The organism is Pseudochrobactrum saccharolyticum, assembly GCF_008801715.1.
Taxonomy (GTDB): Bacteria; Pseudomonadota; Alphaproteobacteria; order Rhizobiales; family Rhizobiaceae; genus Pseudochrobactrum; species Pseudochrobactrum saccharolyticum.
Genome location: NZ_VZPG01000001.1, coordinates 1,379,823 through 1,461,588 on the forward strand (window position 1 = coordinate 1,379,823; position 81,766 = coordinate 1,461,588).

The 81,766-nt window shown below is 51.8% G+C and carries 82 protein-coding genes and 2 tRNA genes (1 of these 84 running past the window's edge); 43 read left to right on the top strand and 41 right to left on the bottom strand.

The genetic code is table 11. The annotated features are described in order from the left end of the window. On the bottom strand, nucleotides 1-790 hold the 5' portion of the coding sequence (locus F7P81_RS06165) for a ubiquinone biosynthesis hydroxylase (RefSeq protein ID WP_151158872.1). 482 nt of this gene lie to the left of the window's left edge; the window shows 790 of its 1,272 coding nt (coding positions 1-790); its start codon is at nucleotides 788-790; its stop codon lies beyond the left edge, outside the window. Between the two features lie 202 nt (nucleotides 791-992). On the opposite strand from F7P81_RS06165, the gene tesB reads away from it, so the two are divergent. The 5 genes from tesB (at nucleotide 993) to F7P81_RS06190 (ending at nucleotide 8,076) form a co-directional block, all read left to right on the top strand. Beyond that, complete coding sequence (gene tesB, locus F7P81_RS06170) at nucleotides 993-1,856, top strand: acyl-CoA thioesterase II (RefSeq protein WP_033315854.1); 864 nt, start codon at nucleotides 993-995, stop codon at nucleotides 1,854-1,856. A gap of 215 nt (nucleotides 1,857-2,071) precedes the next feature. Further along, nucleotides 2,072-4,630, top strand: a complete 2,559-nt coding sequence (locus tag F7P81_RS06175) for an FtsK/SpoIIIE family DNA translocase (protein WP_151159001.1) — start codon at nucleotides 2,072-2,074, stop codon at nucleotides 4,628-4,630. Nucleotides 4,631-4,724: 94 nt separating this feature from the next. Then, nucleotides 4,725-5,366 carry an outer membrane lipoprotein carrier protein LolA gene (locus F7P81_RS06180; protein WP_306402257.1) on the top strand — a complete coding sequence of 214 codons (642 nt, stop codon included), beginning with the start codon at nucleotides 4,725-4,727 and terminating at the stop codon, nucleotides 5,364-5,366. A 157-nt stretch (nucleotides 5,367-5,523) separates the two neighbouring features. Next, nucleotides 5,524-6,330 carry an exodeoxyribonuclease III gene (locus F7P81_RS06185; RefSeq protein ID WP_116088598.1) on the top strand — a complete coding sequence of 269 codons (807 nt, stop codon included), beginning with the start codon at nucleotides 5,524-5,526 and terminating at the stop codon, nucleotides 6,328-6,330. Between the two features lie 153 nt (nucleotides 6,331-6,483). Next, entirely contained in the window at nucleotides 6,484-8,076 is a 1,593-nt protein-coding gene (locus F7P81_RS06190) for an ABC-F family ATP-binding cassette domain-containing protein (RefSeq protein WP_151159002.1), read from the top strand. Between the two features lie 27 nt (nucleotides 8,077-8,103). On the opposite strand, the gene F7P81_RS06195 is transcribed toward F7P81_RS06190, so the two are convergent. Further along, a complete protein-coding gene (locus tag F7P81_RS06195; RefSeq protein ID WP_022709734.1) occupies nucleotides 8,104-8,559 on the bottom strand; it encodes a cyclic nucleotide-binding domain-containing protein in 456 nt (151 codons plus the stop codon). 187 nt (nucleotides 8,560-8,746) lie between these two features. Further along, on the bottom strand, nucleotides 8,747-9,427 hold the full coding sequence (locus F7P81_RS06200; protein WP_028233341.1) for a response regulator transcription factor: 681 nt from the start codon (nucleotides 9,425-9,427) through the stop codon (nucleotides 8,747-8,749). A gap of 310 nt (nucleotides 9,428-9,737) precedes the next feature. Here F7P81_RS06200 and F7P81_RS06205 point away from each other — a divergent pair, with 310 nt between their 5' ends. Further along, nucleotides 9,738-10,301, top strand: a complete 564-nt coding sequence (locus F7P81_RS06205) for a L,D-transpeptidase family protein (RefSeq protein WP_151159003.1) — start codon at nucleotides 9,738-9,740, stop codon at nucleotides 10,299-10,301. Nucleotides 10,302-10,313: 12 nt separating this feature from the next. On the opposite strand, the gene F7P81_RS06210 is transcribed toward F7P81_RS06205, so the two are convergent. Beyond that, nucleotides 10,314-11,687 carry an aminotransferase-like domain-containing protein gene (locus tag F7P81_RS06210; protein WP_246176058.1) on the bottom strand — a complete coding sequence of 458 codons (1,374 nt, stop codon included), beginning with the start codon at nucleotides 11,685-11,687 and terminating at the stop codon, nucleotides 10,314-10,316. 237 nt (nucleotides 11,688-11,924) lie between these two features. Here F7P81_RS06210 and F7P81_RS06215 point away from each other — a divergent pair, with 237 nt between their 5' ends. Next, entirely contained in the window at nucleotides 11,925-12,806 is an 882-nt protein-coding gene (locus F7P81_RS06215; RefSeq protein ID WP_151158875.1) for a DMT family transporter, read from the top strand. 125 nt (nucleotides 12,807-12,931) lie between these two features. Here the strand turns inward: F7P81_RS06215 and F7P81_RS06220 are convergent, their stop codons facing one another. From F7P81_RS06220 to tsaD, 5 genes are all read right to left on the bottom strand, one after another. Further along, a complete protein-coding gene (locus F7P81_RS06220) occupies nucleotides 12,932-13,615 on the bottom strand; it encodes a class I SAM-dependent methyltransferase (RefSeq protein ID WP_151158876.1) in 684 nt (227 codons plus the stop codon). A 90-nt stretch (nucleotides 13,616-13,705) separates the two neighbouring features. Next, nucleotides 13,706-14,134: an EVE domain-containing protein gene (locus F7P81_RS06225; protein WP_022709673.1), complete on the bottom strand. Its 429-nt coding sequence runs from the start codon at nucleotides 14,132-14,134 to the stop codon at nucleotides 13,706-13,708. Between the two features lie 32 nt (nucleotides 14,135-14,166). Beyond that, nucleotides 14,167-14,457: a YciI-like protein gene (locus F7P81_RS06230; protein WP_022709672.1), complete on the bottom strand. Its 291-nt coding sequence runs from the start codon at nucleotides 14,455-14,457 to the stop codon at nucleotides 14,167-14,169. A 12-nt stretch (nucleotides 14,458-14,469) separates the two neighbouring features. Beyond that, entirely contained in the window at nucleotides 14,470-15,450 is a 981-nt protein-coding gene (locus tag F7P81_RS06235) for an NAD(P)H-dependent glycerol-3-phosphate dehydrogenase (RefSeq protein ID WP_151158877.1), read from the bottom strand. Beyond that, nucleotides 15,447-16,538 carry a tRNA (adenosine(37)-N6)-threonylcarbamoyltransferase complex transferase subunit TsaD gene (gene tsaD / locus F7P81_RS06240; protein WP_022709670.1) on the bottom strand — a complete coding sequence of 364 codons (1,092 nt, stop codon included), beginning with the start codon at nucleotides 16,536-16,538 and terminating at the stop codon, nucleotides 15,447-15,449. Before tsaD ends, F7P81_RS06235 begins: the two co-directional genes overlap by 4 nt. 214 nt (nucleotides 16,539-16,752) lie before the next feature. Between tsaD and hemC the strand changes: the two genes are divergently transcribed. From hemC to F7P81_RS06265, 5 genes are all read left to right on the top strand, one after another. After that, complete coding sequence (gene hemC / locus F7P81_RS06245; protein WP_075653867.1) at nucleotides 16,753-17,682, top strand: hydroxymethylbilane synthase; 930 nt, start codon at nucleotides 16,753-16,755, stop codon at nucleotides 17,680-17,682. A 3-nt stretch (nucleotides 17,683-17,685) separates the two neighbouring features. After that, complete coding sequence (locus F7P81_RS06250; RefSeq protein ID WP_151158878.1) at nucleotides 17,686-18,396, top strand: uroporphyrinogen-III synthase; 711 nt, start codon at nucleotides 17,686-17,688, stop codon at nucleotides 18,394-18,396. 80 nt (nucleotides 18,397-18,476) lie between these two features. Next, nucleotides 18,477-19,895 (top strand): hypothetical protein, encoded by a 1,419-nt coding sequence (locus F7P81_RS06255; protein ID WP_151158879.1) that lies wholly within the window; start codon nucleotides 18,477-18,479, stop codon nucleotides 19,893-19,895. A 24-nt stretch (nucleotides 19,896-19,919) separates the two neighbouring features. Then, nucleotides 19,920-21,629, top strand: a complete 1,710-nt coding sequence (locus tag F7P81_RS06260) for a heme biosynthesis protein HemY (protein ID WP_151158880.1) — start codon at nucleotides 19,920-19,922, stop codon at nucleotides 21,627-21,629. A gap of 194 nt (nucleotides 21,630-21,823) precedes the next feature. After that, entirely contained in the window at nucleotides 21,824-22,360 is a 537-nt protein-coding gene (locus tag F7P81_RS06265) for a tellurite resistance TerB family protein (RefSeq protein ID WP_151158881.1), read from the top strand. A 62-nt stretch (nucleotides 22,361-22,422) separates the two neighbouring features. Here F7P81_RS06265 and aqpZ read toward each other — a convergent pair whose 3' ends face one another. Beyond that, nucleotides 22,423-23,109, bottom strand: a complete 687-nt coding sequence (gene aqpZ, locus F7P81_RS06270; protein ID WP_028233318.1) for an aquaporin Z — start codon at nucleotides 23,107-23,109, stop codon at nucleotides 22,423-22,425. A 392-nt stretch (nucleotides 23,110-23,501) separates the two neighbouring features. Between aqpZ and F7P81_RS06275 the strand changes: the two genes are divergently transcribed. Continuing rightward, nucleotides 23,502-23,771: a hypothetical protein gene (locus F7P81_RS06275; RefSeq protein ID WP_075653856.1), complete on the top strand. Its 270-nt coding sequence runs from the start codon at nucleotides 23,502-23,504 to the stop codon at nucleotides 23,769-23,771. Nucleotides 23,772-23,840: 69 nt separating this feature from the next. After that, nucleotides 23,841-24,620: a class I SAM-dependent methyltransferase gene (locus F7P81_RS06280; RefSeq protein ID WP_022709662.1), complete on the top strand. Its 780-nt coding sequence runs from the start codon at nucleotides 23,841-23,843 to the stop codon at nucleotides 24,618-24,620. A 22-nt stretch (nucleotides 24,621-24,642) separates the two neighbouring features. On the opposite strand, the gene metW is transcribed toward F7P81_RS06280, so the two are convergent. Then, nucleotides 24,643-25,314, bottom strand: coding sequence for a methionine biosynthesis protein MetW (metW, locus tag F7P81_RS06285; protein WP_151158882.1), 672 nt, complete (start codon nucleotides 25,312-25,314; stop codon nucleotides 24,643-24,645). Nucleotides 25,315-25,318: 4 nt separating this feature from the next. Beyond that, on the bottom strand, nucleotides 25,319-26,500 hold the full coding sequence (gene metX / locus F7P81_RS06290) for a homoserine O-acetyltransferase MetX (RefSeq protein WP_151158883.1): 1,182 nt from the start codon (nucleotides 26,498-26,500) through the stop codon (nucleotides 25,319-25,321). Nucleotides 26,501-26,927: 427 nt separating this feature from the next. Here metX and F7P81_RS06295 point away from each other — a divergent pair, with 427 nt between their 5' ends. Together F7P81_RS06295 and F7P81_RS06300 are read left to right on the top strand one after the other, a co-directional pair. After that, a complete protein-coding gene (locus tag F7P81_RS06295; protein WP_151159004.1) occupies nucleotides 26,928-28,037 on the top strand; it encodes a pyridoxal phosphate-dependent aminotransferase in 1,110 nt (369 codons plus the stop codon). Nucleotide 28,038: 1 nt separating this feature from the next. Further along, nucleotides 28,039-28,968, top strand: coding sequence for a prephenate/arogenate dehydrogenase family protein (locus F7P81_RS06300; RefSeq protein ID WP_028233314.1), 930 nt, complete (start codon nucleotides 28,039-28,041; stop codon nucleotides 28,966-28,968). A 94-nt stretch (nucleotides 28,969-29,062) separates the two neighbouring features. Here the strand turns inward: F7P81_RS06300 and F7P81_RS06305 are convergent, their stop codons facing one another. Continuing rightward, on the bottom strand, nucleotides 29,063-30,079 hold the full coding sequence (locus tag F7P81_RS06305; protein WP_151158884.1) for a DUF2125 domain-containing protein: 1,017 nt from the start codon (nucleotides 30,077-30,079) through the stop codon (nucleotides 29,063-29,065). Nucleotides 30,080-30,391: 312 nt separating this feature from the next. Here F7P81_RS06305 and F7P81_RS06310 point away from each other — a divergent pair, with 312 nt between their 5' ends. Beyond that, the gene (locus tag F7P81_RS06310) at nucleotides 30,392-30,931 is read left to right on the top strand and encodes a gamma-glutamylcyclotransferase (protein ID WP_028233312.1); all 540 of its coding nucleotides are present in this window, start codon (nucleotides 30,392-30,394) and stop codon (nucleotides 30,929-30,931) included. Nucleotides 30,932-31,082: 151 nt separating this feature from the next. Further along, on the top strand, nucleotides 31,083-31,376 hold the full coding sequence (locus F7P81_RS06315) for a YggT family protein (RefSeq protein WP_151158886.1): 294 nt from the start codon (nucleotides 31,083-31,085) through the stop codon (nucleotides 31,374-31,376). Between the two features lie 84 nt (nucleotides 31,377-31,460). Here the strand turns inward: F7P81_RS06315 and ppa are convergent, their stop codons facing one another. The 5 genes from ppa to ftsE all read right to left on the bottom strand — a co-directional run bounded on the left by ppa (nucleotide 31,461) and on the right by ftsE (nucleotide 35,546). Next, complete coding sequence (gene ppa / locus F7P81_RS06320) at nucleotides 31,461-31,994, bottom strand: inorganic diphosphatase (RefSeq protein ID WP_022709655.1); 534 nt, start codon at nucleotides 31,992-31,994, stop codon at nucleotides 31,461-31,463. A gap of 112 nt (nucleotides 31,995-32,106) precedes the next feature. Next, the gene (locus F7P81_RS06325) at nucleotides 32,107-32,916 is read right to left on the bottom strand and encodes a lysophospholipid acyltransferase family protein (RefSeq protein WP_151158887.1); all 810 of its coding nucleotides are present in this window, start codon (nucleotides 32,914-32,916) and stop codon (nucleotides 32,107-32,109) included. Nucleotides 32,917-33,051: 135 nt separating this feature from the next. Then, nucleotides 33,052-33,774 (bottom strand): YdcF family protein, encoded by a 723-nt coding sequence (locus tag F7P81_RS06330; RefSeq protein WP_246176040.1) that lies wholly within the window; start codon nucleotides 33,772-33,774, stop codon nucleotides 33,052-33,054. A 124-nt stretch (nucleotides 33,775-33,898) separates the two neighbouring features. Then, nucleotides 33,899-34,894, bottom strand: a complete 996-nt coding sequence (locus tag F7P81_RS06335) for a cell division protein FtsX (RefSeq protein ID WP_151158889.1) — start codon at nucleotides 34,892-34,894, stop codon at nucleotides 33,899-33,901. Continuing rightward, nucleotides 34,887-35,546: a cell division ATP-binding protein FtsE gene (gene ftsE, locus F7P81_RS06340; RefSeq protein WP_033315839.1), complete on the bottom strand. Its 660-nt coding sequence runs from the start codon at nucleotides 35,544-35,546 to the stop codon at nucleotides 34,887-34,889. Before ftsE ends, F7P81_RS06335 begins: the two co-directional genes overlap by 8 nt. Before the next feature lie 408 nt (nucleotides 35,547-35,954). Here ftsE and hpt point away from each other — a divergent pair, with 408 nt between their 5' ends. Then, nucleotides 35,955-36,500: a hypoxanthine phosphoribosyltransferase gene (gene hpt, locus F7P81_RS06345; protein WP_022709650.1), complete on the top strand. Its 546-nt coding sequence runs from the start codon at nucleotides 35,955-35,957 to the stop codon at nucleotides 36,498-36,500. Between the two features lie 161 nt (nucleotides 36,501-36,661). On the opposite strand, the gene F7P81_RS06350 is transcribed toward hpt, so the two are convergent. From F7P81_RS06350 to argH, 3 genes are all read right to left on the bottom strand, one after another. Then, a complete protein-coding gene (locus F7P81_RS06350; RefSeq protein ID WP_151158890.1) occupies nucleotides 36,662-39,181 on the bottom strand; it encodes a TIGR02302 family protein in 2,520 nt (839 codons plus the stop codon). A gap of 118 nt (nucleotides 39,182-39,299) precedes the next feature. Next, the gene (locus tag F7P81_RS06355; RefSeq protein WP_022709648.1) at nucleotides 39,300-39,482 is read right to left on the bottom strand and encodes a lipoprotein; all 183 of its coding nucleotides are present in this window, start codon (nucleotides 39,480-39,482) and stop codon (nucleotides 39,300-39,302) included. Between the two features lie 170 nt (nucleotides 39,483-39,652). Further along, a complete protein-coding gene (argH, locus tag F7P81_RS06360) occupies nucleotides 39,653-41,053 on the bottom strand; it encodes an argininosuccinate lyase (protein WP_075653840.1) in 1,401 nt (466 codons plus the stop codon). 45 nt (nucleotides 41,054-41,098) lie between these two features. On the opposite strand from argH, the gene tlpA reads away from it, so the two are divergent. Beyond that, entirely contained in the window at nucleotides 41,099-41,812 is a 714-nt protein-coding gene (gene tlpA, locus F7P81_RS06365; protein WP_075653838.1) for a thiol:disulfide interchange protein TlpA, read from the top strand. Nucleotides 41,813-41,892: 80 nt separating this feature from the next. Then, complete coding sequence (locus F7P81_RS06370) at nucleotides 41,893-42,513, top strand: LysE family translocator (protein WP_151158891.1); 621 nt, start codon at nucleotides 41,893-41,895, stop codon at nucleotides 42,511-42,513. A gap of 8 nt (nucleotides 42,514-42,521) precedes the next feature. Here F7P81_RS06370 and F7P81_RS06375 read toward each other — a convergent pair whose 3' ends face one another. After that, nucleotides 42,522-43,022, bottom strand: coding sequence for a YaiI/YqxD family protein (locus F7P81_RS06375; protein ID WP_151158892.1), 501 nt, complete (start codon nucleotides 43,020-43,022; stop codon nucleotides 42,522-42,524). A 100-nt stretch (nucleotides 43,023-43,122) separates the two neighbouring features. On the opposite strand from F7P81_RS06375, the gene F7P81_RS06380 reads away from it, so the two are divergent. Beyond that, nucleotides 43,123-43,998 carry a DMT family transporter gene (locus F7P81_RS06380; RefSeq protein WP_151158893.1) on the top strand — a complete coding sequence of 292 codons (876 nt, stop codon included), beginning with the start codon at nucleotides 43,123-43,125 and terminating at the stop codon, nucleotides 43,996-43,998. A gap of 31 nt (nucleotides 43,999-44,029) precedes the next feature. On the opposite strand, the gene F7P81_RS06385 is transcribed toward F7P81_RS06380, so the two are convergent. The 6 genes from F7P81_RS06385 to F7P81_RS17025 all read right to left on the bottom strand — a co-directional run bounded on the left by F7P81_RS06385 (nucleotide 44,030) and on the right by F7P81_RS17025 (nucleotide 49,446). Further along, nucleotides 44,030-45,295 (bottom strand): ABC transporter substrate-binding protein, encoded by a 1,266-nt coding sequence (locus F7P81_RS06385; RefSeq protein WP_075653832.1) that lies wholly within the window; start codon nucleotides 45,293-45,295, stop codon nucleotides 44,030-44,032. 53 nt (nucleotides 45,296-45,348) lie between these two features. Continuing rightward, the gene (locus F7P81_RS06390; RefSeq protein ID WP_151158894.1) at nucleotides 45,349-46,170 is read right to left on the bottom strand and encodes a carbohydrate ABC transporter permease; all 822 of its coding nucleotides are present in this window, start codon (nucleotides 46,168-46,170) and stop codon (nucleotides 45,349-45,351) included. A 12-nt stretch (nucleotides 46,171-46,182) separates the two neighbouring features. Further along, nucleotides 46,183-47,115, bottom strand: a complete 933-nt coding sequence (locus F7P81_RS06395) for a carbohydrate ABC transporter permease (protein WP_022709640.1) — start codon at nucleotides 47,113-47,115, stop codon at nucleotides 46,183-46,185. Then, on the bottom strand, nucleotides 47,108-48,289 hold the full coding sequence (locus F7P81_RS06400) for an ABC transporter ATP-binding protein (RefSeq protein WP_151158895.1): 1,182 nt from the start codon (nucleotides 48,287-48,289) through the stop codon (nucleotides 47,108-47,110). Before F7P81_RS06400 ends, F7P81_RS06395 begins: the two co-directional genes overlap by 8 nt. Beyond that, nucleotides 48,289-49,137: a metallophosphoesterase family protein gene (locus F7P81_RS06405; protein ID WP_151158896.1), complete on the bottom strand. Its 849-nt coding sequence runs from the start codon at nucleotides 49,135-49,137 to the stop codon at nucleotides 48,289-48,291. The genes F7P81_RS06400 and F7P81_RS06405 overlap by 1 nt, the downstream gene beginning before the upstream one ends. A gap of 144 nt (nucleotides 49,138-49,281) precedes the next feature. Next, nucleotides 49,282-49,446 carry a hypothetical protein gene (locus tag F7P81_RS17025; RefSeq protein ID WP_170265211.1) on the bottom strand — a complete coding sequence of 55 codons (165 nt, stop codon included), beginning with the start codon at nucleotides 49,444-49,446 and terminating at the stop codon, nucleotides 49,282-49,284. A 143-nt stretch (nucleotides 49,447-49,589) separates the two neighbouring features. Here F7P81_RS17025 and F7P81_RS06410 point away from each other — a divergent pair, with 143 nt between their 5' ends. From F7P81_RS06410 to F7P81_RS06425, 4 genes are all read left to right on the top strand, one after another. Then, on the top strand, nucleotides 49,590-50,510 hold the full coding sequence (locus F7P81_RS06410) for a metal ABC transporter substrate-binding protein (protein ID WP_151158897.1): 921 nt from the start codon (nucleotides 49,590-49,592) through the stop codon (nucleotides 50,508-50,510). A gap of 71 nt (nucleotides 50,511-50,581) precedes the next feature. Beyond that, nucleotides 50,582-51,403: a manganese/iron ABC transporter ATP-binding protein gene (locus F7P81_RS06415; RefSeq protein ID WP_246176041.1), complete on the top strand. Its 822-nt coding sequence runs from the start codon at nucleotides 50,582-50,584 to the stop codon at nucleotides 51,401-51,403. Further along, complete coding sequence (locus F7P81_RS06420) at nucleotides 51,403-52,266, top strand: metal ABC transporter permease (RefSeq protein WP_113943884.1); 864 nt, start codon at nucleotides 51,403-51,405, stop codon at nucleotides 52,264-52,266. Before F7P81_RS06415 ends, F7P81_RS06420 begins: the two co-directional genes overlap by 1 nt. After that, nucleotides 52,263-53,111, top strand: a complete 849-nt coding sequence (locus tag F7P81_RS06425; protein ID WP_151158899.1) for a metal ABC transporter permease — start codon at nucleotides 52,263-52,265, stop codon at nucleotides 53,109-53,111. The genes F7P81_RS06420 and F7P81_RS06425 overlap by 4 nt, the downstream gene beginning before the upstream one ends. Nucleotides 53,112-53,256: 145 nt before the next feature. Here F7P81_RS06425 and F7P81_RS06430 read toward each other — a convergent pair. From F7P81_RS06430 to F7P81_RS06440, 3 genes are all read right to left on the bottom strand, one after another. Further along, nucleotides 53,257-53,331 (bottom strand) — tRNA-Gly (locus F7P81_RS06430). Between the two features lie 202 nt (nucleotides 53,332-53,533). Continuing rightward, nucleotides 53,534-53,608 (bottom strand) — tRNA-Gly (locus F7P81_RS06435). Between the two features lie 77 nt (nucleotides 53,609-53,685). Continuing rightward, the gene (locus F7P81_RS06440; RefSeq protein WP_151158900.1) at nucleotides 53,686-54,003 is read right to left on the bottom strand and encodes a hypothetical protein; all 318 of its coding nucleotides are present in this window, start codon (nucleotides 54,001-54,003) and stop codon (nucleotides 53,686-53,688) included. Between F7P81_RS06440 and F7P81_RS06445 the strand changes: the two genes are divergently transcribed. The 5 genes from F7P81_RS06445 (at nucleotide 53,997) to leuB (ending at nucleotide 58,212) form a co-directional block, all read left to right on the top strand. Then, a complete protein-coding gene (locus F7P81_RS06445; protein ID WP_151158901.1) occupies nucleotides 53,997-54,512 on the top strand; it encodes a prolyl-tRNA synthetase associated domain-containing protein in 516 nt (171 codons plus the stop codon). The two genes, F7P81_RS06440 and F7P81_RS06445, sit on opposite strands and share 7 nt — an antisense overlap. A gap of 140 nt (nucleotides 54,513-54,652) precedes the next feature. Then, nucleotides 54,653-55,720 carry a thioredoxin gene (gene trxA / locus F7P81_RS06450; RefSeq protein ID WP_151158902.1) on the top strand — a complete coding sequence of 356 codons (1,068 nt, stop codon included), beginning with the start codon at nucleotides 54,653-54,655 and terminating at the stop codon, nucleotides 55,718-55,720. 73 nt (nucleotides 55,721-55,793) lie between these two features. After that, a complete protein-coding gene (locus tag F7P81_RS06455; RefSeq protein WP_151158903.1) occupies nucleotides 55,794-56,492 on the top strand; it encodes an LON peptidase substrate-binding domain-containing protein in 699 nt (232 codons plus the stop codon). A gap of 26 nt (nucleotides 56,493-56,518) precedes the next feature. Continuing rightward, the gene (locus F7P81_RS06460) at nucleotides 56,519-56,710 is read left to right on the top strand and encodes a Trm112 family protein (protein ID WP_022709272.1); all 192 of its coding nucleotides are present in this window, start codon (nucleotides 56,519-56,521) and stop codon (nucleotides 56,708-56,710) included. A 389-nt stretch (nucleotides 56,711-57,099) separates the two neighbouring features. Continuing rightward, nucleotides 57,100-58,212 (top strand): 3-isopropylmalate dehydrogenase, encoded by a 1,113-nt coding sequence (gene leuB, locus F7P81_RS06465; RefSeq protein ID WP_151158904.1) that lies wholly within the window; start codon nucleotides 57,100-57,102, stop codon nucleotides 58,210-58,212. Nucleotides 58,213-58,289: 77 nt separating this feature from the next. Here leuB and F7P81_RS06470 read toward each other — a convergent pair whose 3' ends face one another. After that, nucleotides 58,290-60,167: an MFS transporter gene (locus F7P81_RS06470; RefSeq protein WP_151158905.1), complete on the bottom strand. Its 1,878-nt coding sequence runs from the start codon at nucleotides 60,165-60,167 to the stop codon at nucleotides 58,290-58,292. A gap of 623 nt (nucleotides 60,168-60,790) precedes the next feature. Here F7P81_RS06470 and F7P81_RS06475 point away from each other — a divergent pair. Then, nucleotides 60,791-61,822, top strand: coding sequence for an aspartate-semialdehyde dehydrogenase (locus tag F7P81_RS06475; RefSeq protein ID WP_022709801.1), 1,032 nt, complete (start codon nucleotides 60,791-60,793; stop codon nucleotides 61,820-61,822). Between the two features lie 53 nt (nucleotides 61,823-61,875). On the opposite strand, the gene F7P81_RS06480 is transcribed toward F7P81_RS06475, so the two are convergent. Next, entirely contained in the window at nucleotides 61,876-62,721 is an 846-nt protein-coding gene (locus tag F7P81_RS06480) for a YihY/virulence factor BrkB family protein (RefSeq protein ID WP_022709357.1), read from the bottom strand. Nucleotides 62,722-62,890: 169 nt separating this feature from the next. Between F7P81_RS06480 and F7P81_RS06485 the strand changes: the two genes are divergently transcribed. From F7P81_RS06485 to F7P81_RS17215, 7 genes are all read left to right on the top strand, one after another. Continuing rightward, nucleotides 62,891-63,748: an SDR family oxidoreductase gene (locus F7P81_RS06485; protein ID WP_151159005.1), complete on the top strand. Its 858-nt coding sequence runs from the start codon at nucleotides 62,891-62,893 to the stop codon at nucleotides 63,746-63,748. Nucleotides 63,749-64,007: 259 nt separating this feature from the next. Further along, complete coding sequence (locus tag F7P81_RS06490) at nucleotides 64,008-64,199, top strand: twin transmembrane helix small protein (RefSeq protein WP_022709359.1); 192 nt, start codon at nucleotides 64,008-64,010, stop codon at nucleotides 64,197-64,199. A gap of 35 nt (nucleotides 64,200-64,234) precedes the next feature. Then, nucleotides 64,235-64,840 (top strand): cob(I)yrinic acid a,c-diamide adenosyltransferase, encoded by a 606-nt coding sequence (locus tag F7P81_RS06495; RefSeq protein ID WP_075653800.1) that lies wholly within the window; start codon nucleotides 64,235-64,237, stop codon nucleotides 64,838-64,840. Nucleotides 64,841-65,362: 522 nt separating this feature from the next. Beyond that, nucleotides 65,363-66,112 (top strand): electron transfer flavoprotein subunit beta/FixA family protein, encoded by a 750-nt coding sequence (locus F7P81_RS06500; RefSeq protein WP_022709362.1) that lies wholly within the window; start codon nucleotides 65,363-65,365, stop codon nucleotides 66,110-66,112. Between the two features lie 23 nt (nucleotides 66,113-66,135). Further along, nucleotides 66,136-67,065, top strand: a complete 930-nt coding sequence (locus F7P81_RS06505; protein ID WP_075653796.1) for an electron transfer flavoprotein subunit alpha/FixB family protein — start codon at nucleotides 66,136-66,138, stop codon at nucleotides 67,063-67,065. A 179-nt stretch (nucleotides 67,066-67,244) separates the two neighbouring features. After that, nucleotides 67,245-68,126, top strand: coding sequence for a 3-hydroxybutyryl-CoA dehydrogenase (locus F7P81_RS06510; RefSeq protein ID WP_022709364.1), 882 nt, complete (start codon nucleotides 67,245-67,247; stop codon nucleotides 68,124-68,126). A gap of 216 nt (nucleotides 68,127-68,342) precedes the next feature. After that, entirely contained in the window at nucleotides 68,343-68,471 is a 129-nt protein-coding gene (locus F7P81_RS17215; RefSeq protein ID WP_255618275.1) for a hypothetical protein, read from the top strand. Between the two features lie 118 nt (nucleotides 68,472-68,589). Here F7P81_RS17215 and F7P81_RS06515 read toward each other — a convergent pair whose 3' ends face one another. Both F7P81_RS06515 and cysK read right to left on the bottom strand, forming a co-directional pair. Next, on the bottom strand, nucleotides 68,590-69,033 hold the full coding sequence (locus F7P81_RS06515; RefSeq protein ID WP_151158906.1) for a DoxX family protein: 444 nt from the start codon (nucleotides 69,031-69,033) through the stop codon (nucleotides 68,590-68,592). A gap of 348 nt (nucleotides 69,034-69,381) precedes the next feature. Next, nucleotides 69,382-70,350: a cysteine synthase A gene (gene cysK / locus F7P81_RS06520; RefSeq protein WP_022709764.1), complete on the bottom strand. Its 969-nt coding sequence runs from the start codon at nucleotides 70,348-70,350 to the stop codon at nucleotides 69,382-69,384. A gap of 392 nt (nucleotides 70,351-70,742) precedes the next feature. On the opposite strand from cysK, the gene F7P81_RS06525 reads away from it, so the two are divergent. Further along, nucleotides 70,743-71,192 (top strand): universal stress protein, encoded by a 450-nt coding sequence (locus F7P81_RS06525; protein WP_022709763.1) that lies wholly within the window; start codon nucleotides 70,743-70,745, stop codon nucleotides 71,190-71,192. Between the two features lie 66 nt (nucleotides 71,193-71,258). Here F7P81_RS06525 and typA read toward each other — a convergent pair whose 3' ends face one another. The 4 genes from typA to F7P81_RS06545 all read right to left on the bottom strand — a co-directional run bounded on the left by typA (nucleotide 71,259) and on the right by F7P81_RS06545 (nucleotide 76,700). After that, the gene (typA, locus tag F7P81_RS06530; RefSeq protein WP_022709449.1) at nucleotides 71,259-73,076 is read right to left on the bottom strand and encodes a translational GTPase TypA; all 1,818 of its coding nucleotides are present in this window, start codon (nucleotides 73,074-73,076) and stop codon (nucleotides 71,259-71,261) included. 222 nt (nucleotides 73,077-73,298) lie between these two features. Next, entirely contained in the window at nucleotides 73,299-74,687 is a 1,389-nt protein-coding gene (mgtE, locus tag F7P81_RS06535; RefSeq protein ID WP_151158907.1) for a magnesium transporter, read from the bottom strand. A gap of 232 nt (nucleotides 74,688-74,919) precedes the next feature. Further along, nucleotides 74,920-76,188, bottom strand: a complete 1,269-nt coding sequence (locus F7P81_RS06540) for a multidrug effflux MFS transporter (RefSeq protein WP_151158908.1) — start codon at nucleotides 76,186-76,188, stop codon at nucleotides 74,920-74,922. Between the two features lie 44 nt (nucleotides 76,189-76,232). Further along, the gene (locus F7P81_RS06545; protein ID WP_151158909.1) at nucleotides 76,233-76,700 is read right to left on the bottom strand and encodes a MarR family winged helix-turn-helix transcriptional regulator; all 468 of its coding nucleotides are present in this window, start codon (nucleotides 76,698-76,700) and stop codon (nucleotides 76,233-76,235) included. A 155-nt stretch (nucleotides 76,701-76,855) separates the two neighbouring features. On the opposite strand from F7P81_RS06545, the gene F7P81_RS06550 reads away from it, so the two are divergent. Beyond that, nucleotides 76,856-78,892 (top strand): M3 family metallopeptidase, encoded by a 2,037-nt coding sequence (locus F7P81_RS06550; RefSeq protein ID WP_246176059.1) that lies wholly within the window; start codon nucleotides 76,856-76,858, stop codon nucleotides 78,890-78,892. Between the two features lie 44 nt (nucleotides 78,893-78,936). Here the strand turns inward: F7P81_RS06550 and F7P81_RS06555 are convergent, their stop codons facing one another. Beyond that, a complete protein-coding gene (locus tag F7P81_RS06555; RefSeq protein WP_022709608.1) occupies nucleotides 78,937-79,143 on the bottom strand; it encodes a DUF1737 domain-containing protein in 207 nt (68 codons plus the stop codon). Between the two features lie 35 nt (nucleotides 79,144-79,178). Further along, entirely contained in the window at nucleotides 79,179-80,048 is an 870-nt protein-coding gene (locus F7P81_RS06560; protein ID WP_151158911.1) for an HpcH/HpaI aldolase/citrate lyase family protein, read from the bottom strand. A gap of 243 nt (nucleotides 80,049-80,291) precedes the next feature. Between F7P81_RS06560 and leuD the strand changes: the two genes are divergently transcribed. Together leuD and F7P81_RS06570 are read left to right on the top strand one after the other, a co-directional pair. Then, nucleotides 80,292-80,897, top strand: coding sequence for a 3-isopropylmalate dehydratase small subunit (gene leuD / locus F7P81_RS06565; RefSeq protein ID WP_151158912.1), 606 nt, complete (start codon nucleotides 80,292-80,294; stop codon nucleotides 80,895-80,897). Between the two features lie 150 nt (nucleotides 80,898-81,047). Next, complete coding sequence (locus F7P81_RS06570; RefSeq protein WP_151158913.1) at nucleotides 81,048-81,467, top strand: metallopeptidase family protein; 420 nt, start codon at nucleotides 81,048-81,050, stop codon at nucleotides 81,465-81,467. The last annotated feature ends 299 nt before the right edge of the window (nucleotides 81,468-81,766 follow it).

Sequence of the window (81,766 nt, forward strand, 5' to 3'; positions counted from 1 at the left end):
CAAAAACAAAATCATCCTGCGCAACCAGACGGTTTGCATCTTCAGTGCGCTCTGCCCAGACGAGGGAGGAGCGGTTGCCTTTGAGCGGCAGAATGGCAAAAGGCCCTGCAGGCAGGAAGTGTTCAATCGCGCGGCCTTCATGCGGACGCTCATGGGAGACATTGCAGACAATGCCAGACTGACCATAGCTCCAGTGAACGGTTTTAATACCGGCCTGATCGCGCATACGGGAGCGCACGCCATCGGCGCCGACCAGCAGTCTTGTTTCCAGTATGCGGCCATCGGCCAGTGTTACAGTCACGGCATTGGATTCGGTGGTAAAACCGTCCACACCGCAGCCTTCAATCACATTAATTCCGAGTTCAGTTGCCTTGGCATGAAGCGAGGCATTGAGAACCTTGTTTTCAACCATATGGGCGAAAGGTTCACCCGGATTTACTTCACCGGCAAAGGTCAGGAAAACAGGGCGCACCGGATCGGACACGCGGGAATCGGTGATCACCATGTCATTGATCGGCTGTGCATCCGGTTTGATCGCCTGCCAGCAACCAAGCTGTTCCAGCATACGGGTGGCGGCAGCGGCAATCGCCGAAGCGCGGGGATCTTTTTTCCACTGACCGGCCAGTGCAGCATCAATGATTGTGACATCCAGTTGAGGTGCGCCGGTTTTAATGGCAACCGCCGTGGTCATCCCCACATAACCCGCGCCCGCGATCAGAACATCAGTTTTGACCGGAGCAGATGCCGCCTCAGCAGCAGCCGGAGATGATTTGCGGGACGATTTGGCCATGACGGTTTCCTTCTCTGCACGACAGGTTTGCAGGACTGTCAGTTCTCCTTCAACCAGTTCGTGCTTTATAACACATAGATGTAGATAGGCTTTAAGCCGGTTTGTCTCAAGCGGAAATGCCGCAGTTTTTACCCGCAATCCCTTGCGCCGCCAGACGACCGGTTGTAGCCATAGTATAGCTATTGCAGAAAATGAGTTTCCTATGTCTGAAGCAATGAAAGAACTTTTGTCGATCCTTGATCTGGAGCCGCTGGAACATAATCTGTTCCGCGGACGTAGCCCTCAGGTGGGCTGGCAGCGGGTTTTTGGCGGGCAGGTGATTGGTCAGGCACTGGTTGCGGCACAGCGCACTGTTGAGGAAGGACGCTTTGTCCATTCCCTGCACGGCTATTTCATGCGCCCCGGCGATCCTTCCATTCCGATTATTTATCGTGTGGAACGGCTTCGTGACGGTTCGAGCTTTTCGACCCGTCAGGTGGTTGCGATCCAGCATGGCGAGGCTATTTTTACTTTGTCTGCCTCGTTCCAGATTGATGAAGCAGGGCTTGAGCATCAGATTCCGATGCCTCTTCATGTGCCGATGCCGGAAAAACTGCTCAGCATCAAAGATATGAAAGAGCAATATATCCAGATGGCGCCAAAGGCCGTGCGCAAATATCTGGAGCGCGACCAGCCGATTGATATGAAACCGGTATCGCTCAGTCATTATCTCACCAAAGATCCGTTGCCGCCGGAGCAAAATGTCTGGGTGCGCGCCTGCGGTGAGGTGCCGGATGACCGTGCCTTGCAGGCGGCAATTCTGGCCTATCTCTCAGACATGACTTTGCTGGATACATCGCTGCATGCGCATGGACGCGCGGTGTTTGATCCGGGTATGCAGGTTGCCAGTCTTGATCATTCGATGTGGTTCCATCATCCGTGCCGGCTGAATGACTGGCTGCTCTATAGTCAGGACAGCCCGATGGCAACCGGTGCACGCGGCTTCAACCGCGGTTCAATCTTTACCCGTGACGGTGTGCTGATTGCCTCCACGGCGCAGGAAGGTCTGATCCGCGTCCGCGATTGAGATATGCACTGCAAAACAGAGTGAAATTACAAAACACGCCCGAAAACGGGCGTGTTTCTGTATTTTAAGCCTGCTGAATATGTCAAGGAATGACGGACTCATGGTTAATGCTGTCTTAACTACCATTATTGTATGATCGGACGCGATTCATAAAATTTACCTGTCTTCCGCATTTCTGCGGATTGAAACAGGTGAAAAAAATTGAGGCAGGTTTCATGCGGCAAGGCTATTCACCGTCCTACGGGCCAGATGAACAGGAAATTCGGGGAGAACGTCTGAGGCTCAGCGCTTTGCTGCGCCGCCAGATTGATATTTTCTCCGGCCTGTTGCTGCTGGCTTTGGTGGCGGGCGCTGTTGCCGCACTTGCCACATGGAATGTGGCTGATCCGAGTTTCAGCCATGCGACAGCCAATGAAGTGACCAATGCTACAGGTTATCCGGGGGCGGTTTTTGCCGATCTGGCCATGCAGTTTTATGGTCTTTCCAGTGTTGTTGTGCTGCTGCCGCTGGTTTTCTGGGGCATTTTGATGATCGTCAATGGTCGTATTGACCGTTTGGCACGACGTATTTCTGCATGGTTTTTTGCATCATTGTTGTTTGCTGCGATTGCCAGCTGTGTCACGCCGCCGGAAAGCTGGCCGATGCAGATCGGCCTTGGCGGTGTGTTCGGCGATATGGTGCTCAAAGTGCCGGGCGTGTTTTTGGGGGAATTCCCTACCGGTGTGATTGCGCTTGGTATTGCCGTTATTTTGTCCGTTCCGGCTTTGTGGTTATGCGCCTTTGCCAGCGGCCTGATCGGCCGTGAGCGCAGCCTGACAAAACCTGTCCGTGCCAAAGCACGTCAGGTGGTAGATGATCATTATGATGAAGACTATGATGAGGAAACCGGCGAAATCCGCGCGGGCTTCTTCTCAACTCTGTCCGCATCGACCTTGGGTGCTGCATCTCACTGGATGCTGAGCGCCAAGGCATCGGTGCGGCGCATGTTCGGTCTGAAACGCAATCCGTCTTCATCGCGCAAACGCAACCGTGATGATGATCCGTTCGGTGATGTGACAGTCGCGCGTCGGGGAGCAGGTCAGCGCTTTGAACCGGGCTTTGAACCTGCCGGTCATGCTGCTGATGACATGCATTTTGACGATGATGATTATGATGATGCACCGGCACCGCAGCAACCTGCGGCTGTACAAGCTCCGCGTATGCAGGCGGCACGTAAGGCGCCGACAGCCCGTGCGCCAATGCATCCGGTGAATAATGGCGGCCGCTTCATGCTGCCGGATCTCAATTATCTGAGCGAACCGAAAGTGGTTGCGCGTGATCCGTCCTTGTCGAAAGAAGCGCTGGAGCAGAATGCCCGTGTTCTGGAAGGTGTGCTGGAAGATTTCGGTGTGCGCGGTGAGATTATTCAGGTCAAGCCGGGTCCGGTTGTAACCATGTATGAGCTGGAGCCGGCACCGGGGATTAAATCTTCCCGTGTAATCGGTCTGGCTGATGATATTGCCCGTTCAATGAGTGCGATTTCTGCCCGTGTGGCGGTGGTGCCGGGGCGCAATGCTATTGGTATTGAACTGCCTAATCCGAAGCGCGAAATGGTATTTCTGCGTGAAATGCTGGCGAGCCGTGATTTCATGCAGACCAAAACAAAACTGGCACTGGCATTGGGCAAGACCATTAATGGCGAGCCGGTGATTGCCGATCTCGCCAAAATGCCTCACGTGCTGGTAGCCGGTACCACAGGTTCCGGTAAATCTGTGGCGATTAATACCATGATCCTGTCACTGGTTTATCGCATGACCCCGCAGGAATGCCGCCTGATTATGATTGATCCGAAAATGCTGGAACTTTCCGTTTATGACGGTATTCCGCATTTGCTCACCCCTGTGGTGACTGATCCGAAGAAAGCGGTTGTCGCACTGAAATGGGCAGTGCGCGAGATGGAAGACCGCTATCGCAAAATGTCGAAAGTCGGCGTTCGCAATATTGACGGTTTCAACAGTCGGGTTTCACTGGCCGAGAAAAAAGGCGAACAGATTTCCCGTACGGTACAGACCGGCTTTGACCGCAATACCGGTGAGGCGGTTTATGAAACCGAAGAACTGGATCTGTCGCCAATGCCATATATCGTCGTGATTATCGACGAAATGGCCGATCTGATGATGGTTGCCGGTAAGGATATTGAAGGCGCGGTGCAGCGTCTGGCACAGATGGCTCGTGCTGCCGGTATCCATGTGATTATGGCAACGCAGCGCCCGTCGGTGGATGTGATTACCGGTACGATCAAGGCGAATTTCCCGACCCGTATTTCGTTTCAGGTTACCTCCAAAATTGACAGCCGCACAGTGCTTGGTGAGCAGGGGGCAGAGCAGCTTTTGGGTATGGGTGATATGTTATTTATGGCCGGTGGCGGTCGTATCCAGCGTGTTCACGGACCTTTTGTCGGTGATGATGAAGTTGAACAGGTGGTTCAGCACCTTAAAGCGCAGGGCGTGCCGGAATATCTGGATGCCGTTATGGAAGATGATGAGGACGAGGGCGGTTCCGCACCGTCCGGTACGTCCAATCTGGAAAATTCCGACGATCCTTACGATCAGGCTGTTGCGGTGGTGTTGCGTGATAAGAAGGCCTCAACCAGCTATATCCAGCGCCGTCTCGGCATTGGTTATAACCGCGCAGCTTCGATCATTGAGCGTATGGAAGAAGAAGGTATTGTGGGGCCAGCCAATCATGCGGGCAAACGCGATATTCTTGTTCCGACGCAGGATGATGATTACTGATTTTGCTCTGCCATAGTCAGGTCAAACTACCGGTTTAAAAGATAAAAGAACACGGTGAAAACCGTCATAACGAATACGGGAGCGTATGTTTCTGATGAAACTGAAATTGCCTTTCATGGTCGCAAAATATCTCACTGCTGCATCTATTGCTCTGGGCGTGCTGCTGCCTACCGGTTTTGCGCAGGCGCAATCAGCAAATAGTGGTGCGCAGGCGCAGGCTATTGCCAATCAGTTTACAGCTGTGAAAACCATGACCGGTGAATTTGTGCAGTTTGGTCCGAAAGGCGATCAGACCGGCGGTAAATTCTACATTGAGCGTCCGGGTAAAATTCGTTTCAACTATGATAAATCGCCGATCACCGTGATCTCTGATGGTGAATCCGTCGTCGTCAATAATAAGAAGCTGGATACTTGGGATTTGTATCCGCTGTCGAAAACACCACTGAAATTGCTGCTCAGCGATCATGTTGATCTGGGCGGCGGCCGTTTGCGCGGTTTGAAAAACGAACCGGATGCGCTGACCATGATTTTGGGCGACAAAGCGGTTTTTGCCGATGCCACAATTGCGCTGATGTTTGATCCGGCCAATGCGGAATTGAAGCAGTGGACGATTACCGATGCGCAGCGTCAGGATACCACGGTGATGATCTTCAACGTGCAGAAAGGTGTGCGTTTTGCGGATAATATGTTCAAGATTGACTATCAGCGTCTGGCTATGAAACGCAAAAATCGCTGATCCTTGTTCAAACTATTGAAAATGCCGCGTCTGCTTTAGCGCGGCATTTTTTATTTATCCTGCATTTGCACATCCTGCATAAGCGGCTTATGTTACGCAAACTATGGTGAAACCTCACCTGTTTTGTCTTTTACCCTTCAGCCCGTTGAGCAGTTTAATGAGTTTTTCCGTCGCCACCTGGAATATCAATTCAGTTCGCCTTCGTTTGCCGCTGGTTCTGGACTTTCTGGAGAAGCACACACCGGATGTGTTGTGCCTGCAGGAAACCAAATGCCCTGATAACCAGTTTCCGCTCAAAGAGCTGCGCAATGCCGGTTATGAGCACATCGCGATCAGCGGTCAGAAGGGCTATCACGGTGTAGCTACACTGTCGCGCAGGCCGATGGAAAATACGGAAGTTATTGGCTTCTGTGATATGGGGGACTGCCGTCACCTCAGCAGTGTTGTGCAGGCAGGCGGTAAATCAATCCGCATCCATAATTTCTATGTGCCTGCCGGCGGGGATGAACCGGATGTGACGATCAATCCGAAATTTGCCCATAAGCTGAATTTCCTTGAGGAAATGCGGGCAGTAACGGCAGATCGCGGTGATGGTTTTTCTTCTATTCTGGTGGGCGATCTGAATATTGCACCGCTGGAAAATGATGTCTGGTCACATAAGCAAATGCTGAAAATTGTCAGCCATACGCCGGTTGAAACCGAGACACTGGAAGATTTGCGGGTGAAAGGCGGCTGGAGTGATCTGATGCGGCAGGTTATCCCTGCAGATCAGAAAATTTACACTTGGTGGAGCTACCGAGCCAAGGATTGGGATGCATCTGATCGCGGCCGTCGTCTCGATCACGTCTGGGGTTCCAAAGATCTTGAACCTCATATGAAAGAATTGCAGGTTCTGCGCCATGCCCGTGGCTGGGAGCGTCCTTCCGATCACGTGCCGGTTATTGCCCGCTTCGATCTCGACTGAAACATTCGAGGCATCGTGACTTGAATAAGTCACGATGCCTGTCTAAATAAATGTCACGGCTACTCATGCCGGTTAAAAGTGTATTTGAGGAGTTCATCACAATGAAGCAGACAGCACAGTTTTTCTTAACTGATGTTTTTGTTGTTTCACTGGATGCTGCTCTTGATAACGCTGTACACACTGCAAAATATTTCTGCGCAAACGCCTGACGGCCGCAGTCTTTTTCAAAATCTTTCTCTTCATCTGTCCCGTGAACGTACCGGTCTGATCGGGCGTAACGGCACCGGTAAATCAACTCTATTGCGTATCATAGCGGGCGAAACAGCACCGGCCAGTGGTTCGCTGACCAGTCATGCCAAACTCGGCTTCCTGCATCAGAATACGAATGAAGCGCATGAAACGATTGCCGACTTGTTTGGTGTGACGGAGCAACTGGCTGCACAGGCGCGTATTCTGGCAGGTGAAGGCAGCGACGATGATCTGGCTGATGCGGACTGGACATTGGAAAGCAGGATTAAGGATGCGCTCTCCCAAATGGGTCTGCCAGAACTCCACCCGCAAACGCAGCTGGGTAGTTTGAGCGGCGGGCAGAAAACCCGTGCCGCTCTGGCTGCCCTGATTTTCCATGAGCCGGATCTGATCCTGCTGGATGAGCCGACCAATAATCTGGATATGCAGGGGCGTGAGGCTGTACTGCATTTGCTGCGCAACTGGCGTGGCGGGGCGCTGGTGGTCAGCCATGACCGCACATTATTGCGCGAGATGGACCGGATTATTGAGCTGACGCCGATTGGTGTGTCGTCTTATAGCGGTAACTGGGATTTTTATGAGATGCGCAAAGCGGAAGAGATAGCCGCTGCCCGTCATGATCTTGCAGTGGCTGAAACAGCTGTCAAACAGGCGGAGAAACAGGCGCGGCTCATCAGGGAACGGCAGGAAAAGCGGGATTCTGCCGGTAAGAAATCCCGTTTCAGTGCAGGGCAAAGCAAATTGCTGCTGGATGCCAGAGAAGATCGCGCACAGGCAACCGGCGGGCGTAATAATCAACTGGCGCAAAAGCAGGCAGAAAGCAGCCAGCAGGCACTGAGCGAGGCGCAGAGCAAGTTTGAGCGGCTGATCCCGCAGAATTTTGGCCTCGGCAATCTCAGTCTTGCCGCAACGAAAACGGTACTCGTTGCGGAACATCTGACAATGGCTTTTAATGATCGTCAGCCGTTATTTCAGGATTTGTCTTTGCAGATTACCGGCCCGGAACGCATTGCATTATGCGGGCCAAACGGATCAGGAAAAACGACTTTGCTGCATATATTGGCGGGAAAGCTGACACCGCAGCAGGGCAGCGTACAATATTATGTCCGTCATGCCATGCTGGATCAGCATGTGAGCCTGTTGAATGATGATCTGAGTATCAGGGATAATTTCAAACTTCTGCAACCTGAAGCTACGGACAATGATTGCCGCGCCGCGCTGGCGCGCTTCATGTTCCGTGCGGATGCGGCTTTGCAAAAGGTTGGAGAACTCAGCGGTGGTGAGAGGCTGCGGGCAGGTTTGGCTTGTGTTCTGGGTGGTGTTCAGGCACCGGAACTGCTCATCCTTGATGAGCCAACCAATCATCTGGATATTGTCGCACTGCAATCAGTGGAAACGGCGCTCAATGCCTATGAAGGCGCATTGCTGATTACCAGCCATGATGAGGTGTTTTTGAACGCAATCGCACTTACGCGGCGTATCGAATTGCCGCTTTAAAGCATGTCAGGCAAAGCCGGAGATGCTTTAATCGGAAAAACGAGATGACAGCTTGTCGATCTGCTCGACCATCTCATTCAGATTATTGCTGATATGCAGATAGAGCGAAGCGGCAAGCTCCGGATATTCTTCCAAAATACGGTGGAAGATGGAGCGGCTGAGACGGATGACTTCGGTTTCTGTATCGGCGACGGCACCGGTCAGACGGCTGGTCTGTGCAATCAGTGCCATTTCACCCAGCACTGAGCCGGTGCTGATTGAGCGCAGATTGACGCGTCCCTGCTTGCCTTCATGAAAAAGGGTAATGCTGCCGCTGACAACAATATAGGCGCAGTCAGCACTTTGCCCTTCATGAAACAGTTCCCTGCCGGTACGCAGAACCATGCGTTCTGCGCCAAAGGCAAGCAGCCGCAGGTGCTGAGCCGAGAAGGCCTCGAAAAGGCCAATCGTACTCAGGAACTGAATGTCATCATCGAGCGCCATATGTCTCTTTCTTACACATAATACTTATTCCGGAACCGGTTCCCGCTCGGGAATAATCGTGTCCTGTTCCGGAAGAATTATGCTGTAACCCAAATTACCGAAAAATATCTAAAGTTTTCGATAAGATCATCTTTTATGCAGAATATTAAGCAGCCCGGAAAAAATGAATGCCGGGCTGCCTTCATTCTTAGGGAACCAGCTTATACCCGCCGCTTTCGGTAATCAGCAGGCTGGCATTGGACGGATCCAGTTCGATTTTCTGACGCAGGCGATAGACATGGGTTTCCAGCGTGTGCGTGGTAACGCCGGAATTATAGCCCCAGACTTCTTCCAGCAAGACATCGCGTCCGACCACACCACCGGCGCGGTACAGGAATTTGATGATTGCCGCTTCTTTTTCAGTGAGGCGGATTTTATCGCCTTTCTGGTCAAGCAGCAGCTTCTGGCTTGGTTTGAATGTATAAGGCCCGACGATAAAGGTCGCGTCTTCGCTCTGTTCATGCTGGCGCAGCTGCGCACGGATGCGGGCAAGCAGCACTGCAAAACGGAACGGCTTGGTCACATAGTCATTGGCACCGGACTCAAAGCCCAGAATGGTGTCGCAATCTGTATCGTGACCGGTCAGCATGATGATCGGTGATGTAAAACCACCGGCACGCAGCTGTTTGACGGCATCACGGCCATCCATATCCGGCAGGCCGACATCCATAATCAGCAGGCTGATATTATTTGCCCGTGCGGTCTGAATTGCTTTGCCGGCAGTATCTTCCTGCAGGATCTGAAATTCAGGATGAAGTGACAGCTGGTCGATCAGGATGGAACGAAGATCCTCATCATCATCAACGATCAGAAGTGTATGGGCGATCATATCTGCCTCATTCGGTTTCAAAAACGGGAGCTGAACATCAGCAAGATGGGTGATTTATGACATTTAACGAAGAAAAACTAAAGAGAGGTCAGATGAAACAAAATTTACCTTATAAAATACGCCTTTAATGCTGCTTTTAAGCGATCTGACATCAGTTTATGGATGTGAATAAAATTAGCTGTGTAAATATATGGCAGGAGAAATGATTCTCTGGTGTTTCCAGAGCGTTACCGGAAAATAGCATGCAAAACCGGTCCGGAGGGGGCCTATACATATGATACTGGGCAGAGAAGCAAAGCAAAGCGGCCTTATGCAGGGCGATACAGGCAGAAAGACATCCCGCACGATTAAAGTTATGGATGTTCATATGCGTCCTGGGCATCGCAGTCAGGGTTATCTGGTTGCCGGACCGCTGGTGCTGCGCTGTGCTTTGGGCAAGGGCGGAGTGTCCTCCCGCAAGCGCGAAGGGGATGGTGCAACGCCTTTGACGCAGATGCGTCTGCTTTACGGATACCGCCGTCAGACACCGGTGATCGGGGATCAGCCGGCAACAGCATTGCGCTTTCGGGCTACGCAGCCGCAGGATGGCTGGTGTGATGCCGCCAATGACCGCAATTATAACCGGCCGGTCGCAGCCACCTATCAGCGCAGCCATGAGAAGATGTGGCGCAAGGATGAGCTCTACGATATTTGCGTGGTCATGGACTGGAATATTACCGAGCGCAAAAAAGGCTGCGGCAGCGCGATATTTTTCCATCTTTCACGGGAAACCTATACGCCGACAGAGGGCTGTATTGCTCTGAGCCGTCGCGACATGATGCGTTTATTACCGCATCTTTCGGGAGATACGGTTATCCGTGTGCGACGCGGCTGATTGATCTCACATTCATGTCGCGGGCAGATACATGATCTGTCTGAGCGTATCGAAAATCTTCGGATGAACGGACTGGGCAACATTAAACCGCATGAACCGGCTGCATGTCTGTGACTGGCTGAAAATATTACCGGGTGCCAGAACGATATTGTGATCCAAAGCGCGTCTGGCAATCATGTCGCTGTCCACACCCTCCGGCAGATCATCCGGCAATTGCGCCCAGAGAAACATGCCGCCAACCGGCTCACACCAGAGCTTGAAGCCTGCATTAAGAAGCTTTTGCCGCGTCCGTGTCTGACATTCTGCCAGCCGGACGCGGATTTTCTCAATATGGCTGCGGTAGCTGCCGTCTGTCAGCAACTGATAGATGATCTGTGAAGACAGTGCATTGCTGGCGAAGTTGGTTGCCAGTTTCATGTCGGTAAGATTTTCCAGCCAGTCAGGACGCGCGGCAATATAACCGGTGCGCGTGGCCGCTGACAGGGATTTGGAGAAGCTGCCAATATGGATCACCCGCTCCAGACCGTCGAGTTCTGCTAAGAGCGGAGGCGGATTCTGATGAAAGTCCGCAAAAATATTATCTTCGACCAGAATCAGATCATGCTGTTCGGCGAGTTTGAGCAGGCGGTGTGCCGTTGCAGGTTGTATGGTGGCACCGGTCGGATTGTGAATGCCGGAATTGCAGAGATAGAGTTTTGGCCGGTATTGCGTGCAAAGGCGTGCGAAGCTTTCCAGATCAGGTCCTTGGGGGGTGTAAGATACGCCGACAAGATTGACGCCCTGCGCCAGTAACAGACCACGGAAATTGAAATAGCACGGATCATCAATCAGCACCGTATCGCCGGAGCGGATAAATGTACGGCAGATCAGATCAAGTGCATTGGTGCCGGAATCGGTGAGCAGGATTTGTGACGGGGCTGCTGTAACGCCCTGTTCACGCAGACGGGTGCTGAGCAACTGGCGCAGCAATGGCAGGCCGAGCGGTTCGTCATATTCCGATATATTCGATGCAGGGTTGCGGGCGATCTGGCGCAAGGCGCGGCGGATGGCTTCTTCCGGCAACCAGTCTGACGGCAGCCAGCCGCAACCCGGTCTGAAGGTGGTTTCTGTATTGCTCAGCGATTGGCGCATCACCCAATAGGGATTGATATTGCGGTTATGAGTGTCTGCAAAATCCGAGCTGATGAGCGGCGGATGATTTTTCTCAGCGACATAAAAACCGGCACCGCGCCGCGCCTGAATAATGCCTTCAGCCACCAGCCGGTCATAGGCTTCCACGACCGTGGATTTGGATATGGACATGGTTTCCGACAGACGGCGGATGGAGGGCAGGCGCGCGCCCGGCATCAGGCTCATGGCGCTGATACGGTCGCGGATGATTGTCATCACCTTCTCAACCAGCGTTGTCGCTTCCAGAATTTCCTGACTGACGGAAAGCTGATCAGCCGTATCGCTTGCTGTTTGCAGCGCGTCCGGCGCTGTATATCCGGAATGATAAGTCATCTGTATCTCCGAATTGAGCAGTACAGTTTGTTTAAATTGTACTGAAATTGTATCTGACAATTTTGCCTGTGTATCAATATTTATCGCGAAATACGCAATAAATTTCGAGAATATGTGAAAATGAATAAGCAAGCGGATAGCCAAAGTGCTGGCTGGATCAGCGGTTTTATAGGTGTTTTAATTTTCAGCGGCTCTCTGCCTGCAACGCGTTTGGCTGTCTTGCAGATTGATCCGGTTTTTCTGACAGTGCTACGGGCGACCATTGCCGGTCTTTTGGGCGGCGCTCTGTTGCTGGCATTTCGCGAGAAATTGCCGACACCATCTGAGTTGATTTCACTCGCGCTGGTTTCAGGCGGTGTTGTGGTCGGGTTCCCGCTATTTACGGCTTTGGCCTTGCAATATGTGACCTCTGCCCATGCAATTGTCTTTATCGGTCTGCTGCCGCTCAGTACGGCAATTTTTGCGGTGTTGCGGGGAGACAGCAATCCGTCATGGCGGTTCTGGATGTTCTCGCTGGCAGGCAGTGCAGCGGTGGCATTTTTTGCTTTGGCAAAAGACCAGTCGGGCGGGGAATTTTCGCTCTATGGTAATGTAATGATGCTGTTATCGATCATTGTCTGCGGCTATGGCTATGCGGAAGGTGCGCGGCTGTCCCGCACGATTGGCGGCTGGCAGGTGATCTGCTGGGCGCTGGTATTGGCGTTGCCGGTAATGCTGGTGTTGGCTGTCGCGTTGCGACCGGATAATTTTGCGGGTATTGAAGCGCCTGCATGGCTGGGTGTGGGATATGTATCGCTGTTCAGTATGCTGATCGGCTTTTTCTTCTGGTATCACGGGCTGGCACTTGGTGGTGCGGCAGGCGTGGGCCAGTTGCAATTATTGCAGCCGTTTTTTGGCCTCGCTCTGGCAGCCTTTGTACTGGGCGAACCGGTGAGCATAGCGATGATGGCTGTGGCATGTGTTGTGGTGATGTGTGTTGCCGGAGCTAAGCGCTATATTTGAGCACTATTGCTCAAATATAGCGCTTAGCGACAAAACTAAAAAATGTGCGATGCGATATATCTGAATAATATCGCTATACTTCGCAAATCATCATATGGATCAAACCAATCAGGCGTGGCTTTTAGCTACGCCTTTTGCGTTTCACCATAGTGCCAGACAGTGGTGCGCTTTACGTCTGCATCTTCCAGAGCGCGGGTGACTGGCACGGAATAGACTTCCAGCTCTGTCAGGCGGTGCCGCGGCAGATAAGACCGTCCGGGATCGCCGACGATAATCTGCACGCCTTTAGCAGCCAGCATGTCAAACCAGACGATCAGCCGGTCAGCCAATGGCTTGTCATAAAAGACATCTCCGGCGAGCAGAACATCAAAAGAGCCGCTTACATCCTGCCCGATCAGATCAGCGTCACTGAAGTCACAGGATACTTTGTTCAAAACACTGTTCAGGCTGATGGCATGGCGGGCAAAAGGATCGATATCATTGGCGGTTACAGAACTTGCGCCGCTCAAAAGGGCTGCAATGCCGACCAGACCGGAGCCGGAGGCAAAATCCAGTACGCGTTTATTTTGCACAGCCTGCGGATGATCGAGAATATAGCGGGCAACGCCCTGACCGCCTGCCCATGCGAAAGCCCAATAGGGCGGCGGTAATCCGATTTCGGAAAGCTCTTCTTCGGTCTTGTGCCAAAGCTCATGAGCCTCATCGGCAAGATGAAGCGCGATTTCCGGCACATGGGGCGGGTGGTGAATGCCGGTATTGTCGAGGATGAATTGCGTAGCGCGCGTCGAGTCCGGGATCAGGAGGGGCATAGACGCTCCGGATCAAGCAGAGGATAAGCGACTGCAAACGCAGAACGCTTCCGGAATAGTGTTTGGGTTGCGTTCTGCATTGTTGTGCTCTTAAATTTTGGTGTGGTCTAATCCGCCCATGCGGCAGACCTCGATCCATTCGTCTTCTTTGACCGGCTGTACGGAAAGACGCATGGATGTGACCAGCGCCATATCGCTCAACAGCGGATTGACCTTCACATCTTTCAATGTCACCGGCTTCGGCATATCGCAGACGGCGCGGATATCCACACATTCCCAGCGGTGATCGTCCGTTGTGCTGTCAGGATGCGCTAATGCACAAACTTCCACAATGCCGACGACTTCCAGTCCCTCATTGGAATGATAGAAAAAGCCCTTATCGCCAAGCTGCATAGCGCGCATATTATTGCGTGCCTGATAATTGCGCACGCCGTCCCATTGCTCGCCGACAGCGCCTTTGGCTTTTTGCATTTCCCACGACCATTTGAATGGTTCAGATTTAAACAGCCAATATGCCACAGTTTTCTCCGGATTTATTCAGCAGGCCAAGTTTATTCAGCAGGTTTGTTGATGACCCAGTTCCACGGGCGCACAGTCACATTGTCGAACAGACCAGCCAATGCATAAGGATCTGCAGCGGCAACGGCTTTTGCATCCTCAATGGTTTCAGCTTCAACCATCAGCATGCTGCCAACCGGTTTCTGATCGGCTTCGCTCAGAAAAGGGCCGCCGAATTTGATCTTGTCGCCGAGGCTTTTCAGATAATCGAGATGGGCAGGGCGGGTATCGAGACGCAGTTGCAGATGGTCGGCTTTGTCATTGCAGAGAATGGCGAACAGCATGAGGTCAGGTTCCTAATCTTCGTTTTTCAAAGGACGGGACAGTAATCCGGTAACAGCCGCATCAATAGTAATACTGCCATTGAGCAAGGCCGCAATTGTGGTGATGATTGGTGCATTGATCTGCTTGCGCGCGCAAAGTTCGGCAATCACCGGCGCTGTGGCCACACCTTCGGCGAGCAACAGGCCTTCCAGTGGTTCGCCGCGTCCCAAGGCCAGCCCGTAGGAATAATTGCGCGATTGCGGGGAGGAGCAGGACAGCATCAGATCGCCGAGGCCTGATAATCCCATCAGGGTTTCAGGTCGTCCGCCAAAGGCCACGGCAATACGGCGCAGTTCTGCAAAAGCGCGGGTGACCAAAGCTGCCTGCGCCGATGCGCCAAGACCTTTGCCGATCGTTGCACCGGCTGCAACGGCGATCACATTTTTCAACGCGCCGCCGATTTCAACGCCGGTCAGATCATCGGAGGAATAGCAACGGAAGGTGCTGCCGGAAAACTGTGCGGCCAGATCATCGGCAATGGCAATATTTTCACAGGCAATCGTCACGGCAGTCGGAAAGCCACGGGCAACATCACTGGCAAAGCTCGGGCCGGAAAGGGCAGCAATCGGATGGTCAGGCAAAATATCGGCAATGATCTGCGACATCAGCCGTCCGGTGGAGCGTTCAATCCCTTTGGCGCAAAGCACAACAGGGCAATCAGCCGGAATGAGCGGTTTCAGTTCCTGTAATGCGGCAGCCATGGATTGCGCAGGGATAACGGCCAGAACCGTATCGGCATTGTTCAGCGCTGCAGCTGCATCGCTGGTGGCACGCAGATTATCATGCAGGGCGATATCACCGAGATAACGGTTGTTACGGTGGTTGTGGTTGATATCATCAACCGTTGCCGGATCGCGCGCATAGAGCACGACCTCATGGCCGTTCTGTGCGGCCATGCACCCCAGAGCTGTTCCCCATGCACCGCCGCCGAGAATAACGATCTTCTTGCTCATGCTTTTGCTCCCCTGCGGCCAAAACCGACCAACGGCGCTGATGTGCTGTCCAGCGGCCAGCGCGAGCGCGGTGCAAAATCGAGATTGTCAGGCTCCGTGCGTGCTGCATGTTCAGCACCTGCCCATGCAATCATGGCTGCATTGTCGGTACACAGAATATGCGGCGGGGCGAGGAAGTCGAAACCGTGCTTCTCACAAAGTGTTTCAAGTCCTTTGCGCAGTACTTTATTGGCGGCAACACCACCGGCAACAACCAATGTCGGATTTTCTTTATCCGGATAGGTTTCACGAAAACGGAGCAGAGAACGCTTTACGCGATCATTGAGCGTATCGGCAACGGCAGTCTGAAAAGACGCGCAGATATCCGCCACATCCTGATCGCTCAGCGGCACAAGCTGAGTTGCTGTCTGGCGCACGGCGGTTTTGAGACCGGAGAAAGAGAAATCCAGCCGTGCTTCACCTTTGAGCGGGCGTGGCAGTTCAAACCGTGAGGCATCGCCCTTGAGTGCAGCCTGCTCAACCGCAGGGCCGCCCGGATAAGGCAATCCCAACAGCTTGGCGGTTTTGTCAAAAGCTTCACCCAACGCATCGTCAATCGTGGTGCCGAGGCGTTCATAATGGCCGAGGCCGTGCACGAGAATAACCTGCGTATGACCGCCGGATACCAGCAATAACAGATATGGAAAAGCCAGTCCGTCGGTCAGGCGTGCTGTCAGGGCATGGCCTTCGAGATGGTTGACGGCATAGAAAGGCTTGTCCGCAGCAAAGGCCATGGCTTTCGCCGTCATCAGTCCGACAATCAGCCCGCCGATCAGGCCGGGGCCTGCTGTTGCAGCGACAGCATCCACATCATTGATGGTCATATCCGCATCGGAAAGCGCTTTGGCAATCAATCCGTCGAGCGCTTCCACATGGGCGCGTGCCGCGATTTCCGGCACCACGCCGCCATAGGGTTCATGCTCGGCAATCTGGCTGAGAACAACATTAGACAGGATGCGTGAAGACACCCCGCCTTGTTCATTTTCATGGCGTTCAATGATAGCTGCGGCTGTTTCGTCGCAACTTGTCTCTATTCCAAGCACGCGCATAAGCGATTAGACCCGTATTAACAAAGCATTTCCGGCAAAAAGCGTGAAGCACTTTTGCATAAGGAGAATGCGTTCAATAAACAAACTTCGCTGATCTTTCTGTCTTGCACCGGATAGTGGCATTATATTCATGATATTACAGTCATGAATTTGCCCCTGAGGTGAAAGGCAGTTAGAGAAGCCTTTGACATTCGCGTATCACGGACAGAGCCAGATGCAAACACCACGTTTAAAAATCGGAACACGTTCCAGCGCTTTAGCACTGGCACAGGCAGAAGAAACACGCGCACGCCTGATGGCTGCGCATGGTTTAAGCGAAACGGATGTTGAAATCGTGCCGATGTCCACACAGGGCGACCGTATTCAGGATCGTGCATTGTCGGAGATAGGTGGTAAAGGCCTGTTCACCCAAGAGATTGAAGATGCACTGTTACAGGGACGTATTGATATTGCAGTGCATTCCTCCAAAGATATGCCGACGGTTTTGCCGGAGGGTTTGCATCTTTCCACCTATCTCGAACGCGAAGACCCGCGGGATGCTTTTGTCGGTAAAACCAGTGCAAAACTGACCGATCTGCCGCATGGGGCGACCGTTGGTTCATCCAGTTTGCGTCGTCAGGCACAAATCCGGCATATCCGTCCTGATCTCAATGTTATTATTTTTCGCGGCAATGTGAATTCCCGTCTGCGCAAGCTCGATGAAGGTCAGGTTGATGGTACATTTCTCGCTTTTGCAGGACTGAAGCGCCTCGGGCTTGAGCATGTGGTCACAGAATTGATGGATACAGAACGGTTTTTACCTGCTCCGGGACAGGGCGCGATAACCATTGAAAGCCGTGTGAATGATGCGCGGGTTGATGCGCTGCTTAAGCCGCTCAATCATGAAGAGACATTTATCCGCCTGACTTGTGAACGTGCATTTCTGGCGCAGCTTGACGGTTCCTGCCGCACGCCGATTGCCGGTCTGGCGGAAGTTAAAGATGGGCATTTGCATTTCTCCGGTATGATTTTGACACCGGACGGTTCACGCCTGCATCGCGTTTTCATAGATGGTGCTGCAGCAGATGCGGCGGCGCTGGGCAAGGAAGCCGCGGAGCGGATCCGTGCAGAAGCCGGTGCTGATTTCTTCACCAGCTGGGCTTGAAACATGCGCAGGGTTCTGGTCACACGCCCGCAACCGGATGCAGCTTTAACCGCCGCTAAACTTGAAACGGCAGGTTATCTGCCGTCTTGTCTGCCGGTGAGTGAAACTGTGGCGACGGGCGCATCATTGCCGCTGGGCAGTTTTGATGCCGTTGCTGTGACCAGCGCCAATGCCTTGCGCCATATCAATTCTGATTTACTGGCACCCTACCGGCATTTGCAGCTTTATGCAGTTGGCGAGAAAACGGCATCTGTTGCGCGGGATGCGGGCTTTGAGACAATCTATGCCGGTGACGGCTGGGGGCTGCATCTGGGGCGCCATGTGGCAGCTGTTATGTCTGCGGGCAGCCATGTGCTTTATCTGACCGGCAAAATCCGGCGGCCGGATTTTGAGGCGCAACTGTCAGCGGCCGGTATCAATCTGACGGTTACTGAGACCTATGACACCCGCCCTGTTGCCTATAGCGATGCCGAGCTGAACGGGATTGCTGATACCGGCAGGGCAGAGGTGATTTTGCTCTATTCCGCTGTCGCTGCACGGCAGTTTGTTGCACTGGACAAGCAGGCAAAGGGTGCTTTTATCCAGAACGCGAAATATATTTTTTGTCTTTCTCAGCGGATTGCTGCAGAATTACCAGATAACTGGAATGCGCAGGTGCGTATCAGTGAAATGCCGGATGAGGATGCTTTATTACGCCTGCTGGCATTGATCTGACGAAAATATGCAACCATTTGTTCAATTTCGTCATTTAGGTTGCATCTGAAGTTTAAAATACAGATTTTGCGAGAGGACTCATGGCTAAATCCACAGTGTCACGTCACAGCAAGACCACCCGTAAACCGGTGGTGATTGATCTTGATCCGTCTGATGTGAAAGCTGTTGAGGCATCCGCTGCAAAATCTGCGGGTAAAACTGTGCCGGATGCAGAGCCGGTGGGTGATCCGAAACCTGTGGCACAACCGGCTGCAAAATCTTCCGCACCACCACCGCCAAAAGCGCATGTTGAAGCGAAACCTGCAACCTCGGTTCCGCCGCAGAGCACATCCCGACCGGCTTCTTCAGCCGGTGTTTCCGGCCCTAATCCTTTTGCATCAGGAAAAACCATGAATTCTGCCACCAGTCCAACGCCGCAGACGAAAAAAACAACTTCGCCCTGGATTGCCGGACTGGCGGGTGGTGTGATTGTTCTGCTGGGTACGACCGCACTGCAATGGGCGGGGCTGGGTTTGTTTCCGGCACAGACCAGCAATCGTGATGAGGCGGCAATTGCAGAAATCGCAGATCTGAAACAGCAGATCGCCGGTTTGCAGGCCGCAACCAAACCGGATGCGGATTTGTTAGCACGTCTGGAAGCCGCAGAGAAAAATGCTGCAGAAGCTCAGCAACGCCTGAATGCACTACCGCAAGCCAGTGAAATACCAGCCGGAAATGATGAGGCGATCCGTGCCGATGTGACAGCTTTGCAGGAGCAACTGAAAGCGCTGGCAGGGCAGGCGCAGCCTGCGGATAGCGCGCTGGTGAATGGTCTGACCGAGCGCCTGAATGCGATGGAAACAAAGCTCAATACGATCGGCTCTCAGGCAGAACAGGCCAATGCCGCATTAAATACTGATACGGACGAGGTCAAAGCACTGCAACAGCAATTGGGTGCTTTGCAGACGAAGATTGATGCGCAGGCCACGCAGCCGGATATGGCAGCGATTATTGCGGCTAATGCTTTGAAATCAGCGATTGATCGCGGTGGTTCTTATCTGAATGAATTGCAGACCTATAAATCATTGCTGCCGGAGCAGGCAGGTTCTGTTGCTGCGCTTGAAGCGCAGGCGGAAATCGGTATTCCGACACTAAGCCAGCTGAACACACAATTCGCATCATTGGCGGATGATATGGTGGCCGCGGTGAACAAACCTGCGGCAGATGCCGGTATCTGGGATCAGCTGGTGGGCAGTGCAAAAAATCTGGTGCGGTCGCGACCAATCGGTGATGTCGCTGGTTCCGGCGTCGGGCCAGCGACTGCACGCATAGAATTTGCGTTGCAAAATGGGGACGTGCAGCGGGCTATGACCGAATGGGCGCAATTGCCGGAAGCCGCCAAACAAGTTGGTCAGAGCTTTTATAATGCATTGAATGCACGGCGCGATGCGGATGCATTGCTTGCACAGCTGATGACCGCTTCAACGCAGGCATCTGAGCCAAAACCGGCTGCGCAATAAGCGAAACAGGAAAGGGAGAACGGTATGATACGGGTAATCCTGTTTCTTGTTGTAGTCGCAGTGCTGGGGCTAGGGTTTGGCTGGTTGGCGGATCGTCCCGGTGATCTGGTGTTCACTTTTGCCGGAGAACGGCACAATATTTCTCTGATGACCGCCGCCAGTATGGTTGTGGCTGCCATTGCCTGTGCCATGCTGTTGTGGTGGATCGTCAAAAATCTTGTTCGCTCGCCTTATATTTTGCAGCGTCATTTTCGTGCCCGCAAGCGTGACCGTGGCTATCAGTCACTCTCGACCGGCCTGATTGCTGCCGGTGCCGGTGATGCCGAAGCGGCGCGGCGTATGAGCAAACAGGCATCCAAATTGCTGAGCGTGGATCAGGAGCCGCTGATCCGGCTGCTTGATGCGCAAACCGCTTTATTGGAAGGGCGCAAAGATGATGTGCGCCGTTATTTTGAAGAAATGATTGCTGATCCTGAAACTAAATTGCTGGGTTTGCGGGGATTATATCTCGAGGCCAGCCGTGAAGGCGTGCAGGAAGCAGCCTATCAATATGCGCAGGAAGCCAGCACTATGGCACCGCAGCTGGAATGGGCGTCGAATGCAGTGCTCGGACATAAGGTTTTGCAGGGCGATGTTACTGGTGCATTGCGGGTACTTGAGGCACGCAAGGCGGTTATTCCTTATGGCAAAGACGGTAAAGCTGCCCGTGAGACATTGAAACGCAACCGTGCGGTTTTGCTGACAGCACAGGCGATGGACAGTTTTGAAACGGATGCTGTGGCTTCCCGTGAGGCAGCGAATGAGGCGTTCAAGCTGGAACCGGAACTGATACCGGCTGCATTGATTGCTGCGCGTTGCTTGCTGCGTGACGGCAGTATCCGCAAGGGTAATCGTATTCTTGAAGCGGCATGGAAACGCGAGCCGCATCCTGAGATTGCCGAAGCCTATATTCACGGACGCGCCGGAGATACAGCGCTTGACCGGCTGAAAAAGGCGCGCCAGCTCGCAAGCTTACGCAGTCACCATGCGGAATCGGTTTTGATTGTTGCACGGGCTGCGCTGGATGCCGGAGAGCTGACGCTGGCACGGGAAAATGCCGAAGCTGCATTGAAGCTTAATCCGCGTGAAAGCGCTTATTTGCTGATGGCTGATATTGAAGAAGCGCAGACAGGCGATCAGGGACGCGTGCGTGAATGGCTTGCACGGGCTGTCAAAGCGCCGCGCGATCCGGCATGGACGGCTGACGGTATTGTTTCTGACCATTGGGCACCGGCCTCGCCGGTGACAGGTCGCCTGAACGCCTTTGAATGGAGGGTGCCGTTTACGGAAATAGCGGCGGATACGTCTCCGGTTCTTGATGATGACAGTTTGAAAGAGCCGTTTTTACCCGTCACTTATTCGCGAGCGGAAGAGGCTGAGCCGGTAAACATGCCCGCGGTGAAGGAGCCGGTCTTTGCCGATGATCCTGATGATGCGGAAACTATGCCTCTTGTTGCGGATAAAACTAAAGCTGCTCCGAAGAAAACGGAACCGCAGGACAATAATCTGCGCAATGCCAAAGTAACTATTCTCACTGAGACGGGCGATAATCCTGCGGTGCAGGCCGCAAAGGATTCGCAGCCTGATAGTTCCGACGCTGCGAAGGATAAGCACAGTCTGATTGTTGATGATCCGGGTGTGGCGGCAGAACATGATGTGCCGTTGCGCAAGGAAGGGACGTTCCGGCTGTTTTAATACTGCGTCCGGTCGGGTTTGCAGAATGAAGTCCGTTAATTCCGTTGCAAAACAGTATTTTTGTTGCAGCTTGGTGACTCTGAGAAAGATTAGAAGATACTTGTAAGACAAAACATGTCTGTATGCTTGGCATCCTTCCGGATGCTGGTCTATGTGTAAGACCTGTCAAAGGCTGTATAAGCACTGGAGCATGTATGTTTGAGCGTCTGATCAGTTTTTTCAAAGAATTGCCGGGTTTGGATCCCTCGAAGAAAAAACAAACATTCTCTGATGAAGACCCGCGTCTGGCCGCTGCTGCATTGATGTTTCATGTCATTGAAGCGGATGGTGAGCAGCACGAAAAAGAGCGCAAACGTTTGTCGGATTTGCTGTCGCAGGCTTATGATTTGCAAGGCGATGACTTGCAGGCTTTGATTAAAGCGGCAGAAGTTGCGGATCAGGAATCGATTGATCTTTATCGTTTCACCAGTGTTTTGAAACGCCATCTGGATGTGCCGGCTCGTTTGAGCTTTATCGAGGTGCTGTGGGAAATGGTTTATGCCGATGGTGATGTCGGTGAAATCGAAGATAATATTATGTGGCGTATTGCCGAGCTGATCGGTGTGGATCAGGAGCAGCGCATCGGGATTAAATTACGGGTCGCTGAGCGTGCCCGTTCAATGCGCGATGCCTTGGCTTCAATATCCATGGCTGAAGAGCAGACCAATGCCGAGGCCGAAAAGGCTGAATAAAAGCAGCGGATTTGAAAGAGTGAAGGCCGTCATTGACGGCCTTTTTTATTTGTCGCGGTCAATCAGTCTTTCGCGAGAAGACCTTTCCAGATGATTGCGCCGATAGCGGCACCGATCAGCGGAGCAACCCAGAACAACCAAAGCTGGCTGATGGCAGCTGTATCTGCGAACAGGGCTGCAGCTGTGGAGCGGGCCGGATTGACGGATGTATTGGTTACCGGAATTGAAATCAGGTGGATCAATGTCAGACCGAGACCAATCGCGATTGGTGCAAAACCGGCCGGTGCCCGCGATGAGGTGGAGCCGAGAATAATAATCAGGAAGAAGGCAGTCAGCACGACTTCAATGGCAAGGGCTGCCCCAAGGCTATATTTGCCTGGTGAAAGATCGCCGTAGCCGTTGGAAGCGAAGCCGCCTGCGCTGAAATCAGCTTTACCGCTGGCAATAAAATACAGAATTGCAGCAGCAATAATGCCGCCGACCAGCTGTGCGATCCAGTAGGGAATGAGGTCTTTAGCCTCAAAGCGCCCGCCCAGAGTAAGGCCGAGAGTGACAGCCGGATTGAAATGTCCGCCCGAAATACCACCGACAGCATAGGCCATTGTCAGGACAGTCAGACCGAATGCCAGCGCGACACCGGCAAAGCCGATACCCAGTTCCGGAAAGGCTGCAGCGAGAACGGCGCTGCCGCAACCGCCGAAGACCAGCCAGAAGGTGCCAAAACACTCTGCCGACAATTTATTCATCATGGAAGGCGTATCTTGCATGTTAATCCCCGTAGACGATTGAACAAAAATGAAATCTGCACGGAACTTATATTGCCCGCCGAATATGGACAGATTTGTCAGGATTGAACAGTCTTTTTTTGAACACAATTGGTGTAAATATTTGTCTTACAAAGAAATATTCTGTCTTATATTATAATTATTATAAAATAGGCGCAGATGTCAGGCCGAGGGTAAGCAACTATCCTGTTATTAACCGGCAGCAACAGACGGCTGATTGCAGGATTGTGGCGGTTTTCACTTTTTCGGGCTGTTATGGTGTTTTAAAGTGTTGTACCGTCTTGGAAATTCATGAGCGGTTTCGACGCTTTATAAGGTTTCGGGATAATATTAACGGTTTCCGGAGTACCGGCTTGATGTCTAGGTTCGAGCGCCGACTGGCTTTTAATTTCAAACTGTTCTGTTTGCCTTTGGCTGCTGTGCTGGCAGGTTGCACAGGGACTGCAACGGCATGGACTGAAAAAGTCACGATTGAACAGGTTGAACTGCCAAAAGAATGCGCCGGATGGCAAAAGATTAATATGAAGCAGCGTGCTTATTACATGCTGATGCGTGATGATCCTGCGCTGATTATGGAAATTGATTCCCATAATCTTAAAGGTAAAAATCTTGGTTGCTGGCAATAGCCGTATGGCGGTGTGACATGGCAGCTTCATTGAAACATGCAGGGCTGCTCAACTGATTCAGGGTAAATGATGCATCTGGATATTATAGAGCTGCAGTCATTTTATTCGACAGCATTGGGCAAACTGGCTGCTTCGGTTATTACGTCAGCACTGGATCCTTTATGGCTGCCAATGCCGCAGGAGCGGCTTGTCGGGATCGGCTATACGCTGCCTTATCTGGATCATTTTGCTTCACAAGCGGAGCGGGCATTTGCTTTTATGCCAGCACGGCAGGGCGCAACCGGCTGGCCGCATGGCGAGGCACTGAGCACGGCGCTGGTCTATGATGAGGAGCTGCCTTTGCCGGATAGTTCTGTAGACCGCATCTTACTGGTACATACGCTTGAATTTTCTGAAAGCAGCGCGGAAACGCTGAAAGAAATGTGGCGTGTCTTATCACCGAACGGACAGTTGATCGTCGTGGTGCCAAACCGCCGTGGTGTCTGGGCGCGTATGGAACATACGCCTTTCGGCAGCGGACGCCCCTTCAGTCGCGGGCAGTTATTGCAGGCTTTCAGAGAAGCCAATTTCACGCCGGGAAAAGTGGTCAATGCGCTGCATGTGCCGCCGACACGCTGGCGTTGGCTGCAACAATCATCCGGCTTGATAGAAACGGTCGGAACCCGTCTCTGGCCGTTGTTTGGCGGGGTGGTGATCGGGGAGGCGCATAAGCGCCTCTATCAGGGACTGCCGGTGCTGAAGCGTGCTTCACGCCGTGTTTTCGTGCCGGTGCTGACACCGCAGGGGACAGCACGGCAGCAGCCGGTGAAGGTGAAAATTCACGATCACCGTGAGCGCTCCGGTCAATAAACCGGATTTAAGAAATTATGCTCTAGCGTTTAAGCAGAAAAACAGCCTGCTGGCCGAGCAGGTTCCACATGCCCCATGGCAGGCTGAACGGCATGCGCTCACCATTACGGTTCAGTGCCACAGCATCTTCAACTGTTGCACCAACCTCTTTGGTCATATCGACAAAATCACGGATGGTGCAGAAGTGAATATTCGGCGTATCATACCAGCTGAACGGCAGTTCTTTGGTTACCGGCATGCGGCCGCGAAACAGCAGTGAACCACGCACCCGCCAGTAGCCGAAATTCGGAATGGAAACGATCGCACGCTCACCGATGCGTAGTAATTCGCTCAGGACCTTTTTCGGATTAAGCGTGGCCTGCAAAGTCTGTGACAGGATCACATAATCGAAGCTTGAATCGGGATAATAGACCAGATCACGGTCAGCATCGCCTTGTATCACCGACAATCCGCGCATCAGGCACTGGTTCACACCGCTTTGTGATAATTCCACGCCGCGTCCGTCTACATTGCGGCTGTCGCGCAGCAATTGCAGCAATTCACCATCACTGCAGCCCACATCCAGAACCCGTGTTCCTGGGCGTACCAGCGAGGCGATAATATCAAAATCAACGCGGTTATGGATATGCAGGTTTTCGGTATTTTCAGCTGTGAAAAATGTCGTATCGCCTGAACCGGCTTTGGTATCAGTCATCGGATTACAGACCTTTCGCACGGGCTGCGGAGCGGATGAAACCGTCAATGGTTGAGAAAAGAACCGGTTCATCCAGCAGGAAAGCATCGTGCCCGCGGTCGGTTTCGATTTCAACGAATGAAACAGACGCCCCTGCAGCATTCAGCGCATGGACAACGAGACGGCTCTCGGATGTCGGGAACAGCCAATCGCTGGAGAAGGATGCAACGAAAAAGCGGGTTTTGGTGCCGGAAAAAGCCGAAGCCAATAAGCCGTTATGTTCTGCTGCCATGTCGAAATAATCCATGGCACGGGTCAGATAGAGATAGGAATTGGCGTCAAAACGGTCAACGAAGCTGTTACCCTGATGGCGCAGATAGCTCTCAATTTGGAAGTCAGCTTCAAAACCGAAGGTAATATTGGTGCGATCCTGCAGATTGCGCCCGAATTTACGGTGCAGCGCGGCTTCCGACAAATAGGTGATATGCGCTGCCATCCGCGCAACCGACAGGCCTTTGCGCGGAACGGAGTCCGATTGGGTAAGATATTGACCGTTGAGCCACAGCGGGTCGGCCATGACCGCCTGACGGCCAACCTCGTTAAAAGCGATATTCTGCGCTGACAAACGCGCGCCGCTGGCCAGAACCACAGCCGAGAAAACCTTGTCCGGATAGCTTGATGCCCATTGCAGCACCTGCATACCACCAACGGAGCCGCCGACAACAGCCAGCAGTTGCTCAATACCGAAATGATCGACCAGCATCGCCTGTGCCCGCACCATATCGCCGATCGTTATGATTGGCAGATCAAGTGCGTAAGGTTTGCCGGTTGCCGGATTAATGGATGCAGGGCCGGTTGAGCCCATGCAGCTGCCGATAACATTGGAACAGAGCACAAAATAACGGTCAGTATCAATCGGCTTGCCGGAGCCGACAAGTGAAGTCCACCAGCCGTCTTTACCGGTGAGCGGATTGGTGCTGGCAACATGCTGATCGCCGGTCAGGGCATGGCAGATCAGGATGGCATTGCTCTTATCGGCATTGAGTGTGCCATAGGACTGATAAGCGAGCTGAAACGGGCTCAGAACGGAACCGCTGTCGAGTTGAAGCGGTTTGTCTTCACCAAAATACACCACAGGACTGTTCGGCTGAACAGCTTCCTGATTGCGGTTGTCTGATAGGGCGGCAGTTTCAGCTGATATCGTCATAAAACATGTCTGCGTCAGAGCATTTTCAGGTCTGTTTGCAACAAACCCAATGCCCTAATTCCCTGATTTTACGCATAATCCTCTCCGAAAGCCGATTTGTTTTTCGGGATTCTGCGTTAGAATTTGTCCGGTGACCGGAACTGGATGCGGATATGCAGGCAATTTCTGCCTGTTTTGCGCATTTTTGACTAGCCGGCCGCGTTGGTGATTTCAGATATTTTTATCTGAAACTACTGCGATCTAGGGGCTAGAGGGGTTTAAAGTCAAGGTTTCTCTCGACTTGTTCTGCGATGCGGTTTATGCCGCTAAAGTCATTCGGTTTCAGCGGGAATATTTCGCTGGTCACAGACCGGCAAATGTTTCTGCAATGCTGTTTCCGTACATAATCTCTATCAACAATACAGGCTCTTAATATTGGATAAGAATGATGAACGATTTCGCGAAAGCTCAACGCCCGACACCTAAAGCCGGCGTCATGGATATTGCTGCTTATGTTCCTGGCAAAGCCACCGTTCACGGTGTTGCCAAAGTGCACAAGCTGTCTGCCAATGAAAGCCCGCTGGGTGCAAGCCCGCATGCTGTTGAAGCCTATCGTGCAACCGATCATTATCTGAGCTCTTATCCGGACGGCGAAGTCATTGCGCTGCGTCAGGCCATTGCGGAAACGCAAGGCCTGAATATTGAGAATATTCTCTGCGGCAACGGTTCGGATGAATTGCTCGGCCTGTTGTGCCAGACCTATCTGGCACCGGGTGATGAAGCGATTTTCACCGATCACGGTTTTCTGGTCTATAAAATCCAGACATTGGCGGCCGGTGCAAAACCGGTGATCGTGAAAGAAAAGGACACGGTGATTGATGTGGATGCGGTACTTGCTGCGGTCACAGACAAGACCAAGGTTGTTTTCATCACCAATCCGGGCAATCCGACCGGTACTTATGTCCCGTTTGAGGAAGTGAAGCGCCTGCATGCCGGCCTGCCGCCGCATGTTCTGCTGGTGCTGGATGCGGCCTATGCGGAATATGTGCGCAAGAATGATTATGATGCAGGTGTGGCCCTGGTCTCTGCGAGCGACAATGTGGTGATGACCCGCACATTCTCGAAGATTCACGGCCTGCCTGCGCTGCGTATCGGCTGGATGTATGCACCATTGCATGTCACAGACGCGGTGAACCGTGTGCGCGGACCTTTCAACATGAACAGCGCGGCGATTGCTGCCGGTACTGCGGCAATCCGCGACCGCGATCATGTGCAGAAAGCCTGTGCGTTCAATGCGGAATGGGCGCAGTGGCTGACAGACGAGTTCACCAAGCTCGGTCTGAAAGTTACACCTTCAGTCACCAATTTCCTGCTGGTGCATTTCCCTGACACACAGAACAAGTCTGCCGCCAAAGCGGACGTATATCTGCAGTCCAAGGGATATATTCTGCGTCGCGTGACATCCTATGGCTTCCCTGAAGCCCTGCGGATGAGCATCGGCTCGGAAGAAGCCAATCGCGGTGTGATTGCCGCTCTCACAGAATTTTTGAAGTCCTGATATGTCTGATATTCATTTTAATAAAATTGCGCTGATCGGTATTGGTCTGATCGGTTCGTCGCTGGCTCGTGTCATCCGCCGTGAAGGTCTGGCTGGTCATATTGCTATTGCTACTCGCAGTCCTGAAACGCTGAAACGCGCGGAAGAACTGGGGCTGGGCGACAGTTACACCACGGATAATGCGGTTGCGGTGCAAGATGCTGATCTGGTGATTGTATCTGTGCCGGTTGGCTCGTCCGGTCTGGTTGCGAGCCAGATTGCCGGCAGCCTCAAAGCCGGTGCGATTGTCACCGATGTGGGCTCTACAAAAGGCTCGGTGATTGCGCAGATGCAGCCGGAATTGCCGGATCATGTGCATTTCATTCCGGGACATCCGATTGCCGGTACCGAATATTCAGGGCCGGATGCAGGCTTTGCTGATCTGTTCATCAACCGCTGGTGCATTCTCACACCGCTGCCGGATACGGATGCAGATGCGCTGGCAAAACTCAATGCGTTCTGGGAAGCCTGCGGTTCCAAAACAGACCAGATGGATCCGCAGCATCATGATCTGGTATTAGCGATCGTTTCGCATCTGCCGCATATCATTGCCTATAATATTGTTGGTACGGCCAATGATCTGGAGAAGGTTACTGAATCAGAAGTGATTAAATATTCGGCTTCCGGTTTCCGTGACTTTACCCGTCTTGCGGCATCGGATCCGACCATGTGGCGCGACGTTTGCCTGCATAATAAGGATGCTATTCTGGAAATGCTTGGGCGTTTTTCGGAAGATCTGGCCTCATTGCAGCGGGCAATCCGCTGGAGTGACGGCGATGCCTTGTTTGACCTGTTTACGCGTACCCGCGCAATCCGCCGTGGCATTATTGATGCCGGTCAGGAAGTGGATGCACCGAACTTTGGCCGCGAAGCTGCAAGCAAGCAAAAGTAATATGCTAGGCTGCAAGCAAGCTAATAAATACGTGAGGCTGTTGCTTTGTTTAAATTAAAAATGAAAAACCCGCCATTCCGGCGGGTTTTTTGCATTAAAGGCGCGGTACGCGTCCCAGCGGGATAAAGCCGGCGCTGATTTTGCCTTCTTTGATGACTACCGGAACAATCGTTGCTCCTGTTTCATCTTTCGGCATGGAGCCGAGAGCAAAAACCACCGTATTGATATTTTTAGCCTGATCGGGAAAGGCGGCCTGCAATGTCTGGCCGATTGCCGGAGCATTGGTCAGACGGATTTTCAGATCCGCATTGGCCAGCCCTTCGCTGTCGACAGCAAGCGGGCCGCTGATGCTGATGCTGGCGCCGGACGGCAGCAGAAACAGCATCTGATTAAGCTGCAAGGATTTTCCGCGCAGCAGACTGCCGCTTTCATCAGGCTCTTTGAAGGCTGCGAGGCTTGCCGGAGAGGTGATATCAATCAGACCGTCGAGCTCCGGCAGGGCAGCCAGAGATTTGTCGCCGGTGAGGCGCAGATCATCAAAGGTCATTTTGGCCTGAAGCGGCTCTTCAAGACTGTTGAGATCAAATTGCAGGCCGAGCAAAGAGAGTGTTGCCGGTGCAGCCGCATTTTCAGCGGTCACAGTTTGCACGCGCAGATTATCGGCACTGAGGCTGATATTCTGTGGCGAACGGCCGTCAATGCGCGCAGATGCTTTGAGATTGTCCCAATCTGCTTTCAACGGGTCAGCGCCGGACATTGCAAGTGCCGCAGGGCCGGTGAGCTGTGTCTGCACCGTGCGGAAAGAGAGCAGGGAAGCGCCGACATTTACAGCACTGGTTGCAGCATTCAGCGTCTGATCTTTGTCACGGAAGTTAAAGCCGGAACAGCTGATATACATGGAGAAGGGATAGCCGCGTGCCGAGAGGGACTGACATTCCAGCGTTTCGCCCTGACCGGCAGTATTGGCTAGCTCAGTGCGAACGCGGTCTTTGGCCATGGAAGCAAGATAAAACCAGCCCGCCGTGTATAAAATGACGATGACCAGAGCAAAGAGAATGCCCCATGTCATGCGTTTTGAGCTTTGCGGGTTAGGACGCGATTTAGCTACCATAGCTATGCCTCTCAGATTTCAAAGGGCATTCTGCTGACAGGGCAGAAGAACTCTTCTATAATCTTTTTATTCACAATGCCGCGCTGACAACACATCATGCGGTATTGTTTTGCAGATAAAAGTCATTCGGCGGTACATTTTTCTACACAAAATCATGCCGGAAAAATGTTTGCCTGTTGGGAAATGCGGGACACAGGGTGTAAACTATATGCCTGTGCATTCTATGCATTATATGAATTTGGCGAGACAAGCAAAAGCAAACAAATGACCCCAATGGATAGTTCACACACGGATTTCGTGTTCCAGAATAATGTGGCTGATTCCGGTTCTGACTTCTGGGTCTTCGGTTACGGGTCACTGATGTGGCGGCCGGGTTTTGACAGTGCCGAGAATATTCCGGCGCTGCTGACAGGCTTCAGCCGGTCTTTATGCATCTATTCTCATGTTTATCGCGGTACGCCTGAATTGCCGGGGCTGGTGCTGGGTCTGAACAGCGGCGGCTTCTGCCACGGACAGGCATTTCGCGTGACAGCGGACAACAGATTGCCGGTGATGAACTATCTGCGTGAACGTGAACAGATCAGCGGTGTTTATGTGGAAAAATGGCTGACGGTTGAACTGGCAGACGGCCGCGATGTCGAAGCATTGGTCTATGTGGCCGATCCCTTGCATAAACAATATGCAGGCGGTCTCAGTGCTGAGGATATGGCTTTGCTTGTCCGGCGCGCCAGTGGTCAGGCCGGACCAAACCGCGATTATGTTGCCAATACTGCCCGTCATTTACAGGCAATGGATATCTGGGATGAGCGGCTGGAAGCTGTTTTAAAGCTGCTGGATAATCATACAGACTGACAGGATTGATAGTTTTACCCGATCTTTGACTGACTTTTTCCGGTCTGTGATCTTGTGAATAGCAAGAGCGCTGTTTAAATGTGTCTCAACCTTTGCCCGTGCTGATACAAGCACCGGTGCAATGAACAGTCCGACTGAGTAGGAGACATTTATGCTCGCAATTTTGCAAACCGTTGATCTGGCGCTGGATATTTATACCTGGATCATCATTGCCAGTGCGGTGTTTTCCTGGCTGTATGCTTTTAACGTGGTCAATTCACGCAACCGCTTTGTCGCCTCGATCGGTGAGTTTCTTTACAAGGTGACAGAACCTGCATTGCGACCTATCCGTAAAATTTTGCCGGATCTCGGCGGTATTGATATTTCGCCGATTGTTCTGCTGCTGGCGATCTTCTTTGTCCGCCGCTTCATGTGGACGACATTGGCTCCGATGCTCTTAAGCTAATCAATAAAAAACCCGCTTGAAAGCGGGTTTTTTATTATCTGTGATTGAAAATCCGGCCACTTGGGAGATTGGCCAGTTTTTCAATTATTTCGCGTTTTTAGCGCGTTCGATCGCTTCAACGATGAATTTACGTGCGTAATCTTCATCGCCCCAGTCGCCGATCTTTACCCATTTGCCTGGCTCCAGATCTTTGTAATGTTCAAAGAAATGAGCAATCTGCTGCAGAGTGATTTCCGGCAGATCGGTGTAGTTATGAACTTTTTCATAACGACGGGTCAGCTTTGGTGACGGTACGGCGATGATTTTTTCATCTTTACCGGCATTGTCTTCCATCACGAGAACGCCGATCGGGCGAACATTGATGACGCAGCCCGGAATCAGCGGACGGGTGTTGCAAACCAGAACGTCAATCGGGTCGCCATCTTCCGACAGAGTGTGCGGAACAAAGCCGTAATTGCCCGGATAGGTCATTGGTGTGTAGAGAAAACGGTCGACGATCAGAGCGCCGGCGCTTTTGTCCATCTCGTATTTGATCGGATGACCACCGACCGGTACTTCGATAATGACGTTAACGTCTTCAGGAGGGTTGGAGCCGATGGAAATGGCATCGATATTCATGGGCGTGTCCTTTCATTTGGCGTTCTGATATCGGTTTTCGTGAAACCGTGCAACAAAAACGCAATTTCAGATAAAGCGGCTTATTGTCATGTTCGTGAAATTCTGAGCGCTGTTATGCCTTTGTTTCAGCCTCATTGCGCTGCGCCTGCAATTCCGCGAGGCGGGCTTTGGCTGTCGGCGGCATAGGCGGCGCATTATTATCCTGTGAGGCATGTACCAGAAATTCGTCACAAGCTGTTTCTGTGGCTTCAATCAGACGCTGCAAAAAGACTTCCTTATCCAGACCCGCTTCAATCGGCGGCAGAATACGGCAACGGATGGTGCCGGGATAGCGCAGGAATTTGCGGCGCGGCCAGTACAGACCGGCATTATGGGCAATTGGCACGACCGGCAGACCGAGATTGGCATAGAGATGGACGACACCATATTTATAGGCCGGTGGCGCACCGGGTGCGCGGCGTGTGCCCTCCGGATAGATCATGATCTGGCGCCCGTCAGCAATGGCTTCCTGCGTGCCGCCGGAAATGGAATGCAAAGCTTTGATCCCCGTACCGCGATCAACAGGGATCATTTTCATTTTCTTCAGATACCAGCCGAATAGCGGAATACGCATCAGGTCGCGTTTGAGAATATAAACCGGATCGGGCGTGTAAGACAAAAACGCATAAACATCCCAGAAAGACTGGTGTTTTGGTGCGCAAATATAGGCGCCTTCCGGCAGGTTTTCTGCCCCTTCGACCACAAAATCGGTGCCGACAATATATTTTTGCAGAAACAGATTGGAGCGTGCCCAGAATTTAGGGACGATCCATGCTTTTTTGCGCGGCAAAATCAAAGTGAGCGGTAAAAACAGGATCATCTGTATGATCAGACTGATATAGAAAGCCAGATTAAACAGCACTGACCGGATGACTATGATCATATCTTGTATCAGCCTTTTAATACGTGCATGACAGGTAAAATAGCTCGGTTTTAAACAGAGCGGTTCTTCAAATAGAAGAAAAATCAGCGCTTATCAATTCCGGACATCATTGCGTATCGATCAGCAACTTGTGTTTTAATCATTTTGGCTGAGACTGATATGCGCAAGAGCGCCAATATATTTGACATATTCGGTAAATAACACGCGCAGCGTATCGCCCTGACGCATCCAGTTATTGTTTTTCAGATCGCTGTTAATGACCGGATAGGGCAGGAGTTCGACATTACCGACCTGCCGTGACAATTCCAGAATTGAGCGTGGAATGTGGTAATTATTGGTTACAATGAATATGCGCTTGTAATTATGCTGTTTAATCCATTTGGCGCTTTCAACCGCATTGCCGATTGTGTTGAGTGCCGTACGATCGAGATCTACGCAGCAGGCAAATAAAGCCGGATCCGTTCTGGTAACACGCTGCAAGGCCTCGCGTTTGGTAGACGGATGAACGCCGCTGATCAGCAGCCGTTCTCCGCGTTTCTCTGCCAGCAGTTCCAGTGCGACTTCAATACGGGATTTCCCGCCGGTCAGAACGATAATCGCATCGGCTTTCTGATCGGCAGGTGGTGCCTGCAAATTGCTGACATGCTCGCTGAAAATGACAAATCCGATGCCGAGAGCAACGATCAATGAGAACAGGACAACCGCGACCGGCGGGATGCGTCTGCGCAGGCGCTTCAGCCAATGGCGAATAAAGCCGTCTTTAGAGATATGCACGGATGCTTCGCGGCCGGTTGTTTCTGCCGGTCGTTCGTCATTCTGCCGGTTTTGTTCCGCAGTGGCTGAAGCATTGTTTTGCACATGCATTGCCGTTTGGCCTGTTCATTTTCTTGTATCAGCGCAGATTGCTGTAACCTGCGCAAATCAGTCTTATAGTATAGAGCAGACAGGACAGCGGAGGAAACTGCTTTGTCCGCTGACTGTCCTAATCTTTGCTGCCGCTGATACTGTCCATATCTTTGAGCTGCCGGATCACGGTCAGACGGCTGGTCAGCATTGTGAGAATGCTGACAATGATAATTGTGGCGGCAATACCGATATAGCCTTCGCGTCCGATGGCAAAACTGCCAAACAAAGCTGCGGCCTGATCGCCTTCCGGCGTTGCCAGATTGCGGCTGGTCCACCAGGAAACAATCAGAAATACCAGCAAGGCCGCCGCGCCGCCGTAACAGGCACCTTTGAGTGCTGTGCGGAAGAAATGCCATTCAAATTCACGGGCAACAAAGCGGGCTTCTGCACCGATAAAATGCAGCACTTCAATAATATGGCTGTTTCCTGCCATCGCGCCACGCGTGGCAAAAATCACGGTCAGCACTGTGGCAGACAGCATCAGAAACAAGACACCCATACCGATCAGTACGGTTGTGTGCGCCATGGACACCAGACGATCCACCCATGTGCGGTGATCATCAAAACTGGCGCCGGGAATATTCTTCTGCAATTCCGAGCGCAGAGTTTCAAAATCCGGTGGATTTTGCTCGTCAATTGTCACCACCACGAGGCGGGGTACCGGCAATTCGTCAATGTCCAGACCGGTGCCGAGCCATGGTTCCAGCAGGCGTGCTGTAGCTGCACGGTCAACAATATTGGTGCCTGTGACACCGGCAAAACCGGATGCAATCTGACTGGCTTGTGCGAGGGCAGCTTCCATATCCTGACCGTCGACCGGCCGGATCTGAATTGTTGCTTCACGTGAAATCTGGCTCTGCCACTGGGCTGCCGATGCGCGCACCAGACTAACCCCGCCGATAGTGATGCAGGCGAGAAAGGTCATGATTGCGATAACGGTAATCAGCGTGGTGCCGGAAACACTGACCGGCGGTACAATCGGCGTTGGTCCGCGTTTTTCCCGTTTGCGCTTGCCCAGCAGTTCGAAAAAAATCCCGTGATAATGATCAATCGTTGCACGCAGGTCAGCCATAAATATCCAGCCTTCCCTGATCGAGAATCATACGGCGCGCATCTACCTGATCCATCAATGTCAGATCATGGGTGGCGATAATCACTGCAGTGCCGGAACGGTTAAGTTCCGCGAACAGGCGCAGCAGGCGGCGTGCCAGCGGCGGGTCCACATTACCGGTCGGCTCATCGGCCAGCAGAATTTCCGGCTGGTCAATCAGCGCTCGGGCAATAGCCGCACGTTGTTTTTCACCGCCTGACAGAACCGGTGGCAGCACATGCATACGGTCACCGAGACCAACCCACTGCATCAGTTCCTGCACTTCATGGCGGTAGGTTGCTTCTTCTTTGCCGCGAACACGCAATGGCAATGAAACATTCTCATAGGTCGTCATATGGTCGAGCAGGCGGAAATCCTGAAAGACGATGCCGATACGGCGGCGCAGCAATGGAATTTCACTGCGCTGCATTGTGGAGATGTCTTTGCCGAAAATCGTAATCAGGCCGCGTGTCGGTTTCAACGCCATGAAAAGCAGGCGCATCAGCGATGTTTTACCGGCACCTGACGGGCCGGTCAGAAACTGAAAGGAGCGCGGCGGAATATGAAAGGAAACATCCCGCAGGATTTCCGATCCCATGCCGTACCGTAATCCTACATTTTCAAAGCGAATCACTGATTATTTTCCCGATGTTTTTTGCCGGTTTTCTTATGGTTGCCGAACATTGACCCTTGTGGTTAATCTCGCGTTAATCTGCATGCAAGTTTGGCATTTTGAGGTTGAAAAAAGAATAGAAATTTTATGGCGCTTTGTGCACAGACCTGCTGTGTGTAACCGGATAAAACGCAGATTTGATGCGGAACAGGCGTAAATAATGTAAAACTGCCCTTTCAGCAAAAGGCGTAGTACTGTAACAGCTACTTTTTTCTTGCCGGAGATATTTCGGTTCAAGCAGTTTTAGGAAAAGTGGGAACCGCCTCGGCGGGGAAAACAATTCACCGGATTGTTTTCTTTTCCCGCTTCGATCCGTTAGAAACTGCGTAATATAAAATCCTAGTGCGGATTAAGACCGGAGACGTGTTTATGCCTTATGTAGGTGGCAGAAATCTTGAAGTTCTGTTCAGTGCGGAGCAGATTGCAGAACGCAATCGTGAACTGGCACAAAAAATTGCCGAGCGTAAGCTGGAACGGCCGCTGGCAGTTTCTATCCTCAAAGGCTCATTCATTTTTGCGGCAGACCTGATCCGCGCCATGCATGATGCCGGTGTTGAACCGGATGTGGAATTCATCACTGTCTCCAGCTATGGCGCAGGCACAAAGGGCGGCGAAATCCGTCTGGTGCGCGATATCGACAGCGATGTTGAAGGCCGCGATATTCTGCTGATTGATGATATTCTTGAATCCGGCAAAACGCTGAATTTTGTGCGTGAACTGATGATGTCACGCGGCGCACGCAGTGTGAGTATTGCTGTGCTGCTGGACAAGCCGGGTCACCGTAAGCTTGATCTTTATGCGGATTTCACAGCTTTTGAATGTCCGGATTATTTCGTTGTCGGCTATGGCATGGATGTGGCGCATTCTTTCCGCCAGCTGCCTTATGTCGGCCGCGTTATGGATGAGCAGGAATAAGATCCGACCATTCGCTGAATTTAAAAAGCCGCTCATGATTATGAGCGGCTTTTTTATAAATAGAGTAGTTCCAGTTAAGTCTGAATTTTGGGAACCGCTCTATCCTTTTGTTTTGCGCATTATCCAACGCAAAACCGCTTCGCACTTTTTCTGAAAATGCTTTATTGATCGCGTTTCAGCAGACGTTCCAGATAGTCTTTTTCCTGCTGCGGGCTCAGCGCATCGCCGAGTTTTTTGCGGATTTCATCAAGAATGCGGCGGGCTTTCTGGATATCAATCTGGTTCGGCAGCTGATTGCCGGTGCCTTCCGAACTGCCCTGACCGGTTTGACGCCCTAACGGATCCTGACCTTCACCGGTTTGCTGCCCCTGACCTTCACCCTGCGCCTGCTGCAATTGCTGCATCATGGAGCGGGCACCGCGGCGCAAGGCATCAAGCGCCTCGGCCTGCTGATCTGTGGCCTGTCCGCTTTCGCCATTGCCCAGCGAGCGGCCTGCACGCCCCATGGAGTTCAGCGCCTGATCCATTTCTTTCGAGGATTCAAGCCCCTGTTGTTTTAGCTGGTCTGTCAGCGCATTCAGCTCATTTTGCAAGTCGCGCTGCTGCTGCTGTAAATCTTTCAGAGCCTGTTCGGTTTCCTGACGGGACTGGCCGTTTTGCGGGCGCTGCTCTCCTTCGCCGTCATAATTGAAATCATCAGACTGTTCCTGCAATTGCTGATCCAGCTTGAAAGTTTCATTCATCAGCTCCTGCTGACGGCGCATCAGATCACCGAGCTTATTCAGCTGTTGCTGTGCGCCGCTGCCTTGTCCCTGACCTTGGCCTTGACCGCTACCCTGACCTTGCTGAGCGCTCTGACCAGGCTGAAGATTGTTGAGCATTTCCTGCAATTGCGACAGCATCTGCTGAGCTTCCGCATGATTGCCGGAACGGGCGAGGTCTTCAATCTGCTGCATCATCCGGTCAATATCGCGCTGGCTGAGCACGCGGGTATTGGGATTGTTCTGGGCGTTTTTATTCGGATTGGTTTGCTGGCGGCGTGCCATTTCGTTTAAGTATCGGTTCATGGCTTCGCGCAGTTCTTTCGTCAGTCGGGCAATTTCTTCCGGACTGGCATTATTCTGCAATGCCTGACTTAACGCCTCCTGCGCTGCACGCAGGGCTTTTTCCGCATCGGAAAGCTGACCATCTTCAATGCCGCGCGCGACATTCCACATATAGCTGACAATCTCGCGCAGCTCCCCATCATTGCGTGCCAGTTTCAGACGTTCCCGCACAGAGCGCAGACCCAGAAAATGGCTGACATTGGCAATGGTGGTCTGCGGATGCATGGTGAGCGCATCCAGCATTTGCACAACAGGTGTTTTCTGATTGCTGTCGAGCGCCAGCACCTGACGCTGCTCGGCAATGGCGCGTGCCAGCGGATTGATAAACGGGCGTTGCGGCAGCACAAAACGGATTTCTTTGCTTGTGCCTGTCTGGCCTGCATCATCAATCGCCTGCAATTGCAGGGAGACATATTTGCCAGCCCACGGATGCATAGTCAGATCCTGAAGGGCTGTGGTCTCGTCCGTGCTGTTTTTGCCGCGCTTGGGTATAGTCAGCCGTAGTTCCGGCGCGTCTGTCAGCGATTGCGCGCCTTCTTCAGGTTGTTCCAGAAGTTTGATGACAGGCTGTAATTTAGTCACGCCATAGTCATCGCCAGCTTTATAGTGCAGTTCCAATGTGCCGTTCAGCGCATAGGTCGGATTGCGGGTAAAATCGACGACGGGCGGCGTATCCGGCGTGATGTTAAACTGCCACGCCTGACGACGTGAACCGGCCTGCAGACTGGCAGCGACCGTTTTATTCAGAAGCAGTTCAAAATTGGTGCTGTCTTGTGTTTTCGCTGTACCGGAAGCCGGTTTGGCCTCAACTGAATAGGCTTTGCCGTCCTGACCGGTCATAGTCAGCTGATTACGTGTACTGCCGCTGATCTGAACGCTGAGAATACTGCCCTGAGGCACATCCAGCGGTTTTACATCTGTATTGGCACTCAAAAAGACCGGTGCTTTGCCCGTATAGGCGGGTGGCGTAATCCATGCATCAATGCGGCCTTCCGGCCCTGCAAAGCCTTCAGGCGGGTTCCACAGATCACTGATTTTACCGGACGACGGGCTGAAGGAATAAGCCGCCGTTGAAGCAAACAGCAAAATGACAAATGTGCGCAGGGCATAAGGATCGCGCTGCGGAATATCAGGATGGGGCAGAAATCCGTGCAGCCTGTCCGTCAGCGCGGCCATACGCTTGCGGTGTTCCTGCCAGAGTGCCTGTGCCAGCGGATCGTCACTCTGTCCGGCAAGCTGATCGTCGCTCAGTTGCAACGGGCTGTGCTGCAAGCCGTTTTCACGCTCAATCCGGTTGTTGACCGTCTGATCGTCCGGCAATTGAAAATGCCGGAAACGGAAAAGCGCATAGGCATAGGCCAGTATAAAAACGGCAGACAGCGTGAAATGCAGCCAACGCGGCATGGCCTGAAACAGACCGAGCCAGGCCAGACTGGCCAATAATGCTGTTAAAAGCAGAACCGGTAATATCAACGGCCATAAACGCTCAAAGCACAAGACCAATGCCGCTTTGATCCGCAGACGATAAAGCCTGCGGTCTGCGTTTTCAAAAGATCTGGTGTCCGGTTCAGGCATTCAATATCCGGTTCTGTATCTTAGCGCAGTTAAATTGACTGAATTTAACCTCAGCGAACATGCGGCTGCTCAAAAAATCTGAAGCGGACGCAGTGGATAGGTTGAAATGCGACCCGCTTTAAATCAGCTTATCCAGAATAAATGGTTTTTCTTCGACAGCTTTTTTATCCGGTTTGCGCCAGTCATCATGCACTGTCGCATTTGGCGGGGCTTCCAGTGCGCCACGACGGCCGCAGCCGGATACAATGCTGCCAACGGCAACAAGCATAATCACAGAGGTCATGAATACGCGGCTATTCATCAAAAAATATCCTGAAACTGGTGTTTGGCCGCAAAGCCGTGAGTAATTTTCGCTGACAGTTTTAGCTGAATTACGGGACAACGCAAACTGTTCGGAGACAAACACAAATCTTTGAAGGGATGCAGACCGGAGGCATAAACCGCCTCCGGTCTGTTGTATAGCGGGGCGGATCAGGCCTTAATCAGGCGTTTTTTCCAGTATTTGATCTGGCGGCGCACTTCCTGCGGTGCGGTGCCACCGAAAGACTGGCGGCTTTTTACCGATTTATCCACAGTTAGGAAACCGAACACTGCATCATTAATCTGCGGATGGATCGACTGCATGTCTTCCAGCGTCAGTTTGGACAGATCGACTTTCTTCGATTCTGCCAGTGCAACGGCACGGCCTGTCACATGATGGGCTTCACGGAATGGCAGGCCAAGCTCACGCACCAGCCAGTCAGCAAGATCAGTTGCAGTGGAGTAACCGGAACCGGCAGCCTTTTTCATCGAGGCTTCAATCACGGTGAGGTCGGAAACCATACCGCTCATGGCTGCGAGTGCCAGTTCGATGGATTCAGCAGCATCAAAAACCGCTTCTTTGTCTTCCTGCATATCTTTGGAATAGGCCAGCGGCAGGCCTTTCATCACCATCAGTAGGCCGACAAGCGAGCCGGTGATACGGCCGGTCTTGGCGCGCACCAGTTCTGCGGCATCCGGATTTTTCTTCTGCGGCATGATCGAAGAGCCGGTGGAGAAAGCGTCGGACAGGCGGATGAAATTGAACTGCGAGGTTGACCAGATCACAATTTCTTCGGCCAGACGCGACAGATGGGTTGCACAGATCGAAGCAATCGACAGGAATTCCAGCGCATAGTCGCGGTCGGAAACGCTATCGATCGAATTGCGGGTCGGTTCGCGGAAACCGAGCGCTTCGGCAGTCATGTGGCGGTCAATCGGGAAACCGGTGCCGGCCAGCGCTGCCGCACCGAGCGGGCTTTCATTCATACGTTCAATCGCATCGCGCACGCGGGACAAATCGCGGCCGAACATTTCCACATAGGCCATGCAATGATGACCGAAAGTCACCGGCTGTGCCGTCTGCAAATGGGTGAAACCCGGCATCACAGTTGCTGCGTGCTCTTCCGCGCGGATCAGGAAGGCTTCGATCAGGATTTTCAGCGAGGCAGCAGTCTTTTCCAGCTCATTTTTGACCCAGAGACGGAAATCAAGCGCAACCTGATCGTTACGCGAACGGGCAGTATGCAGACGACCGGCCGGAGCGCCAATCAGATCAGCCAGACGGGCTTCCACATTCATATGGATGTCTTCAAGCTTACGCGAGAAGGTAAATTTGCCATTTTCGATCTCGGCTAATATGGTATTGAGACCATCGGAGATCTGTTTGTGATCATCTGCAGAGATGATGCCGGTCTTGGCAAGCATGGCAGCATGCGCCAGCGATCCGGCAATGTCCTGTGCATAGAGTTTGCGGTCATAACCGATCGAAGCATTAATCTCTTCCATGATGGCAGAGGGTCCTGAGGCGAAACGGCCACCCCACATCTGGTTACTGGATTTTTCTGTCGTCATGCGCTTATGCCCTGAGCCGGAACTGTGAAGTAAAAGAACGATATTATGGCCGAAGATAATAAAGAGACAAAACCGAAAAGCGCAATCAGCCCGAAGATGATTTTGTTCGCCGGTATTGCCGGACTTCTGGCCGGTGCCCTTGCGGTATACGTGATGGAACCGCCTTCTGGCAATGTTGTTCCGACAGAGAATACGGCCAGTAATGCCGCAGCAGGCGGCGCAGAGGATGCAAAATGTGCGTTAAATCAGGAGCAGTTAGCTAAACTCTCCGCTGCTGCAACCGGTGAAGTTGCCGGAATGCAGCCATCGGATAAGCCTGCTTTGCTGACACATCTGCAATTTGATGCCCCAGACGGATCAAAAACCACCATCGGCGATATGAAGGGCAAGACCCTGCTGGTTAATCTCTGGGCGAGCTGGTGCGCGCCGTGCCGTGAGGAAATGCCCGCGCTGGATAAGCTGCAGGCCGAGCAGGGCAGTGACGATTTTGAAGTGGTGGCGCTGAATATCGACACCGGCGATATTTCCAAGCCGAAGAATTTCCTCAACGAGATCGGCGTTGAGAAGCTCGGTTTTTATCGCGATGCCAGTCTGACTGTTTTTAATGATCTGAAACGCAGAGGTTTGGCTTTTGGTTTGCCTGTAACTTTGCTGATTGATGAAACCGGTTGTCAGATTGCGGCAATGAACGGACCAGCACACTGGGCGGGGCAGGACGCTGTTAATCTGGTGAATACAGCCAAGAGCCTGCGTAACTGATTGGTCGCCAAATCCTGTATAATGTGATTTTACAGGATTTGGGTTTTCTGCTCTGCTGAAGATCTTAAGGGAGATTTTCTATGGGGCTGGATGTCTGGCTTGCCTTCACGGCTGCATCAATTGTTTTGCTGGTGATACCGGGGCCAACAATTTTGTTGGTGGTTTCCTATGCCTTGGGGCAGGGCTGGCGCACTGCCATGCCGATGGCGGCCGGTGTAGCGCTTGGTGATTTTACGGCAATGACATTGTCGATGCTCGGCATCGGTGCGTTGCTTGCTGCCTCTGCCACAATATTTACAATCGTGAAATGGCTTGGCGCTGCCTATCTGATCTGGCTTGGTATCAAATTATTCCGTTCAGGTGCTACAATGCAGGCAGAGGCGCGGGATGCCGATGTATCACCTGTGAAAATGCTGGCGCATGCATGGCTGGTGACATCTCTCAACCCGAAAAGCATCACGTTTTTCGTGGCTTTCCTGCCGCAGTTTCTTGACCGGCATGGCGATTTCTGGACGCAGATGCTGATTTTTGAAGCCACATTTCTGGTGCTGTCTTTCAGCAATGCGTTTCTCTACGCTTTTGCAGCGCATCGTGCGCGCACACTGTTTAAAAGCCCGCGGATTTTGCGTGCTTTCAACCGTACCGGCGGCACATTGCTGATCGGTGCCGGTGTGGCAACGGCAACAATGCGCTCTTCGTAATTTTTTTGTTATGCGGTGAAACCGTCACGCTTTAACCGCACAATTGCGAGGTCCAGCGCTGAGAGAAATGCGGAGCGGTCGCGGGCTGAAAACGGCTTTGAACCGCCGAATTGGCCTGATGAAACCGGATTGGCGGAACGCAGCTCATCCATCAGATTGCGGGTGGCAAGAATATTGCCGATATTGGCCGCACTGAACAGGCGGCCGTCCGGTGCAAGCGCAACAGCTCCGGCAGTGACAGCACGATGTGCCAGCGGGATATCTGCCGTGATAACAATCGCACCGGCACGCGACCGCTCGGCAATCCAGTCATCGGCCACATCCAGACCGGCAGGGACGATCACACGTTCAATCAGCGGTTCATCACGCGGAATAGCGATAAAGCTGTTGGCGACCACAAAGGTTCTGATGCGGTGGCGCTCAGCAACTTTATAGGTCTCGTTTTTAACCGGACAGGCATCGGCATCGACATAAATGCAGATGGTTTTGTTTTCATCGGAGTGTGTCATTCATGCTTCATGGCAAAGCCAAATGTGAATGGCAAGCGTTTAACGCTTGGCGAGGCAGGGCGGCAGGGATAAGCCGGTTGTATAGTTCGTGGAACAGATCATGCCAGTCAAATATTTCCCTGCTTTATTCGTCTTTCTCTGGGCAACCGGTTTTATCGGTGCGGGGCTTGCTATGCCCTATGCCGAGCCGTTCTGGTTTATGACCGCACGGTTTTTCATTGCTGCAATTATTCTGGCAGTCTGGGCACTGGCAACCGGTGCCCGCTGGCCGGACAGGCGCGGGCTTGTGAACGCCGCGATTGTCGGCTGTCTCATTCACGGGATTTATCTCTCCGGCGTGTTCTGGGCAGTGCGCCATGGTTTGCCTGCGGGTATGACAGCGCTGGTTTCCGGCTTGCAGCCGCTGATTACCACGTTGATTGCCGCACTCTTCTTGCGTGAGACAGTTTTGCCACGACAATGGCTGGGGCTACTGATCGGCTTCTGTGGTGTGGCGCTGGTGGTTGCACCGAAGTTTTCCTTGAGTTCCGGTGGGATTAATCCCGCAACATTAAGTGCGGCGCTCGCTGCTGTGATGGCGATCAGTATCGGCACGGTATGGCAAAAACGCTTTGCAGTGAAAATTGACCTGAGAACCGGTACCACCGTGCAATATATTGCAGCGGGTATTCTGACCGGCTTGTTGTCGCTGACTTTCGAAACGCAGACGGTGATCTGGTCGCCGGAATTGCTGTTTGCAATGCTCTGGCTGGTGCTGGTTCTGTCAATCGGTGCGATCTTGCTGCTGCTGATCCTGATCGGGCAGGGTGAAGTGTCAAAAGTCGCTTCGTTCTTCTATCTGGTGCCGGGAACCGCCGCGATTATGGCCTATCTGCTGTTTGGAGAAACGCTGACGCTGGTGCAGATTGCCGGTATGGTGCTGACCACATTTGGTGTGGCACTGGCAACTTTACAAAAGAAAAAACCGGCAGCTTAAAGCCGCCGGTCTGATTATTATTCTGATGTGATTAGCGGCGCGGCAGCAGCTTTTTCACTTCATCGGCTGCATCGGCAAGGGCTTCTTCCGGTGTGGCCTTCTGCTCAACAACGCGGGACAGATTATCAACAATAGTCTGGGTTACTTTCACGCCGTTTGATCCGGGGAAAGCATACCAAGGGATCATGATATTCATCTGGCTGAGACCGGCTTTGAACAGTGGGTTTTCGTCATAGAATTTACCGAGATATTCGTCAGATTTTGCGGCCAGCTCATTATTCGGCACATAGCCGGTACCCGGCACAACGACCGATGCGCCATAAGGACCGGCAGCAAATTTGGCAAATTTCCATGCGGCTTCAATTTTCGCGTCGTCCGATGTCAGGATAACAACCGCATTACCACCGGTTGGCAGGCGGCCTTTTTCCGGATTAAGCAGCGGGATTTTAGCGGTACGCATATCGAATTTGTCGCCAACATTCTTGATTGTATTGCGCAGGCCGCCGGTGGTCTGGAAAGCAAAGCCGACATTTCCGGCCGCAAAGGCCTGTTCACCGGCTTCTTTGGTAAAGACCGGCAGGCCGCCTTCTTTGACCATGCGGTCGAGCAGTTTGAAAGCCGCTTCACCTTCAGCACCGCTGAATGCGACCTGTTTTTCATCTTCTGAAAGCATCCGGCCACCGGCACCGAATAACAGGGCTGAGAACATCCAGTCATCACCCTGCCAGCGGAAATCAATGCCCTGAACGCCGTTGCCGAGCGCTTTGATCTTGCCGCCGATGCGGATGACATCATCCCATGTTGCCGGAGGCGTATCCGGGTTCTCGCCAACTTTTTTAAACAGATCCGCATTGTAATACATGATCGGATTGGAAGTGGCGAAAGCCAGACCAACCTGACGGTCACCGATTTTGGCAAGGTTCAGAATGGTCGGAGTGAAACCCTGTGCTTCAAAATCAGTTTCTTTCTCGACCAGCGGTTTCAGATCAAGGCCGATATTGCGTTCACTTAAAATGCGCAGGCGGTTCAGGCCGGTAAAGGTGATGTCCGGCAGCTCAGCGGTGCCATTCTGACGCATAATCAGCTGAATGCCGTCTTCATAGGTCGCGGAAGGATTGACGAAATGGATTTTGATATCCGGATTTTCTTCCGTGAATTTCTTGGAAATATTGGCCATCACGTCCTGAAAAAAGCCCGGCATAGGATAATGCACATTGAGCGTGGTTTCAGCCAGAGCTGTGCTGCACAGACCGGAAAAAAGGGCAGCAGCGGTCAGAGTACGGGAGAAGAATGTCATTACAGGCTCCGTAAATGTTTGGGAGGAAGAGCGTTACAGACGTGAGGTTGCGATCAGCCTTTGAGGCCGGTCATGGTAATGCCCTCAATGAAGCGGCGTTGCGCTGCAAGAAAAGCAAGAACGAGGGGAAGGGTGATAATCAGCGTGGCAGCCATCAGTGCGCCATAGTCATCACCGGCTTCGGCAGCACGGAAATACAGCAGCCCCAGAGGCGGTGTGGCCATGTCCATATTTGTGACAACAATCAGCGGCCAGAACAAATCATTCCAGTGTGCAACCACGGAAAAGATCGAAAAAGCAGTAATCGCAGGCCATGCATTCGGCACAATAACGCGGGCGACAATGCCGGTTTCCGACATACCGTCGAGGCGGGCGGCATTAATTAGATCATCCGGCATCGACCGAAAAAACTGCAGAAACAGGAAGATGCCGAACACCGAGATGAAGAATGGTGCGCTGATGGCGAAATAGGTGTTCAGCAGGCCTGTGCGCTCAAAACCTAAATAGAAAGGCAGAGCCGTGGCATGGATCGGCACCAGCAGACCGAGCATAACCGCGCTCATCATCACCTGTGCCGCACGAAAGCGCAGCTTAGCCATAGCATAGGCGCAAGGGATAGCGATGATAACCTGAACCACCAGAATGAGTGCGCAGACCAGAATGCCGTTGAGCAGCAATTGCCCCATCGGCACACGGGAAAAGGCCTTGGTGACATTTTCGATCAGCGCCCAGTTCTGTGGAATGAGGCTGAGCGATGAGGAGAAAATATCCGATTGTGATTTAGCGGCCGTGGAGAGCATCCAGATATAAGGTGCAAGGAACAGCATCGCACCGAGAGACAAAATCCCGAGGCGGGTAAAACGTAAGACTGACATGATTTCCGCCTCTTAATAATGCACGCGGCGGTCAAGCACGCGATATTGCAACAACATCATTACGATCAGCACCATGAGGAAAATCACGGTCATGGCGGAGGCGTAGCCGACGCGCAGGAACACGAAACCTTCCTGATAGATCGTATGCAGCAGCACTTCCGAGGCTTTGTTCGGCCCGCCCTGTGTGAGGGTTTTGACCGATTCAAAGACTTTGACGGAATTGATGACGCTGATAGTGAGAACAAAAAGTGTGGTGGGGCCGAGCAGTGGCCATGTCACCAGCCGGAAACGCTCCCATGCGCTTTTAGCGCCGTCCATTTCGGCAGCAGCATATAGTTCGCGCGGAATGGCGGTAAGACCAGCCAGAAACAGCACCATATTGAAGCCGACCGATTGCCAGATGCCGATCATAGCAAGACTTGGCAGCACGGTTGAAGAACTGCCGAGCCAGTTGGGGCCGTCGATGCCTAACAGGCCGAGCATCGCGTTGACCGGCCCCATTGTCGGATGCAGCAGATATTGCCAGACAGTGGCCATGGCCACGAGCAGCGAGGCAACAGGCAGGAAATAGACGGTGCGGAAAAAGGCTTTGCCGCGTGCTTCACTTTCAATCAGCAGAGCTGCACCTAATCCGAGAAAAACGGAAAGCGGGGTGACGATCAGCGTATAGAGTGCGGTATTTTGCAAGGAAATGCGGAAGGTGCGGTCTTTGAAAAGTTCAATATAGTTTTCTAAGCCGACGAACTGATAATCCGTATATCCCAGTTCAAAATTGGTGAAACTGAGATAAAATACCGCCAAGGTCGGCAGTAAAATGAACAGAAGTACCAGCGACACAGCCGGTGCCATCAGCTTCCATGCCAGACGCTCTTCACGTTTGCGTGCGGCATTGGCAGCCTCACGCGCCGTCATCACAGGGGAGAAGGTTTGCGCAATATCAGACATGGCTGTCTGCCTTGATGCGGCTTGAAACTGTATGGGAAAGTTTGCGCAGGCGCTGACCTTCGGTATCAAACAGCAGTGCTTTATTCGGCTCAAAAGTCAGAAAAACCGGCATATCCGGTTGCAGATCTGCTGCCATGGCCGGACTGCATCGTGCAGTCAGTAATTCCTGAGCACCCGGAGCATTGAGATAGACCAGAGCTTCAGAGCCAAGAAATTCAATACGCGCTACTGTGGCTGAGATCGCCCTGTCCGCAGGTTTTTCATGGGCACGGCGGATTTGCAGGTCTTCGGGCCGGATAGCTACACTGAGTGCAGAGCCGGCATGAATGTCAATTTCGCTTAAAATTGCTTTGCCGGCAAAATGAATAATGCCCTGATCGCTGGCGCGAGCGCTCAGCACATTGATTTTCGGGCTGCCGATGAAGCGGGCAACTTCGATATGACGCGGATTATTGTAAATCTCGGACGGTGTATCGATTTGCAGCAGGTTGCCACCGATCATCACAGCAACACGGTCGGCCATGCTCAGTGCTTCCGACTGATCATGGGTTACATAGAGGCTTGGCACACCGGCACGGCGATGCAGATCGACAATTTCAGCACGGGTATGTACACGCAAATTGGCATCGAGATTGGAGAGCGGCTCATCCATCAGGAAGACTTGCGGCTGGCGCACCATGGCACGGGCAAGCGCGACACGCTGGCGCTGACCGCCGGACATTTGCGCAGGTTTTCGATCCAATAAATGGTCGATTTTCAGGTTCTGCGCAGTTGCCTGCACCTGTTGCTGAATGGCGGCACGTTTTGCCGCCTGACCCGGCATCCAGTTGCCGATCAGCGGCAGACGTTCTGTCATGGTCAGATCACGCATGGCCAGCGGTACGGCGATATTCTCCCGCGTGGTCAGATGCGGATAGAGCGCATAGGACTGGAACACCATTGCGATATTGCGGTCAGAAGGATGAGCGGCAGTGATATTGCGCCCGCCCAGCCAGATATTGCCGTCATCGGCATGTTCCAAACCGGCGGCAATGCGCAGAATTGTGCTTTTTCCGCAACCGGAAGGCCCGACCAGTGCAATGAATTCACCGTCTTCGGCTTCAATCGTTACATCTTTGAGAATGTGCTGATCGCCGAAAGATTTGGAGATATTTTTCAGTGCGAAATGCGCCATTATGCCTGCTCCGTTGCATCGGCGCTGGTAATGGCGGCAGTGTGGCTCGACGGGTAAACTTCGTGCACCACATCATCGAGTAAATAAGGACGCAACTGCGTCAGTTCGGTGATCTCGCTATGTACATTATCGGTCAGAGTGTGAATGACAGCACCGACAATACGCTCGCCCGGCAGGTCGCGCTCCATAGGGCCGACGATAAAGCCGGATGAAGGTCCCCAGATCAGGGAAATGCCGTGATGATGGCCAGCCCATGCGCGGTGCAGATGACCACTGGCATAAAGGCGGACATTATGTGCGCTGAACAAATCCATCAGGCGTTTACGGTCTTTGGGCGAAGCGCCCCAATAGCCGCTGTCGCCTTCATCGGGACTATCGACGAAAAGCGGTTTATGGGCAAAAATCGCAACAGGTTTGCCACCGGCACCGTTCAGAACATCTTCCAGCCATTGGAATTGTTCTTCTTCCTCCATATGGCCGCTGCCGATCAGCAGACTGTTGAGGCCGATCAGCCGCCAGCCGGACTGGTCATGCACCCAGCGGTCAGGGCCAACCAGATCACGCCAGCGTGCAAGACGCTCATCATTGACCGGTTGCAGCGAGGAAGGCAGATGGCCGATATCGTGATTACCCGGAACGCAGAGTACCGGCATGTTCAATTCGCCCAGAAGATCAGCGCAGAAAGTCAGGTCGTCGTCAAAATCCGCACCATCCACGGCCAGATCGCCGGTATGGATCACGAGATCCGGCTTAACTTCTTCCAGCCATTCGGCGAGAGGCTGCCAGTTTTTAGTAAAATGTGTTTTGGACGGGCTGAAATGGGTGTCGGTAATCTGAACAATCCGCATGGATCTGCTCCTTCACTGTGTTGAAGAGAAGATGCGGATGTGTATTTCTAACGGGGGACACAGGCCGCTAATGCGCGTTTCATACACTGTGTTGGTGACAGACAGACCTCAGAGCAATGACAAAATTGTAACATCGGTCGCTGCCTATATTTTCTTAAGGCTCAGCTGGAATTGCCCGAGTATCAGGCGCTGACGGGTAGGGCGCAGACCAGCCTTTTGCAGAATTGGCCGGATAAGAGACATATCCTGCATTTGCATCAGGCGTTGCATACGCACTTGCGCACGTAATTTTTCAGGTGCTTCCAGCATGACATGACCCATTCTTCAGTTGCGAATGATTTTCACTTGCAAAATTATTGCAGACTCATTACGAAGAGTGCAATTGACAATCATTTGCAAGTAGGATTTTCTATTTGCAATAAACACAATTGGCATGGATCGAGGAGTTGAGGATGTTCAGCAAAATGAGGCGCGTGCTGCTGGCCGGTATTATTGGTACGGCTTTTTCTGCCGCGCTTGTGGTGGTGCCCGCTACGGCACAAGAAAAATTCAAGGCAGTGACAACCTTTACTGTGATTGCGGATATTGCCCGTAATGTGGCCGGTGATGCCGCGATTGTTGAATCCATTACCAAGCCGAATGCCGAGATTCATGATTATCAGCCGACGCCGGGTGATATTATGAAGGCGCAAGGCGCACAGCTGATTTTCTGGAACGGTCTTAATCTTGAGCGCTGGTTTGAAAAATTCTTCCAGCATCTGAAAGATGTGCCAAGCGTTGTTGTCTCGGATGGTGTTGAGCCGATGGGCATTACCGAAGGTCCGTATAGCGGCAAGCCCAACCCGCATGCCTGGATGTCTCCGTCTGCAGGTATGATTTATGTCGATAATATTCGCGATGCTTTCGTGAAGTATGATCCGAAAAACGCCGAAATCTATAAGGCCAATGCTGAAGCCTATAAGGCCAAACTCAAGGCGCTGATTGATCCGATCAAGGATGAGCTGAAAGATATTCCGGAAGACAAGCGCTGGCTGGTGACCAGCGAAGGTGCTTTCAGCTATCTGGCACGCGACCTCAACCTGAAAGAGCTTTATCTTTGGCCGATCAATGCCGATCAGCAAGGCACACCACAGCAGGTTCGCAAAGTGATTGATGCCGTTCGCAAGAACAATATCAATGTGGTTTTCTCTGAAAGCACGATCTCTCCGGCACCTGCCCAGCAGGTGGCTTCTGAAACCGGTGCGAATTACGGGGGTGTTCTGTATGTGGACTCGCTTTCAGAGCCGGACGGTGCCGTGCCGACCTATCTCGACCTGCTTCGTGTGACAACTGACACGATTGCGAAGGGTCTTAAATCCGGAGATGCAAAATAATGAATGCCCCGCTTAATGTCCTCCCAAAGGCATCTCTGTCTCCCGCATCATCCGATGCGGGAGCAGGTCTTATGGTGAGAGGCGCGACAGTAACCTATCGCAATGGCCATACGGCTCTGCGTGATGCGAGTTTTGAAATTCCGACCGGTACAATCACTGCTCTGGTGGGCGTGAATGGTTCCGGTAAATCGACCTTGTTCAAAGCACTGATGGGCTTTGTACGGCTGGCGAAAGGCGATATCCGCATTCTCGGCCTGCCGGTGAAGCAGGCACTCAAGAGCAATCTCGTTGCCTATGTTCCGCAGTCGGAAGATGTGGACTGGAATTTTCCGGTTCTCGTTGAAGATGTTGTGATGATGGGGCGCTACGGTCATATGGGTATGATGCGCTGTGCGAAACCTGCCGATTATCAGGCCGTGACGGATGCGCTGGCACGGGTCGGCATGAGTGACTTCCGCAAGCGTCAGATTGGTGAATTATCCGGCGGTCAGAAAAAACGTGTCTTTCTGGCGCGTGCGTTGGCACAGGATGGCAAAGTCATTCTGCTGGATGAACCGTTTACCGGTGTGGATGTCAAAACCGAAGAAGCGATTATCAAACTCCTGCGTGATCTGCGCGATGAGGGGCGGGTGATGTTTGTCTCGACCCATAATCTCGGCAGTGTTCCGGAATTCTGTGATCGTACAGTGCTGTTGAACCGCACGGTTCTGGCCTATGGCGCTACGGAAACCATCTTTACACAGGCCAATCTTGAGAAAACTTTCGGCGGTGTTCTGCGCCATTTCGTGCTCAATGATACCGATAAAGGTAAAGCGCATCCGGTGAATATTCTGACCGATGATGAGCGGCCGCTGGTGCTCTATCAGGATAACCACGGTAAGGGAGCAGAGTAATGGAACTGCTGCTTGAGCCGTTCTCCTATCAATATATGATCAATGCCATGTGGGTTTCGGCGCTGGTCGGCGGTGTGTGCGCATTCCTGTCCGGCTATCTGATGCTCAAAGGCTGGTCGCTGATCGGTGATGCTCTGTCTCACTCCATCGTGCCGGGTGTGGCGGGCGCTTATATGCTCGGACTGCCTTTTGCGATCGGTGCTTTCTTCTCCGGTGGCTTGGCTGCGGCAGCGATGCTGTTTCTCAATGAGCGTACCAAGCTGAAAGAAGATGCGATTATCGGTCTGATTTTCACGTCTTTCTTTGGTCTCGGCCTGTTTATGGTATCGCTGAAGCCAACGGCAGTCAGCATTCAGACCATTGTACTGGGCAATATTCTGGCGATTACACCGGCGGATACGCTGCAACTGGCGATTATCGGTTTTGTATCGCTGGTCGTGCTGCTGTTCATCTGGAAAGACCTGATGGTGACTTTCTTTGATGAAAGTCATGCCCGTTCTATCGGTTTGAACCCGACCGTGCTGAAAGTGATTTTCTTCACGCTGTTGTCGGCCTGTACCGTTGCGGCAATGCAGACGGTCGGTGCATTTCTGGTGATCTCTATGGTGGTGACACCGGGGGCTACAGCCTATCTTTTGACGGATCGCTTTCCGCGTTTGCTGACGATCGCTGTGATCATCGGAACGCTCACCAGTTTTACCGGCGCTTATATCAGCTATTTTCTCGATGGCGCGACCGGCGGGATTATTGTTGTGATGCAGACGCTGATCTTTCTGGCAGCGTTTTTCTTCGCGCCGAAGCACGGCATGCTGGCGGCAAGACGTCGGGCAGCTGAAACTCTCAAAGCAGAGGTGCAGTCATGAGCCTGATTGAAACTCTAATGATGCCGTTTCGCTTTGAATTCATGGTCAATGCTATGGTCATTGCCATGCTGATCGCGATACCGGCTGCATTATTGTCGTGTTTTCTGGTGCTTAAAGGCTGGTCGCTGATGGGGGATGCGGTTTCCCATGCGGTGCTGCCGGGTGTGGTGCTGGCCTATATCATCAATATTCCGCTGGCGATCGGCGCTTTCGTTGCAGGGATGTTCTGTGCGCTGGCAACCGGTTTTCTGAAAGAAAACAGCCGGATCAAACAAGATACCATTATGGGCGTTGTCTTCTCCGGTATGTTTGGTCTCGGACTGGTGATGTATGTGAAGGTGCAGTCTGATGTGCATCTGGATCATATTCTGTTTGGTGACATTCTTGGTATCGGCAAGCAGGATATGATTGAAACAGCAATCATTGCTGTGATTGTAACTGCATTGCTGGTGCTGAAATGGCGGGATCTGTTGCTGCATGCTTTTGATCCGGCGCAGGCGCAGGCTGTGGGGCTGCCGGTCAGGCTACTGCATTATGGCTTGCTGGCTATTCTCTCGCTGACTATTGTCGGTGCTTTGAAAGCGGTCGGTATCATTCTGGCCATTGCGATTTTGATTGCACCGGGGGCAATTGCCTTCCTGCTGACACGTAATTTCAGTTCCATGCTGGTTGTTGCGGTTGTTGTGGCAGTCGCTGCGTCAGGACTTGGTGTTTATGCCAGCTTCTTTATCGACAGCGCACCGGCACCGACAATCGTTCTGCTGATGACATTGATGTTCATTGCGGCGTTTATTATTGCGCGTCGCCGTGTTGCCCGTGCGGAGAGACAGGTTTTCTCCTCTTAACTTCATGCAAGAAAACGATTCTCTGCAGGCAAGGCGTCGCATGTGAGTGCGGCGCCATATTTTTTGAGCTGAAAATTATATTGCAGCGGAAATCTGAAAAGCAAAAAGCCGCGCTGTTGCGCGGCTTTTGAAGGCTTAACCAAACTGGAGCGGGCGAAGGGATTCGAACCCTCGACCCCAACCTTGGCAAGGTTGTGCTCTACCCCTGAGCTACACCCGCTCGCGCCAGTTTGTTGGTTAGGCCTGCGCTATATGGCAAAAGCCTGAGTGATTTGCAACAGGAAAAATGCATAAATCTGTAATTTTTTTAAAGGATTTAAGACGAAACGGAGAGGTGGCTTTGTCTTGGCAATAATGCGGGGAAATTGAACCAGAAAAGCAAAAAGCCGCGCTGTTGCGCGGCTTTTGAAGTCTAACCAAACTGGAGCGGGCGAAGGGATTCGAACCCTCGACCCCAACCTTGGCAAGGTTGTGCTCTACCCCTGAGCTACACCCGCTCGCGCCAGTTTGTTGGTTAGTCCTGCGCTATATGGCAAAAGCCTGAGTGATTTGCAACAGGAAATCTGCAAAAACTTCAAACAGTTTTGTGTATAATTCCATAAGCCCTGAATACAGGCATTTTTCGCACGGCTGGATGGCCTGATATATCGGGAAGCACCGTTTTAAGGTGCATAAATCCTTGTAATGATTCGATCTTGAGCCCTGCGAGCAGGATATTTTGAGCACAAATAAATGAGTCGAAGCATGGTGCAGTCATTAATTTGAGGCTGTTGTCGCGAAAGCGGCGGCATTTTTGTTTCAAACGCATATCTTTGTCGTTTTCTTGCAGCTTTTTATGCTTGTCTTGTAAGAGATATGCAGCCTGCTTTGGAGGAGAAGACAAAAATGCCAAAAACCACTGCTGATTTGCATGATTATCTCGATGTGCTCGGGATCAAGGTGCAAACCGTTACGCATCCGCCTCTGTTTACAGTTGCCGATTCTCAGAATTTGCGCGGGGAAATTGCCGGTGGCCATACTAAAAATCTTTTTCTGAAAGACAAGAAAGATAATTTCTTCCTTGTGACTGTTGAAGAAGATGCGGTTGTTGATCTCAAGACCATTCACACGCTGATCGGTGCTGCCAGTAAGGTCTCTTTCGGCAAACCGGAAAAGCTGATGGAATATCTGGGGCTTATACCGGGTGCCGTATCTGCATTCGGTGCGATTAATGATACGCACCATCAGGTCAGCATCATTCTGGACGAAGCCTTGATGCGTCATGAAATTATCAATGCGCATCCGTTGACCAATGAGGCGACGACCTCGATTCACCGTGATGATTTGCTGAAGTTTCTGGAAGCCACCGGACATGAAGCGCGTATAGTGTCTGTCAGCACTGCAGAAACAGCTCCGGCTTAAAGCGGGGCTTGAAAGCGCCGCTGAAAATGCCGAATTAACATGGCAGAGATATTATATTCTGCCATAATTACAGCATGGCTCGCAGTCAGCTGAATTTATGATGTAATATGGCTACGGGAAGAACGGATTAAGGGACGACAATGAACAGCGCTAATAATCCTTATGGTGGTAATCCTTACGGGGCAACTTATGGCCAAGCCTCCGGTCAGGGTAATACCAGCGTGACCTATAATACGTCCGCTGAAACTGCAGCCCCCGCAGAGGCTGAAGACAGTGCCGGTGCGCTGTCATCGCTGGCGGGTTTTGGCAGTTCTGATTCCGCTGCCGGTTTGATTAAAGATACAACGACTGCGGGCTTTGCAGCGGATGTTATCAGTGAGTCCCGCAATCAGCCGGTGCTGGTGGATTTCTGGGCGCCGTGGTGCGGCCCGTGCCGTCAGTTGACACCGCTGATTGAGAGCGCTGTCAATGCTGCGCAGGGCACGGTCAAGCTGGTGAAAATGAATATTGATGACCATCCGGTCATTGCCGGACAATTGGGTATTCAGTCGATTCCAGCCGTGATTGCTTTTGTCAATGGTCAGCCGGTTGACGGTTTCATGGGTGCTTTGCCGGAAAGCAAAATCAAAGAATTTATTGATAAGGTTGCCAAAAGCGCCGGTGCAAAAAGCGGCCCTCAGGCTGCGATTGAAGAGGCACTGGCTGCTGCACAGGAAATGCAGGAGCATGGCGAACCGGATCAGGCCGCACAGATTTATGCGGCGGTTTTGCAGAATGTGCCGGATAATGTGACCGCTCTTGCGGGTCTGGCCGAATGCCTGTTTGATCTGGGCGAACTTGAAAAAGCGCGGGAAGTGCTTGCTCAGGTGCCGGATAAACAGAAAGACGATGCGAAAATCCGCGCCGTTGAGGCGCGTCTCGCTTTGGCAGATCAGGTTGCGCATCTTGGCAATCCTGCTGAGTTGCAGGCACGACTGGCTGCCAATCCGGACGACCATCAGGCACGTTTTGATCTGGCGATGATTGCCAATGCGCTGGATAAGCGTGAGGAAGCCGCTGACGGTCTTCTGGCGATTATGAAAGCGGATCGTACATGGAATGATGATGGTGCGCGCAAGCAATTGCTGCAATTCTTTGAAGCATGGGGCTTTAAAGATCCGGCAACTTTGAACGGTCGCCGTAAATTGTCGTCGCTGCTATTCTCCTGAGCAGCGGGCACAGTCGTTAAATTATGATACAATACCGGAACAGTAATCCGGTATTGAGATGTGAGGTGAATTTATGCAGGCGGGCAATGTCCATTACCGAAAAGCGTCAGACTTACCGGAAGTGATTCCGGTATTTCCGCTGGTAGCCGGTCTGCTTTTACCCCGCGGGCAAATGCCTCTGAATATTTTTGAACCGCGCTATCTGGTGATGGTTGATGAGGCTTTGGCCGGTGACCGTGTGATCGGGATTATCCAGCCACAAATCGTCAATGGTGTTGCGGTGCAAGATAAAGAAGGCGCTGCCAAAGGTACGGACAGGCCGGAACTGAGTGCGGTCGGCTGTCTCGGACGGATCACCTCCTATACTGAAACCGGTGATGGCCGTGTGCTGATTACATTGCAGGGCATTTGCCGTTTCCGGCTGGAGGAAGAACTGCCGGTGCCGCATCCGTTCCGTATGGCGCGGATCACACCTTATCTGCAGGATCTCGATGAAGAGCAGGGCGAAAAAGAGGTTGATCGTGAAGCGCTGTTGCAGGCTTTCCGTGATTATCTCGAAGCCAATGGTCTTGAGGCGGATTGGGAAAGCATTGCCAAGGCAGGCAATGAAACGCTGGTCAATGCGCTGTCAATGATGTCGCCGTTTGGTGAGGCGGAAAAACAGGCTTTGCTGGAAGCGCCTGATCTGAAAACCCGTGCGGAAACTTTGGTTGCGATTACTGAAATTGCTCTGGTGCGCAACGGCGATGATTATGGTTCAGGCTTGCAATAGCCTGAGAATATGTAGGTCTGACAAGTATGCACGATCAGGATAGTATAAAGCAGATCGATCCGAAAATGCTTGAATTGCTGGTTTGCCCTCTGACCAAGGGTGTGCTGGATTATGACCGCGAGCACAGCGAGCTGATTTCTAAAAAGGCAAAACTGGCCTATCCGGTGCGGGAAGGCATACCGATTCTGCTGGCATCGGAAGCCCGTTCTTTAGATTAGAGCATTTCACAGTCAAGTTGGACCAACTTGACGTCCGTGATAATGCGACCAAATAAAGAATCTAGAGCGAGCGCTATGATCCAATCTGGAAGTAATCCGCTCTAGAGTGCGCCTGCCAAAAGCGGCAAGCGTCTAAGTCGCATAGCAGTCCGTAGCATTGTCAGCTCCGAATGCATGCCGTTTAGGATTATTGCGAGAATCGCAAAAATATGAGTCAAATCTTGCGTTTGACACTTCCCCCTCTCTGAGATTCTGGGCTATGAATAACGCGAATTTTTCGCGTGAGCGCTTTGCCTTTGAGATTAATTGCGGGGGGAGGGTGCTCTGAATTTAAAGAAGATCGCTGGCGGGAACAGACCGTCCGGCGATCTGAAAAAAGGCATGGCATTATGGCGACCAGAAAACTGTTTCTTCTGCCCGGCGACGGCATCGGCCCTGAGTCAATGGCGGAAGTCCGCAAAATCATCACTTATCTGAATGAAGAAAAAGGCCTCGGCTTCGAGACAGACGAAGGCCTCGTGGGCGGTTCCGCCTATGATGCCCATGGTCAGGCGATTTCAGAAGGCGATATGGAAAAGGCGCTCGCCGCTGATGCCGTGTTGTTTGGTGCTGTTGGTGGCCCGAAATGGGACAGCGTGCCTTATGAAGTGCGTCCGGAAGCTGGTCTGCTGCGTTTGCGTAAAGATCTGGCGCTGTTTGCCAATCTGCGCCCTGCAATCTGCTATCCGGCTTTGGCTGATGCCTCGTCGCTGCGTCCGGAAGTCGTTGAAGGTCTGGACATTCTGATCGTTCGCGAACTGACCGGCGGTGTGTATTTCGGTGAGCCGAAAGAAATCATTGATCTGGGCAATGGTCAGAAGCGCGGTATCGATACACAGGTTTATGAAACCTATGAAATCGAGCGCATTGCCGGTGTGGCTTTTGAACTGGCGCGGACACGCGGCAACAAAGTCACCTCGATGGAAAAGCGCAATGTGATGAAATCCGGCGTGTTGTGGAACGAAGTTGTCACCGCAACCCATAAAGCGAAATATGCTGATGTGCAGCTTGAGCATATGCTGGCGGATGCCGGTGGTATGCAGCTGGTACGCTGGCCGAAACAGTTCGACGTGATCGTAACCGATAACCTGTTCGGTGATATGCTGTCTGATGTTGCAGCCATGCTGACCGGTTCGCTCGGCATGTTGCCATCCGCTTCGCTCGGTGCACCGGATGCAACAACAGGCAAACGCAAAGCACTGTATGAGCCGGTACATGGTTCGGCACCGGATATTGCTGGCAAAGGCATTGCCAATCCGATTGCAATGATTGCTTCTTTCGCAATGTGCCTGCGCTACTCCTTCAACCTGATTGAAGAAGCAGATCGTCTGGAAGCTGCCATTGCTGCGGTTCTTGATGATGGTATCCGTACCGGTGATATCTGGTCGGAAGGCTCGAAGAAAGTCGGCACTGTTGAAATGGGCGACGCAATTCTCGCCAAGTTCAAAGCATTGTCTGCTTAACATCTATAATAGCCAATTGATCATAAAAAACCGCCGGAGCATTGCTGCTCCGGCGGTTTTATTTTGCAGCAGAGTTTTTACTCTACGTGATTGAGGTCACGGTCTTTGGTTTCACGTACAAAGATCAGACCGATAATCAAAGTCATCAGAGCGATAATGATCGGATACCAGAGGCCGTAATAAATATCACCTTTGGCAGCGCTCATCGCAAACACGGTTGCCGGAAGCAGACCACCGAACCAGCCGTTACCAATGTGGTAAGGCAGTGACATACCGGTATAACGGATGCGGGTCGGGAACATTTCCACCAGAATAGCGGCAATCGGACCATAAACCATCGTCACATAGATCACCAGAATGGTGAGGATCAGAATGGTCAGCGGCCAGTTTACTTCATCCGGATCGGCAACCATTTTGAAGGTGCCTGCATCAGGAATGGTATAAACTTTCTGTTCGCCGATTGTTGCGGCATCAGCTGCCGGAACCAGTTTGGCAGCAACCATCTGATCGGCTGTCATGCTGACGGATTCACCGGCGCGGATCGTATCTGCATTCAGCGACAGTTCCGGATTGGCGGCAACAAATGCATCCAGCTTGGCATCCGGTACTTTGGCAGCATTACGCACCAGAGGGAAGCCTGCTTTTTGCAGAGCCAGATTCACATCGTGAACAAAAGCCGGTGCACGTGTTGCGGCATCGGCACCGGTCGCATCATAGGATGTGATGGTGCTTTCACCGATTTTCACACTTGCTGGTGTACCTGCGGCGCCGGTTTCAACCGTATAAGGAACGGAAGAGCGGGACAGGAAGGCGGTTGCCACGTCACAGGATGTGGTGAATTTGGCTGTACCGACCGGATTGAACTGGAAAGTACAATCGCCCGGTGCTGCGGTGATGGTTGCGCTGATGGTTGCTTCTGCACGGGCAAGCGCCGGATTGGCGGCTGCTGTGAGGGCTTTAAACAGCGGGAAATAGGTGAAGATTGCCAGTGCCAGACCTGCCATGATGATCGGCTTGCGGCCGACTTTATCCGACAGCCAGCCCCAGAACAGGAAGAACGGGGTTGCGATCAGAAGGGCAATAGCAATCATGATATTGGCCGAGATGCTTTCAACCTTCAGCACGTTTTGCAGGAAGAACAGCGTATAGAACTGACCGGAATACCAGACCACAGCCTGACCGGCGGTGAGGCCGAACAGGGCAATCAGAGCAATCTTGGCGTTTTTCCAGTGACCAAAAGCTTCTTTCAGCGGAGCCTTGGACTGCTTGCCTTCTTCTTTCATTTTCTTGAAAGCAGGGGATTCACTCATCTGCATACGGATCCAGACGGAAATACCGAGCAGAACGACGGAAATCAGGAACGGAATACGCCAGCCCCATGCTGCAAATTCTTCAGCTGTCATGGAATTCTGGATCAGCAGAATGACCACCAGAGACAGGAAGAGACCGAAAGTCGCGGTAGTTTGAATCCATGAAGTATAGAAACCGCGGCGTCCGTTTGGTGCATGTTCAGCCACGTAAGTGGCCGCACCACCATATTCACCGCCAAGTGCGAGACCCTGCAGCATACGCAGACCAATCAGAATGATCGGTGCGATAATGCCGATAGATGCCGAGCCCGGCAACAGACCGACGAGGAAGGTGGAAAGTCCCATCACCACAATGGTGACTAGGAACGTATATTTACGGCCTACCAGATCGCCGATACGGCCAAAGAACAACGCGCCGAACGGGCGTACAAGAAAGCCCGCCGCAAAAGCCAGCAGCGCGAAAATATTACGGGTTGTTTCAGGATATTCACTGAAGAAGGCAGCACCGATATAAATTGCCAGTGAGCCGTAGAGATAGAAATCATACCATTCAAATACTGTACCAAGCGATGAGGCAAAAATAACTTTGCGCTCCTCCTTGGTCATTTTAGGGGCGCGTTCACGCGCACCATCAATTGCTGCCATAATTTGTCCTCCCGGATAAACCCTGCGGCAGTTCCCTTATTGCCACCGGGTGTTGATTATTCTCAGCCTTTCAATATGCGGAATTCGTCTCGTGGCCGGTGTGGCCGGAGGTGCCTGCAGTCGCGCGGTTTCTATTGCCGCCTGGCAAAGCAGTCGCAGATAGAATGAACTGAAAACGGGATTTGCGTCAGTATTCTTTAGTATAATAATGGTGAAATATTTTTCTTTACGGCGCGGATGCAAACGCAGCTTATTGGGAATTTGGTATTTTCTTAAACATTTGGCGGCTTTGACGACATAAACGGCAATTGACTCTTGGCAAAATCGCGTTAAAAGCAGCAGTGAATTAGGAGACACCGCGTGGAATCCCTCGCTTTGCCATCAGTTTTGCCAGCATTTTCCGGAGATTTCTCCGGCGGCGGAGCTATGGGTGTAGCTTCTCCTGCATTCGGTATTACCAAAACGGCCATGATTGCCCTGAAGACAATCACCTCGAAAACGACCACCAAAACGGTCTGATCCCTTGGCCTGCTCACCCTCTCCCGGGTTAGGCCCGGGGCGGAGAACCTGCGTGGCCACGGGTTTTCTGGTGTGAAAGCGGAGAGGGACAGGAGATTTTTCACATGGGTTTCAAAGTTGCTGTTGTCGGCGCCACAGGTAATGTGGGTCGCGAAATGCTCAATATTCTCGAAGAGCGTGGTTTTCCGGCTTCTGAGGTGGTGGCTCTTGCTTCCCGCCGCAGTCAGGGTTCGGAAGTGTCTTATGGTGATAAGACACTGAAAGTTAAAGCGCTCGACACCTATGATTTTTCCGATACTGACATTTGTCTGATGTCGGCCGGTGGTAATATTTCCAAGGAATGGTCACCAAAAATCGGCGCGCAGGGTTGCGTGGTTATCGATAATTCTTCCGCATGGCGCTATGATGCCGATGTGCCGCTGATCGTGCCGGAAGTCAATCCGGATGCGATTGACGGTTTCCGCAAGCGTAATATTATTGCCAATCCGAATTGCTCGACTGCCCAGCTTGTTGTTGCACTCAAGCCTTTGCATGATGCGGCCACCATCAAGCGTATTGTTGTTGCAACCTATCAGTCGGTTTCCGGTGCCGGTAAAGAAGGTATGGACGAGCTGTTCCAGCAGTCCCGCGCGGTTTTTGTTGCTGATCCTGTCACAGCACAGAAATTCACCAAGCGCATTGCTTTCAACGTTATCCCGCATATTGATTCCTTCATGGAAGACGGCTCCACCAAAGAAGAGTGGAAAGTCATGGCGGAAACCAAGAAAATGCTGGATCCGAAGATCAAAGTTTCCTGCACTGCCGTGCGTGTACCGGTCTTTATCGGTCACTCTGAAGCTGTGAATATTGAATTCGACAAGCCGATCAGCGCTGATGAAGCCCGTGATATCCTGCGCGATGCACCGGGTTGTCAGGTTGTTGATAAGCATGAAGACGGTGGTTACATCACCCCTTATGAAAGTGCCGGCGAAGACGCGACATTCATTTCGCGCATCCGCGAAGACATCACACTGGAAAACGGTCTTTCCATGTGGATCGTTGCGGACAATCTGCGCAAAGGTGCAGCACTGAACACGATCCAGATCGCTGAATTGTTGCTGGAACGTAATCTGATCAAGCCGAAATCAGCTGCCTGATTTTTGAGAAAATAATAAAGAAAAAGGCGCGGTTTCCGCGCCTTTTTATTATCCTACTGTTGCTCGCGATTGCGGTACTGCATGATAGCGGCATTGATTTCCGCGCCAATGATGAAAATCGCGGCAATAATATAGAGAAAGACAATCGCCACCATGATCGATGCCAGACCGGCATAGGTGGTGACATAGCTGGCAAAGCTTTCAAGATAACGGGCAAAAGCGGTTGCTCCGGCCAGCCATGCAATCAGTGTCAGCGCAATACCGGGCAGAATATCCAGCAATGATCTTTGTCCGGCCGGTAGCCAGATATGCACGACAAATAGTCCGAAAACTAACACTGAAAGCGCAATCGCATAGCGCCAGAAACCGAATGAAATGGACATGGTTTCCAGTGCGGGAACCCATTGTTCTGCAAGGCGGATGGCCAGCGGCGCAAGCACCAGCAGGAAGCTGATGGCCATGATGCTGAGCGTGGCAATAATCACAAAGCCAAGGCTTTGCGCACGGCAAAACAGAATAGAACGGGTATCTGTCACGCGATAGGCGCGGTTGAGCGCCACACGTAAAGCTTCCACGCCGTTGGAGGCAAAATAGGCTGCGGCAATCACACTGAGAGTCAGGAGGTCGCCGCGCGGAATCGTCAGAACATTTTGCACTTCACGGGCAATCGGTGCGGCAATTGCAGGTGGCCAGGTATCAAAAATCACATGCACCGCTGTCTCGGCAAAAGCATCTGCGCCAAGAAAACTGGCAAGCGCTGTTGCAAAAATCAGAAACGGAAACAGCGCCATCAGGCCGGAGAGGGCGATATGAGATGCAAATGCCCAGCCATCATCGGATATAAAATGGCCGATTGCATCGGTAAGGGTCTGTCTGAGGAAACGGATTATTTTTCGCATAGACAGAAAATTCCTTTATTTCGGCTCATTCGTTTTCGTCTGTGGCAGAGCTGATTACAAGTTTGTGTGGTATAACCGACCACAAGTCAAAAATTCAACGTGTATAAAAACTCTGCGGACAGGAATTGCAATGATATCAGCCCGCAAACCAACGGATAAAGATCAGCATATGGCCAAAAATGTGCAAATTCCATCTGCGCAGCAAAGAACCATTTTAATCACCGGTTGTTCCAGCGGTATTGGTGCCTATTGTGCGCAGGCTCTCAAAGAGCGCGGCTGGCGGGTTTTTGCCACTGCCCGTAAAGACCAGGATCTGGCCTATTTGCGGGAACAGGGTTTTGAAGCTTTTTATCTGGATTATTGCGAGCCGGAGTCGATTGCCGCTGTGGCTGAGAGCGTGCTGAATCTGTGCAATCATCAGCTTGATGCGCTGTTTAACAATGGTGCTTATGCACAGCCGGGTGCGGTGGAAGACTTACCGATGGAGGCACTGCGTTTGCAGTTCGAGGCCAATTTCTTTGGTTGGCAGGATCTGACCCAGCGGCTGATCCCTGCAATGCGGGCGCGTAAACAGGGGCGTCTGGTACATTGTTCGTCTATTCTCGGTCTGGTGCCGATGAAATGGCGCGGAGCTTATGTCTCCTCCAAATTTGCATTGGAAGGGCTGATGCTGGTGCAGCGTATGGAACTCGAAGGTTCAGGCATCTCTGTTTCCATGATCGAGCCGGGGCCGATTACCAGTAAATTTGCAGCCAATGCCGCGGCCTATGCGCAAAGATATATCGACATGGACAACTCCGTTCATGCAGAAGATTACCGGCGGCAATTCGCCAAGTTACAAAGTGGCGGTACGAAATCCTCGGTGAAACTGGGGCCGGATGCTGTTTATGAGGTTCTTTTGCATGCGCTGGAAAGTGATCGTCCGCGCCCGCATTATCCGGTTACCCGTCCGGCAAAGCTCGGCATACTTGCCAAACGTCTGCTGCCTGCACGCTGGCTTTATAAAATGCTGGCCGATCAGTCGTAAAAGAACGCAAGTACACTGCATTATCCTTATGCAAAACCGCTTCGCACTTTTGCGGGAAATGCTGGTTTGTTTAGTCGCATTATCCTAACGCAAAACCGCTGCACACTTTTGCGGGAAATGCTGGTTTGTTTAGCCGCATTGTCCATACGCAAAACCGCTGCGCACTTTTGCGGGAAATGCTCTATCTGCCGCAAAAAGCTTCTGTTACACATTGAGCGGGAAAGACGGAGGATTGCTGAAAAGCAATCGGGAGGAAAGAATGGACAGCGGTTTTAAATTTGCAGCGATCATTGCCATGATTGCCGTGGCGATTGTTCTGTTGCTGGGTTTGCGCAATATGATGCGTAACGGCGATGGTAATACATCCAACAAGCTGATGCGTCTGCGTATTATGTTTCAGTTCATTGCCGTGGTGCTGATGGTTGGTGCATTATATTTTGCCCGCCGCTAATTGCACTTGTATGAGCAGTAACCGGTGAGGCATTTTTGGTTAAGCTGAATAAAATTTACACGCGTACCGGTGATGACGGTACAACAGGTCTGGCCTGCGGCCCGAGACGCAGAAAAGATGATCTGCGCATCGTGACCTGTGGTGATATTGATGAGCTGAATGCATCGATCGGTATGGCACGGCTTTATACCGCGCTGATCCTGCCGGATGTTGATGCTATGCTGACAAGGGCGCAAAATGATCTTTTTGACCTCGGTGCTGACATTGCCACCCCCGCTGCTGTTTCAGATCCTGCCTCCGGCACTGCTGCAGATCTCGGCTATGAGCCTTTGAGGATTGTGGACAAGCAGGTTGACCGGCTGGAACAGGAAATTGATGTGCTGAATGCACAGCTGGAACCGCTCCGCTCCTTTATTTTGCCCGGCGGCTCACCGGCCGCCGCACATCTGCACATGGCCAGAACGATTGCACGACGTGCAGAGCGTGCCATGGTAGCACTGGCGGCGCAGACTGATGAGCAGGTTTCAGGCGCTGCCCTGCGTTATATCAATCGTTTGTCTGATCTGCTTTTTGTGGCTGCCCGTATTGCGAATAATCAGGGGCGGGATGATATTTTATGGATACCGGCGCTGACACGCTAAGAGCATGTCGCGGAAAAGTGGGCACCGGTTTTCCGATAACGACATGCGTAAAAACAAAGGATAGAGCGAGCGCAGTGGGTGGAATTAAATGCGACATGCTCTAAGAGCGCATTCTGGAAAGTGAATGTACCTTCGCGGGGAAATCAGTCCACCGGATTGATTTCTTATCCCGCTACGATCAGATCAAAATGCGCGTTAATCTTTGTATATTTGCGACATCATCCGTCATGTTTCGAAGATAGTTATGATGATATTTCATAGCCCTTCTGCCGGTTATGATTGACCTCTCTATGGTTCAGAATTACGGTCTTATGAAATTTCTGAAATCTCCGTCAAAAATTGACGGTGCATCAGGCGTGTTTACGATAGAGTTTTGGTATGTCGGCTTCAGGCAAGTTGTTTATGAGGCCATGCTTTAAAACTGTATCTGACTGAGAGGCAGGCGGACACAGGCAAGAAAAGGGCTTATGTCCGGTCGAAGAGAGCAGCAAATGCTGCTCAAGTGGAGAGGATCTTAACCGAATGAAAGTTCTGGTCGCAGTTAAGCGGGTTGTTGATTACAACGTCAAAATCCGGGTGAAAAGTGACGGTTCAGGCGTTGAGCTGACCAATGTCAAAATGTCGATGAACCCGTTTGATGAAATCGCGGTTGAAGAAGCGCTGAAACTTAAAGAAGCCGGTAAAGTTTCTGAAGTTGTGGTTGTGTCTATCGGACCTGCACAGGCGCAGGAAACCTTGCGTACCGCTCTGGCGATGGGCGCAGACCGCGCTATCCTCGTGAAAACCGATGATGCTGTCGAGCCGCTTGCCGTTGCAAAGATTCTGAAAGGCGTTGTTGCCGCAGAAGAGCCGAAGCTGGTTATTCTCGGCAAACAGGCGATTGATGATGATGCGAACCAGACCGGTCAGATGCTTTCTGCATTGCTTGGCTGGGCACAGGCAACTTTTGCTTCGGAAGTCCAGCTCTCAGACGCTTCTGCCAATGTGACCCGCGAAGTTGACGGTGGTTTGCAGACGATTGAAGTCAAGTTGCCTGCGATCGTCACGACCGACCTGCGTCTGAACCAGCCGCGCTATGCTTCTCTGCCGAATATTATGAAGGCGAAGAAGAAGCCGCTGGATGAGAAGGCACCGGCTGATTACGGTGTTGATACTGCGCCGCGTCTGAAAATCCTCAAAACCGAAGAGCCTTCCGGCCGTAAAGCCGGTGTGAAAGTGGCTTCCGTTGCTGAGCTTGTTGACAAGCTCAAAAACGAAGCAGGCGTATTGTAAGCGGTCAGGACAGGAAAACGATTATGGCTATTCTTCTTTTTGCAGAACACGATAATGCAAGCCTCTCTGACCAGACTGCAAAGGCTCTGACTGCTGCGCTCGCTATCGGCGGTGATGTGGATGTTCTGGTTGCGGGTAAAGGCGCCAAAGCTGCTGCTGATGCTGCGGCCAAGCTGAAAGGCGTACGCAAAGTCCTGCTCGCTGAAAGCGATGCACTGGAAAACCGTCTGGCAGAACCAACCGCAGCATTGCTGGTTGCTCTTGCCGGTTCCTATGACACTGTAATTGCTCCGGCGACCACTTCGGGTAAAAACGTACTGCCACGCGTTGCAGCACTTCTCGATGTGGCACAGGTTTCGGAAATTACCGAAGTTGTGTCTCCGACAGTCTTCAAGCGCCCGATCTATGCGGGTAATGCGATTCAGACTGTTGAAACCACAGATGCCAAGAAGGTTATCACTGTGCGTACCGCTTCTTTTGCGGCTGCCGGTGAGGGCGGTTCAGCTGCGGTTGAGAGTGTGGATGCAGGCAATGATCCGGCTGTGTCGAAATTTGTTGAGGCAAAAATCTCCGGCGGTGACCGCCCTGAGCTGACTTCAGCGAAAATCATCATCTCCGGTGGCCGTGCACTTGGTTCTGCTGAGAAATTCAACGAAGTGATCACACCGGTTGCAGACAAGCTCGGTGCTGCTATCGGCGCGAGCCGTGCAGCGGTTGATGCCGGTTATGCACCAAATGATTGGCAGGTTGGTCAGACCGGTAAAGTGGTTGCGCCACAACTGTATATCGCTTGCGGTATCTCCGGTGCGATCCAGCATCTGGCCGGTATGAAGGATTCCAAAGTGATCGTTGCGATCAACAAGGATGAAGAAGCACCGATTTTCCAGGTTGCTGATTACGGTCTGGTTGGTGACTTGTTCACTATTTTGCCGGAGCTTGAAAAAGCACTTTAATCAGGATCATGACAATCAGGCATGATTGTCTCTGATATTATAACGCGTCCGGATATTTAATCCGGGCGCGTTTTGCTTTAATCAGGGATAGACTTATCTGCATGAGACTGCTCATGTAGGCGGAGAAAAATTGGCGTTATTGCTGTAAATTTATTGATACGAAGGGATCGGAGCGGATCATGAGTTTTACAATCAAAACAGTGGGTATCATCGGTGCAGGGCAGATGGGTAATGGTATTGCTCATGTTTGCGCGCTGGCAGGTTACGATGTGCTCCTGCATGATGCTTCGCTTGAGCGACTGGAAAACGGTATTGCCACTATCAGCGGTAACATGGCGCGTCAGGTTGCTTCGGGCAAGCTGGCTGAGGAAGCACGTATTGCCAGTCTTGCGCTGATTAAGCCGGCCAAAACCATGGCTGATCTGGCACCTTGCGATTTGGTGATCGAAGCCGCAACAGAAAATGAAGCCATTAAGAAGCAGATTTTTGCGCAGGTCTGCCCGCATCTGCACAGCAATGCTATTCTGGCAACCAACACATCTTCGATTTCAATTACCCGTCTGGCTGCTACCACTGATCGTCCGGAGCGTTTTATCGGTATTCATTTTATGAATCCGGTGCCGGTGATGAAACTGGTTGAACTGATCCGCGGTATCGCCACAGAAGAACCGACTTTCGCCGTTGCACAGGATTTCGTGCAGAAGCTGGGCAAGACCATTACGGTTTCCGCTGACTTCCCTGCTTTTATCGTCAATCGTATTTTGCTGCCGATGATTAATGAAGCGATTTATACGCTTTATGAAGGCGTTGGCACTGTGGACGCCATTGATACAGCCATGAAGCTTGGTGCCAATCATCCGATGGGGCCGTTGCAGCTGGCCGATTTCATCGGGCTGGATACTTGTCTGTCGATTATGCAGGTACTTTATGAAGGACTGTCGGATTCGAAATATCGTCCGTGTCCGCTGCTGGTGAAATATGTTGAAGCCGGTTGGCTCGGACGTAAAACCGGTCGCGGTTTCTATGACTATCGTGGTGACGAACCGGTACCGACCCGTTAATATTTTGAGTGCATAAATTGCTGAAAACCCTGCATTTGGTCAAGAAATGCAGGGTTTTTTGTCGGGTTAATAAATAAAAGGTTATTTTTAATCGCTCATTAAGTATGTGAATTCACTTCGTGTTCACCTTTCTTCGCTAATATTTACCTTAAATTCACTGTTGTGATTTGTGCTTCAGCAAAAATAATAATGTTAAATTAATCAGGGTGTAGTGTGATGGGTCTGATCGTTCAGTTTCGTCAAGTTTTTAAAATTATTCGCGAGTTTCTGGCACCAAGCTATCGTCCGGAGCGCCATTATATGCGTGGCCCGGGTCCGGCCTGTGCTGCCCGTCATTCGCACTAAAGCGATCTCTGTGCGCCGGTTGGGCGCATAGCGCATTGACTTTACTGTTTTCCGGATAGCTCCCAGATCCGGTCAACTGAAAATGAATAAAGCCGGCTCATGAGCCGGCTTTTGTATTTCAGAACTGTTTGCCAATCAGGCGATCCAGCGACAGGCGTCCGCTGCCGGCTACGCTCAGATACATGAAGACACCAAACCAGACGGTAGAAAGCTGGAAACCGCTGCCGCGCGGGATCATCACCATCACCAGAATAACAATCATCTGTATGAAGAGCATGAAAGCGAGGGGGCGGGTGAACAGGCCGATTGCTATGGCTATGCCCCCTATAAATTCAAGAATACTGGTGAAATAGGCCAAAGGGATTGCCGGTTCCAGCCCCAGTTGCTGAAACAATTCGATATCGCGTGGCATGTCGCCGTTGAACAGCTTCTCCCAACCGAAGAAAGCCATGATACCGCCGCTGGCCGCACGCATCACTGCATAGGCAATATCATGAAAACGGGCATAAACAGGCGCCAGAAATGGCAGCATTAAAGATGGTTCAGAAAGTTTGTCTGTCATAGATCAGTTGCTCTGCGCTTGGATTGTTTGCGTTTCACGTGAAATCTTTTTTGTATTTTCCTGAAGTAAACGAACTGAAACATAGGTTAAGTGTATTAAACCGTACGGTTCGATTCTTGTATCCATTTAACAGAACCGGATATTTTTCTGATATGAATTTTGCGTGATGAAAGAGACTGCACCTGAGAGATCAGTACCTGATCTGCTGTGTCGGGCATGAGTGACAAAGCATTCGTTTATATTCGCTTTATATTTACGGAAGCGCTTCTGCACTGGAAACCAAAGAAAGGCATAAAAAAACCGGCACGATTGCGCCGGTTTTATAGCTGATGGTGTTAAGCAGGCAGATCAGGCATCAAGCCCGTCGAACAGAGCGGTTGAGAGATAGCGCTCGGCAAAGGACGGAATAATCACGACAATGTTTTTGCCTTTATTTTCCGGACGTTTGCCGACTTCCACAGCAGCTTTCAGTGCCGCACCGGAAGAGATACCGACCGGAATACCTTCAACTTTGGCGATCTGGCGTGCAAACGCGAATGCATCTTCATTGGCGACCTGAATGATCTCATCATAAACGCCGGTATCCAATGTTTTTGGCGCAAAGCCTGCGCCGATGCCCTGAATTTTATGAGGTCCCGGATTGCCACCGGAAAGCACAGGCGAATCCTTTGGTTCAACCGCGACGACCTTGAATGACGGCTTGCGGGCTTTCAGCACCTGACCAACACCGGTGATCGTGCCGCCGGTGCCGATACCGGAAACCAGAATATCCGCTTCACCATTGGTGTCATTCCAGATTTCTTCCGCTGTTGTTTTGCGATGAATTTCCGGATTCGCGGCATTTTCAAACTGCTGCGGAATAATTGCGTTCGGATTGCCTGCAGCCAGTTCTTCCGCTTTGGCAATCGCACCTTTCATGCCTTTTGCGCCTTCGGTCAGCACCAGTTCCGCACCCAGCAATTTGAGCAATTTACGGCGCTCAATCGACATGGTTTCAGGCATGGTGAGAATCAGGCTGTAGCCTTTGGCGGCGGCGGCAAAAGCCAGTGCGATACCGGTATTACCGGATGTCGGCTCGATAAATACGGTTTTACCCGGAACAGCTTTGCCTTCGGCTTCAAGGCTTTCAATCATAGCCAGACCAATACGGTCTTTGACACTGGCCAGCGGGTTAAAGAATTCGAGTTTAACGAGAAGATTGGCGACCACGCCGTTTTCGCGGGCAAATTTATCCGCACGGACAAGCGGTGTGTTGCCGATTGTATCAATAATAGAAGAATAAATACGGCCGCGGCCTGGTTTGTTAGAATCGCTCATACCAAATCTCCTGATCTTTTCGCAAAGCATAGAGCCTGACCGTTCAGGATTATAGAAGCAGGCTTCCAGAATGCAGGGGTAACTTAGAATATTATTCTATCAATGTGAAATATTAGAATTATTTTATAGCATGAGGGCGGGGCGGGAGCCGCAGTTCAGCAAATTCATATAGTTTTCAGGCTGTTCTCGATGCGGGAAATCACAATCATTTTGATCCTGATCAATGTAATTTGGCCTGTTCATTCCTAGATTTATATTATGATGTGTCTCACAGGAGTCTATTCTGAATATTGCGTGTTTGTGGCAATGCCGATTGAAAAACCGGAACAGAAACACACATATAATAGACAGGGTGCATTCCGGCGGATGCTGTAAAAGGGAAAGACGAGAACATGTATAAACATATTTTAGTGGCGACTGATGGTTCGGAGCTTGCCAATAAAGGGCTGGAACAGGCAATTGGTCTGGCCAAAGAACTTTCCGCTAAAATTACAGTGCTGACTGTAACGGATCTGTTTCCGAGCTACGGCATTGTTGTGGCGCCGGGCTTAAGCACTTCACCTGAAATTTTTGAAGAATACCGCACCTCCATGGCAGAGCAGGCCAAAGCCATTGTGCAGCAGGCGATCGCCAAAGCGCGCGATGCCGGTGTGACTGTTGAAGGTCTGCATATTGAAAATCAGTCACCGGCTGTGGGTATTGTTGAAGCTGCAGAAACCCATCAGGCTGAACTGATTGTGGTTGCATCGCATGGCCGCCGTGGCATGAACAAGCTTTTGCTGGGTAGTCAGGCAGCAGAAGTTCTGTCACTGAGCAAAATACCGGTTCTGGTTGTTAAATAACCGGCCTTGAGTTCTTCAGGGAATAAAAAAACGGCGCTTTAAGCGCCGTTTTCTTTTTAAGCAAGATTACATGCCTTTGGACTTCGAGAAACGCTTGCGTTCATTCGGATCCAGATAGAGTTTACGCAGACGGATCGATTTTGGTGTTACTTCCATCAGTTCGTCATCCTGAATCCAGGACAGAGCGCGTTCCAGAGTCATGCGGATCGGCGGGGTCAGCTTAACAGCTTCATCCTTACCGGATGCACGCATGTTGGTCAGCTTCTTGCCTTTCAGCACGTTAACTTCCAGATCGTTGTCGCGGGTATGAATACCAACGATCATGCCCTGATAAACTTTGGTACCGGCATCGATAATCATCGGGCCGCGGTCTTCAAGGTTGAACATTGCATAGGCAACCGATTCGCCCTGATCATTGGAGATCAGCACGCCGTTGTTACGTCCGCCGATTTCGCCTTTGTGCTGCTGATATTCGTGGAACAGACGGTTCATGATCGCTGTACCGCGTGTGTCAGTCATCAGTTCAGACTGGTAACCGATCAGACCGCGGGTCGGCGCAAAGAATACCAGACGAACGCGGTTGCCGCCGGATGGACGCAGCTCAACCATTTCCGCTTTACGTTCAGACATTTTCTGAACAACAGTACCGGAATATTCTTCGTCAACGTCGATAACGACTTCTTCTACCGGTTCCAGCAGATTGCCGTCTTCGTCTTTGTGCATCACAACGCGCGGACGGGAAATGCTCAGTTCGAAGCCTTCACGACGCATGTTTTCGATGAGAACAGCAAGCTGCAATTCACCGCGGCCGGAAACATAGAACGAATCTTTGTCTTCGGATTCTTCAATGCGCAGAGCAACCGAACCTTCAGCTTCTTTCAGCAGACGGTCGCGGATAACACGGCTGGTAACTTTGTCACCTTCGGTGCCGGCCAGCGGGCTGTCATTCACGATGAAGGACATGGTTACGGTCGGCGGATCAATCGGCTGAGCCTTCATGGCTTCGTTGATTGAAGGATCACAGAATGTGTCAGCCACGGTGCCTTTGGAAAGACCGGCAATAGCAACGATATCGCCTGCTACACCTTCTTCAATGGCAGTACGTTCCAGGCCACGGAAAGCAAGAATCTTGGAAATACGACCGTTTTCCAGCAGCTTACCGTCCTGACCGAGAACTTTAACCGACTGGTTCGGCTTCAAAGTACCGGAATGGATACGACCGGTAATGATGCGGCCGAGGAACGGATCAGATTCCAGAATGGTACCGATCATCGAGAACGGGCCTTCAGCAACCTTTGGTGCCGGAACGTGCTTGACGATCAGATCGTAAAGCGGTGCCAGACCCTGATCGCTTGGACCTTCCGGGTTTTCTGCCATCCAGCCGTTACGGCCTGAACCGTAAAGGATCGGGAAGTCGAGCTGTTCGTCAGTCGCATCGAGCGCTGCGAACATGTCGAAAACTTCGTTGATGACTTCTTCATGACGGCCATCCGGACGGTCGATCTTGTTGATCGCAACGATAGGACGCAGGCCGAGCTTCAGGGCTTTACCGACTACGAATTTGGTCTGAGGCATCGGGCCTTCAGCGGAGTCAACGAGAACAACAACACCGTCAACCATCGAAAGGATACGCTCAACCTCACCGCCGAAGTCGGCGTGGCCCGGAGTATCAACGATATTGATGCGTGTATCTTTCCAGACAGCGGAAGTTGCCTTGGCAAGAATGGTGATGCCGCGCTCGCGCTCGATATCGCCGGAGTCCATCATGCGTTCGGTAACGCGTTGATTGTCGCGGAATACACCGGACTGTTTCAGAAGTTCGTCAACCAGGGTCGTTTTGCCGTGGTCAACGTGTGCGATGATCGCGATGTTGCGCAATTGCATTGAGTTATCACTCTGAATAGGGGGTTGGGACGCTTAAGGATATCCCTCGTGAACGCCGCAGATAATGGGGCGCTCTTACAGGTTTTTCGCCAATTTTAAAAGGGGGCGGGCTGATTTTAGCATATTGCATATCTCATTGCTGCTGTGCACTGACTGCATAAAAAGCCTGACGGACATTTTCAGCATAAGAAAAAGGCCGGAAAATTCCGGCCTGTTCCGAGGTTAAAGCAGTGTTCCGGTGAGGAAAATAACAGCAACACTGAAATAGATGACCAAGCCCATCACATCGACAAGTGTGGCCACAAAAGGTGCAGAGGCGCTGGCCGGATCAAGACCGAGACGCTGCAGAACAAACGGCAGCATCGAGCCGGAGAGAGAGCCGAACAGCACAATACCGATCAGGGCCACGGCAATTGTGATGCCGATCAGCACCCAATGCTCACCGTAATCATAGAGGCCGGTTTTCTGCCAGATTGCGATACGGACAAAGCCGATCAGGCCCAGCATGGAGCCCAGCGCCAGACCTGTTGGTATTTCGCGCAGTGCGACACGCCACCAGTCACCGAGTTTGAGATCCTGCAATGCTAAGGCGCGGATCAGCAGGGATGTGGCCTGCGAGCCGGAATTACCACCTGAGCTCATAATCAGCGGAATGAACAGTGCCAGAACGATGGCTTTTTCCAGTTCCACTTCAAAATGCTGCATGGCACTGGCCGTCAGCATTTCACTTAAGAACAGAATACAAAGCCAGCCGCCGCGTTTACGCAGCATTTCAAAGAAGCTAATCTGCATATAAGGCTTGGTGAAAGCCTCCATACCACCAAATTTATAGGCATCTTCCGAAGTTTCTTCGGTCATGGCGTCCAGCACATCGTCCACGGTGACAATGCCGATCAGGTGGTGCTGTTCGTCCACAACAGGAATTGCCAGAAGATCGTGCTTGCGGAACAGACGTGCAACTTCTTCCTGATCCATCATTGGTGGAATTGTCAGCGGTTCCTGATCACGGCCGACTTCTGCAATACCGGCTTGCGGATTGGCGGTGATGAGACGGCGCAGTGATACCACATGCTGTAAAATGCGGGTTTCCGGATTTTCAACATAGATGGCATAGACCGTTTCACGGGAGCGCTCGACCTGCCGGATATGAGCTAAAGTCTGTTCGACTGTCCATGTGGATGGCACAGCGATAAATTCCGTTGTCATTAGACCACCGGCGGTATCGGCCGGATAGCCCATCAGTTTTTTCAGTGCGGTTTTGGTTTCCGGTGAAAGAACTGAAAACAGACGGTTGCGGGACGGCCAGTCCAGATCATGGAAAATGTCTGTTGCACGGTCTGCAGACATGCCGTTCAGAATCTCTGCAGCACGTCCGTTATCCAGACTGTCAATGATTTGGTCTGCATAATGCAGTTCCGGCTGATCCAGAAAAAGAACAGCCTGTTCGGTTGAAATGCTGCGGAATAAAGTGACCTGATCGTCGAGATCAAGCTCGTTAATCAGTTCAACAGCATCACCTGTACGCAATTGGCCGATCTGCTCAAGCAGGGCGGAGATTGCAAGATTCGTTGTATCGAGAGCAGCACGGAAGGTGCTGTTATTGTTGTTCATTGGTTTGCCTCTCTGTCGATCCGCCGTCATGGCAGATTGTGACAAACCAATCGCTCCTGCGATCAGGTCAGATCTGCCATTGACGGCATAAACAATCGACTGTGACTGTCGCTGGGCATAAGAGTAAAACTCCGGTTAAAATCAGACCTGATGGTCTGGGCGTGTTTTGTGCTCTCGGGCCGCGCTTGTCAACCCTGCTGTTTTCGCCTGACAATTCTATGAGAGTCTGACTTTACCGGTCTGCAGATTTTTCAGGGGTAATCGGATGCTCCAAGGTAGGGGCCAGAGGCAGTTTGAACCTGTTCCACATTATATAGCTGATTAATGACAGTAATCCCATCAGCGGCAATAATGTTGCCATGGCGATAACCGGATCGCCCATAGAGGCTGAAATGATGCCGCCGACCAGACCACCGCCCATCTGGAAGAAGCCCATCAAAGCGGAAGCCGAACCGGCAATTTTCGGAAAAGGTGCCATGGCTGCCGTTGTCATCTGCGGTGTGAGAAAAGCAATGCCCATCACGTAAAGCCCCATCGGCAGCATGACCAGCAGATAGCCCGGTTCATAAATGCGCAGCAACACAGCGAGCAGGATACTGGCGGAGCCGGTGCAGAGCAACCCGATGCAGGACATCTGGAAAACGGTCACGCGCTGCATCAGGATGCGGTAAATAATGCCGCCTGAAATATAGAAAGCAGTTTGTAACAACATCCCCATGCCGAAAGTGCTTGGTGACAGTCCCACACGCGTCATAAGAATAAAGGGCATGATGGTGGCTGATGTATAGAGCGCACCGGTAGCGCCGGTAAGCACCAGACTGGCAAACAGGAAGTGCGGGGTTTTCAGCAGGCTGAAATAGGATTGCACAAGTGCCCGTGGCCGGACACGGGAAGGATCGGGTTTGCCGGTTTCCTGCACAAAAAGCAACATCATGAGAATGACGGCTGCCCCTTGCAGGATCATTACCAGAAAGATCGCATGCCAGCCGAGAAATTCCAGGGTCAGCCCGCCAAGTGTCGGGCCGATGGCAGGGCCGACGGACAGCACGATGCCGATCAGGTTCATCACCCGCGCCGAGCGGTCACTGGTGAACAGATCACGGACAATCGCGCGGGACATGGTAACGCCGACTGCTGCACCGACCCCTTGCAGCAGGCGTGCCAGCACCATGATCTCAATCGTCGGAGCAAACAATGCCAGCACACTGGCTGCCAGATAGACAGACATGAAAAGAATAGTGATGGGTTTGCGGCCATAGCCGTCTGATAAGGGACCGCAGATCAGCTGGGCAAAACAAAAGCCGCCGAAATAGGCGGTCAGGGTCAGTTTAACAGCAGCCTCAGTGGTGCCGAAATCCGAGACAATTTCCGGCATCGCCGGTGTATAGAGCGACATTGCCAGCGGGCCGATGGCGGCAAGAAAGCCGCCGATAATGCCAACGCGGCGCTCGGACATAATGACAAGCGGGGATGTTTTTTCGCGGGGGGATGAATCGGACATAGCGGCATGCTTTATGGTTGGGAGCTAAATTGCGGATAACCGGATCAGCTTTTCCGGTTTTCCTGATTGATTTGTCTTAAATGTGCGCGGACGGTCAGCAGATTATTCAAAAATCTCTGCCACTCTTCCGGCGGCAGCGCCTGTGAAGCATCGGCGATGGTTTCTTTCGCAATACGTTTCAGCTCATCCAGAACCGGCACGGCTGTATCATTGAGAAAAATCAGCTTGGCACGACGGTCATCGGGATCAGGCTCACGGCGCAGTAAGCCACGATTTTCCAGCCTGTCGAGATAGCCGGACAGGGTCATAGCTTCAATATTCATACTCTCGGCGAGGACAGACTGGCGGGCTGGCTGATAACGCGCAACATGAACCAGTGTCCGTGACTCGAAAGCCGTGAGTTCAAGACCTGCGGCAACGATCTTACGCTCCCGCTCAAGGCTGAAAAGCCGGCTGATATCATAGACAACGAAACCGAAACTATCGGGATCGTAGGATTTTCCTGCAAACATTGTAAGGCATCCTTATAATAAGGTTTCCTTACTATTTATTTTCAAACCGGTCAATTATCCGTATAAATCACTTGTGGCGGATAAGCGGGCTGCTTAAATGTTTGAAATGCAATTCTGCAAACCGGAGACCGTGAGTTATGCCGCAGGACAATCAGATGACGCCCGCCTATTCAGCACTCAGCCAGTGGAGCGGCCCGCTTGGTCTGCCGGATTTCAGTAAATTCAGTGATGCGGATTTCAACGCGGCTTTTGATATCGCTTTGGAAAAAGACTGGGCGGATGTGGAAGCCGTTCTGCAGAACCCTGATGCGCCGACAATTGAGAATACGCTGAAAGCTTTGCAGCTTTCCGGCCGTGATCTTTCCCATATTGCCGCGATTTTCTGGATGCGCGCCGGTGCCCATACCAATGAGGATATTCAGGCGCTGGAGCGTGAAGTTGCGCCGAGAATGTCCCGCCATCACTCGCGCATCATGATGAATGAAGCGCTGTTTGCCCGCCTTGATGCGCTTTATCAGAGCCGTACCAAGCTTGGACTGGATACGGAAACGCTGCGTGTGCTGGAAAAGAGCTGGAAAGGCTTTGTGCGTAACGGCGCTAAACTGAATGCACAGGACAAAGCACGACTGGCCGATATTAATGAAAAGCTCGCCGGTCTCGGTGCCGGTTTCGGCCAGAACGTGCTGAAAGACGAAGCATCATGGGCTTTGTTTATTACTGATGAGGCAGAGCTTGCCGGTTTGCCGGAGCAGTTGCGGGCTGCGATGAAAGCGGCGGCTGAAGAGCGCGGCCGTGAAGATGCATGGGCGGTTACGCTTTCCCGCGCGATTGTTGAGCCGTTCCTAACCTTCTCCTCTGTTCGTCATTTGCGTGAAAAAGCCTATGAAGCATGGGCAAAGCGCGGTGAAAATGGCGGTGCGACTGACAATCGCACATTGGTGACAGAGATTGTTGCCTTACGTGATGAAAAGGCAAAGCTGCTCGGCTATGCAAATTTCGCTGCGTTCAAGCTTGATGACACAATGGCCAAAACACCCGATGCGGTGATGGATTTGCTGATGCCGGTTTGGGATAAAGCCAAACAACGCGCATCGGAAGAGCAGGCTGATCTTGAAAAGCTGATTACCGGTGAGGGGCTTAATCATCCGGTAGCCGGTTGGGACTGGCGTTATTATGCAGAAAAACTGCGTGCCGAGCGCTTCGCTTTTGATGAAGGCGATCTCAAGCCGTATCTGCAGCTCAATAAAATTATTGAAGCAGCTTTTGATGTGGCAACACGTCTGTTCGGCCTGACATTCAAAGAACATCAGGGTATTCAGACATGGCATCCGGATGTGCGTGTGTGGGAAGTGTTCAACGCGGATGGTTCACGACGCGGCTTGTTCTTGGGTGATTATTTTGCCCGTCAGAGCAAACGCTCCGGCGCATGGATGAGCGCTTTGCAGTCGTCTCATCGTCTGGATGGTGGTCAGCCACCGATCATTTATAATGTAATGAACTTCGCCAAACCGCCGAAAGGTGAGGTGGCTCTGTTGTCGCTCGATGATGCACATACACTGTTCCACGAATTCGGCCATGCCCTGCACGGATTGCTGAGTGATGTAACATGGCCTGCGATTTCCGGCACTGCAGTGTCGCGCGATTTTGTCGAATTGCCATCCCAGCTCTATGAACATTGGTTGACCGAACGTCCGGTGCTGGAGAAGTTCGCTACTCATTATAAAACCGGTGAGACAATCCCGCAGGATCTTATTGATAAAGTGTTGAAAGCCGCGACTTTCAATGCCGGTTTCAACACGGTGGAGTTCACCTCATCGGCGCTGGTCGATATGGCATTTCATACCAGTGACAAGCCTGTGACTGACCCGCTGGTTTTTGAAGCGGAAGTTCTGAAAAAACTGGATATGCCGGAAGCGATTATCATGCGCCATCGTACCCCGCACTTCCTGCATGTGTTCAGCGGTGACGGATATTCAGCCGGTTACTATTCTTATATGTGGTCGGAAGTTCTGGACGCTGATGCTTTTGCGGCTTTTGAAGAAAGCGGCGATGTGTTCAATGCCGATCTGGCAGAAAAGCTGAAGACCCATATTTATGCGGCGGGTGGTTCCAAAGATCCGGAGGAATTGTACAAAACATTCCGTGGCCGGATGCCGAGCCCGCAAGCCATGATCGAAAAACGCGGCCTTTAATAAATTAGAAAACGCCCCTGTAGGATATGCAGGGGCTTTTATTTTTAGAAGCTGCCGAGCTTGATATCCGGCGAATATTCATGCCCTTCAACGGTCTTGGTTACGGCCTGACCGCAATACATCTTCTTTTCTTCAGCATTATAGCTGTGGCTTGGTGAGCCATAGAGCATCCAGCCTTTGTTCAGGGCTTCGGTAACACGATGACAAAAGGAAGAATCATCCGGACCGGTGAGAAAACGATATAGCTGCATAGGAAACTCCTGTAGTTTGCAGAAACTCGAAAGAATCAGCGCGCACGCGCAAGAACGCGTTCTGCCTGACGAATATGTAATTGCTCGACCATAGAGCCATTCAAGGAGATGGCGCCTTTGGAAGCATTTTCCGGCAGATTAAAAGCAGCAATTACCTGATTTGCCCATGCGGTTTCTTCGGCAGTTGAGGAATAGCTGTTCAAAGCGGTTTCAATCTGGGAAGGATGGATCAGTGTTTTGCCGTCGAAACCAAGCATTGCTCCTTGTTCGCACTCGGCTTTGAAGCCTTCCTGATCCTGAAAATTATTATAAACACCGTCCAATACATCAATACCACCGGCACGGGCGGCAAGAATAATCTGCATCATCCATGGCAGTAATGCGCTGCGTTGGTTGGTGGTTTTAACGCCAGTGCTCAGAGCAATATCATTGGTGCCGACGATGAAACATTTGAGGCGTGCAGCGGATTTCTGCGCCAGTCGTGCAATTTCATCCGCATTGAGAATACCGCGCGGCGTTTCAATCATTGCCCAGATGCCGAGGGGCTCCGGTGCATCATAATCATCAAGCTTGCGGGCAGCATCTATCACCTGTTGCGGCGTTTCTGTTTTCGGCAGAACAATAGCCTCAGTTTTGAGTTCTGCTGCCAGTTTCAGATCATCCTCACCCCATTGCGTGGCAAGACTGTTGATACGGATAGCTTTTAGCGGGCTTCGTACTGTTTGGTGCTGCTCCTGAAAATGTTTGCGCAGATTAACACGCGCTTCATGCTTCATTTGCTCGGCAACAGAGTCTTCAAGGTCATATATAATGGCATCAGGCTGTAGTTGTGTGCTTTTGGCGAGGGCTTTCTGATGGCTGGCCGGAACATAAAGCACGGCACGGCGCGGCTGATAAAGTGTCACTCAGAATTTCTCCCTGGCAAAGATGTTCGTGTTATTTTTGATCTGAAAACCAGCCAAAAATGACAGGATATTGTTTGAATTGAATATTATAGGAAATCAATGAAAAGGTAGTTGCCTTTGGGGTTGAGGGGCGCATTATTGTCATGGTGCGGCACTTCGCTTGGATTTCAGGCCTTTGACTCTGCAAAAAGCTGGTGTAAAGCACAATGAGAAAAGCATTTTGACTTACAGGTTACGAGACCGATGGAAAAATTTACCAAGCTTACCGGCGTTGCCGCTCCGTTGCCGATCATCAATATCGATACGGATATGATTATCCCTAAGGATTATCTGAAGACAATCAAGCGTACAGGTCTTGGTAAAGGTCTATTCGCGGAAATGCGCTTTAATGAAGACGGTTCCGAAAATCCGGATTTCGTTCTGAACAAACCTGCTTATCGCAATGCGCAGATTCTGGTGGCCGGTGACAATTTCGGTTGCGGTTCATCCCGCGAACACGCGCCTTGGGCTTTGCTGGATTTCGGCATCCGCTGCGTGATCTCTACGTCTTTTGCGGATATCTTCTATAATAACTGCTTTAAGAATGGTATCCTGCCGATCAAGGTTTCTCAGGAAGATCTGGACAAGCTGATGGATGATGCTTCGCGCGGCGCCAATGCCACGCTGACAGTTGATCTTGAGGGGATGGTAATTTCCGGTCCGGATGGCGGTTCCATTGCTTTTGAACTGGATGAGTTCAAACGCCATTGTATGCTCAATGGTTTGGATGATATCGGCCTGACAATGGAGAAAGCGGATAATATCTCAGTTTTCGAGAAGAAGAATTCTGCAAGCCGTCCGTGGGCGTAAGCCTTTAAAATAAGGCTCACTTGGCATTTACAGGATAAATGCCTATATCAGTTTTGAAACCACGCTGCAGATGGCTGTCAGCGTGGTTTTTTTATGGAATCAATTTTGGACTACCTGCTGTATAATAAGCGGGGCAGAAAGACAGGGACAATGGTTCAGACTGATCTGAGCGGAGACTGGGCAACAAGACTTGCCCCGTCTGTAGATGAACTGAAATCACTGGCATTGAATGCGTATGCGCATATGCCGGATGACTTTCGTGCGCTCAGCCCGCAGATTCGTATTGAAGTGGCCGATTTTCCGGATGAACAGGTTATGGAAGATCTGGATCTGGATACGCCTTATGACATTCTCTGTCTCTTTGAGGGGCGGGGTGTAGGAGAGCGGTTTCATTTGCGTGCGCAGGAAGGTCCAGAAGTGCTGACATTATATCGTCGCGCTATTCTGGATTACTGGAGTGAGAATACGGAAACGCTTGGTGAGATCATCGGTCATATATTGCTGCATGAGATTGGCCAGAGCTTAGGTCTGTCGGAAGCGGAGATGGATCGGCTCGGCAGTCAGCATTAATATGCTCTGCTATATATAATGTGTAGTGTGGCTTGCAGAGACATAGAGAATCTCCACTCCATAGCGCCCAATCATTGGTTAATGCTTGCATAAAATCTAAAGTTTTCCCTGTGGAAAGAAAGTTTGCGATTTGTGTAATTTTTTTGAAAAGTCGTGTTGACAGTTTGGGAGAGTGGGGTCTATATAGCGACACAACGAGGGCGGCGGCGCTGCTAGCGGCAGAGAGCTTCGCCCCTGATATTGGTTGACTGAGGAATTGGTTAGCTGGTTAAAGCACTGAAAAGATTGAGAGATTGATT

Excerpts from the sequence above, each read along its gene's own strand:
- F7P81_RS06335 (WP_151158889.1), bottom strand. The coding sequence starts at position 34,894 with ATGGCTGACCTGCGTGCAACGATTGATCATTATCACGGGATTTTTTTC.
- F7P81_RS06235 (WP_151158877.1), bottom strand. The coding sequence starts at position 15,450 with ATGAGCAAGAAGATCGTTATTCTCGGCGGCGGTGCATGGGGAACAGCT.
- F7P81_RS06210 (WP_246176058.1), bottom strand. The coding sequence starts at position 11,687 with ATGACAATCATCCGCGACCGTATCAGCGCCATGAGCCTGATGCCGGGC.
- F7P81_RS06175 (WP_151159001.1), top strand. The coding sequence starts at position 2,072 with ATGCGGCAAGGCTATTCACCGTCCTACGGGCCAGATGAACAGGAAATT.
- F7P81_RS06445 (WP_151158901.1), top strand. The coding sequence starts at position 53,997 with ATGCCAAAAACCACTGCTGATTTGCATGATTATCTCGATGTGCTCGGG.
- F7P81_RS06415 (WP_246176041.1), top strand. The coding sequence starts at position 50,582 with ATGGTGAGAGGCGCGACAGTAACCTATCGCAATGGCCATACGGCTCTG.
- F7P81_RS06220 (WP_151158876.1), bottom strand. The coding sequence starts at position 13,615 with ATGCCCCTCCTGATCCCGGACTCGACGCGCGCTACGCAATTCATCCTC.
- F7P81_RS06460 (WP_022709272.1), top strand. The coding sequence starts at position 56,519 with ATGCACGATCAGGATAGTATAAAGCAGATCGATCCGAAAATGCTTGAA.
- F7P81_RS06515 (WP_151158906.1), bottom strand. The coding sequence starts at position 69,033 with ATGACAGACAAACTTTCTGAACCATCTTTAATGCTGCCATTTCTGGCG.
- F7P81_RS06570 (WP_151158913.1), top strand. The coding sequence starts at position 81,048 with ATGGTTCAGACTGATCTGAGCGGAGACTGGGCAACAAGACTTGCCCCG.
- argH (WP_075653840.1), bottom strand. The coding sequence starts at position 41,053 with ATGACGACAGAAAAATCCAGTAACCAGATGTGGGGTGGCCGTTTCGCC.
- F7P81_RS06500 (WP_022709362.1), top strand. The coding sequence starts at position 65,363 with ATGAAAGTTCTGGTCGCAGTTAAGCGGGTTGTTGATTACAACGTCAAA.
- F7P81_RS06250 (WP_151158878.1), top strand. The coding sequence starts at position 17,686 with ATGCGCAGGGTTCTGGTCACACGCCCGCAACCGGATGCAGCTTTAACC.
- F7P81_RS06200 (WP_028233341.1), bottom strand. The coding sequence starts at position 9,427 with ATGATCGCCCATACACTTCTGATCGTTGATGATGATGAGGATCTTCGT.
- F7P81_RS06505 (WP_075653796.1), top strand. The coding sequence starts at position 66,136 with ATGGCTATTCTTCTTTTTGCAGAACACGATAATGCAAGCCTCTCTGAC.
- F7P81_RS06350 (WP_151158890.1), bottom strand. The coding sequence starts at position 39,181 with ATGCCTGAACCGGACACCAGATCTTTTGAAAACGCAGACCGCAGGCTT.
- aqpZ (WP_028233318.1), bottom strand. The coding sequence starts at position 23,109 with ATGATGAATAAATTGTCGGCAGAGTGTTTTGGCACCTTCTGGCTGGTC.
- F7P81_RS06375 (WP_151158892.1), bottom strand. The coding sequence starts at position 43,022 with ATGACACACTCCGATGAAAACAAAACCATCTGCATTTATGTCGATGCC.
- F7P81_RS06525 (WP_022709763.1), top strand. The coding sequence starts at position 70,743 with ATGTATAAACATATTTTAGTGGCGACTGATGGTTCGGAGCTTGCCAAT.
- ppa (WP_022709655.1), bottom strand. The coding sequence starts at position 31,994 with ATGAATATCGATGCCATTTCCATCGGCTCCAACCCTCCTGAAGACGTT.
- F7P81_RS06405 (WP_151158896.1), bottom strand. The coding sequence starts at position 49,137 with ATGCGGATTGTTCAGATTACCGACACCCATTTCAGCCCGTCCAAAACA.
- F7P81_RS06485 (WP_151159005.1), top strand. The coding sequence starts at position 62,891 with ATGGCCAAAAATGTGCAAATTCCATCTGCGCAGCAAAGAACCATTTTA.
- F7P81_RS06260 (WP_151158880.1), top strand. The coding sequence starts at position 19,920 with ATGATACGGGTAATCCTGTTTCTTGTTGTAGTCGCAGTGCTGGGGCTA.
- tsaD (WP_022709670.1), bottom strand. The coding sequence starts at position 16,538 with ATGCGCGTGCTTGGAATAGAGACAAGTTGCGACGAAACAGCCGCAGCT.
- leuD (WP_151158912.1), top strand. The coding sequence starts at position 80,292 with ATGGAAAAATTTACCAAGCTTACCGGCGTTGCCGCTCCGTTGCCGATC.
- F7P81_RS06315 (WP_151158886.1), top strand. The coding sequence starts at position 31,083 with ATGCTCGCAATTTTGCAAACCGTTGATCTGGCGCTGGATATTTATACC.
- F7P81_RS06195 (WP_022709734.1), bottom strand. The coding sequence starts at position 8,559 with ATGGCGCTCGATGATGACATTCAGTTCCTGAGTACGATTGGCCTTTTC.
- F7P81_RS06300 (WP_028233314.1), top strand. The coding sequence starts at position 28,039 with ATGTCTGATATTCATTTTAATAAAATTGCGCTGATCGGTATTGGTCTG.
- F7P81_RS17215 (WP_255618275.1), top strand. The coding sequence starts at position 68,343 with ATGGGTCTGATCGTTCAGTTTCGTCAAGTTTTTAAAATTATTCGCGAG.
- F7P81_RS06475 (WP_022709801.1), top strand. The coding sequence starts at position 60,791 with ATGGGTTTCAAAGTTGCTGTTGTCGGCGCCACAGGTAATGTGGGTCGC.
- F7P81_RS06425 (WP_151158899.1), top strand. The coding sequence starts at position 52,263 with ATGAGCCTGATTGAAACTCTAATGATGCCGTTTCGCTTTGAATTCATG.
- F7P81_RS06265 (WP_151158881.1), top strand. The coding sequence starts at position 21,824 with ATGTTTGAGCGTCTGATCAGTTTTTTCAAAGAATTGCCGGGTTTGGAT.
- F7P81_RS06470 (WP_151158905.1), bottom strand. The coding sequence starts at position 60,167 with ATGGCAGCAATTGATGGTGCGCGTGAACGCGCCCCTAAAATGACCAAG.
- hemC (WP_075653867.1), top strand. The coding sequence starts at position 16,753 with ATGCAAACACCACGTTTAAAAATCGGAACACGTTCCAGCGCTTTAGCA.
- F7P81_RS06400 (WP_151158895.1), bottom strand. The coding sequence starts at position 48,289 with ATGGCGCATTTCGCACTGAAAAATATCTCCAAATCTTTCGGCGATCAG.
- F7P81_RS06420 (WP_113943884.1), top strand. The coding sequence starts at position 51,403 with ATGGAACTGCTGCTTGAGCCGTTCTCCTATCAATATATGATCAATGCC.
- F7P81_RS06455 (WP_151158903.1), top strand. The coding sequence starts at position 55,794 with ATGCAGGCGGGCAATGTCCATTACCGAAAAGCGTCAGACTTACCGGAA.
- F7P81_RS06190 (WP_151159002.1), top strand. The coding sequence starts at position 6,484 with ATGCTGCTCTTGATAACGCTGTACACACTGCAAAATATTTCTGCGCAA.
- F7P81_RS06395 (WP_022709640.1), bottom strand. The coding sequence starts at position 47,115 with ATGTCTGATATTGCGCAAACCTTCTCCCCTGTGATGACGGCGCGTGAG.
- F7P81_RS06555 (WP_022709608.1), bottom strand. The coding sequence starts at position 79,143 with ATGCAGCTATATCGTTTTCTCACCGGTCCGGATGATTCTTCCTTTTGT.
- F7P81_RS06355 (WP_022709648.1), bottom strand. The coding sequence starts at position 39,482 with ATGAATAGCCGCGTATTCATGACCTCTGTGATTATGCTTGTTGCCGTT.
- F7P81_RS06205 (WP_151159003.1), top strand. The coding sequence starts at position 9,738 with ATGCAGGGCGATACAGGCAGAAAGACATCCCGCACGATTAAAGTTATG.
- metX (WP_151158883.1), bottom strand. The coding sequence starts at position 26,500 with ATGACGATATCAGCTGAAACTGCCGCCCTATCAGACAACCGCAATCAG.
- F7P81_RS06385 (WP_075653832.1), bottom strand. The coding sequence starts at position 45,295 with ATGACATTCTTCTCCCGTACTCTGACCGCTGCTGCCCTTTTTTCCGGT.
- F7P81_RS06550 (WP_246176059.1), top strand. The coding sequence starts at position 76,856 with ATGACGCCCGCCTATTCAGCACTCAGCCAGTGGAGCGGCCCGCTTGGT.
- F7P81_RS17025 (WP_170265211.1), bottom strand. The coding sequence starts at position 49,446 with ATGCTGGAAGCACCTGAAAAATTACGTGCGCAAGTGCGTATGCAACGC.
- F7P81_RS06295 (WP_151159004.1), top strand. The coding sequence starts at position 26,928 with ATGAACGATTTCGCGAAAGCTCAACGCCCGACACCTAAAGCCGGCGTC.
- F7P81_RS06490 (WP_022709359.1), top strand. The coding sequence starts at position 64,008 with ATGGACAGCGGTTTTAAATTTGCAGCGATCATTGCCATGATTGCCGTG.
- F7P81_RS06540 (WP_151158908.1), bottom strand. The coding sequence starts at position 76,188 with ATGTCCGATTCATCCCCCCGCGAAAAAACATCCCCGCTTGTCATTATG.
- F7P81_RS06230 (WP_022709672.1), bottom strand. The coding sequence starts at position 14,457 with ATGCTGTTCGCCATTCTCTGCAATGACAAAGCCGACCATCTGCAACTG.
- trxA (WP_151158902.1), top strand. The coding sequence starts at position 54,653 with ATGAACAGCGCTAATAATCCTTATGGTGGTAATCCTTACGGGGCAACT.
- F7P81_RS06255 (WP_151158879.1), top strand. The coding sequence starts at position 18,477 with ATGGCTAAATCCACAGTGTCACGTCACAGCAAGACCACCCGTAAACCG.
- metW (WP_151158882.1), bottom strand. The coding sequence starts at position 25,314 with ATGACTGATACCAAAGCCGGTTCAGGCGATACGACATTTTTCACAGCT.
- F7P81_RS06480 (WP_022709357.1), bottom strand. The coding sequence starts at position 62,721 with ATGCGAAAAATAATCCGTTTCCTCAGACAGACCCTTACCGATGCAATC.
- F7P81_RS06215 (WP_151158875.1), top strand. The coding sequence starts at position 11,925 with ATGAATAAGCAAGCGGATAGCCAAAGTGCTGGCTGGATCAGCGGTTTT.
- F7P81_RS06370 (WP_151158891.1), top strand. The coding sequence starts at position 41,893 with ATGGGGCTGGATGTCTGGCTTGCCTTCACGGCTGCATCAATTGTTTTG.
- F7P81_RS06390 (WP_151158894.1), bottom strand. The coding sequence starts at position 46,170 with ATGTCAGTCTTACGTTTTACCCGCCTCGGGATTTTGTCTCTCGGTGCG.
- F7P81_RS06410 (WP_151158897.1), top strand. The coding sequence starts at position 49,590 with ATGTTCAGCAAAATGAGGCGCGTGCTGCTGGCCGGTATTATTGGTACG.
- F7P81_RS06185 (WP_116088598.1), top strand. The coding sequence starts at position 5,524 with ATGAGTTTTTCCGTCGCCACCTGGAATATCAATTCAGTTCGCCTTCGT.
- tesB (WP_033315854.1), top strand. The coding sequence starts at position 993 with ATGTCTGAAGCAATGAAAGAACTTTTGTCGATCCTTGATCTGGAGCCG.
- hpt (WP_022709650.1), top strand. The coding sequence starts at position 35,955 with ATGCCTTATGTAGGTGGCAGAAATCTTGAAGTTCTGTTCAGTGCGGAG.
- F7P81_RS06510 (WP_022709364.1), top strand. The coding sequence starts at position 67,245 with ATGAGTTTTACAATCAAAACAGTGGGTATCATCGGTGCAGGGCAGATG.
- F7P81_RS06380 (WP_151158893.1), top strand. The coding sequence starts at position 43,123 with ATGCCAGTCAAATATTTCCCTGCTTTATTCGTCTTTCTCTGGGCAACC.
- F7P81_RS06280 (WP_022709662.1), top strand. The coding sequence starts at position 23,841 with ATGCATCTGGATATTATAGAGCTGCAGTCATTTTATTCGACAGCATTG.
- cysK (WP_022709764.1), bottom strand. The coding sequence starts at position 70,350 with ATGAGCGATTCTAACAAACCAGGCCGCGGCCGTATTTATTCTTCTATT.
- F7P81_RS06545 (WP_151158909.1), bottom strand. The coding sequence starts at position 76,700 with ATGTTTGCAGGAAAATCCTACGATCCCGATAGTTTCGGTTTCGTTGTC.
- F7P81_RS06325 (WP_151158887.1), bottom strand. The coding sequence starts at position 32,916 with ATGATCATAGTCATCCGGTCAGTGCTGTTTAATCTGGCTTTCTATATC.
- F7P81_RS06275 (WP_075653856.1), top strand. The coding sequence starts at position 23,502 with ATGTCTAGGTTCGAGCGCCGACTGGCTTTTAATTTCAAACTGTTCTGT.
- typA (WP_022709449.1), bottom strand. The coding sequence starts at position 73,076 with ATGCAATTGCGCAACATCGCGATCATCGCACACGTTGACCACGGCAAA.
- tlpA (WP_075653838.1), top strand. The coding sequence starts at position 41,099 with ATGGCCGAAGATAATAAAGAGACAAAACCGAAAAGCGCAATCAGCCCG.
- F7P81_RS06305 (WP_151158884.1), bottom strand. The coding sequence starts at position 30,079 with ATGGTAGCTAAATCGCGTCCTAACCCGCAAAGCTCAAAACGCATGACA.
- leuB (WP_151158904.1), top strand. The coding sequence starts at position 57,100 with ATGGCGACCAGAAAACTGTTTCTTCTGCCCGGCGACGGCATCGGCCCT.
- F7P81_RS06180 (WP_306402257.1), top strand. The coding sequence starts at position 4,725 with ATGAAACTGAAATTGCCTTTCATGGTCGCAAAATATCTCACTGCTGCA.
- mgtE (WP_151158907.1), bottom strand. The coding sequence starts at position 74,687 with ATGAACAACAATAACAGCACCTTCCGTGCTGCTCTCGATACAACGAAT.